Below are 114282 nucleotides of genomic sequence, written 5' to 3'. Positions count from 1 at the left end.
TCTCCCAGATGCACGTCTCCCGGCTGCTCACCAAGACCCTCACCCAGCTCCGGGAGGGGCTCATCAGCGAGGGCTGACGAGCGCGGCGGGGCTCAGCCCGCCGCGCCGTCCAGCAGGTTGTCGCGGAGCCCGGCCAGCACGCCGTCGTCCAGGCCGAGGCCGTCGTGCCAGAACGCCGCGAAACCGGACCAGCCGGCCTCGATCTCCTCGAAGGCCGCCGTCAGGTAGGCGGCGTCGGCCCGGAACACCGGCAGCAGCAGCCGCGGCTCGTGCATCAGGCCCCGGGTGCCGAAGTCGTCCATCACCCGCGCGACGACCGGCGCCGCGCGCTCGTTGGTCAGCAGGTAGTCCGCGACGACGGCCTCGCGGTCGACGCCCAGGGCGGTCAGCAGCAGCGCCGAGACCCAGCCGGTGCGGTCCTTGCCGGCCGTGCAGTGGAACAGCAGCGGCGGGCCGTCCGGGGCGGCCAGCAGGCGCAGCACGTCCGCGAACCGTTCGCGTGCGAGCCCGTCGGTGACGAACCAGCGGTAGAGCCCGGTCATCATCGCGGCGGCGCGGCCGTCGCCGAGCAGCGCGCGCTGCCTCGCCGGGCTGCGGTCGGCCAGGGCGTCGCGCAGCGTCACGTAGATGTCGAAATCGGGCGCGAACACCGGGAGATGGTGCAGGGTCACGCCGTCCTCGGCGTCCGGTTCGACGGTCAGCGCGGTGCCCGCGGGGAGGTCGCGGGCGAGCTCGGGGACGGGGAGTCCGGGGACGCGGTCGGGGCCGGCCTCGCGGACCTCGTCGAGGCTGCGGAGGTCGACCACGCGGCGCAGCCCGAGGGCCCGGAGCGCGTTCAGGTCATCCTCGGTGACGTGGTTCAGGCCATCGCTGCGCAGGACCGTCCCGGGGCGAAGGACCCTTCCGTCGGCCGTCCGGCAGCCCCCCAGATCGCGGGCATTGACCGCGCCGCGCAGACCGAGACTGCGCCCGACCTGGGGCATTCCGTTCCACTTGGACACCGCATTCCGGACGCCGCCGAATCCCCCGGCCTCGGTCTGCTGATCGGCCATGCGGGCGCCTCCATTGCATATTCGGACTGTCACATGGCACAGCGGTGCCCGATATTGCATGAACCTGCCCAATGCGGCGGCGAGATGTGCGAGAGTGTCATGCGCAACGACCCCAGTGTAGGTGTCCGCCGGGCCCCACCACCTCGCCCGAGCGGTAACAACGCTTGGTAACGACGCGTAGCACTCAGGTTCCGGTTTTTCATTTTCAATTCATCATTTGCATGGCCGATGCTGTTCCGGTCACAATCAGCGCCTTCATGGCTTCGCCATGAACGTTGGTAACAGGTTTGCTGCACTCTCGCCCAATTGGTCCCTCGCGGAGCCGACCCTCGACCAGGATGGGCGCCGGGCAGTCCTGCTGCCCGCGAACAGCTACAGGGCAGGCGACCGCCGAGCAGCGATGCGCCTGTCCCAAGGGGAGGATCACCATGGGTCGAGCGACCCGAAGAGTTGCCGCCTGCGCGGCGGCAGTTCTGCTGGCCAGCGGCCTGCAGATCACCCTGGCCCACGGCGACACCACGACGCCGAGGATCGACCTCACCGTCCTCGTCATCGACGACGGCGGTCCCTCCGTCGCGGCCATCACGGCCGAACTGAAGAGCCAGGGCACCCCGTACAAGGTCGTCACCCTCAGCGACCCCAACCGCCCCGTCATCAACGCCGCTTTCCTGAGCGACACGATCAACGGGCTGCCGCGGGGCAAGTACCAGGGCATCGTGATGCCCAACGAAAACCCCTTCGCCAACTCGCCGGCCGAGATGACGGCGATCGCGACGTACGAGGCGGCATTCAACGTCCGCCAGATCGACGCGTACACGTTCGCCAGCCCGGCGGTCGGTCTGAACTGGGCCCAAAATCCCGGTTACATTGGCACCTTGGACGGTTTCCAGGCCGCCACCACCACCGCCGGCACTTCGGGCCCGTTCGGCTACCTGAAGGGCGCCGTGCCCTTCGAGGACAACGACCCGAACGTCAGCGAGAGCTACGGGTACCTCGCCACCCCCCTGGCGAGCCTCCCGGCCGGCGCCTCGTTCACCCCGCTCGTCGACGCCCCGATCCCGGGGGCCTCCTCGCGCGGCTCGCTGGTCGGTGAGTACACCCACGACGGCCGCAAGGAACTGGTCGTCACGTTCGTCTACAACCAGTACCAGCAGCAGTACCGCCTGCTGGCGCGCGGCATGGTCGACTGGATCACCCAGGGCGTCCACCTCGGGTACGACCGCAACTACTTCGCGGCCCACATCGACGACGTCCTCCTGGCGGACGACCGCTGGTCGACCACCCTGAAGTGCACCCCCGGCGACGTGACCTGCCCGCCCGGCACCCCGGACACCGGCACCCCGATCCGGATGAGCCCCGCCGACGCGCAGTACGCCAAGCAGTGGATGACCACGAACAACTTCACGCTGGACCTGCTGTACAACGGCGGCGGCAGCGAGGACTGGAAGGCCGACCACAGCACCACGGTCGACCCGACGGCGCAGCAGCTGATCGCCGACCAGAACAGCTACCGCTGGGTCAACCACACCTACAGCCACCCGTACCTGGGCTGCGTCCAGGACGTCACCGTGGTGCCGTGGCGCTGCACCAAGGACGCCACCGGCAACACCGTCTGGGTCGACCAGAACACCATCCAGACCCAGGTCAAGAACAACTTCGACTGGGCCACCAAGAACGGCCTCACCAAGGTCGACCCGCAGGTCCTCGTCACCGGCGAGCACTCCGGGCTGCTGACCGCCCCGCAGGAGACCAGCGACAACCCGAACCTGGCGCCGGCGCTGGCCGCCAACGGCATCAAGTTCACCGGCAGCGACGCCTCCCGCGAGTCCGGCCAGCGGGCCGTCGGCCCCTCCACGCTGACCGTGCCGCGCTACCCGATGAACGTCTTCTACAACGCCGGCTCGGCGGTGGAGGAGACCGACGAGTACAACTGGATCTACACCAGCAAGGCCAACGGCGGCAGCGGGATCTGCGAGAACAACCCCAGCTCCACCTGCCTGCCCAAGCCGCTGGACGTCAACACCGGCTTCCAGTCGTACATCGTGCCGCTCGAGGCGCGGATCGACCTCGGCCACATCATGAGCAACGACCCGCGGCCGCACTACATCCACCAGTCGAACCTCTCCGAGGGCCGGATCATCTACCCGGTGCTGGAGAAGATCCTCGGCAACTACCGCGCGCTCTACGCCGACAGCGCCCCCGTCGTGAACCTCGGCGAGCGCGAGATCGGCCAGGAGTTCCAGAAGCGCGGGGCCTGGAGCGCGGCCGTCGCCGCCGGCCAGGTGACCGCCTACAAGATCGGCAACAACGTCACCGTCTCCGCGCCGGCCGGCGTTCAGATCGAGGCCACCATGCCGACGGGAACTACTCAGAAGCTGGCCATCGGTTCGACCGCTTTCGGTTCCGCCTACGCCGGTACGCTTTCCGGCTGGGTGGCGCCGGGCGCGCTGCAGAGCTCCGTCACGCTGCAGCTGTCCTCGGGTGCCACTCCGGCGGCCCCGGCCGCCGTCGCGCCGAGCGTCGCGGCCAAGTCCGTCCCGGCCCCGGCCCCGGCCGACAAGAAGGTGGTTCCCCAGGGCGTCGCCACCCCGGTCCCCGCCGGCCCCAGCGACACCACCCGCACCAAGGCTCCGGTCCTGGTCCCGGGCAGCGGAACCCCGGTGCCCGGCAAGGGCGTCCAGCAGAACGGCAACGGCGGCGCAGCCGGTGTCGTGAAGAGCTCCGTGGCCTCCGGGGGGACGGCCGGGCTCAACAAGAAGCAGGCCGGCAAGCCCGGCTCCCGGTAACACGCAAGACCCGATGGTGGGGCCGGCGCCGGCGAACCCGGCCCGGCCCTGCCACGGCTCACGTTCCGGCCACCCAGGCCGGACACCCGACGCAAGAACAGGAGGGGGGACAGGAGATGCGCGTCACCCTGCTCACCGAGGGGACGTATCCGCACCAGCACGGCGGCGTGAGCGTCTGGTGCGACCAGCTCGTTCAGGGCATGCCCGACGTGGACTTCGACATCATCGCCGTCACCGGAACCGGTCACGAGCCGCTCGCCTGGGAGCTGCCCGCCAACGTCCGGTCCGTCACCACCGCACCGCTGTGGGGCCCGGCCGCCGAGGCCAGGGCGCCGCGCGGCAGCGAGATGCGGCGCTTCCTCAACGCGTACGAGCGCTTCCTGCACTCCATCCTCGACCCGGTCTACACCACCCACTTCGGCACCGAGCTGTACGGCTTCGCCGACCTCGCCCGGCGCGGACTGCTCAGCCCCGCGCTGCGCAGCGAGCGGGCCCTGCGCACCCTCCAGCACGTCTGGACCCGCGACTACCTCCCCACCGCCGTCTCCCGGCCCACCCTCCACGACGCCCTGAACGCCACCGACCTCCTGGAGCACGCGCTGCGCCCGCTGTCGGTCGAGCCGCCGACGGACGGCGTCGCCCACGCGGCCAGCGGCGGCCTGGCCACGCTCCCGGGGCTGATCGCCGCCCAGCAGTACGGCGTACCGTTCCTGCTCACCGAGCACGGCATCTACCTGCGCGAGCGCTACCTCGGCTACCGCACCGGCCCGTACCGCTGGCCGGTCAAGGCGCTGCTGCTCGGCTTCTACCGGATGCTCGCCGAGGAGAGCTACCGGCAGGCCGCCCTCGTCACCCCCGGCAACCGGTACAACCGGCGCTGGGAGGAGCGTGGCGGCACCCCGTCGGAGAACATCCGGACCGTCTACAACGGCGTGGACCCGGCGGCCTTCCCGCCCGCCGGACCCGAGCCGCAGACCCCGACCCTCAGCTGGGCCGGCCGGGTCGACCCGATCAAGGACCTGGAGACGCTGATCCGCGCCTTCGCCATCGTCCAGCGGGAGATCCCCGAGGCGCGACTGCGGCTCTTCGGTGGCACTCCCAAGGGCGGCGAGGCGTACCGAGACGGCTGCATAGCCCTGGCCGCCGAGCTCGGCATCGCCGACTCGGTGGCCTTCGAGGGCCGCGTCGCCGACATCACCGACGCGTACGCGGCGGGCAACGTGGTCATGCTCTCCAGCATCAGCGAGGGCTTCCCGTTCACCCTCATCGAGGCGATGTCCTGCGGCCGCGCGACCGTCTCGACGGACGTCGGCGGCGTGCGCGAGGCCGTCGGCGACACCGGCCTGGTCGTCCCGCCGCGCGAGCCCGAGCCGATGGCCGCCGCCGCGATCGAGCTGCTGCGCGACGCCGAGCGGCGCGGGCGGCTCGGCGAGCAGGCCCGGCTGCGGGTCATCGAGCAGTTCACGCTGCGCCAGAACATCGACGGCTTCCGGGGCATCTACACCGAGCTCCTCGGCACCGCCCGCTGGATGCCCGAGGGCGTGGTGGCCGTCGGCGACGACGTCCCGACCGACTGGGACCAGCAGCTCGCCGTCGCCCGGCCCCAGCCGAGCGAGGTGGGGGCGTGAACGAGCGCAGCAAGAGAACCATGAAGAGGTGCGCGTTCCGCGAAGCGGCCGCCGAGTGCAGCGAGGTGGGCGCATGAGCGGTCCGATCCGTCTCGTTCCGGACGAGGCCGGCGCCGACCGGACGATGCAGCTGCGCACGCTCCCGCGGGGGCGCCGCCGCCCGGTCCTGCCGGCCCAGCCGGCGCCCGAGGAGGAGCTCGGCCTCTCCGCGGACCCGCTGGACGAACTCGCCGAGCGGCTGCGCGACGTCTGCGCCGACGCCGTCCACCCCTTCGAGATCGCGGCCTTCCTGGAGTCCGACGGCCTCTCCGACGAGCAGGCCGCCCTCCTGTACGGCCGCCCCGACGCCTTCACCGTCGCCGAGGAGCTGTTCGAGAAGGTCGAGCGCCGCTACCCCGGCCCGAGCTCCGAGTTCGCCAACCCCTGGCGGGCCGACCCCTGGCGCTGCGTCGTGCGCGGCCTGGTGTTCGCCCTGCCCGGGCTCGGCTACCTGCTCGGCGCCAACCTGTTCGCGGCCACCCGGATGCGCTTCGGCCTGCCCTCGGGCATGCTCGCGCTGACCGTCGCCACCGTCGCCAGCTGGGCCTTCAACCAGGCGCTCGCGCACCGCGCGTACCGCTGGCTCAGCCGGTTGCGGCGCCGGGACTCCGCGGTCTGCCTGAGCATCGGCGCACCGATCGGCGCGCTGATCGCCTCCGCCGCGGCGTACGTCGTCGGCGGGCCGCTCGCCTCCCTGCTGTTCGCCGCCGGGCAGTCCGCCTACCTGGGCGCGGCGACCGTGCTGCTGGTGCTCGGGCGGGAGAAGTTCCTGCTGCTGGCGCTGGCCCCGGCCTCGATCGGCGCGGGCGTGGTGCTCGCGGTGGACGTCCCGCAGGTCGTCCGGACGGTGGTCCTGCTGAGCTCGCTCGTGCTGGCCGTCGGCCTGGCGGTCCGCGAGCTCGTCAACTGCATCCGCGGTGACAAGGAGGCCAAGGACGCCGCCGCGGCCAGGCTGCAGCTCCGTCAGGAGATCCCGCACCTGCTGTTCGGCCTGGCCTGCGGCACCCTCACCCTGATCGCCGGCCTCGGCGTGACCATCCACCAGGCGGTCGAGACCGGCGCCGCGCGGGGCGCCCACACCGCCCCCACCGGCCCGGCCATGATCGCCCTGACGCTCAGCCTCGGCCTCGCCGAGTGGCTGCTCTTCCGCTACCGGGCGATGGCCGTCGCCGCGCTGCGGGTCAGCCACACCTCCGGCGAGTTCGTCCGCCGCACCGGCGGGGTGCTGCTCGGCTGCCTCTTCATCTACCTCACCACCGTGGCCGCGCTGGACGCCGCCGCGACCGTGCTGTGGCCCGGCGCCCCCGCGCTCGGCGTCCCGCAGCTCGGCGCGCTGCTGCTCCTCGGCGGCTCGCTCTGGCTGGCGCTGCTGCTGAACGCCTTCGGGCTCAGCTGGAGCACCGCCCTCATCTGTCTGGCCGCCGCGGGTGCCGAGAGCGCCGGGCTGCTGACCGGTGCGGATCCGACCCTCCTGCAGCTGATCGGCTGCGGGACGGCCGCCTTCGTCCTCACCGCCATCGCCGGGCCCGTGCTCGGCCGCACCACCCAGCACCGCTGAACACCACCGAAGAACACGCACGACCGAACCACGTGCCCGGCCGGACGCACACCGCAGCGCCGGCCGACAACACCACCGGCCGGACCGCGACAGGCCCGGCCGCTCCCCCGAGAAGCAGAAAGCGAATCACGCATGAGCAGCGTCGCCGTCACCGGAGCCGAGGGTTTCATCGGCTCCCACCTCGTCGAGACCCTGGTCGCCGACGGGCACCAGGTCCGCGCGATGGTCCAGTACAACTCCTTCTCCTCGTTCGGCTGGCTGGAGACCCTGCCGAAGGACGTGCTGGACTCGGTCGAGATCATCCTGGGCGACGTCCGGGACCCGGGTTCGGTCATCGACCTGGTCAAGAACACCGAGACCGTCTACCACCTGGCCGCCCTGATCGCGATCCCGTACTCCTACCGGGCCCCGCACTCGTACGTCGACACCAACGTCACCGGCACCCTGAACGTGCTGGAGGCGGTGCGCCACCTGGGCATCCAGCGCCTGGTGCACACCTCGACCAGCGAGACCTACGGCACCGCGCAGACCGTGCCGATCACCGAGGAGCACCCGATCAACACCCAGTCCCCGTACGCCGCCTCCAAGGCGGGCGGGGACCGGCTGGCCGACAGCTACTACGCCAGCTTCGAGACCCCGGTCGTCACCCTGCGCCCGTTCAACACCTTCGGCCCGCGCCAGTCGATGCGCGCCGTCATCCCGACCGTGATCGCCCAGGTCGCCGCCGGCCAGACCGAGATCACCCTCGGCGACCTGCGCCCGACCCGCGACTTCATGTTCGTCAAGGACACCGCGAACGCCTTCCGCACCGTCGGCACCGCGCCCGCCGAGGCCGTGGTCGGCCGGACCTTCAACGCCGGCACCGGCGGCGAGATCTCGGTGGGCGACCTGGTCACCCTGGTCGGCAAGCTGATGGGCGTCGACCTCGTGGTCAAGGAGGACGAGCAGCGCATCCGTCCGACCAACTCCGAGGTCATGCGCCTGGTCGCGGACGCCACCAAGCTGCGCGAGGCGACCGGCTGGGCGCCCGGCTTCAGCCTGGAGCAGGGCCTGGAGCAGACCATCGAGTTCTTCCAGGACCCGGCCAACCTGGCCCGCTACAAGACCGACATCTACAACGTCTGACCCGCCGCACCGATCCAGCCATCTCTGGTTCTCAAGGCTCGTGTCCTGCACATACCTTCCGTGGGGGAAACACCATGCATGCAGTGATCCTGGCCGGCGGTAAGGGCGTCCGTCTCCGCCCGTACACCACCGCGCTCCCCAAGCCGCTCGTCCCGATCGGCGACCAGCACGCGATCCTGGAGATCGTGATGCGCCAGCTCGCCGCCGCGGGCTTCAAGACCGTCACCCTGGCCATCGGCCACCTCGGCCACATCATCCGCGCGTACGTCGGCAACGGCTCCCAGTGGGGCCTGCGCGTCGGCTACGCCGTCGAGGACAGCCCGCTCGGCACCATGGGCCCCCTGCTCACCATGCAGGACCGCCTGCCCGAGCACTTCCTGGTGATGAACGGCGACATCCTCACCGACCTGGACTTCGCCGGGGTGCTCAAGCACCACGAGACGTCCGGCGCTCCGCTTACCATCGCCACCTACGCCCGCCAGGTGAAGATCGACTTCGGTGTCCTGACCACCGAGTCCGGCAGCATCACCGGCTTCCAGGAGAAGCCGAGCATCGACTACCGCGTCTCGATGGGCGTGTACGGCGTGTCCCGCTCCGCGCTCGCCAAGTACACCCCCGGCCTGCCGCTCGGCTTCGACGAGCTGGTGCTCGACCTGCTGGCCGCCAAGACCCCGCCGTCCTCCTACGACTTCGGCGGCTACTGGCTCGACATCGGCCGCCCGGACGACTACGACCGCGCGAACGCCGAGTTCGCGAGCATCCGCCCGGTGCTGATGCCCTTCGAGGCGGGCACCGTCACGCCGTCGGTCACGGAGCTGCCGGTCCCCGCCGCCCGCACTGCGGCGGACACCGACCAGACGCCCGCCACCGCGGGCGCCGAGAGCGACGGACGGGCCGCGTGAGGATCCTGCTTCTCGGCGGGGACGGCTTCCTCGGCCGCCACGCCACCGCCGTCCTGCGGTCGCTGCCCGGTGCCACCGTGCTGACCGCGGGCCGGCGGCCCGCCCACGACCTGCGGCTGGACCTGGCCACCGCCCAGCCCGGCCCGCTCGGCGAGGAACTCGCCGCGCTGGCCGCCGACGTGGTGGTCAACTTCGCCGGCGCGGTGGCCGGCAGCGCGGTCAAGCTGGCCGAGGTGAACGCCCGCGGTCCGGCGGTGCTCTGCGAGGCGCTGCAGCTCGGCGCCCCGAAGACCCGGCTGGTGCACATCGGTTCGGCCGGCGAGTACGGCGTCTGCGAGACGGGCAGCTCGCTGTCCGAGGAGGCGGACGCCCGTCCCGTCGGCGTGTACGGCGCGACCAAGCTGGCCGGCTCCCTCGCGGTGGCCGGCTCGCCGCTGGACGCGGTGGTGCTGCGGGTGTTCAACCCGGTCGGCCCGGGGGCACCGGCGGGCTCGCTGCCCGGCCGGCTCGCCGCCGAGCTGCGCCGGGTGGCGCCCGAGGGCACCGGCGGCGTCGTGCGGGTCGGGGACCTCTCCGCCCACCGCGACTTCGTCGACGCCCGCGACATCGCGCGCGCGGTCGGCCTGGCCGCCGCCGCGGACCGTCCGCTCCCCCGGGTGCTCAACCTCGCCTCCGGGCGGGCCAGGCCGGTCCGGGCGATCGCCGACGGCCTGGTCGCGGCGGCCGGCTTCACCGGCCGGATCGACGAGAGCGGGGCGGGCTCCGAGCGCTCGGCCGCGGTCTCCTGGCAGCAGGCCGACGTGTCGGCCGCCGCCCGGGAGCTCGGCTGGCACCCGGAGACCGACCTCGCCGACACCCTGCGCGACCTCTGGCTCAGCACCGGGCCCGGCCCGACCCCGGTCCTCGGATGACCGGGACCACCCCCGACGGCCGCCTGCTGGTGCCGCTGTACGTCCACCCCGCGGTGGACCCGGCGGCCTGGCGGGCGGTCGCCGCCGCCGACCCCGCCAGGATCGCCGCCATCGTGCTCAACCTGGCCGACGGCCCCGGCGAGGTCCCGGACAACGTCTTCGCCGAGGCCGCCGAGGAACTGCGGGCCGCCGGCCTGCCGCTGCTCGGCTACGCCGACACCGACTACGGCCGGCGCTCCCACGCGGCCGTGGTGGCCGACATCCTGACGTACCGCCAGCGCCACGGCATCACCGGCGTGTACCTCGACCAGGTCGCCTGCCACCCGGGCGCGCTGGCGCACTACCGGCGGCTGGCCACGGCGGCCCGCGCGGCCGGCTGCGGCACCGTCGTGTTCGGCCACGGCGAGCACCCCGACCCCGGCTACGCCGAGGTCGGCCTCGCCGACCTGCTGGTCACCTTCGAGGGCACCTGGGACGCCTACCGGGAGATGACCCTGCCCCTGTGGACCGGCCGCCACGCGGCCTCCCGCTTCTGCCACCTGGTGTACGACGTCCCCGCCGACCAGGCAGGGGACGTCACCGCGCTGATCGCCGCCCGACGGGCGGGCGTCAGCGCCGCCGTTCCGGGCTCCGGGGACAACCCCTGGTGCACCCTCCCCCACGGTCTGACCGCCGCTGAACTGACCTGACCAGATCCGGAGTTCGACAACCGTGAACCGCCGCACCCGGCCCTTACCGGCCGCCATCGCCCTCGCCGTCGCCCTGCTGGCCACCGCGTGCAGCAGCTCCGGGGACGACCACGGCCCGTCGGCCGGTGACTCCCCGAGCGAGCCGCCCGCGGCGACCGCTCCCGGCACTCCCGGCACCCCGAGCGACACCGCGCCCCCCGGCGCCCCGGGCACGCCGAGCGCTCCCGACACACCCACGCCCACGCCGACCGGGACTCCCGGGACCCCGTCGGCGTCCGGCAGGCCGTCCGCCCCCGGCACCCCGGGCGGCGGCACCACCGCCCCGCCGCCGTCCGGCGCCCGCTGGCAGCCCGCCCCTGGCCTCGCCTGGCAGTGGCAGCTCGGCGGCGGCGTCGACCAGTCGGTGGACGTGCCGGTCTACGACATCGACGGCTTCGAGAACGACGCCTCGGTGGTCGCCTCGCTGCACGCCAAGGGCCGCAAGGTGATCTGCTACATCAACGCCGGTTCCTGGGAGAGCTTCCGCCCCGACGCGGCCGCCTTCGCCAAGACCCTGGAGGGCTCGGACACCGGCTGGAAGGGCGAGAAGTGGTTCGACATCCGGCAGGTCGACCAGCTCAAGCCGCTGATGGCCGCCCGCTTCGACATGTGCAGGAGCAAGGGCTTCGACGCCGTCGAGCCGGACACCATCGAGGCCTACAACCAGGACAGCGGCTTCCCGCTCACCGGTGACGACCAGATCCGGTACAACCGCATGCTGGCCCAGCTCGCCCACGAGCGCGGCCTGGCGATCGGCCTGAAGAACGACCTGGACCAGATCCCGGCGCTGCTGAACGACTTCGACTTCGCGGTCAACGAGGAGTGCTCGCAGTACGACGAGTGCGACCGGGTCGAGCCGTTCGTCAAGCAGGGCAAGGCGGTCTTCCACGTCGAGTACAAGGTCGGCACGGACCAGTTCTGCACCAAGGCCAAGGCGCTCGGCTTCAGCTCGATGCAGAAGAAGCTCGACCTGGACGCGTGGCGCAAGCCCTGCTGAGCCGCGCCCGACGGCCTCCCGTCGCGCGGGTGACCCGGACGGGGGTCACCCGCGCGAAGGTCACTTGACCGCGAGCCAGACGACTCCGCCCAGCACGACCAGGACGATGACGGCGATCAGCGCGATCGTGCCGGTGCGGTTGCCGCTGCTGCGGCCGTAAGTGGAGACGGAGCCGGGGCTCTGCGGCGCGGGGGTCTCGTCGACGAACGCCCGGAACATCTGGGTGCTGCCGGCGGGGTCGTAGTCGTTGTCAGCCATGGCACGGACTCTAACGAATCCGGCACCCGGCCCGACACCCCGGACCCTCGGTCCGGCCCCGGACCACCCGCACGCGCAACGGCGGTACGACGACCACGTGAAGACCGCCCGAAGCCCGGAATGCCGTACGGCGTGATCCTGTTGACTGCGTCCATGACCGGAAACCACAGTGATGCCGCACGCCGGATCCGGCTCGGCGGCTCCGACCTCAGCGTCCACCCGCTCTCCCTGGGGGGCAACGTCTTCGGCTGGACGGCCGACGAGGAGCAGTCCTTCGCCGTCCTGGACGCCTACGCCGCGGCCGGCGGCAACTTCGTCGACACCGCCGACGTCTACTCCGCCTGGGCCCCGGGCAACACCGGCGGCGAGTCCGAGACGATCATCGGCAACTGGGTGCGCAGCCGCGGCAACCGCGACGACGTCGTGATCGCCACCAAGGTCGGCATGCACCCCGAGGCGGGCGGCCTGGGCGCGGCCAACATCAAGGCCTCGGCGGAGGGTTCGCTGCGGCGCCTGGGCGTCGAGCGGATCGACCTCTACTACACCCACCGGGACGACGACACCCCGGTCGAGGAGTTCGTCACCGCACTGGACGAGCTGGTCCGCGAGGGCAAGGTCCGCGCGGTCGCCGCGTCCAACATCGGCGCCGAGCGGCTCGCCGAGGCGCTGGCCTTCGCCGAGCGCGAGGGCCTGGCCAAGTACGTGGCCGTCCAGCCGCACTACAACCTGGTGTCGCGCGGCACCTTCGAGGGCCCGCTGGCCGACGTGGTCGCCGACCACGGCCTGGCCACCGTGCCGTACTACGCCCTGGCCTCCGGCTTCCTCACCGGCAAGTACCGCCCGGGCGGCCCCGGCGTGGCCAGCGCCCGCTCCGAGGGCGCCGCCCGCTACCTGGACGACCCGCGCGGCCCCAGGGTGCTGAAGGCGCTGGACGTGGTCGCCGCCGAGCACGGCGTCGAGCTCGGCACGGTCGCCCTCGCCTGGCTCGCGGGCCGCCCGACGGTCGCGGCCCCGATCGCCAGCGCCCGCACGGTCGAGCAGCTCCCGCCGCTGCTGGCCGCCGCCGCGCTGGAGCTCACCCCCGAACAGACGGCGCTGCTCGACGAGGCGTCCGCCTGACGGCACCACCGCGCGCCCCCGCGGGCCACGTGCGCGCCGCCCGTACGGGTGGTGGCACGCGGCCCGCGGCCGTTTCCGGGCCACCATGGTTCGAGCCCGACCGACCCACCGCAGCCCGGGGGCCCGATGTGCCCGACCAACCCGCCCGGAACGGCTTCGCCGTCTCCCCGTCCGACCTGTCCGCCCACGCCGGGACGGTCGACGAACTCCACGCCGGCCTCACCACCGCCGACGACCCCGCCCGCGACCGCACCGCCGGCGCGCACGCCGCCCTGGCCGGCTGGCGCACCGGAGCCGAACTCCGCGCCCGCGCCGACCGCTGGGACGACCAGGTGGCCGCCTTCGGCGGCATCCTCCACGACCTCGCCCACCGCCTGCGCACCACCGGCGCCGCGTACGCCGCCACCGACCGCGGCCCGGACACCGAGGAGTAGCGCGGTGCCACCCCGCCCGTGCCGGGCTTCGGCCTCCCGCCCGGCGGGGAGCGGCCGGTGCTGAGCTACGAGACCGTCCGCTCCACCCGCCTCGACGCCCTCACCACCGCCGCCGAGGAGTGGACCGCCCTGCGCGCCCGCTACCTCGGCCTGCGCGACCGGCTCGACGGCGAGATCGCCGGCCCGCTGGCCGAGGGGTGGGACGGCGAGGCGGCCACCGCCGCCCGCGCGCTGATCGCCGAGGTGGCGGGCCAGTTCACCGCCGCGAGCCAGGAGTCCGCCGACCTCGGCACCCTGCTGGCCGACGCCGCCGGCCAGTTCACCGACGCCCAGCGACAGCTCGTCCGCCTGGCCGACGAGGACGCCCCCGCCGCCCACCTCCGGGTCTCTCCCACCGGCGCCGTGACGGACGTCCACCCGCTGCACGACGACGAGTCGGCCCGTCACCAGCCCGAGTACCGGTCGGTCTTCCTCCCCGAGCGCCACCGCGTGATCGCCGAGCTGGCGGGCCGCATCGAGTCCGCCCGGCGCGCCGCCACCGAGGCCGACGAGGCCGCCGCCTGGGCCCTGCGCTCGGCCCCGCCCGTCCCGGGGGACCGCCCGTTCGGCCCGGACGGCTGCCACTCCCTCGCCCAGGCCCGGCAGGCCCGCGTGGACCTGGGCGCCGCCCTCACCCTGGCGGCGAAGCGCGCCGCGCTCACCCCCGACGAACTGACCCGCCTCGACGCCCTGCTCTCCGCCCACGCCGACGACCCCGCCTTCGCCGCCGGGTTCGCCACCACACTCGGCCCGCGCCCCGCCCTCGAACTCTGGCGCGACCTCAACGACCCCGCGCTGTCCGCCACTTCGGCCGGCGGACGGGCGGACGCCCTGCGCCGCCTCCAGTCCTCCCTCGGCACCGTCCTCGGCACCGCCACCCACAGCACCGACCCGGCCATGCGCACCTGGGAGCAGGAGGTCCTGCGCCTCGGCCCGAAGCAGCTGGCCCGCGCCGGCGGCGGCCCGATGCCGACGGGCTACCACCTGATGAGCGCCCTGCTGCGCTCCGGCCGGTACGCCCCCGGCTTCCTCGCCGCCTACGGCGAGGGCCTGCTGGCCACCGAACGCGGCGCCAGGGTGCCCCCGCAGCTGCTGTGGTGCCCCGACGGCACCGAGCCCGCCTGGGACCACCTCGGCGAGGGCCGCGGCGGCGACCCGGTGACCGGCTTCCTGGCCGCCCTGGCCCACCACCCGGCCGCCGCCACCGCGTTCCTGGACCCGGGCGACCCGCGGCGCGGCGACCACCTCGCCTACCTGCTGCGCGAGCGCCGCTGGCCCGAGGAGCTGGTGGCCGGCGCCCACGTCCGGGGCCACCACGCGCTGGGCCTCGCCGTCCAGGCCGCCGCGACCGGCGGCCACCCGGACGGGTTCCACGCCCACAGCGCCGCCCAGGCCCGGGTGATGCGGGACACCGTGACCCTGCTGGACGCCGGCATCGGCCGCGAACACCTCCCGCCCGGCCTGCACGCCCCCGTCGCCGCGGCCCTCGCCGGCTACGCCGCCGACACCCATGCCGTCCTCTCCGGCACCAGCCGCTCCGCCAAGGACCACGCGGCCGCCGCGGCCGCCGGCGTGTGGACCGACGAGCGCACCGGCGAGGTCCGGATGGCCGTCGAGAAGGGCCCGCTGATCCGCGCCCTACGCGGCCTCGCCGACCTCCCGGAGGCCCATCACCTCGTCCAGCAGGCCGAGTTGACGCACATCGCGGAACGGATCGGCGCTCTCCCGGCCGGCACCTCCGAGCCGGAGTGGAAGGGGCTGCTCGCCAACTCCGCGGTCGCCCTCGGCGTGCTCGACGCCGTCCAGGCCGACGCGGTGCTCGACCAGCGCGACGACGCCGCCAAGGTCGCCGCCTGGAAGGCCAAGGGCCTGTACACCGGCCTCGACGCCCCGCTGAAGCTCGTCCCCGGCCCCGGGCTCGGCGAACTGACCCGGCGGGTCCTGGCGGCCGGCATCGCCGACTGGCAGAGCGGCGCCCTCGATGCCATCGACGCCGCGGCGGCTGGCCGGATCGAGCGCAACACCCTCACCGGCCCGGACGGCCGCACCGGCCACGAGGGCGTGACCGCGATGGTCGAGCAGTGGCGGCGCGAACACGGCCACCCGGACCCGGACGGCCTCGCCGCCGACTGGGACAAGCAGCAGCTGCGCGCCGTCTACGGCACCGGCCGCACCGACGCCGCCGCGGCCCTCGGCCGCTCCGGGGGCTGACCCCACCGGGAACGCGACAGGCCCCCGGCGGTGACGAACCGCCGGGGGCCCGGAGCCGGCCGTACTACGGCCGACCGAAGTGGGTCGGGTAGTACCCCGCGTTCAGCGTCGAGATCCGCACCGTCCTGCCCGGCCGCGGCGCCTCCACGAACGTGCCGCCGCCCAGGTAGATCCCCACGTGGTGGATCCCCGAGGCGCGCCCGCTGTCCGACCAGAACACCAGGTCACCGCGGCGCAGCTGCCCCGCGCCGATCGGCGTGGTGGCGGCGTACTGGTCGTCGGCCACCCGCGGCAGGCTTATCCCGCTGCGCCGGTACGCCTGCTGGACGAGTCCCGAGCAGTCGTAGCCGGACGGCCCGTCACCGCCCCAGACGTACGGCTTGCCCAGCTGGGCGAGCGCGTAGTCGACGGCCGACTCCCTGCTCCCGGAGGACGCGCTCCCGGAGGAGCCGCCGTCGGAGGACGGCCGCGACGGCACCGGGCCGGAGTCGCCGGACCGGCCGGTGCGGTTCAGGTAGACGTCGTAGTGGCTGGTCCAGCGCCACTCGCCGCCGGAGTTCTTGAACCAGTACCGCTCCCCGTCCCAGCCCTGCCGCAGCCCCGCGGACGCGGCCTGGCCGTTGGACCCGGACGACCGTCCGCCGGTGTCGGCCGAGCCACCGGAGCCACCGGACTTGCCGGGCTTCGCGGACTGGCCGGTGCGGCTCGCGTAGACGTCGTAGTGGCCGGTCCAGCGCCACTCGCCGCCGGAGTTCTTGAACCAGTACCGCGATCCGTCCCAGCCCTGCTTGCCGGCCGCGGCGTGCGCGGATCCGGCGCCGGCCGTCAGACCGACGACGCCGGCGCCCGCCAGCACCGTGGTGGCCAGGCAGGTACTTCGCACGGCGCGGTGTATTCGGCTGCCCCCGGCCGCCGCCCCGGAGCGGGCGGTGCGCGGGCGGGCCGCGCAGTTCGGGCAGCCGCAGCCCGCGATCGCGGGGATGCTGCCGAGGCTCTCCTCGAAGCCGATCGTCCCGAAGTCGGCGTCGACGTCGGCGACGGCGGTCCCGGGGCCGGCGTACGCGCCGGTGGCTATCCTCATGCGGGTCGTCCTTCCTTCCTCCCGGCCCGGGCGGCCGGGGACGGTACCGAGGCGGCCACTCCGGCCGGCGCGACGAAGGCGACCAGCAGCTGCTCCATCAGGGCGCTGCGGGCGGCCTCGTCCAGTTCGTGCGCCGTCGCGCGCTCCAGCCGGCGGACGGCGAGCGCCGCCGCCTCGACCGCGTCGTCCACCAGGACCGTGCGCAGACCCGCGTCCAGGTCGGCCAGCCGGCGGCGACGCATCGACTCGGCGACCTCGGGCGCGTAGTCCAGCGCCAGCGGCTGCACCGAGTACACCTCCAGGCCCGCCGGGGCCGCCTCGGCGGCCAGCGCCCGGGTCAGCTCGTCGGCGAACCACTGCCCGTCGCGCAGCGCGGGCCCGGGGGCCGCGTTGCTGTCGCACGGCAGGGTGGACGCGGTGCGGGTGAGCACCGCCTGGATCTGCTCGCGCAGGTAGCCCTCGTGGTCGTCGATCGCCAGCAGCGCCCGCGCGGTGTCCTTGATCCGCCAGACGACCAGCAGCCGGACGACGATCGGGGTGCCGGTGCGGTCGACCACCTTGGCCGGCTCGCTGCGCCAGTGCCGCAGCCGCACGTCCACCCGGCGGCGGCGCAGCAGCGGGTTGACCCAGACGAGGCCGGCGCGGCGGACGGTGCCCCGGTAGCGGCCCCACCGGGTGAGCACCCGGGTCTCGCCGCCGGCGTTGGCGAGCAGTCCGGCGAGGGCGTAGACGACGAGCAGCCCGGCGGCGCCCACCGCGGCGACCGACAGGACGTCCACCTCGGTCCGGCCGCTCTCCCGCGCGGCGATGCCGCGCAGGTCGGGCAGCGCGTCCCAGTACGGGACGACTCCGTCGTGCAGGAGCACCGCGAGGACGCCGGCGACGCCGACGAGCACCGCGAACAGCGCCGACCAGCCCGGCAGGACGGTGGCGACGTGCTCGCGCAGCGCCTGGTCGGCGCGCGGGGGGCGGCGGGAGGTCACGGCCGCGATGCCGCCGGCCGGGGTGGCGTCCGGGAGCTCGACGGCCTCCGCGGCGGCCGCCTCCAGCGGGTCGCGGGGGTCGGCTCTGCCGAAGGCCGGCCCGGGGACGACCGCGAGGGGGGCGGTGGCCTCCCCGCCGTCGGCCGCGGCGGCCGTCCTGGCGGGCTTGGCCAGCGCACTCGCGCCGCTGACGGAACGTTCCGGCAGTACCGGCGGGAACGTCGTGGGCAGGTGGTCGGGTCGCTGCGAAGAATCGCGGGTGACGTCCATGCACGGATCCTCGGGGTCGGTGTGTCGCGCAACGGGCGGCCCGGATCTGACGGGCAGTGCCAGAGTCAGGCTAAGTTCATACGTCATCAAATGCGACATTTGATCCGTCGTGTGTCGACATTTCCTGACGAATCGTCCGAAGTCGACCTGACGCACAGACACATGATCGATCGGTCGGGGAGATGTCAAGTGGCCGTTGGTGTGGTCTCGGACGTTCCGGCGCAGGTCAGCGCCGTCGGGCACCCGGTCCGCGGGCAAACACCCGGCGGGTGATCAGCCCGATCGCGGCGAGCAGCAGGAGGCCGCCGGCCAGCCCGGTGCGCCACCGGGCGGGCCCGGCCTCGTGGGCCGCCGCCTGGGAGCCGTCCGCCCCCTCGGATGAAGCGGCGGGCGGTGCCGGCAGCGGCCGGGCACTCCCGGCGGGCGCCTGCGCGGCGTCCGCCGGGAGCGGCGCGGCGGTGACGGCCCGGCTCGGCCCGGCCTCCGCGGCTGCGGATGGTGACGGAACAGCGGAAGGCGACGGGACGGCCGTCGAGGACGGCGGGACGGAGACGTCGGAGGCGGGCACGAACGGCGGAGCGACCACCGGGACGAAGACCGGCAGCAAACCGGCGGGCGCCGGTACGAACACCTCCTCGGCGGTCGCCGACGGGCTCGACGAGGGCGACGGAACCGCCGACACCGCAGGCCTGGACGCCGAAGCCGAAGCCGAAGCCGAGGCCGAGGCCGAGGCCGAAACGGACGGCTTCGGTGAGCCCGCCGCACTCGGACTCGGCCTGACCGCGCCGGGCGACGCCGAGGGCGACGGCCCGACCGGACTCGGCACCGCGGCACTCGGCGGAACGGGGCCGGGCGCCACCGGACCGGCCGCCGGAGCCGGCGCCGCCGCGACGCGGACCCGCACCGGATCCCCGGCCGCCGCGTTCCCCGCCAGGTCCGTCGCCGTGACGGTCAACGCCTGCTCACCGTTCGTCAGGTCCCGGTTGGCGGTGCAGGTCCAGCTCCCGTCGACGGCCGCCGCCGCCCCGCACAGGACCACCCGCCCGTCCGAGGCGGCCCCGCCCGCCTGGGCGGTGACGAGCACCCGCGTGCCCGTCCCGGCCCGTCCGGCGAGCCTGGGCCGCGCCGTGCGGACGGTCTCGCCGGCGGCCGGCGCGGTGAGCACCGGCTTGTCCGGCGGGACGGTGGTGACGACGAGCGCCACGGCCTTGCCCGCCATCCGGTTGCCGGCCGCGTCCACGGCGACGGGGGTCAGCTGGTGCCGCCCGTCCGCCAGGTTCTCCACCGGCAGGCAGGACCACTCGCCGTCGGTGCGCACCGTGGTGCTGCACAGGTCCCCGGCGGACCCGCCGCGCACCCCGGCCGGCTGGTCGCCGACCGAGACGGTGTCGCCCGCCTCGCCGGTGCCGGTGAGCTGGAGCCCGGGGTCGTTGGTGTACTCGGGGAGGGTGAGCACGGGCGCGGCGGGCGGGGCGGTCTTGACGGTGAGCCGCACGGGCTCGCCGCGCAGCACCACGCCGCCGCTGGTGGTCTCGACCGGGGTGAGGCTGTGCCGGCCCGCGGCGAGCGCGTCGCCGGGGCGGCAGTTCCAGTCGCCGCCGCGCTCGACGCGCGCCCGGCAGAGCACCGCGTCCCCCTCGCGGACCTCGACCGAGGCCCCGGCGACGGCGCCCTCACCGCGGATCCGCGGCCGGACGTCGGCGGTCGCGGTGCCGTCCACCGGTTCGGCGATCTCGGGCCGGGCGGCCCCGACGGTCAGTTTGATCCGCTGGTCGGAGACCTCCCCGGAGTCGGCGAAGCCGCCGGAGGCGATCAGCTGGGCCGGGTCCCGGGCGATCCGCAGCCGGGCCCAGGTCTCGCCGCTCGCGGCGCCGGAGGGAACGGTCCACTCCAGGGTCGCGGTGCCCGTACCGGGCTGGACCTCGGCCTGCACCCGGTGGGCCGGGTCGAAGCGCCCGCTGTGGTCCCAGTCGATCCAGCCGGCCAGGGTCGCCGGCTGGTCGCCGACGGCCACCGGGACGGTGAGCCGGTAGTAGCGGCCGATCGCGGCCTCGGCCGGGAAGCCGAGGGACGGGTCGGCGCCCCGGTACTCGCCGCGGCCGGGCTGGAGCTTGGGCGGCACCGGGTTGGCCCAGACGTTGTGCCGGTCGGTCGTGCCCCGCACCGCGACGGCGGTCCGTGTGTCGCGGCGCGCCGACGGGTCGGCGTCCGCGCCGAGGAAGAGGTCGGAGACCACGTGCGAGGCGTTGCCGTAGGCCTGGGGGGCGGTGCCGAGGTCCTCGTCGACCGTGACGGTGTACGCCTGGCGCAGGACGGGCGGGGCGGTGGTGCTGCCGGCCCGGGCGGTGCTGCGCTGCTCGACCCGGAAGACGGCGGAGCGGAACGTGCCGGCGAGCTCCAGGCTGCCCTCGGCGGCCGCGCCGCCCGAGCCGTCGGTGCTGCCGTCGGAGCCGGCCGGCGCGAGGGTGTTGGCGTCGACCGTCCAGCCGGGCCAGTCGGTGCGGTTGACCAGCGCCGGGGCGCTCGGGCTGCCGCCGGTGAGGGTGAGCCGGGCGGCGGTGGTGGCGCTCCCGGACTTGCCGGTCGCGAGGGCGGCCAGCCCGCTCGCGTGCAGCCGGGGGTTGCGCACGGAGCGCGAGAAGGTGAGCCGGAGGGTGCCGACCGTGCGCCAGGAGCCGTCGGCCTGCGGCCGCGCGTCGTGGATCCGGAACGTCTGGGCCGGGTCGCCCGGGCGCGTTCCGTCCGCGTACAGCCCGGCCGCGCGCCCCCCGCCGGCGCGGTCGGCCAGCTCGCCCGGTTCGGCGGTCGCGTCGAAGCCCGGCGAGGTGGCGAGGTCGAACCGGACGGAGAGGCCGGAGGGCAGGACCGCGCGCTGCTCGGCGCTCCAGGTGTCGGGGGACTGCTGGGCCGCCGAGGGCTGGTTCGAGACGATGAGGAGCCCTGCCGCGAAGGCGGCCAGGGCGGCGGCCGTGCGGGGGAACTGTCGGCGCATCCGGCTCTCCTTCGCGGTCGGCTGCCGGGTGGCGGGCAGTCTGGGCACAAGATGTGACAAAACGGAATCACGATGCCGAGCCGGTCATACTGCGACACCTGGGCTTCGGGCCGTGTCCCACCCGTTTGGAGGTCGTCCGGGCGGCAGGACGGGATGTACCCGAACCGGGCCGATTCATCCCCTACGGATACGAAAGAAGCCCCCGGCCGACGGCCGGGGGCTTCTTGCTGGTGCGCTCAGCAGGATTCGAACCTGCAACCTCTTGATCCGTAGTCAAGTGCTCTATCCGTTGAGCTATGAGCGCAAGGACCGGGCGAACCCGATCTTGCGGAGGTTGGTGCGCTCAGCAGGATTCGAACCTGCAACCTCTTGATCCGTAGTCAAGTGCTCTATCCGTTGAGCTATGAGCGCTCGCCCCGGTGAACGTGTCTCCGTGGCGTTGCGGGAACAACATTACATGACCTGCGACGCAGGACGAAATCGATTGCTCCGGCCCCGCCCGCCCCCGCCTGGACGTGCCCGGACATGCCCGGACATGCAAAGGGCCCCGCCGACGAGATCGTCGGCGGGGCCCTTCGGCTGGCGGAGGCTGAGGGATTTGAACCCTCGATCAGGAATAACCCCGAAACCGCATTAGCAGTGCGGCGCCATAGACCGGACTAGGCGAAGCCTCCTCCACAAGGACCGCACCCGCTTGGCGGACGCGCTCCGTGTGCCTGTGATGATGCCACACCCGTGGGGCTCGGCACCAACCACCGCCAACGTTACTAGCCGGGTCGTCCCCACCGCAAAGAAGAATGAGATACTGCCGACTCCGGAGGAGCTGCCCCAAGCCGAGGAGACCTGTCGACGTGAGCAGCAGGCCGATCCGAGGCGCTGCTCGCCTCGCCGCCATACTCGACGCCCTGCCCGACGCGTTGTTGCTGGTGAACAGCAACGGCACCGTCGTGGATGCCAACGCCGCGGCCGTCCAGCTGCTCCAGGCCCCGGGCACCTCGCTCGTCGGCATGGGCGTGCTGGGCCTGCTGCCCGAGTTCGATCCCAGCCGGATCCCCGGCTCGATGCGCCCGGCCCCGCGCGAGGCCGACACCCTCGACCGCCCGGTCCGGATGACCGCCCACCGCACCGACGGCACCACCCTCCCCGTCGAGGTCTCCGGCAACGACTTCGCCGACGACGGCGCCGGCGAGGGCCGCGGCTACGCGCTCTCCCCGCTCGTCCCGTACGACCCCTACCGTGACGGCTCCCGCTCGCCGTCCGCGAGCGACCTGCTCCTGCTGCTGGTCCGGGACCTCTCCAGCCGGCTCGGCGTCGAGGCGGAGCTGCGCCGCCAGCACAAGCAGACCGAGATGATCCTGCGGGCCGCGGCCGAGGGCGTGCTCGGCGTCGACCTCGAAGGGCGCTGCGTGCTGGTCAACCCGGCCGCCGCGCACATCCTGGAGTACCGCGCGAGCGAGCTCGGCGGGCGCGAGCTGCACCCGCTGATCCAGCACTCCCGGGCCGACGGCAGTCCGCTGGAGCTGGAGGAGTCCGCGCTGATGGACACCCTGACCTCCGGGCGCAAGCACCGGGTGCGCGGCACCGTGCTGTGGCGCAAGGACGGCCGCCCCGTCACCGTCGACCTCACCACCGCCCCCGTGCGGGACGGCGACCAGCTGGTCGGCGCGGTGATGACCTTCACCGACCGCAGCCGCGAACTCGCCCTGGTCGCCCGCAACGAGCACCTCACCGCCGTCCTGGAAAGCGAGCTCGGCGGCGCGCTGACCGCGCTCAACCAGCGCCTGGACGCGCTCGCCGCCGACCCCGCCGGGCAGTTGTGGCCGGAGGCCAACTGGACGCTGCGCCGCCTCGCCGACGAGTGCCGCCGCTTCGGCCGGCTGATCGACGGCGTGCTCGCGCACCAGCGCTCCGAGGCCGGCGAGGCCGCCCAGCCCGACGGCAAGGACGCGAAGGACGGCAAGGGCGAGGGCAAGGGCGCCGAGCGGCGGGTGCCGGTAGCGCTGGACAAGATCGTCCGGCGGGCCGTCGAGGACGCCGGCGAGCTGGTCGGCGCGGGCCGGGTGCGCTTCTCGGTGCACGCCGCCGGCGTCGAGGTGATCGCCGACGAGCGGCGCCTCGCGCAGGCCGTCGCCCACCTGGTCGCCGACGTCAGCGGCGTCGGGCTCTCGCTGGACGCCCCGACCACCCCCTCCCCCGGCCTGGCCGCCCCCGGCGGCCCGGCGGCCCCCCCGTCCGCCGGCGAGCCGCCGCTGGTCGTCCTCGCGGCGGCCCAGCGCGGCGACGTCGCCCGGGTCGAGATCCGCGGCCCCGGACGCGGCGGCAGCCCCGTCCACCTGCCGATAGCCCGGGCGGTGGTCGAGCGCCACGGTGGCGTGCTCCAGCCGCACGAGCTGCCCGGCAAGGCCGGCACCACGTACGTCGTCGAGCTGCCGCTGGACCTGGTCGCCGCGAAGGCCGCCGCCGAACGCGCCGCCGCCGAGGGCCGCTCCGACCGGCCCAAGGAGGGCGACAGCGCCGTCCTGCCCGACCTGCCGGGCATCCCCCAGCTGCCCGCGGCCCGCCGCTCCGAGGACGACCGGCCCGCCGAGCGCCCCGCGGACGCCGAGGCGGACCGCGCGCCCGCCGAGGAACCCGCCCCCGAACGGCGCGGACGCCGCGGCCGGCCCGCCACCGAGACCCCGCCGCCCGCCGCCCCCCAGCCCGTGGACGGCCAGGCCATGGACGGCCAGGCCCCCGCCGACCAGTGGCCGAACGCCCCGGCGCGGATCGAGCGGGCCGTGCCCGAGCAGTGGAACGGCACCGGCAACGACGCCGCCTACGGCCGCCGGACCCCGCCGGAGCCGGACGGCGCGCAGCCCGACCCGTGGGGCAAGGACGACGGCCGGTCCGGCCCGGCCTACGCCGTCCCGGTCGAGGGCGAGCACCGGCCGGAGCGCCCCGCCGCGCGCGGCCCGCTCGCGCTCGGCCCCGGCACCGGCGACGCGCCGGCCACCGGGACCCCGGCCGAGGGCACCCCGACCGACGGGACCAAGCCCCGCCGCCGCCGTGCCCGGGAGGCCGCCGAGGACTCCTCCGGCGGTCTCGCCCTGCCCGGCCTGCCCGAGAGCCCCGTCTACCCCGGCCTGGAGCACGCCCTCCCGGCCGGTCCTGCGCCCGCCCTGCCCGAGCCGGCCGCCGCGCCGACCGGCCGCCGCCGGCGCCTGGCCGTACCGCCCGGCCCCGCGCCGGAGACGCCCGCCGCGCCTTCGCCCTCCACCGCGCTGGAGCCCGCCCGCCCGGCCCTGCCGGCCGCGGAGAGCCCTGCGGACTCCGCCCCGAGACCGGTCGGCACCGGCCTCGGCGAGCTCGCCCCGCCGCGCCCGCTCGGCCCCCCGCCGGTACCGGCCGTCCCGGCCGAGGCCCGCACCGCCCCGCGCGCCGCGATCGCCGAACTGCCCGCGGGCGGCAGCGTGAACCTGGACAAGCCCGCCGGCGAGGAGCAGGGCACGCGCCGGCTGCTGGTGTGGCCCGAGCCCGACCCGGCCACCAGGCAGGCCCTCCAGGAGCGCGGCTACCGCCCGGTGATCGTCCGCTCCCGCGAGGAGGTCGACGCCCAGGTCGCCGGCTTCCCCGCCGCGCTCTTCGTCGACCCGCTGACCGGCCCGATCACCCGCACCGCCCTGCAGTCGCTGCGCACCGCGGCGCTCAACAGCCGGGTGCCGGTGCTCGTCACCGCCGGCCTCGGCCAGGCCACCCGGGACGCCGCGTACGGCGCCGACCCGGCCGTGCTGCTGCGCGCCCTCGCGCCGCGCGACGGCGAGCACCACGCCCCGCGCGTCCTGCTGGTCGAGAGCGACCCGGACATCGCCTCGGCGATGATCAACAGCCTGGAGCGGCGCGGCATGCACGTCGAGCACGCGACGGACGAGAACGACGCCGTCTCCCGGGCCAGCAGCGTGCAGCCCAACCTGGTGGTGATGGACCTGCTCCAGATCCGCCGCCGCCGGGTCGGCCTGCTGGACTGGCTGCGCGCCAACGACCGGCTGCACCGGACCCCGCTGGTGGTCTACACCTCGGTCGACCTCGACCCGCGCGAGCTGCCCCGGCTGCGCACCGGCGAGACGGTGCTGTTCCTCGCCGAGCGCTCGACCAGCGCGGACGTCCAGTCGCGGATCGTCGACCTGCTCGGGCGGATCGGCGCGATGGGCGAGGCCGGCGTCGCCGCCGCGGGCTGAGCACGACGGAGGGCCGGCCACCCCGCTCGGGGTGGCCGGCCCTCCGTCGTACCGCGGTCACTCCTTGCCGAGCACCGTGACGTCCAGTTCGTCCGCCGCGTAGCTGGCCCGGATCACCTTCTTGTCGAACTTGCCGACCGAGGTCTTCGGCACCGACTCGACGATCGACCAGCGCTCCGGCAGCTGCCAGGAGGCGATCCGCCCGGCCAGGAAGGCCCGCAGTTCGGGCAGCCCGGCCGTCGCGCCCGGGCGCAGCACGACGGTGGCCAGCGGGCGCTCGCCCCACTTCTCGTCCGGGACGGCGACCACGGCGGCCTCGGCCACCTCGGGGTGGGCCATCAGCTGGTTCTCCAGGTCGACCGAGGAGATCCACTCGCCGCCGGACTTGATGACGTCCTTGGCTCGGTCGGTGAGGGTCAGGTAGCCGTCGGCGGTGATGGTGCCGACGTCGCCGGTGCGCAGCCAGCCGTCCTCGGAGAACTTGTCGTCCGGGCGGAGCGGGTCCTGTCCGGCGCCGCCGTAGTACGCGCCGGCGATCCAGGGGCCGCGCACCTCCAACTCGCCCGCCGCGACGCCGTCGTGGGGCATCCGCTCGCCGCCCGGGCCGATCAGCCGGGCCTCGACGGAGGCCGGGAAGATGCCCTGGGTGATCCGGTAGGGCCACTCCTCCTCGGGGGTGAGGCCGCCGGGCGGCTGGGCGAAGGAGCCGAGCGGCGAGGTCTCGGTCATGCCCCAGGCGTGGATGACGCTGATGCCGTGGCGCTCCTCGAAGCCCTTCATCAGTGACGGCGGGCAGGCGCTGCCGCCGATGACCACCATGCGCAGGCTGGAGGTGTCGTAGTCGCCGGCGTCGAGCTCGTCCAGCAGGCCGCTCCAGATGGTGGGGACGGCGGCGCTGACGGTGGGTCGGACGGCGGCGATCATCTCGGCCATCGGCTTGGGCTGGAGGAAACGATCCGGCATGAGCAGGTTGGCACCGGACATGAAGGCGGCGTGCGGGATGCCCCACGCGTTGACGTGGAACATCGGGACGACCGGCAGCGCGGTGTCGCGCGGGGTGAAGGCGAAGTTGTCGCCGGTGTTCACCTGGAGGCAGTGCAGGTAGACCGAGCGGTGGCTGTAGAGCACGCCCTTCGGGTCGCCGGTGGTGCCGGAGGTGTAGCAGAGCACGGCGGCCTGCCGCTCGTCGATCTCGGTGCTCCACGGGTACGCGGTGGGCCGGTCGGCGATCAGGTCCTCGTAGTCGTGGACGGTGCCGGCGAAGCCGGCCAGCACCGAGCGGTCGCCGGGGCCGCTCACCACGATGTGCTTGAGCGTCGGGGCGAGCTCCGGCAGGACGGCGGCGAGCAGCGGAAGGACGGTGCCGTTGACGATGACCACGCGGTCGGCGGCGTGGTTGACGATGAACGACAGTTGTCCGGCGGGCAGGCGCAGGTTCAGCGTGTGCAGCACGGCCCCCATGGCGGGGACGGCGAGGTAGGCCTCCAGGTGCTCGGCGTTGTTCCACATCAGCGTGCCGACGCGGTCGTCGCCGGTGACCCCGAGTTCGTCGCGCAGCGCGTGGGCGAGCCGGGCGGCCCGCGCCCCGACCTCGGCGTACGTCCGGACGACCGGTCCGGTGCCGTCCCACGTGGTGACGGTCGACCGGGCGTGGATCGTGGACCCGTGCTCCAGGATCCTCGCGACGGTGAGCGGTACGTCCTGCATCGTGCTGAACACGGGTCCTCCTTGACCTGGCGGCACCGGCGGGTGCGCCTGCGGCACCTACCGGGCGGTAATGGGCGCGGACGTGCCCGATTGTGCCGTTCCGTCCGGCCGCTGTCAGCATCCCGACCCCGTTGCACGGATCACGGACCGGGCACGGGACCGCAGGGCGCGCCGGCCGCACGTGATACTGGACGCCATGGACGAGAGCCAGGACGGCCCGCAGGTGGGATGGGAGCCGGTGCGGTTCCGGGTGCCGTGCCCGAACTGCTCGGGCGGGGTGCGGACGCGGGCGCGGCTGGGCGTGCGGGCCGACCGGACGGGGACCGGGTACATCACCGAGACCTGCGGGGACTGCCTCGGCCGGGGCTGGCTGCCGTTCGGCGGCTGACGGGCCCCGGCCGCCCGCTCGGCCGCCCGCTCAGCCGGCCGCGGGACCGTCGACGTAGTCGCGGTCGACGGTGAGGGTGACGCCGCCGTGGGTGTCCTTGACGTTGCCCTGGTACTGGTGGGCCCGCTGGTGGTAGACCCACAGGTCATTGCCGAGCGGGGCGGGCGCGTTGGTGTCGGCGTGGCCGTCCCACTTGGCGTACCAAACGGCGTCCGGCAGCGGGGAGCTGTGGGCCCAGGCCGCGGCGGACAGGTCGGCGATGCCGGAGCTGAAGCTGGAGTAGAACCCGGAGGTGTAGCCGAGCTCGTGCAGCCGCTGGGTCCAGCCGAGGGCGAAGTCGACGACGGCCTGGGCGCAGGCGGAGTCGTTCCTCGGGTACGCCTCCATGTCCATGTAGACCGGGTTGCCCGGGCCGAAGCCGAGCGCCTGCAGCCCGCCGACCGCCTCGTCGGCCTCGGAGCGGCCCTGGTCGGCCGCGTGCGACGGGTCGATCCGCAGCGGCTTGCGCGCGGGGTCGAGGCACGGCGCCTGGGACCCGGCGTGCACCGGCAGGAACCGCCAGCCCATCCCCCGGGCCTGGCTGACCCAGTCGGCGGTCAGCCGGGGCTGGGAGCAGGCGCGCTGGGACCCGCTGGTGTAGATGCCGATCGCGCTGTACGAGGAGTTGTCCCACCACGCCTGCATGGTGGACAGCGGGGGCGCGGTGCAGACGTCGAAGGCGAGGCCGCTGAAGGCGCCCCGGGGTTTGGGCGGGCCCGCGCGGTCGGGCAGCGCGAGCGGTCGGATGGTGGGGAGGGCGACGGCGGCCGGGGCGGTGGCCTCGGCGCTCGCGCCGGTTCCGTCGATGGCCAGCAGGAGCACGAGGGCGGCGGCGACGAGGGCCGTGGGGCGGAGATAGCGCATCAATCCGTGATACTGACGGACCATCGGATGAACGCGTCAACCACGCCGCGCGGCCCGCCCGCGCCCACCCTTTCGGGCGCACCCGTCCGCTTCCGTCCCGAATTTTGTAACGAGCTTGCCCGTTCTGCACTCCTTACGGCAAACTCGTCACCATGCCCACCTCCATGCCCGGCGAAACCGCCGCCCCGACGCCGGCCACCACGGCCGTCGCCGAGGCCCTTGCCATGCCGCCCGCCCCCAAGGGCGAGCCCGCCGGCGAGCGCGGCAGCTGGCGACGAGGCGAGGCGCCCGGCCCCGCGGCACCACCCGATCTCCGGCCCGGCCGGCCCACCGGCCGGCTCCCCAAGTTCCTGCGGCGCCCGGAGAGCATCCCGGCGCCGCTTCTGTGTCTGACCGCGATGTTCCTCGTGCAGACCGGGATCGCGCTCTCCAAGCCGCTCTTCGGCCCGCTCGGGGTCAGCGGCACGACCTTCCTCCGGCTCGGCTTCGCGGCGGTCATCCTGCTCGCCGTCACCCGGCCGAAGCTGCGCGACAAGCGCCCGCGCGACCTCGCCGCGGCGGCCCTGCTCGGGATGGCCTCGGCCGGGATGACCTTCCTGTTCGCCGGGGCGGTCGACCGGCTGCCGATGGGCACCGCGGCGACCATCGAGTTCCTCGGCCCGCTCGCGGTCGCCCTGGTCTTCGCCCGGCGAGCGAGCCACCTGCTGTGGGCGCTGCTCGCGGCGGCCGGAGTCGCCCTGCTGACCCTGCTCGGCGAGGGCGACGGCGGCGGCTCGCTGGACCCGGTCGGCCTGCTCTTCGCGTTCGGCGCGGCCGCCTGCTACGCGCTGTACATCCTGTTCACCGACAAGGTCGGCGCCGCGTTCCAGGGCTTCCAGGGCCTCGCCGTGTCGATGACGGTCGGCGCGATCACGCTGGCGCCGTTCGGCCTCGGCGAGGCGTGGCACGGGCTGACCGCGCCGGACGCCTCGCCGGTGGTGCTGCTCGCCTCGGTCGCCGGAGTGTCGCTCCTGCTGCCGGTGATCCCCTACGCGCTGGAGATGACCGCGCTGCGGCGGATGCCGCAGCGGGTGTTCAGCGTGCTGGTCAGCCTGGAGCCGGCGGTCAGCGCGCTGGTCGGCCTGGTGGTGCTGGGCCAGCTACTGGGCGTGCCCCAGCTGGCCGGGATCGGCTGCGTGGTGGCGGCCAGCGTCGGCGCGACGCTGACCGGGCGCAGGTGAACTCCTGAGGAGGTCTCAGGGCCAGAGCAGCGTGCGGGACCACTCGGGGGTGCGCACCGGGCCGGTGCGGGTGTAGCGGACGCGGATGTGGCGGCGCTCGGCGTCACCCTGCCAGTACTCGACCTCGTGCGCCCAGAGCGTGTAGACGGCGTGGCCGGCCGCGACGGCGTCCGGCGTGGCCTCCAGGCGGCGCCGGGCGACCGCGACGGCCTCGTCGTACTCCTCCAGCGAGGCCAGCGGCTCGCTCTGGCGCCCGACCAGCGCGCCCACCCGGGCGGCCGGGGAGCGGGTGGCGAACTCGGCGGCCGCCACCAGGTCGGCGGCCCGCTCGACGGTGCCGCGGACCCGGACCTGCCGGCCCAGCTGCGGCCAGTAGACGGTCAGCGCGGCGGCCGGGTGGTCGGCGAGCTGACGGCCCTTCGGGCTGTCGGCGGCGGCCGAGAACACCCAGCCGGTGCCGCTCGCGTCGACGTCGCGCAGCACCAGCACCCGGGCGTCCGGCAGGCCGTCGGCGTCGACCGTGGAGAGGGTGACCACCTGCGGGTCGAGCACGCCGGCGTCCAGGGCGGTGGTGAGCCAGTCCGCGAACAGCGGGCCGGGCTCGGCGGGCGCGGCCTCGGCGTCGAAGGTCGGCAGCGGCCGGGCCATCGGCGGACGGCCGAGCAGCAGCTCGGGCACGGACCTCGGCTCCGGCCGGGGCTCGTCCCGGTGCTCATCGCGGTGCTCGTCCCGCGACTCGGGCCGCGACTCGGACCTCGGGTCCGGGCCGGGTGCGGACCCGGCCTCGCCCGGGCCGGTCAGGCCCTCCTCCTCCGCTGCCATCGCGCCCTTCCTTCCGGTCGCCGCGTCCGCCGCCGCGGCCGGCCGGGCCTTCCTGGACCCGGGCGCGCGCGGTGTGCTGTCGGGCGCAACCGTACCGCCGCCGTCGGACGACTCCGGGCGCGGGCCCTGGCTGTACGCACCCGGACAGTTGACGGCGGCGGTCCCCGGAGCCGTTCGGGCGGCCCCGGCCCCGGACGCACGCGTGGGCGGTGCCGGTGACGGCACCGCCCACGAGGCCGGTTCGCGGCGACCCTTTCCGCTGGCCGGTCATGCGCTCGTCGCATCGATCGCGACCGTTCCGAGCCCCGCCGCGGGTGCTCAGCTCACCCGCGGCCACCCACCTCCGGCGCCCCCGCCGACGGTGGAGTGCGCCCGGATCAGTGGAGGATCGGAGCGAAGACGATGTTGACGTTCTTATTGGACTGGTCGGCCAGGATGGTGCCCGCGTTGTCCTTCGCGGCGAGGGTGTTGTTCTGGTTCGAGGCGCCGGAACCCGTGGCGGTCTGCTGGGTGGAGACGTAGTTGCCGTCGACACCGCCGAAGACGTTCCCGGTGCCGGTGTTGGAGACGACGCCGGCGTTGGAACCGGCGCCCGCCATCGCACCGTTGTCGGCCGCCGCAGCACCGGCACCAGCGAGCAGCAGACCGGCCGCGAGCGGAGCGGCGACCAGGAAACCGGCCACCCGACGGGTGTGGATGCGAACCATGAGAACCTCCAAGAAAACGGTAAATCGTGCAATGTGTGCGGGAGTTCGCCGGCCAGACGAACACCTGCGGGCTGCGACGCCGAGAGACAGACTTCCGCAACAAATCGACAAAGCACCACCTGACGGAGCAGTTTTCGCCCGTTAGCGTGATATCCACCAAGGCCCCGCATAACGGCACGACAGCGGGACAGCGCTTCGACACACCTGTCCTGAGCTGGGATTTCATCCGAACGGACGCCCTGCGAAGCCCTACCCGACCCCGCGCGAGGCGGCGCGAAGGAGCGCACGGAAAAATCACCGCACCACCCTGGGCGCACAGCAAGTGAAGACACGCCCCCGAAAAGTTCGACGACCCGACCATGTCGACAATCGGCGACTTATGAAGACCATCATTCAGGAATGATGCTGCGACCGTCGGAAGATCAGACCATCTTGCCCGGATTGAGGATTCCCAGCGGATCGAAGACCGCCTTCAGCTGCCGCTGCAGGTCCAGCGCCACCGGCCCCAGCTCGCGCGCCAGCCAGTCCCGCTTGAGCAGCCCGACCCCGTGCTCGCCGGTGATCGTGCCGCCCAGCTCCAGACCGAGCGCCATGATCTCGTCGAAGGAGCGCTGCGCCCGTGCCGCCTCCTCCTCGTCCGAGGCGTCGAAGATGACGATCGGATGGGTGTTGCCGTCCCCCGCGTGGCTCACCACGCCGATGGTCAGCGCGTGCCGCTCGGCGATCGCCGCGACACCGTTCAGCATCTCGGCCAGCCGCGAACGCGGCACCGCCACGTCGTCGATCATCGTGGTCCCCAGCCGGTCCAGGGCCGGGAGCGCCAGCCGCCGGGCCGCCAGCAGCAGCTCGGACTCCGCCTCGTCCTCGGCCGGCACGACCTCCGTCGCCCCCGCCGACCGGCACAGCTCGGCCACCCGCGCCAGCTCGGCGGCCCGGTCCGGCCCGTCGAAGGCCACCAGCAGCAGCGCCTGGGTGGACGCCGGCAGGCCCATCCGCCCCATCTCGTTGACCGCCCGCACGCTGACCGCGTCCATCAGCTCCATCAGCGACGGGGTCAGACCGCCCGCCATCACCGCGCAGACCGCGGCCCCGGCGGCGTCCGCGCTCGGGAACTCCGCCGCCAGTGCCAGCTGCGGCGGCGGGGCGGGCCGCAGCGACAGCACCGCCCGGACCACCACGCCCAGCGTGCCCTCCGAACCGACCAGCAGCCGGGTCAGGTCGTACCCGGCCACGCCCTTGGCCGTCCGGCGGCCGGTGGACAACAGGCGCCCGTCCGCGAGCACGACGTCCAGCCCGAGCACGTACTCGCTGGTGACGCCGTACTTCACGCAGCACAGGCCGCCGGCGCCGGTGCCGATGTTGCCGCCGATCGTGCAGGACTCCCAGCTGGACGGGTCCGGCGGGTAGGACAGACCCAAGTCGGCCACGGCGCGCGAGAGTTCGGCGTTGACCACGCCCGGCTCGACGACCGCGATCCGGTTCACCGGGTCGATCTCCAGGATGCGGTTCAGCTTCACCAGGGACAGCAGGACGCAGCCGTCGACGGCGTTCGCGGCACCGGAGAGCCCGGTCCGCGCGCCCTGCGGCACCACCGGGACGCGGAGGTCGGTGGCGGTCCGCAGGACGTGCTGCACCTGCTCGACGGTCTCCGGGAACACGACGACGGCGGGCGTTCCGGCGGCGCAGAACCCCGCCATGTCGTGGCGGTAGGCGTCCAGGACGTCCTCGTCCACGACGACCGCCCCGGGCGGGAGCCCCTGCGCCAGCCGATCCGTCAGATCACCCATCGCCGCCTCCGCTCACCGCCCGCAGTCGTCCCCCGCACTCTGCCCGCCGGGCGAAGCCCCGGCAAGTGGGCCCTGCGGGGCAGGAGGTGGGGGAACGGCTCCGCCGGGGAGCGGACGGGGGAAGGAGGCGGAGGGCCGTACAGGCGCCCCGGCAAGTGGGCCCTGCGGGGCAGGGGATGGGGGAACGGCTCTGCCGGAGGGCCAACGGAGGAAGACAGGGCGGAGGGCCGTGCAGGCCCCGGCGGGTGGGGCCGGCGGGGCCTGCGTCGCGGGTTACTGCGGCTCGACGGGTTCCTGGAGTTCGGTCACCCAGTGGGCCGGGTCGTCCGGGCACTCCAGGTAGAGCTCGCGGGCGTAGCCGGTGGAGCGGTAGCCGTTGGCCTCGATGAAGTGGGCCAGCTCCTGGAAGGCGCCCACCGCGTCGTCCATCGACCCGCGGTGGACGACCGTCGCCGCGTGGTCGAGCGCGGGCAGGTCGACCACGTCGAAGTCGTGCTCCCCCGCCCGCACCCCCGGCCCGACCGGGACCGCGGCGCGGACCAGCACCGCCCCGCCGCCCTCCGGGGCCTCCTCGTACCGGGCCACGGCCGGGCCGGTCTCGGCCACCCCCGCCGCCGCCAGCCGGCGGCACAGCTCGGCGAACAGCGGGCCGATCACCGGTCCGATGTCCTCCGGCTGGTAGCTCGCCGCCACCGCGCTCAGTTCGGCCGCCCGGACGGACGGCACCGGCTTCACCACGACATCGTGCGTGGACATGGTCCCCTCGCTCTCGATCGTCCGGAGCCTCGCCCGCACCCGGGCCAGTCGCCGCGTGTCCGCCGCGATCGCCTCGGCCAGTTCGGCGCGCCGCAGCCGCAGCATCCCGCGCAGTTCGGCCGCGTCCACCTCCTCGTCCAGGACGGCCCGCACCTGCTGGAGCGTGAAGCCCAGCTCCTTGAGCGCGATCACCCGGTTGAGCCGGGCGAGTTGGGCCGCCTGGTAGAAGCGGTAGCCGCTGACCGGGTCCACCCGGGCGGGGTGCAGCAGTCCGATGGCGTCGTAATGGCGCAGCATCCGCACCGACACCCGGCCGTGCCTGGCGAAGTCTCCGATGTTCAACATGGTGCTCCCAGTGCACGGCCTCCCACGGTGTCAGGGTCAAGCCCCGCTGCCCGCAAAACGCGAAGGCGGGTGCCGACTCGATGTCGGCACCCGCCCTGAGCAGGTGTTTTCCCCTACCGGCGGAGAGCGTGGGATTCGAACCCACGGTGACGGGTCACGCCACGACAGTTTTCAAGACTGTTCCCTTAGGCCGCTCGGGCAGCTCTCCAGGCGGAGGTCAGCCTAACGGGTCCGGCGGGGTTCGGTGCACACGGTTTCCGGGTGCCGGGTCAGCTCGGGGTGTCGCCCTCCCGCGAGCCGAGGGTGACCTTGGTGGTCATGGTCTGGCCGTTGCGCTGGTACTCGACGTCGACGGTCTCGCCGGGCTTGTGCGTCCAGATCCGGCTGACCAGGGCCGGGCCGTTCTCGATCGGGGCACCGTTGAGCTTGGTGATGACGTCGCCGGGCTTGAGGCCGGCCTTGTCGGCGGCGCCGCCGGGGGTGACGGCGGGCTGGCCCTGGATGTCGCGGGTCTGGATCTGCGCCCCGTCGCCCTTGTAGTCGTCGTTGCGCAGCACCTGGAGCTGGGCGTAGACCGGCTTGCCGGTCTTGATCAGGGTGTCGGCGACCCACTTGGCCTGGTTGATCGGGATGGCGAAGCCGAGGCCGATGCTGCCGGCCCGCCCGTTGGCGGAGGCGTTGGACTGGATCGCCGAGTTGATGCCGACCACGGCGCCGCTGGAGTCGAGCAGCGGGCCGCCGGAGTTGCCGGGGTTGATCGAGGCGTCGGTCTGCAGGGCGTTCATGTAGGAGGCCTGGGCGCCGGTCTCGTCGCCGGAGGCGACCGGGCGGTCCTTGGCGCTGATGATGCCGCTGGTGACGGTCGACTCCAGGCCGTACGGCGCGCCGATCGCGATGGTGGCGTCGCCGACGTTGACCTTGTCGGAGTCGGCCAGCGTGAGCGGGCTCAGCTTCTCCTTCGGCGGGTTGTCGATCTTGACGACGGCCACGTCGTAGCCCTCGGCGCGGCCGAGCACGGAGGCGCTGTAGGAGGAGCCGTCGGCGAACTTGACGGTCAGTTTCCCGCCGCCGCCGGTGACGGCGGGCGCCACCACGTGGTTGTTGGTGAGGATGTGGCCCTCGGTGTCGAAGACGAAGCCGGTGCCGGTGCCCGACTCGCTGCTGTTCTGCGCCTTGATGGTGACGACGCTCGGCAGCGCCTTCTGCGCGATGGCGGCGATCGAGCCGGGGGCGGGCTCGTTCTTCTGGGTGTTGCTGGCCTGGATGGTGGTGCTGCGGTGGTCGTCCGCGGAGGCGACGGAGTTGCCGTTGCCCGAGACCGCCACGCCGACGGCACCGCCGGCGATGCCCGCCACGAGGGCGACGGCGGCGATCAGGGCGACCAGGCCGCCGCGCTTCTTGCGGGGACCGCCGGGGCCGGCCGGGCCGCCGGGGTAGTCCGCCGGGTAGCCGAGCGGGCCCGCGGGACCGCCGGGCGCACCGGGGGCGCCCGGGTAGCCGGGCATGCCGTGCGCGGCGGTGGTGTCGTGCCCCGCGCCCCAGCCGCCGAGCGGGCGGCCGGCGCCGAACGGGTGCTGGGCGCCGGGGGCGGCGTACGGGTCGTGGGCGCCGGCGGCGGGGACGCCGTGGGTCGGCGTCGCGTACGGGTTGGCGACCGGCGGCAGGACCGGGGCGGCCTCGCCGACGGGCGCGGCGGGCGCAGCCGGGGCAACGGGCGCGGCCGGTACCGCGGCCGGGGCGACGGGCGCGGCCGGGGCGGGCGGCAGGACCGGCGGCGGGGCGTCGATGTAGCCGCTCTCGGCGACCGGCGCGACCGGCGCCTCGGCGGGCGCGGCGGGGGCCGCCTCGGGCGCAGCGGGGGCGACGGGCGCCGCCTCCGGGGCGGGGACCTTGGTGAAGGCCATGGTGGGCTTGTGCCCGCCGTCGGCCGGCGCGGCGTCCGCCGGGGCCTCGGGCTCGGGCACCCGGCCGAAGGCCATGGTCGGCTTGTGCCCGCCGTCGGCCGGCGCGGCGTCCGCCGGGGCCTCGGGCTCGGGGATCCTGCCGAAGGCCATGGTGGGCTTGTGCCCGTCCGGAGCCGCGGCCGCTGCCGCGGCCTCGGTGCCCGAGGGCTGCTCCCCCTGCGGCCCGGTGGGCCCAACCTCGCGCTCGGTGCTCACGGACGACCTCCATAGCTGACAGAACCAAGGACCATAGTTTTTCGCACTGCCGATTCGATTGCCGTAAGGACCCCTCTGAAGAACTCATAAGAATCCTTAGGCGGGACCGACGCCTCCGCTCGACGACACGTTCCCGGCGGCGGCTCCCCCACCCCCGCCGAACGTCCCGCGATGCGGACGGCACGCCCCCTGGCCTTGGGCGTTCGCCCCGGTGCCGGTTAGCCTGTCGCTCCAAACTGACACGCGGGAGCTTGGACCTTCCAGGCTGAGAGTGCGCTGGTCGACCGTACGCCACGGGATCCCGGGCGGACCGTCGAGGGGGCGCTGACCGCCGGAACCTGTCCGGGTAATGCCGGCGTAGGGAGTATCGGCCATGCCGCCTGCTTCGCCATCCTCTTCTTCGGGCGCGCCCGAGTCCAAGGGTTTCTCCGAATCGTCCACGACCGGTCATGACGGGCCCGGATCCGGCGGGACCGCCGCCGCGACCGCGCTGCTGGACCGGCCGGAGAAGGCCGAGGCACCGCTCGTCCTCGACGCCGAGCCGCCGCGCACGCTGCGTTTCCGCGACCACTTCGCGCTGTGGATGAACCTCGGCGTCAGCCTGATCGGCTTCTCCACCGCCGCCACCGTGCTCGGCGCCCCGGGCAGCGAGCTGTCGCTGGCCGCCGCGGGCACCGCGATCGTGGCCGGCACCGCGGTGGGCACCGCGATGCTCGGCGTGGCCGCGCTGATCGGCGCCCGCACCGGCGCGCCGGCGATGGCGAACCTGCGCGGGCTGTTCGGCACCCGGCTCTCGTACGTCCCGACGGTGCTGAACATCGTCCAGTGCATCGGCTGGGGCGTGTTCGAGCTCCTGACGATCGCGGCGGGCGCGCAGACGGTCGCCCACACGGACGGCTACCGGTGGCTGTTCGTCCTGCTCGCGGGCGGGCTGACCACCGTGCTGACGATCTGGCCGCTCGGCTCGATCCGGGTGCTGCGGCGCTTCGTGGCGGGCGCCGTCGCCGTCGCGATGGTCTACCTGACCGTCCAGCTGGGCCGGCACGGCGTGCCCGACCCGGGCAAGGGCAACTGGCACGGCTTCCTGGGCGCCACCGACGCGATGATCGCGGTGTCGATCTCCTTCGTCCCGCTCGCCGCCGACTACACGCGGCACTCGCGCACGCCGCGCTCGGCGTTCTGGGGCAGCTTCTCCGGCTACACCGTCGCCCAGGTGTGGTGCTACGCGCTGGGCCTGATGGCGCTGCTGCAGTCCGACGGCGACCCGAACAAGATCTTCGACTCCTTCCTCGGCGTCTGGGCGGGCTGGCTGTTCCTGCTGGTGCTGGTGCTGCGCGAGACGGACCAGTCCTTCGCCAACGTGTACTCGACCGCGATGTCGGTGCAGAACCTGCTGCCGCGGGCGGACCGCCGGGTGCTGTCCGGCGCGATCGGCCTGCTGACCACCGTGCTGGCGCTGCGGATCGACAAGTTCACCGACACGTACACCAACTTCCTCGGCCTGATCGGCTCGGTCTTCGTGCCGCTGCTGGCCGTGCTGGCGGTGGACTACTTCTTCGGCGCCGGCCGCAACGGCTGGAACCTCACCGCCGAGGCGCCCTCGCGCTGGCTGATGCTGCTGCCGTGGGTGCTCGGCTTCGCGGTCTACCAGTTCATCGCGCCGACCCCGGTAGCCGGCTGGTGGACCGACTTCTGGACCTCGGCCCAGGGGGCGCTGCACTTCACCCCGCAGGAGTGGACGTCGGCCTCGCTGTTCGCCTTCGCGGTGCCCGCGCTGGTCACCTGGGCGCTCACCCCGCTGAGCCGGCGCACCCCGCAGCACTGAGGGAGCGGAGGCGAGGACGGCCCCTCGGGTTGGGACCGTCTTCGCCTCCGCGTCACCTGCTCCGCCTATCGTTGACGGCGTGACCAGCCCAGATCTGTCTTCGACGGCCCCGCGCACCGCGCCGTCCGTCCAGGTAGTCGCCCACCGCGGCTCCTCGGACGCCCTGCCCGAGCACACCCTGGCCGCCTACCGGCGGGCCCTCGAGGAGGGCGCGGACGCCGTCGAGTGCGACGTCCGGGTGACCGCCGACGGCGAGCTGGTCTGCGTGCACGACCGCCGCATCGGCCGGGTCTCCAACGGCCGCGGCACCGTCTCGGCGATGACGCTCGCCGAGCTGCAGGACTACGACTTCGGCGCCTGGAAGACCGGCCGGCCCAGCACCGACCCCGAGCTGCGCGGCGTGCTGACCCTGGAGCGGCTGCTGGAGCTGGTCGTGGACTGCGGACGGCCGGTGGACCTGGCGATCGAGACCAAGCACCCGGTGCGCTTCCGCGGCCGGGTCGAGGCCGAGCTGCTCCGGATGCTCGAACGGTTCAAGATCTCCGGCACCCGCGAGGGCGACCGCCCGTCCGCCCGGATCATGAGCTTCTCGTCGATCGCGCTGGACCGGGTGGCCGCCGCCGCGCCGGACTACCCTCGGGTGTTCCTGATCGAGCGGATGCTGCCGCTGCTCGGCCGGCTGCGGGAGGGCCGGCCGCTGCCCGGCGGGGCGCGGATCGCCGGGCCCGGCATCGACCTGGTGCGGGCCAAGCCCGACCTGGTGCCGCGGCTGCGCGAGCTGGGCCACGAGGTGCACGTGTGGACGGTCGACGAGCCGGCCGACGTGGACCTGTGCCTGGAGCTCGGGGTGTCGGCGATCATCACCAACAAGCCCGCGCAGGTGCTGGCGCAGCTCGGCCGCTGAGGGCCCCGGAGGGCCCACAGGCCCCACGGATCCCGGTGGGTGCCGACCGCTCTGTCGGAACCTGATCGCCGAACCCGACCGATCCGGTCGGCATTCAAACCTTCCGCGCACGTTTCTTGCCGGAAATCGTGCGCCGGCGCGACGGAGGGTGAGCGGGGAATGACCTCCCGCCCACCCTCGGTCGCGCTGCTCGAAATGGGCTCGCGGGATCGTCGCGCGGTCGTTTCCGACGCATTACCAAGGGGCATCCATCCCTCGGCATACGCTGAAGGAGGTCCGGGGGTGGCGTTGATGGTGGCGCGTGAAGTGCCGACTTCATCGACCATGGCAGTGCCGCACGGCCCAGCGAGTGTCGGGGTCGCACGGCGCCGACTGCGTCGAGATCTGGGTGATCGGCAGATACCGGAACCGGTCATCGATGATGCCGTACTGATCCTTTCCGAGCTGTTGAGCAATGCGTGCCGGTACGCCCGGCCGCTCGGCCCGCTGCCCGCGCTCGGGCGCGGCACCCTGGCCGAGGTCGTCGACCAGGTACTGGTCGGCGTCCCGTCCGGGCCGCACGCCGGTGCGCCGGCCGGCCGGGACGCGGAACAGCCCGGCGACGACGGCGGCGTGCTCGTCCGCTGGCAGATGCACGCGGACGGCGTGCTGACGGTGGAGGTCACCGACGGCGGCGCACCGACGCGGCCCGAGCCCGGCAGCCCCTCGCTGACCTCGCGCGGCGGCCGCGGCCTGGGCATCGTCGACCAGCTCGCGAGCGACTGGGGCGTGCGCGACGCACCCGGCGAGGTGACGGTCTGGGCCGCGCTGCCCGCCCGCGCGCGGCACGCCAGGCGCACCGGCGGTGACGCCCGCAGCGCCTGAGCGCCCCGCCCGCAGGCCCCGGGCGCCCCCGCCGCAGCGCTCCCGCCCCGGCGCGTGCCCGCGCGCCGGGAGAACGTCAGTAGGCTTCCCGGAGCAAAGGACCACCGTCCCCGGGAGAGCCGCACCATGGGCAAGAAGGCCGCCAAGAAGGCGCCGCAGCGCCAGTCCACCACCGCCGTCACGGGTGAGATCCCCGTGGTCGGGGCCCGCGACGACTGCCCGTGCGGCTCGGGCCGCCGGTACAAGGCCTGCCACGGCCGGGAGGCCTCGCACGCGGTGCAGGAGCTGGTGCACCGCCCGTTCGAGGGCCTGCCGGGCGAGGCCGACTGGGTCGCGCTGCGCGAGCTGGTGCCCGCCGCCACCGTGCCGCTGACGCTGGCCGCCGGAGTCGCCGGGACCGCCGTCGGCGAGGTGCCGTCGGTCACCCTGGCCACCGTCCTGCCGCTCGCCTGGCCGGCCCTGCGCCGCCAGGACGGCTCGATCCTGCTCGGCCTGCAGACCCAGTCCTCCTCGGGCGACCTGAGCCGCGACCTCGCGGACGCGCTGGAGCTGGCCCTGGCCGCCGAGCCGGGCAGCCCCGTGCCGGCCCGCCGGACCGTCCCGGGCGGGCGCCGCCTGCAGGACCTGCTGGACGTCACGGCGGACTTCACGCCCGCCGTGCACACCGGCTTCGAGTTCTGGCTGGAGGACGCCGAGACCGCCACCGGCGAGGTCGCCGCCTCGCTGGAGCGCGCCAACGCCTCCGCCATCCCGACCGAGAAGCTCACCAGTGTCGACGCCGCGTACTGGTGCGGCACCCCGGACAAGAACCACCTGCGCTGGGTGATGACCGTCCCCGAGGAGCAGCTCCTGGACGCGCTGGCCCGGCTGAACGCGGCCGGCGAGGCCTCGCTCGGCACCGACACCCGCCTGGTCGGCTCGTTCCGCGCGCACGGCCTGACCGTCCCCGTGTGGGACCTGCCGCTCGCCATGACGGCGGCCGACTGCGAGAAGCCCGCCGCCGGGTTCGCCGAGCGGCTCGCCGCCGTCCTCGCGGACCCGGCGCCGCTCACGGCCGACGAGCGACGCGCCCGCGCGAACCTGGTGAACCGTCAGGTCACCCTGAACTAAAGCGCGCAGGAACGAGGTGATACGCGTCACATTGTCGCCCTGAACCGCAATTTCCGGGCGTGGAGGGCGTCTTGGAAATTGGCGCGGACGCAGATCCTTGTTACTGTCTAAAGAGTCCGGTCGCTGGTGCATCCCCCGTCGCCAGCGGCCGGATCTTTTGTTTTTCCGGGCGGACGGCGCCGGACCCGGCCGATGACCGGCCGACGGGCCGCCACCGGACGGTCGCTCAGTAGGCCGAGCGCCCGCTGTCCAGCCGGACCGTCGCCTCCACCAACTCGCCCAGCAGCGGCCCGACCTGCGGCAGCCACACCCCGCCGTCGGCCGCCCGCCGCGGCGCCAGCACCCAGCGCACCGGGCCCGCTCCCGCACCGGGCGGCAGCGGCAGGAAGCCGCCCGGCCCGTGGTAGTGCAACGAGCCCGGCACCCAAGGGAGTTGGGCGAGCATCTCGCCGAGCGAGTCCAGCGAGTACGGCGCCACCAGCAGCGCGTAGCGGCCCGGCATCGCCAGCACCGGCCCCAGTGGCAGCCGCAGCGCCCCCAGGTACGCGAGCGCGCGGGCCCCGGCCAGGGCCGGCAGGCTCACCGCCGACACCGCCCGACCGGTCGCCGCCAGCACCGGCGCGTCCGGGCTCTGCCGCTCCCACCACCAGCGCACCATCCGGGCGTCCGTGGTGGCCGCCAGCAGCGGCGGGTCGTGCGGGTGCGCGCCCGGCACCGGGCAGTCCGGGTCGCCGCACGAACAGCGCCCGCCGGACAGCACCGCGCCCGGCACCACCGGCCAGCGGTGGTCGACGGCCGACTCCAGGGCCGCGGTCAGCCGGGCGGACCGGGCCGCGGACCGGCCCCTCGGATCCTCACGCATGGCGCTCGTTCCTTTCCCTGACCGCTCGGTTCGCTCCGGGGCCGCCGTCCGTCCCGGGGCCGCGTCCGCCGGACTCGCCGCACGGGCCGCGGCGGCGCGGACCGGGGGCACGCGGCGGGCGGGCGGTACGGCGGACGGCGCGGCGCGGACGTGGAGCACGGCGTGGAGCACGACATGAGAGGGGCCGCGCACGGGAACAGCCCTCGGAACGAGAATCGCGTATGCGCCCGGATGGACGCCGCCCGGGCGCGCTTGGTTCCACCGTACGAGTGAGTGACATCCGGCCAGCGCGGCATCCGGGCGGCGAAAGCATACGATCCGGACGGCCGCCGGGTCCGTCCCCACGGTTCTGCCCGCTCCCGGGCCGCTCCATTCCTCCCGGCCGGAACGGCGCGCGTACGAACCGGACGCGCCCTCCGTCCGGGTCGCAGTGGAGGGGGAACCGGCCACCGGCTCGTCCCGGATCTGGACATGCCCCAAATGGCCTGTGTAGAAGTGGTGCCATTGCTGTCGATCAATGACGAGTAGTAGCGATTCGAGGCGAAACGCGCCCTTCGGCCGCGCTCGCCCCCACATCGGCCGTCCCTGGGGGTTCCGCATGACACGTAGCACCGCGTCAGGAGTGCCGGCATGACCGAGACCCACCCGTCGTCGACGCCCAGTTCACCCGCAGCGCCGGCCGAGCCGGGCTTCACCGGCGGGCTCTCCGTCCTCGATCCGCTCGTCGACCAGCCGGGCCTGCCCGGTCCCGCCGAGGCCCAGGACGGTGCGGCGGAGGCCCTCACGGCACCGTCCACCGGGGTGCAGGACCGTTTGGCCGGACGCCTGTCCGATTTCACCAGCCTGTACGAGCACACCGAACGGCTCGCCCGCGCCCGCGGCCTCGACGCCACCCTGGCCGCCGTCCTGGCCTCCGGCGCCGACCTGCTCGGCGCCGGCCGCGGCGTCCTGGTCACCCGGCAGCCCGGCGGCGGCCCCGGCCAGCCGCTCGGCCTCGGCCTCGACCGCGCCAGCCTCGGCGCCCTGGAGACCGTCCCCTTCGAGCAGAGCCTGCTCGCCCGCCTGCTGCGCGACCGGGACCGGCCCGAGCGGCTGCACTCCCCCGACCTCGCCGAGGACCCGGCCACCGGCGCCCGGCTGCGCGAACTCGCCGCCCACCTCGGCCTCGGCGGCTGCTACGGACTGCCGCTCGCCACCGAGGAGGACGGCCCGCTGGCCGCCGCCGTCTGGTTCTACGACCGGCCCGCCGAACCCACCGAACGCCAGCGCGAACTCGCCCACCGCTACTGCCGGTTCGCCGCCCCGCTGATCGCCGGGCAGCTGGCGGCCGACAAGGTCAGCCGCACCACCGAGGCGCTGCTCCGCGGCCTGCTGCCCGACCGGCTCCCCCAGCCCGCCGGGCTGCGGCTGGCCGCCCGGCTCGTCCCCGCCGGCCTCGACCGCTCCAACGGCAGCGACTGGTACGACGCCATCCCGCTGCCCGACGGCACCGTCGGCCTCACCGTCGGCTCCGTCTCCGGCGACGGCCCCGGCGCGGGCCCCGGCTCCGCGCCCGGCGCCGCCGCCGCGATGGGCCGCGTACGGGCCGCGCTGCGGGCGTACGCGGTGCTGGAGGGCGAGGACCCGGTCTCCGTCCTCGGCGACCTCGAACTGCTCCTGAAGACCACCGAGCCCACCCGCACCGCCACCGCCGTCTACGCCTGGATCGAACCCGACGAGCGCCGGATCACCCTGGCCGGCGCCGGGCACTGCCCGCCGATCCTGGTCAACCGGCACGGCGCCGAGTTCGTCGAGACCTCGCTCTCCGCGCCGCTCGGCATGCTCGCCTGCTGGGAGGCCCCCGGCGTCGAGCTCACCGCCGAGCGCGGGGACACCCTGCTGCTGTACACCGAGGGCCTGGCCCGCCGCTGCGGCCCCACCCTGCACGCCGGGCAGGCCAACCTGCGCCGGGCCGCCGCCGACGCCCCGCGCGACGTGCGGATCGACCCCGACCGGCTCTGCGCCCACCTGCTCGCCGCCTGCCCCGGCCGCGAGGGGGCCGACGCCGCCACCGACGACCTGATGCTGCTGGGCGCCCGCTTCGAGTAGACCTTCCAGCCCCGAACGAGTGGGCGACCGGGCGTCCGTACCATGGGACGCACGGCCGCCCACGTGTGTCGCGATCCGACATCCCCCACGGGCGGGCCGCACCACCCCCAAGGAGGCGTTGTACGTGACCGAGGACCGCACCCCGGCGGTGGCCGAGAACCCCGAGGCCACCGGCGGCGAGGAGCCGAAGCAGTTCAAGGGCCGCAAGAACGGCCTGTACTCCGAGGTCTCGGACGAGCTGGCCGCCTCGATGAAGTCCGGCTGGGCCGACACCGAGCTGCACGGCCTGACGCCCGTCGCCCAGGCCCCGTACGCCGCCGAGCGGCGCGCCCGGCTCTCGGCCGCGTACCCCGGCGAGCGGCTGGTGATCCCGGCCGGCAACCTGAAGGTCCGCGCCAACGACACCGACTACAACTTCCGCGCCGCCAGCGAGTACGTCCACCTCACCGGCGACCAGACCGAGGACGCCGTCCTCGTCGCCGAGCCGACCGGCGACGCCGGCCACGAGTTCGGCCTCTACCTGCTGCCCCGCTCCGACCGCGGCAACGGCGAGTTCTGGCTCGACGGCTACGGCGAGCTGTGGGTCGGCCGCCGGCACAGCCTCACCGAGCAGGAGCAGCTGCTCGGCCTGCCCGCCCGCGACGTCCGCAAGGCCGCCGACGAGCTCGCCGCGCGCGCCAAGGACTCCGCCGCCCCCACCCGGCTCGTCCGCGGCTACGACGAGGGCCTGGAGGGCGCCCTGGGCGAGTTCCTCGACGCCGACAAGGACGCCGAGCTGAAGGAGTTCCTGAGCGGCCTGCGGCTGGTCAAGGACGCCTGGGAGATCGGCGAGCTGCGCGCCGCCTGCGACGCCACCGTCAAGGGCTTCACCGACGTCGTCCGCGAGCTCGGCCAGGCCGTCGCCACCTCCGAGCGCTGGATCGAGGGCACCTTCTGGCGCCGCGCCCGCGTCGAGGGCAACGACGTCGGCTACGGCACCATCGCCGCCGCCGGCCCGCACGCCACCACCCTGCACTGGGTCCGCAACGACGGCGACGTCCGCCCCGGCGAGCTGCTGCTGCTCGACGCCGGCGTGGAGACGCACACCCTCTACACCGCCGACGTCACCCGCACGCTGCCCATCGGCGGCCGTTTCAACGACCTCCAGCGCAAGATCTACGAGGCCGTCCACGACGCCCAGGAGGCCGGCATCGCCGCGGTGCGGCCCGGCGCCCGCTTCCGCGACTTCCACGCCGCCTCGCAGCGCGTCCTCGCCGAGCGCCTGCTCGCGTGGGGCCTGCTCGACGGCTCCGTGTACGACGTCGAGAAGGTCCTGGAGCTGGGCCTCCAGCGCCGCTGGACCCTGCACGGCACCGGCCACATGCTCGGCCTGGACGTCCACGACTGCGCCCACTCACGCCGCGAGGAGCACGTCGACGCCCTGCTGGTGCCCGGCATGGTCCTCACCGTCGAGCCCGGCCTGTACTTCCAGCAGGACGACCTGACCGTCCCCGAGGAGTACCGCGGCATCGGCGTCCGCATCGAGGACGACATCCTCGTCACCGCCGACGGCAACGAGAACCTCTCCGCCGGCCTCCCCCGCCGCGCCGAGGACGTCGAGGCCTGGATGGCATCGCTCGCCTGACCCGCACGCACGAGGGCCCGGCCTCCCCCTGTCGTTCGGGGAGGCCGGGCCCTCGCGCGCGCTACTTGGCGATCACCTGCAACTGGAGGGTGGTGCCGCCGGAGACGGTGTAGCTCTCAGCCACGGGCGTGGCGAGTCGCGCGGTCAGCGAGAAGGAGCCGGGGGTGTCCTGGGCGGCCAGCTTCAGGCGGTAGTTGACCGTGGTGCTCTGCCCGGGATCCAGGTCCACGGGCAGCCCCGTCTGGAGCGAGGAGTAGGAGTCGAGCATCCGCACGTCCATCGGCTTCCAGTCCGCCCCTTCCTGGCGTTCCAGCGTGCCCTGCAACGGCTGCCCGACAGGTGCGGCGTAGGAGTCGTAGAAGACCACGGCCTTCGCACCGGAGACCTTGGCGCTGCCGGTGTTCTTGTAGGTGACCGAGAACTCGACGGGAGTCCCGTCGTTCGGCACCTGCTGGCCGGGCTTGAGGCCGCTCACCGAAACGCCGACGCTCTCCGAGTAGGGCGCGACGTGGCCGCTGACGTCCAGGCTGTTGACGATCGTCATCAGCCCCTGCTGGTAGTCGTCCTTGAGCCCGATCGCGGAGACGAACACCTGGTCCTTGGGCAGGGCCCACAGCTGGGCGGTGAAGGACGAGGTGCCGCACGAGTCCTGCCACTGCGACTTCCGGGCCGGACGGCCGGACACCGTGGGCGTTGTCCTGGTCGGGGCGTGGCTGGTGACCTGCTCGCCCGCGGCGGGCACGTGCGGGTTGCCCCAGACCGGGCAGAACGGCTGGTGGGCCCAGCCGCCGGCGCGGTCGAGGTCGGAGGTCGACGGCCAGCTCATCGAGTCCGTGTCGAAGACCGTCACGTCCACTCCGTAGGGCTGGCAATCCCGGCTGGTGGCGTCCTGCGGAGCCCCCGGGCTCAGCAGGCAGAGGTGGTAGCTGGCCGGGTCGTCGGAAGCGATCCGCCAGCCCGCCGGGACCTTCAGCTTCACACCGCGGAACGTGTACGGCGTCGCCGGGCCGGTGGTGGCGCCGGTGGCCTTGTTCGTCGGAGTGGGGGACGACGACGGGGTGTCGTCGGCGAGGGCCGCGGCGGTCTCCGGGGCGTCCGGGGTCCCGGTGTCGGTCGGGGTGGCCGTCTCGGACGGGGTGGCCGTGGGGCTGGGGGTCTCGGTGGGCGTCGCCGCGGGGGTCGGGCTGGGGGAGGCCGACACCGTGGCGGCCGGCGGCGCGTGGTCGTGGTCGGCCACGGGGTTCCCGTGCAGCGTGACCACGCCGACCGCCATCGCGGCGGCCAGGCCGAGCAGCGGGACGGTGACGGCGTAGACCGGCCGTAGTCTGCGGATCCGGCGATTGGGCGGGGCCGCGGGGCGCAGGTCGTGCGCGGTGATCAGGGACGTGCGGGCGGTCATCGCCTCGCGTAGCAGCCGTTCCGTCGGGGTCTCGGCCGCGCCGTCGCCGTCGCCGCCGATCCGGCGGGGGAACTTGTCGGTCATCGAACCTTCTCCAGGTGCTTTTCGAGAGCGTCCAGGGCCCGGCTGGCGGTGGACTTCACGGCGCCCCGGGACAGGCCCAGGGTGTCGGCTATCTGCGCCTCCGACATGTCCGACCAGTAGCGCAGCACCAGCACCTCGCGCTGGCGGGGGGTCAGTTCCTGCAGGGCGACCAGCACGCGCCGGTGCTCGTCGTTGAGCACCGCGTGCTCCTCGGCCGACGGGGCGTCGGTCTCGTGCGGCGGCACGTACTCACGGGCCGTCTTGCGGCGGCGCAGCATCGAGCGGGCGCCGTTGACGACCGCCGTGCGCAGGTAGCCGAGCGCGTTGTCGAGGTCGTCCAGTTCCTCGCCGTGGCGCTGGTAGAGCTGGGTGAAGGCCTCCTGGACCACGTCCTCGGCGAGGTCCTGGTGGTCGACCAGCAGGACGGCCATCCGGACCAGCCCGAGCCGGTGGGCGTGGTAGAGGTCGGTCAGGGTCGGCCGGTCCTCGGTGCGGCCGCGTCCCCCGCGCAGCAGCCGGAAACCGGAGCGCCGCTGCACCGCCTGGTGCTCGGTGGTGGGGACGGCGACGGGCTCGCCGGCCTCCTGGGCACCGAACAGCAGGGCGGCCACTCCGCGGACGGAGAAACCACGCTTCCATGCCGGCGCGATGATCGGCCCGATGGCCATGGACATCTGCGTCTTCCGCTTTCCCCCGGGACGGTTTCCGGGCGTACCGGAACCGTCTGCTCACCTGATCTTGATCGAGATCGGCAAGATCCTCCCAGCCGCCACCGGCCTGGTGTTCTCCGCCCCCGTACCAATGGACGTGCGGGGGCGGTGGAGGTTGCAGGTGAGTTCCGAAAAATCCCGGCGCGGCCCGACGGACTAAACTCACCGACGTTCCACCACCCTTGAGCAGGGGGTTCGCATGACCCAGCACGACAACCCGCCGCAGGGCAGCACGTCGCGGGCCGCCGGGAGGACCGCGCCCGGGCCGGTCGCGGTCGCCATCGGGCGTCGGCCGGAGCCGGTGCACGACGTCGCGGTGTACGCGTTCGACGGCATGGCGCCGTTCGAACTCGGCGTGGCGGTCGAGGTGTTCGGGCTCGCCCGGCCGGAGCTGAGCGGCCTGCTGGCGGCGCCCTGGTACGGCCTGAAGGTGTGTGCGGACCGGCCCGGGACGGCGCTCGACGCGGTGGGCGGGTTCGCGATGGTCGCCCGGCACGGGCTCGACGAGCTGGCGGCCGCGGACACCGTGATCGTCCCCGGGGTGCCGAACGCCTTCGGCGGGGTGGTGTCGCCGGGCCTGGTCGCGGCGCTGCGCACGGCGCACGAGCGCGGCGCCCGGATCGTCTCGATCTGCTCGGGCGCCTTCGCCCTGGCCGCCGCCGGCCTGCTCGACGGCCGCAAGGCGACCACGCACTGGCGCTACGCCGAGCTGCTCCAGCAGCGGTACCCGTCGGTGGAGGTCGACCCGGACGTGCTGTACGTCGACAACGGGGACGTCCTGACGAGCGCGGGCAGCGCCGCCGGGATCGACCTGTGCCTGCACCTGGTGCGCCGGGACCACGGCGCGAAGGTGGCCAACACCGTGGCCCGCCGGTTCGTCGTGCCCCCGCACCGGGACGGCGGGCAGGCCCAGTTCATCGAGGCGGCGATCCTGCCGGTCGACGAGGAGGACGACGGGATCGCGCGCAGCATGCAGTACGCGATGGACCACCTGGCGTCGCCGCTGACCGTCTCGGCGCTGGCCGGGGCCGCCCGGATGTCCGACCGCTCGTACCTGCGGCACTTCACCGCCCGCAACGGGACCAGCCCGATGCGCTGGGTCGTCACCCAGCGCATCGCGGCCAGCCTGCCGCTCCTGGAGTCCCCGGAGGGGACGGTCGAGGAGATCGCCGCCGCGGTCGGCTTCGAGAGCGCGGCGACGTTCCGCCACCACTTCGGCCGGGTGATGCGCACCTCGCCGACGGCCTACCGGCGGGGGTTCGGCCGCGGGGTGGCGTGAGCCCCCGGCTCAGTCCTCGGCTCGGCCTCCCGGCTCAGCCCTCGTGCCGGGCCGCGTTGGCCAGGATCGCGTCGTGCAGCCACTGCGCGAGGCCGGGCGCGATCTTCTCGTAGGTGTCGGTCCACCGCGGGTCCCCGACGTACAGGCCGGCCAGGCCGCGGTGGATGGTGAAGGTGCAGTCGTAGAAGTTCTGGCAGATGTGCTGCCGGTGCTCCTCGGCGAGGTCCATGGCGAGGGTGCCGTCGGCGGGCTCGCCGGCCGCCACCGCCGCGGCCAGGCGGCCGTTGAGGGCGGTCATCTCGGCCTGGATGCGCTCCCAGTCGGCCTTGCCGTAGGCGCCGGTGCGGCGCTGCGACTCGGCCCAGGCCTCGGTGTCGCCCCAGCGCTGCTCGGCCTCCTGCTCCCACTCCTCCTTGTAGTCCTCGCCGAAGATCTCGAACTTCTCCTCGGGGGTCAGCTGAACGCCCATTCTCCGTGCCTCCATGGCGTGTTCGACGGCCGCGGCGAGTTCCTGGAGGCGCTTGATCCGGTCGGTCAGCAGGCTGTGCTGCCGCCGGAGGTGCTCGCTCGGGCTGACCGAGTCGTCGTCCAGGATCGCCGCGATCTCTTCCAGGGGGAACCCGAGTTCGCGGTAGAACAGGATCTGCTGCAGCCGGTCGAGGTCGGCGTCCACGTACCGGCGGTAGCCGGCCCGGGTGCGGCCCGCGGGGGACAGCAGTCCGATCTCGTCGTAGTGGTGCAGGGTGCGGACGGTCACCTTGGCGATCCTCGCCACGGCGCCGACCGAGTAGCCGTCGCTGTTCATGCGGGGTGTTCCTCCCTTCGTGCTGACTCGACACTCGTCTCTCACGTCGCGTGAGGGTCAAGCCGGAAGGGCCGTCGGGTTCCGCGCGGGTGCCCGGCGGGGACGTCAGTGCCCGGCGCCGACCAGGACGCGCTCGCGCCGACGGCCGAGCCGGCCGCGTCCGGAGCCGTGGCCGTGGCCCTGGCCCTGGTCGTCCGCCGACGGCCGCGGGCGGCGCGTCTGCTGGGTCGGCCAGAGCAGCACGTACGCCGTCGAGACCACGACGAAGGCGAGCCGGACGAACCCGCGCGCCGGATCGGACGGCAGGAGCAGCGTGCCGCCGTACAGCGAGGCCAGCGCGATCCAGCTCCACCAGGGCACCAGGCGCTTCTGCCCGACCGCGTCCCACAGCAGGGTGCCGAGCAGGATCGAGGCCGTGTAGTACGTGTACACGCTGGGGTCGAGCAGGACGCGGGCGTTCGCGCCGAGCAGCACGACGGCCGGCCAGCGGCCGCGCCAGACCGCGATGCCGCCGAGCCCGAGGCCGAGCGCGAACTGGGTCGGGCGGTCCCACCAGGGGGTGGTCGGGTCGGTCACGCCGAACCAGCGCAGCGAGGAGGCCGGCTGGTTGGGGATGGTGAACTTGGCGGCCGCCATGGTGTCCAGGTTGCCGAGGTAGAACGGCAGCCAGGCGACCGCGACCAGCGCGCAGAACCACAGCGCGGTGCGCAGCCAGGCGGGCCTGGGCAGGGCGAGGACCAGCGGGGCGAAGGCGATCGCCCAGGGCTTGGAGTCCACCGCGAGCGCCAGGAAGATCGCGACCTGGACGGGCTTGCCGCGGGCGAGCGCGTGCGCGGCGAGGGCGGTGAAGAACAGCGCCAGCACGTCGTCGAGGTGTGCGAAGCGGACCGACACCTCGACCCACATCGGGATGAACGCCAGCCCGGCGATCAGCACGCGCTGCTGGAGCCGGCGGTGGTTGGTGCCGGTGCCCAGGTAGTACAGGGCGGCGGTGCGGCCCACCAGGACCAGCATCACCAGGCCGAGCGCGGAGCTCACCGCCTCGGCGATCACCTGGCCCGTGTACGGCGAGAACGGCGCCGTGAGCCGGGCCGCGGCCAGGCTGACCGGGCCGATCTGCAGCTCGGGGTGGTGGGCGTAGAGCGACAGCCCGCCGTCGGGCTGACCGCTGAAGAGCAGTTGCTCGCCCTGGCGCAGGTAGTGCCAGGAGAAGCCGCCCTTGGGCTCGACCAGAAAGAACCAGAGCACCGTCCAGGCGACCAGCAGGACGTGGTGTCTGCGTACCAGCAGGCCCGCGATGCGTCCCGTGCCGGACTCGTAGTCGGTAGTGGTCCGTGCCGTGCGTGCTCCCCGCACCTGTCCCTCTCCCCGCCGGTTCCGCCCCCCTCCGGCCGGACATCCTATGTGACGGAGGAGTACCTTCCGCGCCGCCCGGGTGTCCGTCGGGCGGACGGACGGGCGGCGCGGTGGCACTCAGGCGGTGATCCCCCGAGGTCAGCCGCCGCCCGGCGCCGGGATCCGGCGCCGGGAGCGGCTGCGCGGTCAGCCCTGCTGAGCCGACTTGCGGCGGCGCAGCACCACGAGGGTGCCGATGCCGGCCACCAGGACGGCGCCGCCGGCGCCGGCGATGGCGGTGGTGTCGTCACCGCCACCGGTGGTGGCGAGGGCCTTGTCCGCGTTGTCGGCGGCGGCCTTGGCCTTGGTGACGGCGGCCGGGACGATCTTCGGCGGGGTGATCTTCGGGACGCTCACCGGGAAGTCGATCGGCTCCGGGGCGCCGGTGCTGCTGCCGGACGGGGCCGGGGCGGCGGTCGAGGCGGAGGCGGACGGCGACGCGGACGGCGAACCGGTGGTCGGAGCCGGGGTGGTCGGAGCCGGGGTGGTCGGCTGCGTGGTGGGCGTGCCGGTCGGCGTCGCGGTGGCCGTGGTGCTCGGCGTGGCGGTGGCCGTCGGCGTGTGGCTGGTCGTGGGCGAGCCGGTCGGGGTGGGCGTGTGGGTCGGCGTGTGGGTGCCCGTCGGCGACGTGGTGGTCGTCGGGGTCGGCTTGCCGGTGGGGGTCGGGGCCGCCTTCTTGATGGTGAAGCCGGCGCCGCGGATGCCCTCGCAGCTGAACCCGCCGTTGTCGGTCGGCAGGTGGCTGTCGTCGTCGAGCGCGGCGGCGAACACCACCGGGACGACGCCGGCCTTGCCGAGCGGGGCGTCCCCGGTGAAGGAGACCCGGACCTTGATCGTCAGGTTCTTGCCGTGGTTCAGGACCAGCAGGGCGTCGTCGGAGGGGTTCCCGTCGCCGTCGACCTGGCCGAGCAGGATCAGGGCGGCGGAGTCGTCGCCGTCGCCGCCGCCGGGCGCGACCGCGCCGGTCTGCCAGCCCTCGCCGGGCAGCTGGTACTCGACCTTGAAGTCCTTGGCCTTGAGCGAGCCGGCCTTGTTCTTGAACTTCAGGAACGGGTAGAAGACGTCGTCGTGCTTGGACGAGTTGTCGATCTTGTAGCTGAACTCGCGGGCGTCGCCGCCGGCGATGAAGGTGTCCGGCACGCCCTGGAGCGAGAGACCGAGGAGCTGCGCCGCCGTCTTCTCGGCCGACGCGGCGGCGGACGGGGCGTCGGTGGCACCGACGGCCATGGCGCCCTGGGCGCCGGCCAGCACCATCGAGGACGCGAGCGCGGCGGCGCCGGCGAGGGCAAGAGTGCGACGTATCGACAAGGGAGACCTCACGGGAGAGTCCGGGCACGCCCGGAGGCGCGGTGGGGCGCGGCGGAGCGCGCCGCGATCCCCCCGCGAAGCTTGAAAGTCCGACGGAGACTACCGAACGATCCAGCCACTTCGGAAGGCAGGTGTCACGCTCCGTCCCGTACGACACACGGAGCTTGCCCGAATCGTCCAACTCCGTCACCGGACAAGGCTTTTGTCTTTTACCAAAAGCACACCCGGCGTGACGGGTACACGCCTGGAGGACGGTACCGCACGGCCCTCCGTGGCGTGAATCCATCGGTCGGGCGCTCAGGCCCGACCGGGTGCGGAGCTCACTGCGAGAAGAAGGACTTCGCGGCGACCAGCGCCCGCTCGTCGCGCAGCACGTCCCCCGGCCGGGTGCCGTTGCCGAGCAGCGCGCCGCCCCAGCGCATGCCCATGTAGTCGGCGGTCAGCCGCAGCGCGCCGATCAGCGGGTCGGCCTTGTCGTCCTCGGTGGCCAGGGCGGTGACCGACCAGATGGTGCCGCCCGCCAGGCTCGTGCGGAACACCTTGTCGGGCAGCCGGAGCCAGGACGACCAGTGGTCGAGGTAGAGCTTCGCGCTGGTGGGCAGCGAGTACCAGTACAGCGGCGCGACGAAGACCAGGTCGGTGGCCTCCAACGTGGCGTCCAGCAGCGTCCGTTCGTGTCCGTGCGGCTCGGGGAAGGAGCCGTCCCCGGCGTGCCGGAAGTCCTCGAACGGCGGGAGCGGGTGGTCGTCCAGGCGCAGCCAGCGCTGTTCGGCGCCGGGCGGCAGGCTCGCCCCGGCGGCCAGGCGGGCGAGCTGTTCGGAGTTCCCGTCGGCGCGCGAACTGGCGACGAGGAAGAGGAATCTGCGCGGCGGCTCGGCGCCCGCGTGCTGGTCGTCCATCGGTGGCCCCCCGTTGCCTCGGTACCGCCCGGTCGGCGCGGTCCGTCGAAGTGGTGCGGAAGTGGTGCGTTCGCAGGCGCCAGCGCGCGGGCCGGGCCGGTTATTCCGGGGGCGTCCGCTCCGGTTCCGCCGGCGGGACGGGCCGGTCGGCCCACAGCCGGACCGGTTCGCGCAGGACGGGGTGCCACCGCGGGCCGAGGTCGGCGAGGCCGATCCGCTCGACGACCGCGCGGGAGGAGGCGTTGTGGTCGTGCACCCAGGCCACCACCGGCCGGTCCGGCGCGTGCCGGTGGGCGGCGTCGACGGCGGCGCGGGTCAGCTCGGTGGCGTAGCCGCGGCCCCAGTACGCCGGGTCGAGGCGGTAGTAGAGGTTCCAGAAGCCGGTGGAGGTCTGGAGCGAGGCGCCGCCGACGCCGACCACCGGGCCGTCGGCGCCCGGACGGGCCGTCCAGTAGCCCATGCCGTCGGACTCCCAGACGTCGACGGCCCGTCCGATCCAGGCGCGGGTGGTGCCCTCGTCGAGGTGCCGGCCCTCGGGGGCGTGCCGCCAGGTGCGGGGGTCGTGGTTGATGGCGTGCAGCGGCGCGAGGTCGGCCGGGCCGACGGCGCGCAGTTCCAGCCGTTCGGTGCGGACCAGCCAGGGGGCTGCGGAGCGGTCGTCGGCGCTGCGGGTGGACGTCACGCGCGGATCGTAGGCGGGCGCGGCACGGCCCGGCACGTGGTTATCGGCCGGCGGCGCAGGTGGCGACGGGACCTCGGTCGGGCAGGCCGGCGCGGCGGCGGGCGACGGCCGCGACGGCGGCCCAGTCCTTGTCGCCGTCCCCGTGCGCGAGCGCGTCGAGGAAGGCGTCCCGCAGGACGCTGCCGAACGGGAGGGGCACGGTCGCGGCGGCCCCGGCGTCGAGCGCGAGGCCGACGTCCTTGAGGCCCAGCGGCAGCCGGAACCCGGCCGGCTCGTAGCGCCGCTCGGCCACCATCGCGCCGTACCCGCCGTAGACCGGCCCGGGGAAGAGGGTGTTGGTGATGAGTTCGACGAGGTCGGTCGGCCGGACGCCGTGGGCCTCGGCCAGGGCGCACGCCTCGGCCATCGACTCGATCGCGCAGGCCAGCAGGAAGTTGACACTGATCTTGGTGGTGTTGGCCTGGCCCGGACGGTCCCCGAAGTGCCAGGTCCGCTGCCCCATCGCGGCGAACAGCGGCTCGGCGCGCGCCAGCAGCGCGGGATCGCCCGCGGCGAGGATGTTCAGCTGTCCTGCGGCGGCGACCGGGGGCCGGCCGAGGACGGGCGCGGCGACGTAGCCGATGCCGTGCCCGGCGTGCGCGGCCTCGGCCCGCTCGGCGAGGGTGAGCGAGACCGTCGCCATGTTGACGTGCAGGGTCGCCCGCGCGCCCGACAGCAGGGCGGGGTCGAGCAGCAGCCGCTCGACCGCCTGGTCGTTGGCGAGCATGGAGACCACCGTGTCGGCCGCGAACACCTCGGCGAGCGTCTCCGCCGCCTCCGCGCCCTCGGCGACCATGGCGGCCACCGGCTCGGGGGAACGGTTCCAGACCCGGACGGCGTGGCCGGCCCGCAGCAGGCTGCCCGCCATGCCCCGGCCCATCGCACCCAGCCCCACGAAGCCGACCGTCGTCCCGGTCATCGCGCACTCCCAATCGCCGTCGCCCCGGCCGCGCGCCCGCGCCGCCGCACCCCGGCCGACTGTACGTCAGCCGAGCTCAGGCGCAGGCGCGCTCCGGCAGCCGCACCGCCCGGCCGCGCTCCAGCTGGGTGAGCACCCGGTGGCGCAGCAGCTCGTACTGGGCCTGGAGCCGGCCGTGCCGGGCCGGGCGGGAGACCGGGCGGCCGGGGCCGACCAGTTCGTCCGGCCCGAACTGCTCGCGGGTGAGGTCGATCTCGACGCCGGGGGCGAAGCGGTTCCACCAGTGGAGGTCCGTCCGGACCCCGCCGGCGTACACCTCGCCCATCATCAGCTCGCCGCCGATCAGGTCGTGCAGCACCATCGCGGTGACGCCGCACTGGCCGCGGGCGGGATTGTCGGGACGCCAGTGGGCCAGGTCCTCGGGCGCACAGGTGTCGACACCCCAGGAGGAGCGGATCGCACGTTCGATGTCGTTGAGGGTCCACGCCGTCATACCGGGAAGCCTGCCACGCCCCACCGACAGTGGCACCGGCTTTTGACCGGTCCGCGCCCTGTACTGCAAGGACCCTCCCGATCTTCACCCGAACGAGGGGAAACGGAAACCCGCCCGCCCGGGTGTGCGGGGCGGGCGGGCGGTGCGTCAGGGGTGCTTCCCCGTCCGCGGTGCCCAGGGCCGCGTCACTTCGCGAGCGCGGCGACCCCCGCCTGGGCGAACTGCTCGTCCAGGTCGCCGCTGGGCGCGCCCGCGACGCCGATCGCCGCGACCGGGGCGCCCTTGGCCTGCACCGGGGCGCCGCCGGCCAGGAACAGCGTGCCCGGGATGTCCTTGAGGTTCGGGGCCTGCGCCAGCCGCTTGGCCAGCTCCGAGGTCGGCGCATTCCAGGAGACCGCGGTGTAGGCCTTGCGCACGGCCGACTCCGGCGACTGCGGGCCGGCCGCGTCGCCCTTGAGCAGGACCCGGGTGACGCCGTCCCGGTCGACGACCGCGACCGAGACGTGCTGGCCGGCCTTGGCCGCCGCGTCCAGGGCGGCCTGCGCGGCGCGGGTGGCGGCGTCGACGGTCAGACCCGTGCTCTGGGCCAGGTTCCTGTTCTGGGTGTCGACCTTCACCGCGGCCGGCGCGGCGGCCGGGGTCTCGCTCGTGTCGGCGCTGGCCGAGACGGCGCCGACGGTGGCGGCGAGCGCGGCGGCGGCGAGGGTACCGGTCAGGACTCGGGTGCGCACGGAGATCTTCTTCATCGGGGTCCAGCTCCTCGGGGACTACGGGATCGGGCTGTCGGGGATCCGCGGGTTCGGGGGGAGCCGCGGGTTCGGGTGGGGGCCGCCGGGCGGCGGGGGGACCCGTCCGGCGGCCGTGCTTCGATCCTCCGGCCGGAGCGGGGCCGGCCACATCGGCGGTCCGGCGCGGCCGCGCGGGCGGGTCGGCGGACACCGGGGTCAACCGATCGGCTGATGCGGGACCGGGCCGGACGGGTCACCATCGAGGGATCGGCGCAGGTCAGCGCGCCCCCCGTGACCACCGACCAGGAGCCTCCCGTGCCGCACCCCCGCGCCGCAGACGACGCCGTCGTCGCCGAGGGCGCCGAGGGCGCCGACGCGCTCGCGGGTGCGGACGCGCTCGGGAGCACCGCCGGCGACCCGGACGCGGGCCGGCTCGCGCTGCTGCTCGACTCCGCCTTCCTCCTGCTGCTCGTCGCCTCGCTCAGCCGCTACCTCACCCACCACGCCGGCAGCCCGCGGATCCCGTGGGTCGTCGGCCTGAGCGCCGCCCTGGCCGCCGCCCAGCCGGCCGGCTCCTGGCTCGCGCACCGCCGCCCGCCCGCACCGGGCCGGCGCCGGCTCTGGCCGTTCGCGACGGTGGTCGCCCTCTGGGTGGTGCTGGTGCTGCTCGCGCCGAGCTTCGCGTGGTGCGCCGTCCCGTTGGTCTACACCGCCCTGCGCACGCTCGCCGCGCGGGCGGCGATCCCGCTGGTGGCGGCGCTCACCCTGCTGGTCGTGATCGCCGAGATCCGGCTGCCCGGCGGCGCCGACGCGACGCTCGTCCTGTTGCCGCCCGCCGTGGCGGCGCTCGCCACCGGCGTCTTCCTCTTCATGGCGCGGCAGGCCGCCCGGCAGCACGCGTTGATCGCCGACCTGGTCCGCACCCGACGCGAACTCGCCGCCACCGAACGGCGGGAGGGCACGCTGGCGGAGCGCGAGCGGCTGGCGATGGAGATCCACGACACCCTCGCCCAGGGCCTGTCCAGCCAGCAGATGCTGCTCCAGGCCGCCGACCGCACCTGGGACGCCGACCCGGCGACCGCCCGCGCCCACGTGCGCACCGCCGCCGACGTCGCCGCCCGGAACCTCGCCGAGGCCCGCCGCTTCGTCCACGACCTCGCACCCGCCGAACTCGCCGACGGCCGCCCGCTGGACGAGGCGCTGCGCGCGCTGGCCGCGCGCGAGTCCGCCGAGAGCGGCCTGCCGGTCCGCTTCCACCTGGACGGCGCGCCCGTCCCGCTGCCGGCCGCCGCCCAGTCCGCGCTGCTGCGGATCGCCCAGGGCGCGCTGGCCAACGTCCGGGAGCACGCCGGGGCTTCGACGGCGGCGATCACGCTGTCCTTCCTCGGCGACCAGGCCGTGCTGGACGTCGCCGACGACGGCCGGGGCCTCGACCGCGGCCGGGGCCCCGACGGCGCCGGCGAAGGACCGGCGGGCGGGGCCGGCCGCGGGTACGGGCTGCCGGCGATGCGCGCGCGGCTGCGGCAGCTCGGTGGCACGCTGACGGTCGAGAGCGCCCCCGGCGAGGGCACCGTCGTCTCCGCCTCGATCCCCCTGGAGCAGCAGCCATGACCACGACTCCCGTCCGGCTGCTGGTCTGCGACGACCACGCGGTGGTCCGGGCCGGCCTGCTCGCGCTGCTCGCGAGCGCGGGCGACTTCGAGGTGGTCGGCGAGGCGAGCACCGGGGAGGAGGCGGTCGCGCTGGCCGACCGGCTGGCGCCGCAGGTCGTGCTGATGGACCTCCAGCTCGGGGACGGCATCGACGGCGTGGAGGCCACCCGCCGGATCACCGCCGCGCCCGGCGGTCCGCACGTGCTGGTGCTGACCACGTACGACACGGACGCCGACATCAGCCGCGCGATCGCCGCCGGGGCCACCGGCTACCTGCTGAAGGCCGAACGGCCGGAGGAGCTGTTCGCCGCCGTCCACGCCGCCGCGCGGGGGAGGACGGTGCTGTCGCCGCCGGTGGCGACCCGGGTGATGGCGCAGATGCGGGCGCCCGCGCCGCAGCTGACCGAGCGCGAGCAGGACATCCTGGAGCAACTGGCGCAGGGGCTCGGCAACCGGGAGATCGCCCGCGCGCTGTTCATCAGCGAGGCCACCGTGAAGACCCACCTGGGCCGCATCTACGACAAGCTCGGCGTCGACACCCGGTCCGGCGCGGTGGCCGTCGCCAAGGAGCGCAGGCTGCTGCGCTGAGCGCTCGTCCGGTGCCGCTCCGTACTGTCGAAGTGCTCGGAATGTCGGATTCCAGACCGGCGCACGCTCTCCCCCGCACCCCGCACGCGCCCCCGACGGACCGTCGCGCGCCCTGATGCGCCCACAAATACCTGGTGGCGCGGCGTCCACGACCCTGTCACGATTGTGGATGTTTCGTGGATCCCGCTATTGACAAACCAACCACGCGGTTTGTTAGCTTGGGTCCAACGACGTCCCTGGGGGAAGGGGCTCGCCGGGGTCCGTGCGGACCGCCCTCGCCGGAGGGCACCGCCAGGGGGGCCGGCGAGCGGCCGGGGGGTCGGGGGGAGCGGCAGTGCCGAAGCCGCGCGACGAGGGTGGCGCGGAGCGTGTCCGGGGGGGCTCGCTCCGCGCCTCCTCTGCCCACTGATCTGCGCACCGATCTGCCCACCGAGGCCCCGCCCGACGCGGGACCCCGCGTCACGCCATCGCGCTCCAGTGGGAACAGCAGACGTACGGCAGCGGCGCGCGGCCGCACCCACCCGCGGCCTGCGTGCGCGACGGGTGCTCCGGACGGTCCGCCCCCGGTGAGCTCGCGATCAGCCCTGCCTCACCCAAGTCGCCGAACTCCAGCACCAGTTGATAGCCGTCCCGGGTCGTCGCGGCCACCCGCGGCAGCTCCCGGCCGACACCGAGCGCGGTGATCGTCCAGCCGCGCCGCCGCCAGTGGCCCTCGACCACGCCGGCCAGCACCGCGCGCCGCGCCTCCGACACGATGGTGAGGACGTCCCGTCCGCGCGTGACGTACCAGTGCGGACCGTCGCCGGACCGGGGCGGCGGCAGCCGGACGCCGGACCGGGGCGGCGCGCTCTGCCAGACGGGCATCGGCCGGATCGCGTCGAGCGTGTCCTGGAGCAGCGTCTCGCATCTCGCGGCGGCGACGAGTTGATCGACCGTCGCCTCCCCCAGCGGCCAGGCGGCCGGCTCCTCCGGCCCGAAGCAGGGGCGGCCCACCGGGCATCCGAGGTTCAGGTCGGCACGACCTGGCAGCACTGGGTTCTCCGTACTCCTCCCGGTGTTCAACCCGGGCAGGGATTCCGTCTCTCCTTCGACGGCGCGCGTACGCGATCGGTTCCGGCACCGCCGACGTCGGCGGCTTCTCGCTCGGCGCCGTCGTCGCCACCGCGGCCGCCGCACTGCGCCCGGATCAGGTCCGCCGGCTGGTCGCCACCGCCGGGTGGATCGGCAGCGAGCAGGACGAGTACCTGCGCCTGTCCTTCGCCACCTGGCTGTCGCTCGCCGCCGACCCCGTCGCCTTCGGCCGCCACGCCACCCTCACCGCCTTCAGCCGGGGCTTCCTCAACCGGATCGGCCGAGCTGCCGTCGAGGCCAACACCGCCTACATGCAGCCGACTTCGGGCACGTTGCGGCACATCGCCCTCGACCTCGCGCTGGACCTCGGCCCGCTGCTCCCCCGGGTCCAGGCACCGGCTCTGGTCATCCGCTGCACCCAGGACGCCACCGTGCCGGTGGAGAACACCCGCCGGCTGCACGCCGCCCTCCCCGGCAGCGGGTACGCCGAGTTCGACACCGGGCACATCGTCCTGGCCGAGGAGACCGAGGCGTACACCAGGACCGTCCGCGACTTCCTCGACGGCTGAGCGGGAATCCCGACCGGCTGCCCCCGCGGAACCGGCACGCCCGACCGGCGCCCGACCGGCGACCGACCCGGACCGAGCGGGCCCGACCGGCGACCGACCCGCCCCGCGCCGGAGAGAGCACACCGCGGCCCGCCTGGCAAGAGCCACGGCAGAACGTCCGATTCCCGCACACGGCACCGAAATCCGAATTGACTCGACATCAGCTCGCGAGAGGAGATGGGCTTGTCCGTCGCCGCTCCGCACGAGAGCGCGACACGTCATGCAAGGAGACGATGATGCGCATACTCCTCACCGGCCCGGCCGCGGCCGGCCACCTCTTCCCGATGGTGCCCACCGCCCAGGCCCTGCGCGCCGCCGGGCACGACATCCTGTTCGCCGTCTCCCGGCCGCTGGACCAGATCCGCAGCGCCGGCTTCCCGCTCGCCGAGATCGGCGACGGCCGCGACATGCGCGACCTGTTCTCCGAGGCCAACGACGGCCAGCTCAGCTACAGCGGCCACGGCCTCGACCAGGACGGGATCCTGGACATGGCCGCCCGCGCCTTCGCCTACGTCGCCCGTCCCACCGTCGACGGCCTCCTCGACGTCGCCTCCGACTGGGGCGCCGACCTGCTCGTGCACGCCGCGTTCCAGCCCGCGGCCCCGCTGGTGGCGGCCAAGCTCGGGATCCCGTCGGTCCTGCACAACTACGGCATCCCGACCGGCCGCGACATGGTCGAGCGCCTCGCCGGCCACTTCACCGACCTCTACGAGAAGCACGGCGTGGCCGGTCCCGCCACGCCCACCTCGCTCAGCATCGGCCCGCTCGGCGGCGACCCGGACGGCCTGCGGATGCGCTACGTGCCGTACAACGGCGGCGGCCTCGTCCCGGGCGAGTTCCTGGCCCCGGCCGAGCGTCCGCGGGTCCTGATCACCCTGGGCACCGTGGTCACCCAGATGGACGGCGTCAGCGCCGTCTCCCGCCTGATCGAGGCGGCCTCCGCGGTCGACGCCGACTTCCTGCTCGCCGTCGACGGCGCCGACATCGCCCCGCTCGGCACCCTGCCCGGCAACGTCCGCGCCCTGCCCTGGGTGCCGCTCGCCGACCTGGTCCGTCACTGCGACGGCGTGATCCAGCACGGCGGCGCGGGCACCACGGGCACCACCCTCTCGGCAGGTGTCCCGCAGCTCCTGCTCCCCCAGGGCGCCGACAACTTCATGGTCGCCGACGCGCTCGTCGCCGCCGGTATCGCCCTGCGCTCCACCTCGGAGACCGTCGACACCGACGTCCTGAACCGCCTCCTGACCGACACCGACCTCCGCGCCGCCGCCGCCCGCGTCCGCGCCGAGAACGACGCCCTCCCCACCCCCGCCGCCATGGTCCCCACCCTGGAGGCCCTGGCCGCCGCCCGCTGAACCGCCCCGGCACCCGGCAGCCGCAGGCCACCCGGCCTGCGGCTTTCCGCGTTGCGGCGCGGGCACGCGCCGCCGCCCCGCCCGACGGACGCCGCTCCTGCCGGTACGCCGTGCGCTCCGGACAACTGCTCCGGCAGTGTTACCGGTTCTGCCGGTCGCGACGGTCCCGTGGGCGGTGCCCGGCGCAAGCGCAGGTGGGCAGCGGTGCGGTCGGCGGCGGCCGGACGCCGGGGGGGCTCCCGCTCGTCTGGCCGGGCTGGAGGAGTGTGCCCAGGCGAGGTCCGTACGGTGGTCGAACCGCAAGGCCGTTCCCCGTGCCGACCCACCAGAGGAGCGTCGCATGAGCCGGTTCGACCAGCTCGCGTACACCGAGGCGGTGCGCCAGGTCCAGGAGGAGATGGGCAGCGCCACCGCCGCCGACCGCCGGCTGCGGCGCCCGGCCGAGGAGGCCGAGCCGCTCACCGGCTCCGAGGCCTCGTTCATCCGCAGCCTCGACGGCTTCCTGTTCGCCAGCGTGGGCCAGACCGGCTGGCCGTACATCCAGTTCCGGGGCGGCCCGACCGGGTTCGTGCACGTGCTGGACGAGCACACGCTCGGCTACCTCAGCGTCCGGGGCAACCGGCAGTACATCACCACCGGCAACCTGCGGGGCGACGACCGGGTCGCGCTCTTCTTCATCGACCACGCGCGCCGGGCACGCCTCAAGCTGTTCGGCCGCGCCGCCGCCGTGCCGATCGGCGACGACCCCGGGCTCGTCGAGCGCCTGAGCGAGCCGCGCACCGAGGGCGCGGTCGAACACGTCGTCACCATCCGGGTCGAGGCGTTCGCCTGGAACTGCCCCAACCACATCACGCCCCGGTTCAGTCAGCGCGAGGTCTCCGACGCCCTGGCGCCGGTCCACGAGCGCCTCGCGCAGCTGGAGCAGGAGAACGCCGCCCTGCGCGCCGAGCTCGCCGCGGGAAAGCCGCAGTAGGACGGGAGCGGCCCCAGGGAGCGGCCCCAGGGAGCGGCCCCGGGGGCGTCCCCAGGGGAGCGGCCCCGGGTGCCCGGTGTTCCGGTGACGCACCCGGCTGTCCGCTGACCTAATTCGGCAGCCGGTTCCGGGCGTTGAGAAAGGTCTGCACCAATCCCTAGCCTCGAATCGTCCAAGAACACCGAGGCGAACGGAGACATCGCCCATGGTCAGCGATGTGATCGACCGGAACGGCCGGCTCCAGGAAATCACGGACCGCCTCACCGGCCACGACGGGCAACCCGCCCTCGCCACCCCCGGACCCGTCCGCGACGCCGCCAGGGCCACCGCCGGCGCCGCCGATCCGTCGTGAACCGGCCCCGCATCGGCGTCGACCTCGTGCCGCTCACCCGGATCCACGAACTCCTGCCGGTGCTCAGGCGGTTCCTCTCCACCGACGAGCTGACCGCCTCCCGGACCCCGGACGGCGCGCCCGACCCGTCCGGGATCGCCGGACGGCTGGCCGCCAAGGAGGCCGTCTTCAAGCTGTTCGGCACCGTCGGCCGGCCCGTGCCCTGGCAGGGCATCGAGATCCTGCGCGGCCCCGGCGGCCGCCCCGAGGTCCGGCTGGCCGGCTCGGCCGCCGAACTCGCCGCCGACGCCGGGCTCGGCCCGATCGACATCAGCATCAGCCACGACGGCGGCTTCGCCATCGCCGTCGCGGCCACCACCGCTCCCTGAGCGGGCCCACCACCGTCCGCGCCCTTCGAAGGGAACCGCCATGAGCGCCACCGGCACCGGCACCGCCACCGGCATCGACAAGGTCCGCGACTGGATCCTCGGCCGCCACCCCGGCCGCACCGAACTCGCGCCCGACGTCAACATCATCGAGAGCCGCCTGGTCGACTCGCTCGCCTTCGTCGAGCTCGTCTACACCATCGAGGACGCGGCCGGCATCGAGATCGACTTCGACACCATCGACATCGAGGACTTCCAGTCCCTCGCCACCATCCAGAAGGCGTTCTTCGCCTGAGCCCGAGGAGGGACCACCCATGCACGCCGTTTCCTACACCGCCCAGTGGATGGCCGCCGCCCGCGCCCAGGAGTCCGAACGCGAGGACGCCCTCTTCACCGACCCCCTCGCCCGCGACCTCGCCGCCCCCAAGGGCTTCGAACTGATCGAGCGTTATGTCGGAGGCGGTGTCCTGCCGTTCATCTCGATCAGGACCCGCTACCTGGACGACGCCATCCGCGACATCCTCGCCGAGGGCGGCATCCGGCAGGTCGTCCTCATCGCCGCCGGCATGGACACCCGCGCCTTCCGCCTCGACTGGCCCGACGGCACCGAGCTCTACGAGGTCGACCACGGCCCCCTCATCACGGAGAAGCGCCGCCGCCTCGACGCCCTCGGCGCCGAACCCCGCACCGACCGCCGCGAGGTCTCCGCCGACCTCACCCAGGACTGGCTGCCCACCCTCGAAGCCGCCGGCTTCGACCGCACCCGCCCCACCCTGTGGATCGCCGAGGGGCTGACCTTCTTCCTCACCGAGGACCAGGTCTCCGGCCTGCTCACCCTGCTCGCCTCGGCCTCCGCCCCCGGCAGCCGCCTCGCGTTCGACATGCTCGGCCGGGCCCAGCTGCGCAGCCCGTTCGCCAAGACCTTCCTCGACGCCCTGGCCGCCGACGGCACCCCGTGGGTCTTCGGGACCGACGAGCCCGAGGAGTTCCTGACCGCCAACGGCTGGAAGGCCGTCGACGTCAGCGAGCCCGGCCAGCCCGGCGCCGGCGAGGGCCGCTGGCCCTACGACGTCCAGCCGCGCGACCGCCGCGGCGCCAACCGGCTGTGGCTCGTCCGCGCCGAGATCGCGGCCGCGTGATGAGCGAGCGGACGGCGGAGCGCCGGATCACGCTGGAACGGATCGAGTCGTACGCGCCCGAGCGCAGCGTGCGGATCGAGGAGCTCGGGGAGCACCTCGGTCTGCGCCGTGGTGATCTGGGGGTGTTCCGCAAGTTCTACGGTCTCGACCGGCTGCGGTACGACCCGCAGCTGCCGCTGCTGGACCTGTTGCGGCCGGCGGCGCGCGCGGCGCTGGCCGCCCTGCCCGACGACGGACACGTCGACTACCTCGCCTACGCCCACGTCACCCAGGCCGTCGCCCCGGCCGACACCGACATGGCCCAGGTCGTGCGCGACGACCTCGGACTCACCGGCGCCGAGGCCTTCGGACTGAGCCACCAGGCCTGCGTCAGCAGCCTCGGCGCGATCGAGATCCTCGGCAACCTGCTGCGCGCCGAAGGCCGCGAAGGCGCCCACGCCCTCATGGTCACCGGTGAGCAGGCCTACTCCCCCATCGTGCAACTGGTCCCCAACACGGCGATCATGGCCGACGCCGCGGCCTCCTGCCTGCTCACCCTGGACGGCGACGGCGACATCGTCCGCTCCTTCACCACCCGCACCCTCGGCGAGTACGCCCGCTGGCTGGAGCTCACCCCCGAGCAGAGCACCGAGTACGGCGAGCAGTACGCCGCCAGGATCGCCGAGGTCATCCACCAGGCGCTGGCGGAAGCCGGGTTGACCTTCGACGACGTCGACCTCGTCATCCCCCACAACGTCAACAAGCTCGCCTGGCGCCAGACCGTCAAGGAACTCGGCATCGACCAGGACAAGGTCTTCCTCGACAACGTCCCCGTCTACAGCCACACCTTCGCCGCCGACGTCTTCCTCAACTACACCACCCTGCGCGACACCGGCCGGCTCACCGACGGCGCGCACTACCTCCTGGTGTCCGTCGGCCTCGGCGCCACCTTCGGCGCCATGGTCATCACCCACCGCACCCCGGGAGGCAGCCGGTGAACCGTCAGGACGTGCTGATCACCATCGAGAAGGCGCTGAGCGAGGTCCTGGAGCGACCGATCACCGGGCTGACCGAGGACACCGCGCTCTTCGACGACCTGCGGCTCGACTCCTCGTCCGTCCTCGGGCTGCTGATGACCGTCGAGGAGGCCACCGGGATCGCGGTGGACCCGGACGACCTCGACATCGACCACCTGCGCACCATGCGCTCGTTCGCCGACTACGTGGAGGCCGCGCTGCGGCGGGAAGAGGGGACCTCATGACCGCGCTCGCCCTGCGCGCAGCCACCGCCGTACGCGCCCCGGCCGGCCCCGGCCCGGGCGAGGACGACCCCGCCCTGCTCGCCTACTTCACCGACCTCCTCGCCCCGTTCGGGCAGAAACCCGACCAGGACCTCTACCGCGGCGGCGCCCACCTCCACCACCGGGACCTCGTCGACCTCCTCCTGGCCGCCGACGAGGCCGTCGCGGCCGCCCGGCCCGACCTCGCGATCGTCGCCCACGCCCTGCCCGACCTCGCCCCCTTCACCGCCACCGCCCCCTACCTCACCGCCCGGCTCGGCGGCCGGGCCACCAACTTCGCCCTCACCGAACAGGGCCTCGCCGCGCCCTTCACGGCCCTGCGCATCGCCGCCGCCTACCAGGAGGCCGGCCGGGCCGCCGAGGTCGCCGTCGCCGTCCTCGAACAGACCACCCTGCCCACGCCGTACCCCCTGACGCCGCTGGTCGACTCCGCCGCGCTCCTGGTCCTCCGCGCGGACGCCGGCCCCGGCCCGCGGTTCGCCGGCGCCCACTCCGCCGACCACGCCGGCCCGGCCCTGGCCGCCCGACTCGACGGTCCGGACGCGGACGGCACCCTCCTCGTCCTCGGCCCCCACGTCACCGACGACATCCCCGACCACCCCGCCGTCCACCGCGCCGAACCCGGCAGCTACTGCACCGGCGTCTGGCTCGAACTCGCGCGCCACTGGCAGGACTGGCAGCACGCCCACCGCCGCGTCGTCCTCTGCGACACCGACCCCCGCACCGGCCGCACCCACCTGGCCGTGTTCGCCGACGGCGAGGAGTGACCCGGGTCCACCCGCACCCGCCCGGCGCCGCCACCCGTGGAGGGCCCGGCTCCGGCAGACAACGGACGAGGCAACCGAAGGGACGGCAGGAACAGGATGACCACGGTCAACGAGCAGAGCATCAGGCTGGATTCCGCACGAGCCGGGACGGGCCCGGCCACCTGGGGGCAGCGGGCGATCTGGGGGGTCGTCACCCGGCTCGGCGACGACGCCCCCCGGTACAACCTGCCCACCGAGCTCCCCGTCACCCCGCCCCGCCCCGCCGCCCGCGTCCTCGCGGACCTGACGGAGCTGCTCCACCTCCACGACAGCCTGCACACCAGGCTGCTGCCGGCCGGTGAGGACGGGCTGGAGCAGGTCGTGGACGGCAGCGGCGAACTCCCCGTCGAGGTCCGGCGGTGCGCCGCGGCCGAGGCGCCGGAGGCCGGTGCCGCGCTGCTCAAGGAGCTGGCCGGACGCCCCTTCGACCACACCCGGGAATGGCCGCTGAGGGTCGGCCTCGTCGAGTGCGAGGGGCTGGTCCACCGGCTGGTCCTGACCGGTTCGCACGCCGGCATGGACTACTGGGGCCTCGTCCGGCTGCTGCGCGACCTCCGGTCGATCGAGGCGGGCGAGTCGGCCGAGTCGCTGCGCCGGTCCCGCCCCGCCCTCCAGCCGCTGGACGCCGCGGCGGTCCAGGCCTCGCCGCTCGGCCGCCGCCGGGACGAGGCCGCCCGCCGCTACTGGTGCGAGCAACTGGCCGCCGGCCCCCGGCGGATCTTCCGGGAGCCCGCCGCGCCGGAGCTCGCCGCCGATCCGGACCGGCTGTTCCCCAACGCGCTGCTGCGCTCGCCCGCGCTGGCCGTCGCCGTCGAGCGGGTGGCCGAGCACCTGGAGGTGAGCGACGCCGCGGTGCTGCTGGGCGCGGCCTCGCACCAGCTGGCCCGGATGTCCGGCAGCGACGACGTGCTGTTCCAGGTGGTCGTGGGCAACCGCTTCCAGCCGGCCGCCACCGCGGCGGTCAGCACGGTGGCGCAGGAGGCGCTGTTCCGGCTCCCGGACGCGGGCCGGGACTTCGTGGACGCGGTACGGCGGACGCGGTCCGTCTCGTTCAGCGCGTTCCGGCACGCCGCGTACGACAAGTGGGCGCTGGAGCGGGAGGTGGCACGGCTGGTCGAACGGGGGGAGGCGGCCGACCACTCGTACTGGTGGAACGACACCCGGGACCCGGGCAGCGGGCCGTTCGACACCGTCGAGCGGCCGGAGGACGCGCTGGGCGAGCTGGCCGGCCGCACCGAGCTGAGCTGGCCGGCGGACTTCCCGGCCCGGGTGAACGTCTCGATGGCGGTGGACGTGCTGACCGCCCCGGGCGCCCTGGACCTCGCGATGACGGCCGACCCGGCGGTGCTCGGCCGCGCCGGGATGGAGCAGTTCCTGCGGGGCGTCGAGCAGTTGATCGTCGCCGAGGCGCTCGCGCTGGGGGACGAGTGAGCGCGCGCTACGCGGGAATCGCCTGGACGGGCGCGGGCTACGAGGTCGAGGTGCTCGACGGCGCCGGCCGCAGGGCGACCGAGCCGAGCCGCTGGGGAGCTGCGGCCGTCACCGAACTCATCTCCCTGATACGGGATTTGAGCTCGGACGACGAACCGGTGGCCGTGGTGCTCGACAGCACCAACGGACTGCTCGACGGCCCGATGACGGCGGCCGGCCTGGAGGTGTACCGCGCGGACCCCTGGGTGCTGCCGCCCCGGCCGCGGTTCGGCTCCGTCCCGGCCGCACGCCTGGCGGAGCAGGCCAGGACCGCACCCGACACGCTGGCACGGGTGACCGCCGAGGGCGGCAGCCTGACCGGCCGGGCCGACGAGTTCCACGAGGTCGTCCGGCGCAGCGAGCCCACCCGGGCCGCCCTGGTGGCCGCCGGCCGCTGGTTCGAGCACGGCCGCCGGGACGTCCCGCGGGTCGCGCTCACCTTCGACGACGGCCCCGACCCGGTGCACACCCGGCGGGTGCTGGAGATCCTGGACCGCTACGGGGTGCGGGCGACGTTCTTCTGCGTCGGCCACCACGCCGCGGCGCTGCCCGACGAGGTGCGCCGGATCGCCGACGCCGGCCACGAGGTGGGCAACCACTCCTGGTCCCACCCCTTCCTGGCCGATCTGACGGCGGATCAGTTGCGCGAGCAGCTCGACCGCACGGCGGAGGCGGTGGCGCGGGCCACCGGCACGGCCCCGACCCGGTTCCGCCCGCCGTACGGCGCGCTGAGCCCCGAGGTGCCGGCCGTCCTGGAGGACCACCCGGCCACCCTGACCATGTTCGACGTGGACTCCCGCGACTGGACGCGGCCGGGGCCGGAGCGCATCGCGGCGACCGTCCTGGAGTCCGCCGGCCCCGGATCGGTGGTGCTGATGCACGAGGGCGCCGGCGACCGCGGCCAGACCGTCCAGGCCCTCCCGTCGATCGTCGAGGGCCTGCTCGACCGCGGCCTGGAACCGGTCACCGTCGGGGAGCTCGACCCGCCACCCGTCACCCGACCCTGAACACCACGATCCACCAGCGGAGGACTGAACAGTCATGGAAGAACGCTTGACCGAGCACGCCCCCGCGGCCGCGTCCGCGCGGGTGGAGGACCGGCCCGCCGAGGCGCCGGCGAGCACCGAACCGGCGATCTGGTCCCGTAACTTCCGCTACTACTTCACCGCCCGCAGCGCGGGCCTGCTCAGCTGGGCGATGCTCCCGGTCGCCGTCTCGGCCGGCCTGCTCAGCGGCGGCTACGGCCTGAACGCCGCCGGCTACTCGATGGCCTTCCTGGTGGGCCCGTTCGCCGGCCTGGTGCTGTTCGGCGGCGTCCTCGCGGACCGCTTCACCGCCCGCCGCATGATGATCGCCGCCGACCTGACGAACCTCGTCGCCCACGTGCTGCTCGCCTTCCTGTTCATCCACGGCATCGACCACCTGTGGCAGCTGTACACCCTGCTCGTCGTCGCCGGCACCGCCAACGCGATGTTCCAGCCCGGCGCCTCCTCGACCGTCCCCCTCGTCTCCCGCGACGTCCAGGGCGCCAACGGCGTCCTGCGCACCTCCGAGGCCCTCACCGGCCTCGGCGGCCCGGCCCTGGCCGGCGCCATGGTCGGCCTCGGCGCCACCGGCTGGGTGATGGTGATCTCCGCCCTCGCCTACGGGACCAGCGCGGTCTGTCTGCTCACCCTGCGCCTCGGCGTGGTGCCCGCCCCGCCGGCCGGCGAGAGCCTGTGGCACAACCTGGCCGTCGGCTGGCGGGAGTTCCGCTCCCGCAGCTGGCTGTGGGGCGTCATCGTCATCTGGATGGTCTTCGCGGTGCTCTCCTGGGGTCCGCAGCTGTCGGTCGCCGCCGGCGTCATCGTCCCCGAGCACGGCGCCACCGCCTTCGGCCTGATCAACTGCGCCCTCGGCGCGGGCACCGTGGCGGGCGGCCTGCTCGCGATCCGCTACAAGCCCGAACGCCCCCTGGCCGCCGGTGCGGTGGCGATGCTCGCCTACCCGCTCTACCCGCTCGGCATCGTCCTGGACTGGCCCGTCTGGCTGCTCGCCGCCGCCCAGTTCGCGGTCGGCGTCGGCATCGGCGTGTGGGGCGTCATGTGGGCCACCAGCGTCCAGACCCAGGTCCCCGGCGAGGTCCTCAACCGCGTCCACGCCTACGAAGTCGCCGGCTCCGTCGGCATGTACCCCATCGGCAGCGCCCTCGCCGGCCCCGCCGTCGGCGCCTTCGGCACCGACCGGGTCCTCCAGGTCGGCGTCGTGGTGGCCCTCTGCACCGCCGCCGCCCTCCTCCTCACCCGCCCCATCCGCAGCCTGCGGCGAGTCCCCACCCAGGCCTGACTCCGCCGGAACACCCCCGCCGGCGGCAAAGTCCCAGGTCGCCGACCTGGGACTTTGCCGCCGAGCGTGCACCGAGGGCCGTTGCGCCGAAAGCCCGGCGGGCGAGCTGCCGCCGGTCCATCCTGGGCTCATGACGCAGCCCCGGAACCGAACAGGTACGTGTCCACGAGTGCTCATAGTCGGGGCGGGCCTGGCCGGCACCGCCACGGCGATCCGACTGCTCCGCTTCGCCCGCAAGCCGCTGGAGATCGTCCTGCTCGAGCGGCGCTCCGACTACCGGTCCGCCGGCGTCGCCTACCACCGGGACGGCAACCCCTGGGACCACGTGTTCAACATCCAGGCGGGTCGGATGTCGGTGTTCCGGGAGGACGTCCTCGACTTCGTGCGCTGGGCCAACCGCGAAGCCGACCGCCGGGACTGGCCGACCCCCTGGGCCGGGTTCGAGTTCGTCGAGCAGGGCCCGGCGCCCCGACGGATCTTCCAGGACTACCTGATCGACCGGCTGGCCGAGGCCGGGCGTGAGGCCTGTCCCGGCGTCGTGCTCGTCGAAGCGGACGGCGAGGCGGTCGACCTGGAAGTACGCTCCACAGGCGTCGAAGTGACGGTATGTGAGTTTTCCGCGAGCGGCCTGGAGGCCGGGCCGGTCCCGGAACCGACCGCACTGTGCGCCGACCACGTCGTCCTCGCGACCGGCCTCGAACTCAGGGATCCGCCCTTCGCCGCCGACGTGCGCGACCACGCGTCCTTCGTGAGGAACCCGTACTCCGCGGCCGGCGTCCGGAAGCTCGAAACGCTCCCGCCCGAGGCAACGGTCGCGATCGTCGGATCCGTGCTGAGCGCGTACGACTCGGCGGGCCTCCTGCTGCGCCGGGGCCACACCGGAAGGATCCACCTGATCTCCAGGACCGGGACGATGTTCCGGACGTATCCCGGCGGCCACGAGCACGAGGTGTTACAACTACCCTGCCCGAAAGCACTGTTGGAGCCGTATCGGAACCGCGAGGAGTTCCTCGCCCGGGTCCGGTCCGAGTGGGAGACGGCGCGCGAGGCGGTCCTCCGGGACCACCCCGAGGTCGACCCGACGGTGGTCGCGGAGCGGGTGGCCAAGGCGTGGGAACCGCATCTTCCCGAGGCCATCGAGCGGATCCCCTCCGCGGAACTGCGGAGCCTGCTGGACGAGTTCGGCACCTCGATGGCCGCACTCCGGGTCGGCGCGGTGGAGTACACCATGGCGATCATCGAGCGTGCGATACACCCCGCGGACGGCTCGGCGAAGCTGGTCGTCGGCAAGGTGGAGGGGATCACGCCGACGGCGTCGGGGCGGCTGGTCGTCTCGGTAGCGGCCCCGGAGGAGGAACACGCCATCGAGGCCGACCTGGTGGTCTCCAACTTCGGCAGGGAGTCGGACTACAGCAGGGTCGGCCGGCCGCTCTGGAGGAATCTCCTCCGGAGGGGGATCGCGGTACCCCACGAGCGCACCGGGCGCGGCCTGGAAGTCGACGAACACGGGACGCTGCTGAGCCCCGGCGGGGAGCCGGCCGGCCCGGTCTCCGCGGTCGGCGCACCGAGGGAGGGTGACGAGATCGTTCGACACGGCCGGACCGGCGCGTTCACCTTCAATCTCGCCGCCATCAAGAACCAGTCGATCGCGGTCGCCGCGCGAGTGATCGAGCAACTGGAAGTGGAACTGGAACCGCACGAAGACGGTTTGGCCCGGGACATGGCTCAATGCCACGGCCACGTCAGCAATTCAGAGGAAGCGGCCCCGGTCGGATTCGACGAGGCTGTAGCCCTGGAGGTGCGGAGGTTGGCCACGCGCAATCGGAGCGAGCGGGAAGTGCTCGGTTTCCGCTTGGACGCCTGTATCCGATCCATGGGCGGACTTCCGCCCCTCCCGATGGCCGCCTCCGGGCGTGACCGCCTGATGGGAGCGGTCGTCAACCGGGCCGCCGTCCAACGGCTCACCGACGTCACCGTGACGCCACGGCAGCTGCGTCGACAACTGGGGATCACGGACACCGAGGATCTGGAGGACTAGGTGAACGGGCGACGGATTCAAGGATTCCTATTGACCGGTGGCACACAGAGCGTGCTACGGGGTACCTGTAACCGCACGAGAAGTCCGCTCAAGGGATCCATCCTCGTCGCCCCTTCCCTCGAAGCGGGAATATACGAAGCGATCGTGGCGGCGCGTGCGGTCGTCTGCAGTTCGGGCGGGCCGACCGGCCACATGCAGTCCATCTGCCGCGGCAGGGGCATACCCGTGCTCCGCGTCGACCAGGCGGATCTCGCCGACCTGGTCGGGGAAGTGACGCTGCACCTGGAGAGCGAGACCATCGTCATCGGGTCCGACGCGAGCGGCGCCGGGGCCCCGGTCCCGGGGGCCGGGAGCTCCCCGCTGGACCGCCTCGGCTCGGCGTGCGCCGTCATCGCGGACCTGCAGGACATCCACACGATCAACGCGTGCGGGCCGAACGCGGAGCGGGTCGAATCCTTCTTCATCCGCGAGGAGTTCCTCTGCCTGGCGGCGGGCCTGCGCCCGCTCGACTCCCTCCACGGCGGCCCCGCCGACGTCGCGGCCTACGGGCGGGCCGTCGCGGACCGGCTGTGCACCTTCGTCGAGGCGCTGCTGCCCGGCCAGCGGCTGGTCCTGAGGCTCCTCGACCTCCGCTCCGACCACGCCGCCGGCGTCACCGAGCTGGCCCCGGTCGCGGTCGAGCCGAACCCCGAGCTGGGCCTGCACGGCGCACGCTGGCTGCTGGGCTCGGCCGCCTACCGGGACGCGCTGCACTCCGTGCTCGGGTCCCTGCGCGAGCGGCTCGGCGACGACGCGGGCCGCGTGCACCTCTCGGTTCCCTTCCTCAACGACGCGAAGGAGTTCGCCCGGCTCAGGGCACATCTCGCGTTGCCCGCCGACGTGCCCGTGTCCGCGTTCGTCGAAACGCCCGCGGCGGTGCACGCCACCCGGGCGCTCTGCGCCGCGGGCGCCAGCGAGCTGTTCGTCGGCACCAAGGACCTCGTGCAGTTCTACCTGGCCGCGGACCGGACCAACCACCTGGTGGCCGGGTCCTACCAGACCCGGCACCCGGCCGTCATCGACGGAGTGCGGAGCGTGGTGGAGTCCGCGCGCGCGGCGGACACCCCGGTGAGGGTGTTCTCCCTGGGCGCGGACCTCGCCCACTACCTGGACCGCCTGCCCACCCCGGACGGCTACATGATGTGCACCGCCGAACTCCGGCAGGTACTCCTCCAGCCACACCCCTGACCAGACCGCCACAGCCGGACAGCGACCCGGACCGGCCCGGAGAACGCGAAAGCCGCAGGTCGCTGACCTGCGGCTTTTCCGTATGGAGCGGGCGACGAGAATCGAACTCGCGCTCTAAGCTTGGGAAGCTCATGTTCTACCATTAAACTACGCCCGCCTGACGAGCCGTCAGTGACCGCTCGATCGCCTTCACTGTACCCCATGCGTGACGCCGCTTGCACGGGTGGCCCGGGGACGTGGCGGAGCGGGGTGGGGCGGGGGTGGGGGGCGTACTGTTTGGGCCGCGTGAGAGTGCTCCGGCGGGTGGGGTCGGGGCGGCGAGCCATGGTGTGGAATGTCCGGAACATCCCCTAATGTGACGCTGTCCCGGGGCCCGCTCCCCGGGGCGCGACGAGTACGGGTGAGTACTGGGTTAGGGATGGGAAGGGGATCGATGGAGCAGCGCACCGTCGTTCGTTGTGCCGAGGGGCACCTGTTCAGCACCACCACGTTCCCGATGCAGAACCTCGGACCCGGCCGGCTGGGGCCCGGCCGGCTGATCCGCTGTCCGCAGTGCGGACGGCTGAGGAGTTCGGTGTTGGCCGACGTGCGGGAGCTGTCCGCTCCGCAACTGGCCCGGGCGATGCGGCTGGAGGCCGCGGAGTTCCTGGCCTGACGGCCGGCGCGAGGACGGAAGGGGCCCCGGGCGGATTCGTCCGGGGCCCCGTCGTGCACGTAACCTCGAAGCGTGCTGCTCTCTGACAAGGACATCCGGACCGAAATCGACCTGGGCCGGGTCGTCATCGACCCGTTCGACCCGACGATGATCCAGCCCTCCAGTATCGACGTGCGCCTCGACCGCTTCTTCCGCGTGTTCGAGAACCACAAGTACCCGCACATCGACCCCTCCGAGGAGCAGCCGGACCTCACCCGGCTGGTCGAGCCCGACGGCGACGAGGCGTTCATCCTGCACCCCGGCGAGTTCGTGCTGGCCTCGACGTACGAGGTCATCACCCTGCCCGAGGACGTCGCCTCCCGGCTGGAGGGCAAGTCGAGCCTCGGCCGCCTGGGCCTGCTGACGCACTCCACGGCCGGCTTCATCGACCCCGGCTTCAGCGGCCACGTCACGCTGGAGCTGTCGAACGTCGCGACGCTGCCGATCAAGCTGTACCCGGGCATGAAGATCGGGCAGCTCTGCCTGTTCCGGCTCTCCTCGCCGTCGGAGCACCCGTACGGCTCGGAGCGCTACGGCTCGCGCTACCAGGGCCAGCGCGGCCCGACGCCGTCGCGCTCCTTCATGAACTTCCACCGCACCCGGGTCTGAACCGGACGGAGTGCACGCACGGCGGGCGGCCACCCTCGGCACGAGGGTGGCCGCCCGTGGCGTTCTGGGGACCGGTCCTCAGGCCCAGCCGGTGCGCCCCGTCGTCAGGCCCGCTTCGGGCGGGTGACGGCGACGAGCTCGGTGCCGTCCTCGGACAGCCGCAGCTCGGTGCGGAGCTCGGCCAGCTCGCCCAGGTGGTGCAGGTGGGTGCCGCCGCAGGAGATCTGCGCGCCGCCCTCGGGCAGCTCGCAGTGCCACTGGCGGCGGGCGGTGAGCTCGGGGCCCGGCACCTCGATGCGGACGGCGGCGTCGGCGGCGACCCAGGCGGCCAGCTGCGCGTTGACGGCCTCGGTGACGGCGGGCAGGGCGTCGGCGAGGGCGGGCAGCTCGTCGGTGGCGTCGGCCGTGAAGCCCTTCTTCTTGAGCGACTTGCCGAGCCGGTAGGTGTCCGTGCTGGCCTCGGTGTCCATCACCGAGGTGGCCATCGCGAGGCTGTCGAAGTCCGGGTGGCCGAGGGCGTCGGCGCGGCCCGGGTCCTTGCGCCAGCGCGGGGCGAGCGCGGCGTTGAGGGCGAGGGCGAGCAGGTGGCAGCCGCTGTGCGAGGCGCTGAGGGCGGCGCGGCGCTCGGCGTCGACGGCGAGCACGGCCGTGCGGCCGACGAGGTCGCCCGGGTCGGCGGCGACGACGTGCAGGACGAGCCAGGACCACTCCTCGTCGCCGCGCCGCACCGGGATGTCGGCGCCGACCAGCGGCGCGCCGCCGTCCGGGCCGACCGCGCCGGTCAGGCAGTCGACGACGGCCAGCTCGGCGCCGTCCACGGTGAGCGTGCCGAGGTCGGCGGGCTGGTCGGGCCAGGTGTGGTCGAGCGGGTGGAACGGCGTGGCCGCGGTGACGACGGCGTACCGGCCGTCGGCGAGCGGGTGCACCGCGAGCACCGGGGACTCGCCGGTCACCGCCCCGGCCGGGAAGCTGACGTGGGTGGTGGGGAGGGTCATGCCTGGCTCCGGTGGGTGGTCGCGGCCGACGGGGGACGGACCCCGGTTCGCGGGGCCCGTCCACCATTCTGCCGTCCGCCCTGCCGCCGTCCGGCGGTCAGCCCAGGGTCGGCAGCTTGATCAGCACCAGCAGCGCGAGCAGTTGGACGGCCGCGGCGCCCGCCGCCTTGCCCCAGGGCAGGTCGTGCACCCGGCGAACCATCGTGGTCAGCAGGAACGCGCAGAACGCCCAGGTGGCCCAGCCGACGACCTGCACGACCGCGCTGCCGGAGGGCAGCACCAGGGCGAGCAGCAGCCGGGGCGCGTCGGTCAGCCAGCCGATCAGCGCGGCCAGGCCGACCGTCGACTTCCACGGGCCGTCCCCGCCGAGCTGGCGGGCCAGCGCGTAGGTGACCGCGCCGAAGATCGCGCCGGTGACGGTGAAGCCGAGCGCGGCGGCGGCCATGCCGGTCAGCGCGACGGTGAAGGTCGAGTTGACGATGTCGTTGTGCGTCAGGCCGATGCCGAGCACCGCGAGCGCGCCGTAGAGGAGCGAGACGGTGAGGGCGGGCAGCCAGACCTGGTGGTCACGGGTGCGGTCGAAGGTCGCGGCCGGCGCGCGGACGATGCCGAGGAGCAGCTCGCGCCAGTGCGGGCGCGGCCCGGAGACGTGCGGCGACGACTGACCGCCGGCCCGGTAGACGGCGACGTTGTCCTGGCCGTACGGCGGCTGCGGCTCCCCCTGGGGGTATCCGTAGCCCTGGTCCCCGTACCCCTGATCGCCGTACCCCTGGTCGCCGTACCCCTGGTCGTAGTGGCCGGGAGCCTGCCGGCCCTGCCCCTGGTACCCCTGCGTCGGGTAGTCCTGGTACGGGGGCTGCCCCGCGTACGGGTCCCCGCCGGTCGGGAAGGACCGGGTGTTCCCGGGCCGGTCGGCGGCGTACGGGTCGTACGGAGCGACCCCCTGGTGCGGGGCCGTGAAGTACTCCGGCCCGTCCGTCTGCCCGTGCCCCCCGGGCGCCCCCGCCGGTGGCGGAGGGGCCGACCACCCGCCGTGGGGGTCGGCGCCCTGACCGCTGTCGTATCGATTACCAGCCACGTTCCGAAGGTACCCGTCCGGCCCAGTCCGCGTACGCCCCGGACGGAGCCGGGGCCGGTTTGCAGCGAGCCTGAGACGAACGGGGCCGGAAGCGGGCGTCAGCGCTGCGCGGTGACGGTCGGACCGTGGACGGCCGCCGCGGCGGAGGCGCCGGCCGGGCAGCCGCCCGGGCCGGCCGAGGTGCGGACGGCGCCGACCGGCAGCAGCGTGCCGCAGGCGATCCGGATGCCGTTCGGCAGCTCGTTGTCGGACTCGACGATCGCGCCGTCGCCGATCACCGCGCCGTCCAGGGCCGAGCGGTCCCCGACGGTCGCGAAGGCACCCACGATGGAGTCCTTGACCAGGGTGTCCGGGCCGATGACGGCGCCGGGCAGGATGACGCTGCCCTCGACGATCGCGCCGGCCTCGACCACCGCACCCTCGGAGACGACGGTGCCGCCGCTGAGCACTGCGCCGGGGTGGACGGTCGCGCCGGGCAGCAGCAGGGCGTCGCCGGTCGGGCCGGGGACGGCCGGGGAGTCGACCTTGCCGAGGACCAGGTCGGCCGAGCCACGGACGAACGCGCCCGGGGTGCCGAGGTCCAGCCAGTACGAGGTGTCGACGACGCCGCGCAGCAGCGCGCCGGTGGCGAGCAGCTCGGGGAAGGTCTCGCGCTCGACGGACACCTCCCGGCCGGCCGGGATGCGGTCGATGACGGACCGGGTGAAGACGTAGCAGCCGGCGTTGATCTGGTCGGTGACGATCTGCTCGGGCGTCTCCGGCTTCTCCAGGAACTCCAGCACCCGCCCGTCCGCGTCGGTCGGCACGAGGCCGAAGGCGCGCGGGTCCTCCACCCGGGTGAGGTGCAGGGTGACGTCGGCCCCGGCGGCCACGTGGCCGTCGCGCAGGGCGGCGATGTCCACGCCGGACAGGATGTCGCCGTTGAAGACGAGGACCGGCTCGTCCGGGCCGCAGGTGAGCCCGGAGGCGGCGTTGCGGATGGCGCCGCCGGTGCCCAGCGGCTCGCGCTCGGTCAGGTAGACCAGCTCGATGCCGTACGGGGTGCCGTCCTGGAAGTGGTCCTCGAAGACCTCGGCCAGGTAGGAGGTGGCGAGCACCACGCGGGTGACTCCGGCGGCCGCGGCGCGGGCCAGCTGGTGCGCGATGAAGGGGACGCCCGCCACCGGCAGCATGGGCTTGGGGGTGTGGGTGGTCAGCGGACGCAGTCGCGTGCCCTTACCACCGACCAGCATGATCGCCTCGGTCATGGTCTGCGCTGTTCCCCTTGTGGTCTCTGCGGCCCGGCCCGGCGGGCCGCACCTCTCTTCGTCCGTATGGACCCGTCCGCCCACCGGCCGTCCGGCCGTGGTCCGGCCGTGGTCCGGGTGTCCGGAACGGGTCGACCGGCCCGCGGGCCGGTCTGGCCTACTGTATTTCCTTCCAACCGAATGCCCGTCCGGCGGCTGTGCGATTGGCATCACTCGCCCGCCGCCGGGGCCTGCGGGGCAGCGCCGCCGAGGCCCCAAAAGCCCGGCCCGGCGGAGCGCTTTCGCGGCGGCCGCCGGGCCGGGCAGTTGTAGCAGAACTGTCGAACAGGGGCCGCTACGCGTCCACCGTCGCGGGCTCCTCGGTCTCGGCCGGCGGGGTCGCCTTGACCGAGTCGAGCAGCAGCTGGGCCACGTCGACCACCTTCAGGTGCTCCTTGGCCGCGCCCTCGTTCTTCTTGCCGTTGACCGAGTCGGAGAGCATCACCAGGCAGAACGGGCAGGCGGTGGAGACGATGTCCGGGTTGAGCGACAGCGCCTCGTCCACGCGCTCGGTGTTGATCCGCTTGCCGATGCGCTCCTCCATCCACATGCGCGCACCGCCGGCGCCGCAGCAGAAGCCGCGCTCCTTGTGCCGGTGCATCTCCTGCTGGCGCAGACCCGGGACCTTGTCCATGATCTCGCGCGGCGGGCTGTAGACCTTGTTGTGGCGGCCCAGGTAGCAGGGGTCGTGGTAGGTGATCAGGCCCTCGACCGGGTTGACCGGGACGAGCTTGCCCTCGTCGATCAGGTGCTGCAGCAGCTGGGTGTGGTGGATGACCTCGAAGTGGCCGCCCAGCTGCGGGTACTCGTTGGCGATGGTGTTGAAGCAGTGCGGGCAGGTGGCGACGATCCGCTTGACCGGGGCGTCCTCCAGGGCCGCGTTCAGCGTCTCCACGTTCTGCGCGCCGAGCATCTGGAAGAGGAACTCGTTGCCCAGGCGGCGGGCGGAGTCACCGGTGCAGGACTCCTCCTTGCCGAGGATCGCGAACTTCACGCCCGCGGTGTGCAGCAGCTCGGCGAAGGCCTTGGTGGTCTTCTTGGCGCGGTCCTCCAGGGCGCCGGCGCAGCCGACCCAGTAGAGGTACTCGACCTCGGCGGGGTCGATGTCCTCGCCGATCACCGGCACCTCGATGCCGGTCTCCTTCTTGAGCTCCTTGACCCAGTCGAGGCGGGCCTTGGCGGCCATGCCCCACGGGTTGCCCTTGTTCTCCAGGTTCTTGAGCATCGTCCCGGCCTCGGTCGGGAACGAGGACTCGATCATCACCTGGTAGCGGCGCATGTCGACGATGTGGTCGATGTGCTCGATGTCCACCGGGCACTGCTCGACGCAGGCGCCGCAGGTGGTGCAGGACCACAGGACGTCCGGGTCGATGACGCCGTTCTCCTCGGCGGTGCCGATCAGCGGGCGCTCGGCCTCGGCGAGGGCGCCCGCCGGGACGTCCTTGAGCTGCTCGGCGGTCGCCTTCTCGGTGCCCTCCATGTCCTTGCCGCCACCGGCGAGCAGGTACGGGGCCTTGCCGTAGACGTGCTCGCGCAGGCTCATGATGAGCAGCTTCGGCGACAGCGGCTTGCCGGTGTTCCAGGCCGGGCACTGCGACTGGCAGCGGCCGCACTCGGTGCAGGTGGAGAAGTCGAGGATGCCCTTCCAGGAGAAGTGCTCGACCTGGGAGACGCCGAAGACGGCGTCCTCGGCCGGGTCCTCGAAGTCGATCGGCTGGCCGCCGGAGGTCATCGGACGGAGGGCGCCGAGCGCGGTGCCGCCGTCCTCCTCGCGCTTGAAGTAGATGTTGAAGAAGCCGAGGAAGCGGTGCCAGGCCACGCCCATCGAGGGGTTGAGGCCGATGGTGGTCGCCCAGGCGAAGGAGATGCAGATCTTCAGCATCGCGAAGAGCCAGATCAGGTTCTCCAGCGTGCCGTGCGACAGGCCGCTCAGCGCGGAGGTGATCGGGTACGAGACGAGGTGCGCCGGGCCGTACGAGTCGACGCCGTTGAGGGCGCCCTCCAGGGCGCGCAGCATCAGGATGCACAGGCCGATGCCGAGGATCGTGTACTCGACGTAGAAGGCCTGCCAGGCGATCGAGCCGGCGAAGCGGGACTTGCGTCCGGAGCGCGACGGCAGGCTCATCAGCCGGATCACCATCAGGGTCAGGATGCCCAGGGTGGTGAGGGTGCCGACGAGCTCGACGAAGAGCTGCCAGATCATCCAGTGCCCGATGACCGGCAGCTCGAACTCGGCGTCGAAGAGCTGGCCCATCGCGTTGACGATGGTCAGGACCAGGCTGAAGAAGCCGACCGCGACGAACCAGTGCGCGATGCCGACGATCCCCCAGCGGTTCATCCTGGTGTGGCCGATGAACTCGACCGCGACGGTCTTCACGCGCCGGGCGGGCTTGCCGAAGCGGGTGGTGTCCGGCGCGCCGGTCAGCACCACCTTGAAGATGTGCCACGCCGCACGAAGGGCGAGCGCGGTGCCGATCACGAACGTGACCAGCGAGATGACGATCGCTGCTAGCTGCATCGGCTCCGTCTCCTGCGGCTTGCGGTTGAGCAGTCCGGGTTCTACGTCTTTACCAAGGGAGTGTACTCGTCGGTAACTTGCCGGGCCGACGGCCCGGACATTACCGCTCGTCAACAGTTCTCCAGAAGGTTCCCAAGGTATGGCGGCAGTCACGTAACTCCACCCCCGCCACCTCGGCCGGGGCGGCCGTCACTCCGACCGGGGACACCGCGGGCCCCGCGGCGGCCCACCGAGAGGACCGGCATCAGCAAAGTTGAGTGCTGCTGACTCATAGCTGTTGACGCCGCCCGGCGGGTCATGCATCCTTGAGCCCGTAAAGCTCAACTCTTCCGTGGAGGTATCTACGATGGCACGCGCGGTCGGCATCGACCTCGGTACGACGAACTCGGTCGTCAGCGTTCTGGAGGGTGGCGAGCCCACCGTCATCACGAACGCCGAGGGCGCGCGGACCACGCCGTCCGTCGTCGCTTTCGCGAAGAACGGCGAGGTCCTGGTCGGCGAGGTGGCCAAGCGCCAGGCGGTCACCAACGTCGACCGCACCATCCGCTCGGTCAAGCGCCACATGGGCACCGGGTGGAAGATCAACCTGGACGGCAAGGACTTCAACCCCCAGCAGATCAGCGCCTTCATCCTGCAGAAGCTGAAGCGGGACGCGGAGGCCTACCTGGGCGAGACCGTCACCGACGCGGTCATCACCGTCCCGGCGTACTTCTCGGACTCCGAGCGCCAGGCCACCAAGGAGGCCGGTGAGATCGCGGGCCTCAACGTCCTGCGCATCGTCAACGAGCCGACCGCGGCCGCCCTGGCCTACGGCCTGGACAAGGACGACCAGACCATCCTGGTCTTCGACCTCGGCGGCGGCACCTTCGACGTCTCCCTGCTGGAGATCGGCGACGGGGTCGTCGAGGTGAAGGCCACCAACGGTGACAACCACCTCGGTGGCGACGACTGGGACCAGAAGGTCGTCGACCACCTGGTCAAGGTCTTCCAGTCCGGCCACGGGGTCGACCTGTCCAAGGACAAGATGGCCCTGCAGCGTCTGCGCGAGGCCGCCGAGAAGGCCAAGATCGAGCTGTCCTCGTCCTCCGAGACCTCGATCAACCTGCCCTACATCACGGCCTCCGCCGAGGGCCCGCTGCACCTGGACGAGAAGCTCACCCGCGCCCAGTTCCAGCAGCTGACCTCCGACCTGCTGGAGCGCTGCAAGATCCCGTTCCACAACGTGATCAAGGACGCCGGCATCTCGCTCGCCGAGATCGACCACGTCGTCCTCGTCGGCGGCTCGACCCGCATGCCGGCCGTCGCCGAGCTCGTCAAGGAGCTGACCGGCGGCAAGGACGCCAACAAGGGCGTCAACCCGGACGAGGTCGTCGCCATCGGCGCCTCGCTCCAGGCCGGTGTCCTCAAGGGCGAGGTCAAGGACGTCCTGCTGCTCGACGTCACCCCGCTGTCCCTCGGCATCGAGACCAAGGGCGGCATCATGACCAAGCTGATCGAGCGCAACACCACGATCCCGACCAAGCGCTCCGAGATCTTCACCACGGCCGAGGACAACCAGCCGTCCGTGCAGATCCAGGTCTACCAGGGCGAGCGCGAGATCGCCGCGTACAACAAGAAGCTCGGCATGTTCGAGCTGACCGGCCTCCCGCCGGCGCCGCGCGGCCTGCCGCAGATCGAGGTCACCTTCGACATCGACGCCAACGGCATCATGCACGTCGCCGCCAAGGACCTCGGCACCGGCAAGGAGCAGAAGATGACCGTCACCGGCGGCTCCTCGCTGCCGAAGGACGAGGTCGACCGCATGCGCCGCGAGGCCGAGCAGTACGCCGAGGACGACCACAAGCGCCGCGAGGCCGTCGAGACCCGCAACTCCGCCGAGCAGCTCGTCTACTCGACCGAGAAGTTCATCGCGGACAACACCGACAAGCTCCCGGCCGACGTCAAGACCGAGGTCGAGACCGCCATCGGCGAGCTCAAGGAGGCCCTGAAGGGCGAGGACATCGCGAAGATCCGCGAGGCCTCGGAGAAGGTCTCCACCACCGCGCAGAAGCTCGGCCAGGCCCTCTACGCCAACGCCGACGCCGCCGGTGCCGCCGCCGGGGACTCCGCCGCCCAGGGCAAGGACGACGACGTCGTCGACGCCGAGATCGTGGACGACGAGAAGCACGACAAGCCCAAGGGCGGCGCGGCATGACGGACAAGACGCAGGGCGGCAAGCCCGGCGACGACTCCGCCGCCGAGGAGGCCGTGATCAAGGCCGCCGAGGAGGCCGCCGCGGCCGGCTCCGGCGACGCGTCGGACGAACTGGCCGCCGCCAAGCGCGAGGCCACCGAGCGCACCGCGGACCTCCAGCGCCTCCAGGCCGAGTACCAGAACTACCGCAAGCGGGTCGAGCGCGACCGGCTCACGGTCCGCGAGATCGCGGTCTCCAACATCCTGGAGTCCCTGATCCCGGTCCTGGACGACATCGGCCGCGCCCGCGAGCACGGCGAGGTCACCGGCGGCTTCAAGTCCGTCGCCGACTCCCTGGAGACGGTCGTCGCCAAGCTGGGCCTCCAGCAGTTCGGCAAGGAGGGCGAGCCCTTCGACCCGACCATGCACGAGGCGCTGATGCACAGCTACTCCTCGGACGTCACCGAGGACACCTGCGTGCAGATCCTCCAGCCCGGCTACCGGATCGGCGAGCGGATCATCCGCCCGGCGATGGTCGCGGTCGCGGAGCCCCAGCCGGGCACCCAGACCACGGCCGGGCCGGACACCGACACCGCCAAGTCCGAGAAGTCGGACAAGGCCGACGGTGGCAAGGACAGCTGACGACCTGTGACGGGCGCACGCCCGTCCCAGCAGATGAACCAGTGCGCTGCGGAGTCGTACGCCGGTCAGTACGGCGATCGGCTCCGCAGCGCACTGTCGGCAACAGGCCCGCGCGGCCGGGCTGTTGACAACGCAGTGCCGCGGGCTGTTGACAAGGCAGTGACGATGGACATCGGGAGGTGGCGCAAGCCATGAGTGGCAAGGACTTTGTCGAGAAGGACTATTACAAGGTCCTCGGCGTGCCCAAGGACGCCACCGCCACCGAGATCAAGAAGACCTACCGGAAGCTGGCGCGCGAGTTCCACCCGGACGCCAACAAGGGCGACGCCAAGGCCGAGGAGCGCTTCAAGGACATCTCCGAGGCGTACGACGTCCTGTCCGACGAGAAGCGCCGCAAGGAGTACGACGAGGCCCGCAGCCTCTTCGCCAACGGCGGCTTCCGCGCCGGCGGGCCCGGCACCGGCAACTACAGCTTCGACTTCGGCGACCTCTTCAGCGGCACCCAGGGCGGCAGCGGCGGCATCGGCGACGTCTTCGGCGGCCTCTTCAACCGCGGCGGCCGGCAGGCCCAGCCCCGGCGCGGCGCCGACGTCGAGACCGAGGTCACCCTCTCCTTCGAGGAGGCCGTCGACGGCGCGACCGTCCCGCTGCGGATGACCAGCCAGGCCCCCTGCCGCGTCTGCAACGGCACCGGCGCCAAGTCCGGCACCACCCCGCGGGTCTGCCCGACCTGCGTCGGCGCCGGCACCGTCAGCCGGGGCCAGGGCGCGTTCGCGCTCTCCGAGCCCTGCAAGGACTGCAAGGGCCGCGGCATGATCGTCGACGACCCCTGCACCGACTGCCACGGCAGCGGCCGGGCCAGCTCCGCCCGCACCATGCAGGTCCGCATCCCGGCCGGCGTCCAGGACGCCCAGCGCATCCGGCTCAAGGGCAAGGGCGCCCAGGGCGAACGCGGCGGCCAGCCCGGCGACCTCTACGTCACCGTGCACGTCGACGCCCACCCCGTCTTCGGCCGCAAGGGCGACAACCTCACCGTGACCGTCCCGGTCACCTTCCCCGAGGCGGCGCTCGGCGGCACCATCGAGGTGCCCACACTCGGCGGCCCCGCCGTGAAGCTCAAGCTGCCCCCGGGCAGTGCCAACGGCCTCACCATGCGGGCCCGCGGCAAGGGCGCCACCCGCAAGGACGGCACCCGCGGCGACCTCCTCGTCACCGTCGAGGTCGTGGTGCCGCAGCACGTCACCGGCGACGCGCTGTCCGCCCTGGAGCAGTACCGCGAGGCCACCGCCTCCGACGACCCGCGAGCCGCCCTGTTCCGGGCGGCGAAGGGAGCGTGACGACCAGATGTCCCCGATGACCCCGATGACCCCCGACGGCCCGATCGGCCCGATCGGCCCGGGCCTCGGCGAAGGCCTGCCCGGCGACGGCCGCCGCCCCCGGCGCGCCGCGGCCCCGCCCCAGTACGTGCTCACCGAGGACACCCCGGTGTACGTGATCTCGGTGGCCGCCGAACTCTCCGGCCTGCACCCGCAGACCCTGCGCCAGTACGACCGCCTCGGCCTGGTCTGCCCCGACCGCACCGCCGGCCGCGGCCGCCGCTACTCGGCCCGCGACATCCAGCAGCTGCGCGAGGTCCAGCGGCTCTCGCAGGACGAGGGCATCAACCTGGCCGGCATCAAGCGGATCATCGAGCTGGAGAACCAGGTCACCGCCCTCCAGTCGCGCATCGCCGAACTCGCGGACTCCCTGGAGGGCGCCGCCGCCGCCCTCCAGCAGCGCGAAGCCGCCGTCCACGCCTCCTACCGCCGCGACCTCGTCCCGTACCAGCCCCCGACCCCCCAGTCGAGCGCCCTGGTCGTCTGGCGCCCGAAGCGCTGACTCGGCTGAACACCCAGCCCGGCCGCCGGTTCCCTCCTGTTCGGGGGGTGCCGGCGGCTTACTTGTGGTGAGAGGGTGCCAATCGAAGCGTCACTCCGCAATGGTGGAACAATGCCCGGTTCCGGATCCCGCGCCGGGATCTAGGATCACCGATGGGGCTCGAGTGCAGCCATAGGGCAGGTTCGGTCGTCAAGAAGGAGTCGTGAATGAACGGGAGGAACGACGCCATTCCGGGTGTCGGTGCACCGGGCACTCTCTCCACCGGAGCGCACGACCTCTACCTCGCGGCAATCCGGGCGCACGGTCGGATAGCCCGCAGTGAAATCGAGGAGCACGACTACAGCCACCTCAGCGAGCTGTTGGACATCGGTCTCCTCACTCCCGACATGGATGATCCGCAGATTCTGGTCGCGGTCGATCCACAACAGCTCGCCACCGGGCTGAGCGCCCTCTGGCAACGCCAGGCACTCGCGCTGCTGTCCCGCGCGATAGCCGTCCCCGGCGACCTTCAGGGTCTCGCGGACGCGTTTCACCGTCCGGAACCGTCCGGCGGAATTATCGAGTACGTCCGCGGCAAGGCACTGATCAGCCAACGGATCAACCACGCCGTGACCACTGCGAAAGAGGAGATACTCGCGGCCCAGCCGGGCGGCCCGCGGCCGCCGGACGTTCTGTCCCGCGTGCTCGACGACGACCTGGCCGACCTCGAACGCGGTATTGCGGTGCGGACCATCTACCATCCGAGCACCAGGTACCACGCCCCCACCCGGGACTACGTCGCGAAGATCACCGAGGCCGGCGGGCGGTTCCGCACCCTCGACGAGCCGTACACCAGGCTGATCATCGTGGACCGGCAGCTGGCCGTCATCCCGGTCGCGGAGGACCTCAATCTGGCGGCCTTCATCCACGACCCCGCCGTCATCCACTTCCTCGTCCACGAGGTGTTCGAGCGCAACTGGAACCGCGGACTGGACTTCACCGGTGGACGAACCGTGCCGCAACAGGTCGTGTCACGGATGCGCCAGACCATCATCGACCTCCTGCTCGAAGGCACGAACCACAGAGTCATCGCCCGCCGCCTCGGCATCAGCGAACGCACCCTCGCCCGCCATCTGGCCGAGATGCGGGAGGACTACAACGTCGAATCGCTGTTCCAACTCGGTTGGGCGCTGGCGCGTTCGTCACAAGAGACCGACGAATCGCCATGCCTCCCCGCCGCTTCCGGCAGCGCATAACGATTCGTCAGTCTCATTCTGTCATGTCCACTGGTGCTCGCCGTCCAAAGCGGTACCCGACGCCTGATTCGAAGTCGCACTAACATCGACCCCAAGCCCGACATGATTGACATGGGCAGATCCATCGGCATCATGACCGGTGACAAGCAGTCCGAAGCCCAGCACGGTAAGGACGCCCGCAGATATCGCTACCGCAGCCGTCTTGGCGACCTGACGCAGACGAGACACGCGCACACCCCAATCCTCTTCAGTGGCCTGTCAGTCGAATGAACAGGCGGCAGACAATCAAACGCTCAGATCGTGCCACACGCCCTATCTGACTGTCACCGTCGCGCCCAGGCGGAAGAGGGTGTCATCTCTCTGCCATGCAGACGGATGCCACCGTGCATCGGTGGACTGCCGACCCTGCTCGATGGACGATCAACTGACGTCCTCACGCCACGCTGCCAAGATCCTCCCTCTCGGCAGTCGCGCCAGGACAAGCGTCGAAATAGTGATAAACCCGTCCGATTTCCCCCCGTTCCAATCTCCAAGCCAAGCGTCGGCGGCGAGCAACCGAGTGCCAATGCCTTCCCCCGGAGTCGACATGACCGAGCCCTACCTGCGTCACCACGACAGCCAGGCCACCGAAGGCCGGCGTGCACGTGTGTTTCTGGCCGCACCGCTGATGCGGCTGACCGGGCCCGCGGACAGCGTGGTGACGCTCGCCAGCCGGACGCGGCTGACCACGCTGCGCACCACGCTCCTCCGCAGCGGGGCCGCCGTGTACAGCGCGCACCACAGCGACGCCTGGACCGTCGCCGGGCGGGCGCCGGAGCCGCGGGTTCCGTCGGACTTCCGGGCGCTGCAGTCGGCGGACCTGGTGTTCGCCTACGTCGGCGCCCCGCTGTCGGCCGGGGTGAGCCTGGAGCTGGGCTGGGCCTCCGCGCTGCGCAAGCCGATCGTCCTCCTCGTCGACGAGGCCATCACGCACAACCCGCTGATCGCCACCATCGAGCAGGTCGCCCCCGTCCTGCCGCTGGTCTTCGACGACACCTGGTCGCAGGAGGCGCTCAACCACACCGTGGAGACGGCGCTCGACTGGGCCGGCATGGCGCTGTCGCTGCGCGAGGGCTTCTGGACCGCCCCCGGCGAGCAGTTCAACGTCCCCCGTCAGCAGCCCCCCGTGGCCGGCCGGGCCGGCTTCTGGCCGTCGGGCGCCGCCACCGGCTGACCCGCGGTCATCCACCGGACTCCCCCGTCCGGGATCCCCGCATCTGCCGGCCCAGCTGGAACAGCGTCTCCGCGTCGTACAGCTCACGCAGCCGGGCGAGGTGACCGGCCACGGTCCGCTCGCTCGACCCCATGCGGCCCGCGATCGCCCGCTGCGTGAGCCCCTGCGCCAGCAGGCGGCCGCCGTCCCGCGGGATCGCGCGGTAGAGCGCGCGGGCGGACTCGTCCGGGAGGGCTTCGGACAAGGTCGGGTCACCCATCGGCGTCGCCCTTCAGTTGCCAGCCGAGTTGGAAGAGGGTCCGGGCGCCGTAGCGCTCGCGCAGGCGGGCGAGGTGGCCGGCGACGGTGCGTTCGCTGAGGCCGAGGCGGGTGGCGACGGCGCGCTGGGTGAGGCCCTTGCTCAGCAGCGTGGTGACCCGGTCGGCGGTGCGGCCGGGGGCGGCGCTCGACCAGTCGGTGACGTCGGCCCTGGCCCAGTCGCGTTCGAAGACGGCGACCAGGGCGGCGACGGCGGCGGGCTCGGTGATGAAGGCCGCGACGTCGTGGCCGGGGTGGACGGAGACGACGGCGGTCCGCCGGTCGACGACGAGCATCCGCTGGAACGGCTCGTTCAGGACCCGGACCAGCGAGCCGTGCCGGGTCACCTCCTTCGCGTAGGCGATCACGTGGGGCTGCCGGCGGGCGACGGGCTGGTAGAGCGTCCGGATCCGACGGCCGCTGGTCAGCAGCGCGACGTCCTGGTGGAGCGCGAGTTCGAGGGTGACCGGCTGCCGGGTGCCGGGCTGGGCGGTGAGCACTTCCTCGCCGCACTCGGACAGGACCCGGGAGAGCCGCAGGCGGATGGCGTCCTGGCCCTCGACGTACGCGGCCTCGCCCGTGGGGGAGGCCGCCCGGGGTACGGCGTCGTAGGCGTGGGAGAGCGGGCCGAGGGCGGCCGGGAGCCGTTCGGCGTGGACGAGCAACCGGGTGGCACGGGTGCGCAGTTCGGTGCCGAGGCGGTCGCCGACGGAGCGCGGGTCGACGGCCGTGTAGCCGGTGGCCGTCGGGGCGAGCAGGCCGCGGGCGACGAGGACCGCGAGGGTGGGGCGGTCCGCGGGGGCGAGGTCGTCGGGGCGCAGGTGTCCGCCGTGGCGGACCGCGGTGAGGTAGAGCGCCCGCTCGGCGGCTGTCGGCTCATCCGCCCACCTCTCCCCCAGCCTTGGCGGCCGGGAGGTACCCCCACCGCTCGGCAGGGGCATTCGCCCATGCGCATCCTTTGAAACGTGAGCTCGCTGAGCTCGCTCATCGGTCATCGCGGGAGCCTCGCATCAGCCAGCCGAGCTGGAAGAGGGTCTGGGCGCCGTAGCGGTCGCGCAGGCGGGAGATGTGGGCGGCGACGGTGCGTTCGCTGAGGCCGAGGCGGGTGGCGACGGCGCGCTGGGTGAGGCCGCGGGCGAGCAGGCGGCCGACCCGGTCGGGGGTGCTGCGGGCGGGGCCGTGGCCGAGGGCGGCGGCGGCCTCGGTGGTGTCGGCGCGGGCCCAGTCCCGCTCGAACGCGCCGACCAGGAAGGTGATGGCGGCGGGGTCGGTGATGAAGGCGGCGGTGCTGTTGTCCTCGCTGGCGGAGATCACGGCGACGGTGCGGTCGAAGACGATGAGCCGCTGGAAGGGCTCGTCGAGGACGCGGATGAGCGAGCCGTGCCGGGTGACCTCGTCGGCGTAGGCGAGGGCGGACTGGTCGGCGAACGCGACCGGCTGGTAGATCGTGCGCAGCGAGCAGCCGCGCTGCAGGAGTTGGACGTCCTGGAGCCGGGCGACCTGGAGCGTGTCGGCGGGCCGGTGGCCGGGCTGGGCGGTGAGGACCTCGGCGCGGCAGTCGGAGACGAGCTGGGAGATCCGCTGGCGGATGTGGACGTGGCCCTCGACGTAGACGGCGCCGCCGGCCCGGCCGGGCGGGCGGGGCATCGCGTCGTAGGCGCGGGTGAGGCCGTCGAGGGCGCCGGGCAGGTTCTCGGCGCGGACCAGGAGCCGGGTGGCCTCGCTGCGCAGTTCGGCGCCGAGGCGGTCGGTGACGGAGCGCGGGCTGACGGCGGTGTAGCAGGCGTCCATCGCGTTGGGCATCAACAGGCCGATGTCGACGAGCTGTTGGATGGCGGCGTGGTCGGTCTCGTGGACGCCGGTGAACGGGATCCGGCCGCCTTCGGCGAGGATCGAGAGGTAGAGCCGGCGGGCCGCGTCGTCGGGCTCGCCCGCTCCGGTGAGGCCCCCGGTGCCCGCGAAGCCCTCGTCGGCCGCGAAGCCCTCGCCGCCGGTGAAGCCACCCGCGTACTGGCCGTGGTCCGGTGCGACCGCCGGTTCCGCCGTCACGTCGAACTCTCCCTGCCGGACGCCTTTCGGACGGGCCCGCCCCCGTGTCCCGCGTCCCCGTCGTTTCCGTCGTCTCCGGCCGCGAGGGCCCGGCGGTCACGGTACCGGGCGGCGGGCGGACCCCTGGGCCCGGGTGCCGTCGCACACCGGACGCCCAGGGGCCGCCTTGCCACGCCATGCCAAGGCGCTTCCGGCGAGGCGGAGCAGCAACGCCTCGCCGGCTCCGGTTCCGGGGGCCATCACCACACATGGCGTCCCGGCCGGCGCTCTTCCCCCCGTTGTGCGGGGACGTGATGTCCCGCATCCACTTTTGAAGAGCAAGTCGCCACCATCGGGCCGCGGTTGCCCGGACGACTTGGCGTGACTCCACCATCACAGCGTGACGCCCGGCGGACAAGTGTCACCCGAGTGCAGGTTCTCGCAATTGCAGCTATCCGCACGGCGGGCCGGTTCCCGCGGCCGGAGCGGTGGGCCGGATTCCGGTGAACGCCAAGGCCAGTCGGGTGCCCGGTGGAGGCCCGGGACCGGCCCGATTGGCGGTGGACGGTCAGGCCCCGGGTGCGCATTCCTGCACCTGGACGGTTCCCGCAGCACACGACCGAAGCCCCGGCTTCCGGAACCGGAAGCCGGGGCACGGCTCGTCCGTCTCCCGGACGGCCGTCGCTCAGCGCGCCAGCAGCCGTCCGCGCGCCAGGCCGGCCACCGTGCCGCTCGCGGCGGCCGCCCAGGCGACGGCCAGCAGCGCGTACAGCCCGACCGCCAACCCGGTGAACCCGCCGAACCCGGTGTGGCGGGCGAGCGCCGAGACGCCGGTGACGCAGGTGCCGACGGGGAAGGTGAACGCCCACCAGGTCATCGCGAACGGCATGCCGGCCCGCCGGGCGCGCAGGTTGGCGGTGAGTGCGACGGCCAGCCAGAGCATCGCGACGCCGATCACGGCCACGCCGTACAGCTCGGCGAGAGCGGCCATGGCGGGCGCCAGCTCGGGGAGCACCGGGCGGGCGGCGTCGGCGAGTTGGTGGACGGCGGTGACGGACTGGCCGAGCGGCCCGAGCACCAGGAACAGCGCGGGAGTGAGCACGAGGGTCGGCACCTTGCTGTGGTAGAGCCCGGTGAACACCACCGGCAGCAGCACCAGGGTGGCCAGCAGCCCGATGCCGAACAGGGCCCAGCAGCCGTACAGCATGGCCTGCTGCGAGGAGCCGGACGGCAGGTGCGGGACGAGTGCGGGGCCGGTGGCCGAGGCGACCAGCGGGGCGACGACGGGCAGCAGCCAGGTCGGGTTGGCCTCCAGGGCGGAGAGCCGGTGCCGGGTGATCATCAGGTAGGGGATGCCGCCGGCGACGGCGAGCGCGTAAACGGTGCCGGCGCTCCACAGCACGGCGTCGATCGCCACGGCGGGCCCGGTGCCGATCACCTTCGAGCCGAGCAGCAGCGTGCCGAGGCCGACCGCCAGCAGGGCCATCGGCGGGCAGCCGTAGAAGACGGCGGTGGCCGGGTTGTCCAGCAGCTGGGTGCGGGCGGCCTCCCGGTGCCGGGTGAGGTGCACCAGCCGCGCGCCGCCGAGCACCAGCAGGGCGGCCAGGCCGAGCGCCCACATCACCTCACCGAAGGCGACCAGCCCGGGCGGCCGGACCGGCAGGACGGCCGCGCCGTTGCCGAGGATCGCGGTGCCCATGACGGCGGCGTACCAGTTGGGGCCGAGCTGGGCGAGGTCGAACCGGGGGCGGGCGACGGAGGGACGGGTGAGCGGGCGGACATCGGCCAAGGTGGACATGGGACCACCGTCCCTCCGCGCGCCCCCGGCCGGTAGCGCCCGCCACTCTATGAGGACATAGCCTGAACCTATGGCCCTTTCTCCGCACGTCCCCGAACTCGGCGCCCTGGAGCTGCTGCTCGCGGTGGCCCGGCTGGGCAGCGTCGGCCGGGCGGCGGCCGAGCTGGGCGTCAGCCAGCCGACCGCGAGCGCCCGGATCAAGGGCATGGAGCGGCAGGTCGGTGTCCCGCTGCTGGAGCGCTCCCCCCGGGGCAGCCGGCCGACCGAGGCGGGCCGGCTGGTGGTCGAGTGGGCCCGGCACGTGGTGGAGGCGGCACAGGCGCTGGACGCCGGGATCGACGCGCTGCGCGGGCGGCGGGACGCCAAGCTGACGGTGGTCGCCAGCCTGACCGTCGCCGAGTACCTGATGCCGGGCTGGCTGCTGGCGCTCGCCGAGGCCAGTCCGGGCACGGCCGTGACGCTGCGGACGGCGAACTCGGCGGAGGTCGCCGGGCGGGTGCTGGGCGGCGAGGCGGACCTCGGCTTCGTCGAGGGCCCGTCCACCCCGTCCGGGCTGGACGGCGCCGTGGTGGCCGTGGACCGGCTGGTGGTCGTGGTGGCGCCCGGCCACCCGTGGTCGCGCCGCCGGACGCCGCTGACCGGGCCCGAGCTGGCCGGGACACCGCTGGTGCTGCGCGAGCCGGGGTCGGGCACCCGGGAGGTGCTGGAGGCGGCGCTGGCGCCGTACGGGGGCGCGGCGCGGCCCCGGCTGGAGCTGGCCTCGTCGACGGCGCTGAAGGCGGCGGCGATGACCGGCGCCGGGCCGGTGTGCCTGAGCGAGCTGGTGGTGACGGAGGAACTGGCGACCCGGCGGCTGGTCGAGGTGCCGCTGGCGGCGGGGCTCGACCTGCGGCGCCCGCTGCGGGCGGTGTGGCCGGCCGGGCAGCGGCCGGGCGGCCCGGCCCGGGAGCTGCTGGTGCTGACCCGGCAGGGATCCGGGCACCAGCCGGCTTCCCCGCCCCGGGGAAGAGACCAAACCTGAGCGGAATAGACTCAACTTAGTGCATGCTGTTGATAGCAGCAATGAAGGACGACGAGGGAGGATCCCCCAGCAGTGGACGCCAGCAAGTTCACCACCAAGACGCAGGACGCCCTGTCCGCCGCGATCCGGCAGGCCGGTGCGGTCGGGAACCCGGACGTCAAGCCGGTGCACATCCTGATCGCCCTGCTGGAGCAGTCCGAGGGCATCGCCGGGCCGCTGCTGGAGGCGGTCGGCGCCGACGCCGCGCGGGTCGACGCCGAGGCCCGCCGCCAGCTCGCCGCCCTCCCCAGCGCGAGCGGTTCGACGGTCGCCGCCCCGCAGCTCGCCCGGGACACCATCGCGGTGCTCACCGAGGCCGGCAAGCGCGCCGACGACCTCGACGACCAGTACGTCTCCACCGAGCACCTGATGGTCGGCCTGGCCGCCGAGGGCGGGCCGGTCGCCGAGCTGCTGGTGCGCCAGGGCGCGACGCCCAAGGCGCTGCTGGCCGCGTTCAAGGACGTGCGCGGCAGCGGCCGGGTCACCTCGCCGGACCCCGAGGGCACCTACAAGGCGCTGGAGAAGTACGGCACCGACCTCACCCAGGCCGCCCGGGACGGCAAGCTCGACCCGGTGATCGGCCGCGACCAGGAGATCCGCCGGGTCGTCCAGGTGCTCTCCCGCCGCACCAAGAACAACCCGGTGCTGATCGGCGAGCCCGGCGTCGGCAAGACGGCCGTGGTCGAGGGCCTGGCCCAGCGCATCGTCGCCGGCGACGTGCCGGAGTCGCTGCGCGGCAAGCGGCTGGTCGCGCTGGACCTCAGCGCGATGGTCGCGGGCGCCAAGTACCGCGGCGAGTTCGAGGAGCGGCTCAAGGCCGTCCTCAACGACATCAAGCAGAGCGACGGCCGGGTCGTCACGTTCATCGACGAGCTGCACACCATGGTCGGCGCGGGCGCCGGCGGCGACTCCGCGATGGACGCCGGCAACATGCTCAAGCCGATGCTGGCCCGCGGCGAACTGCGGATGGTCGGCGCCACCACGCTGGACGAGTACCGCGAGCGGATCGAGAAGGACCCGGCGCTGGAGCGCCGCTTCCAGCAGGTGCTGGTCGGCGAGCCCAGCGTGGAGGACTCGATCGCCATCCTGCGCGGCCTCAAGGGCCGCTACGAGGCGCACCACAAGGTGCAGATCGCGGACGCGGCCCTGGTCGCCGCGGCCACCCTGTCCAACCGCTACATCACCTCCCGCTTCCTGCCCGACAAGGCGATCGACCTGGTCGACGAGGCGGCCTCGCGGCTGCGGATGGAGATCGACTCCTCCCCCGTCGAGATCGACGAACTCCAGCGCTCCGTCGACCGGTTGCGCATGGAGGAGCTCGCGCTGGAGAAGGAGTCCGACCCGGCCTCGGTCGACCGCCTCGCCCGGCTGCGCCGCGATCTCGCCGACCGGAACGAGCAGTTGAGCGTGCTGACGGCGCGCTGGGAGCAGGAGAAGAAGAGCCTCAACCGGGTCGGCGAGCTCAAGGAGCGCCTGGACGACCTTCAGGGCGCCCTCGAACGGGCCCAGCGCGACGGCGACTTCGAGCGCGCGTCGAAGCTGATGTACGCCGAGATCCCGGCCGCCGAGAAGGAGCTCACCGACGCCCAGGAGCGCGCCGCGGACCAGGACACGTCGACCTCGATGGTCAAGGAGGAGGTCGGCCCGGACGACGTCGCCGACGTCGTCGCCTCCTGGACGGGCATCCCGGCCGGCCGCCTGCTGGAGGGTGAGAGCGCCAAACTCCTGCGCATGGAGGAGGAGTTGGGCAAGCGCCTGATCGGCCAGGCGGAGGCCGTGCAGGCCGTGTCGGACGCGGTGCGCCGCACCCGCTCCGGCATCGCCGACCCGGACCGCCCGACCGGCTCCTTCCTGTTCCTCGGCCCCACCGGCGTCGGCAAGACCGAACTCGCCAAGGCCCTGGCCGACTTCCTCTTCGACGACGAGCGGGCGATGGTCCGCATCGACATGAGCGAGTACGGCGAGAAGCACTCCGTCTCCCGCCTGGTCGGCGCCCCGCCCGGGTACGTCGGCTACGAGGAGGGCGGCCAGCTCACCGAGGCGGTCCGCCGCCGCCCGTACAGCGTCGTGCTGCTGGACGAGGTGGAGAAGGCCCACCCCGAGGTCTTCGACGTGCTGCTCCAGGTGCTGGACGACGGCCGGCTCACCGACGGCCAGGGCCGCACGGTGGACTTCCGCAACGCGATCCTGATCCTCACCTCCAACCTGGGCAGCCAGTTCCTGGTGGACCCGGCCACCCCGGAGGACCGCAAGAAGCAGCTGGTGCTGGACTCCGTCCGGGCCGCGTTCAAGCCGGAGTTCCTCAACCGGCTGGACGACATCGTGGTCTTCGAGCCGCTGGGCACCACCGAGCTCAGCCGGATCGTCGACCTCCAGGTGGCCCGCCTCGGCGAGCGGCTGCGCGAGCGGCGGCTCACCCTGGACGTGTCCGCCGCCGCGCGCGACTGGCTGGCGCTCACCGGGTACGACCCGGCGTACGGCGCCCGCCCGCTGCGCCGGCTGGTGCAGTCCGCGATCGGCGACCAGCTGGCGCGGGCGATCCTCTCCGGCCAGGTGCACGACGGCGACACCGTCCTCGTCGAGCGCGACGAGGACCACGACCGGCTCACCGTCCGCGCTCGCGGGCCGCTGGAGAAGTAGTCGGAGGCCTCGCCCGGACCGCCGCACGGGCCGCCGCTCCCCCGGGGCGGCGGCCCGTCCGCACGTCGGAGAACGCCGTGCTCGGAGCCCGGAACACCACCCGGTACGAAGATCGACGGACGGCCGGGTACCCCTGTGAGGCGCGCCCGGGATGAGGCAGGATGGAAGGTGGAAAGGGCGGCCTCTCTTGCCGGCCACCACGTGCACCGAGGAAGAGGACCCCATGAGCATCGACCCGTCGTCCATCCCGTCGTTCGGCGTCCCCCAGGGCGGACAGCCCGGCGGCCAGGGACGACCGGCCGGCCCGCCGCCGATCGTCGTCCCGGACCAGGCCCTGGTCACCCAGCTGCTGGACCAGATGCAGCTCAAGCACGTCGTGGACGAGGAGGGCGACCTCACCGCTCCCTGGGAGGGCTTCCGCGTCTACTACATGTTCCGCGGCGAGCAGAAGGAGCTCTTCGCGGTTCGCGCGTTCTACGACCGCGCGTACCCGCTGGAGAAGAAGGGCGAGATCCTCGACCTGATCGACGAGTGGAACCGCGAGACCCTCTGGCCGAAGGTCTACACCCACACCCACGAGGACGGCGTGGTCCGCCTGATCGGCGAGGCCCAGATGATCGTCGGCACCGGCGTCAACCTGGACTACTTCGTCACCACCACCGCCAACTGGACCCAGGCCTCGGTCGGCTTCGAGCAGTGGATCGTCGAGCGCCTCGGCCTGCAGGACGAGATCGAGGGCGACGAGGGCCAGGGCGAGGCCCCCGAGGGCACCGACGAGGCCTGATCCCCTCCCCCGCGCACCAAGGACGGCCCGCCACCGCACCACCGGTGGCGGGCCGTCCTTGTCCCGGGCCCCCGGCTGCCCCAGGATGGGGCCGACGACGACGTGGGAGGACCGTGATGGGTACGAGGCCGCTGCTGAACCGCAGGCTGGCGGGCATGGGGACGACGATCTTCGCCGAGATGTCCGCCCTCGCCACCGCCACCGGCTCGATCAACCTCGGGCAGGGGTTCCCGGACACCGACGGGCCCCGCGAGATCGCCCGGGCCGCCGCGGACGCCGTGCTGACCGGCAAGGGCAACCAGTACCCGCCCGGCCCCGGCATCCCGGAGCTGCGAACCGCGATCGCCGAGCACCAGCAGCGCTTCTACGGCCTCGCCTACGACCCGGACACCGAGGTGCTCGTCACCGCCGGCGCCACCGAGGCCATCGCCGCCGCCCTGCTCGCGCTGCTGGAGCCCGGCGACGAGGTGATCGCGTTCGAGCCGTTCTACGACTCGTACGCCGCCTGCATCGCCATGGCCGGCGCCACGCGCGTGCCGCTCACCCTGCGGGCGCCCGCGTTCCGCCCCGACCTGGACGAACTGCGCGCCCTGATCACCCCGCGCACCCGCCTCCTGCTCCTCAACACCCCGCACAACCCCACCGGCACCGTCCTCACCGCCGACGAGCTCGCGACGATCGCCGCCCTCGCCGTCGAGCACGACCTCCTGGTGATCACCGACGAGGTCTACGAGCACCTCGTCTTCGGCGCCACCCACCACCCCATCGCCGCCCTGCCCGGCATGCGCGAGCGCACCGTCGGCATCTCCTCGGCCGGCAAGACCTTCTCCTTCACGGGCTGGAAGGTCGGCTGGGTCACGGCGGCCCCGGCCCTCGTGTCCGCCGTCCGCACCGCCAAGCAGTACCTGACCTACGTCAGCGCCGGCCCCTTCCAGTACGCCGTCGCCGAGGCGCTCGGCCTCCCCGACGAGTACTTCGACACCTTCCGGGCCGACCTGCTGCGCAAGCGCGACCTGCTCGCCGAGGGGCTCTCGGCGGCCGGCTTCCGCGTCTTCAGCCCCGAAGGCACGTACTTCATCACCACCGACATCACGCCGCTCGGCGAGAAGGACGGCATCGAGTTCTGCCGGGCCCTGCCCGAACGCTGCGGCGTCGTCGCGATCCCCAACGCCGTGTTCTACGACAACACGGACGCCGGCCGCAGCCTGGTCCGCTTCACCTTCTGCAAGCGGGACGACGTGCTCACCGAGGCCGTCGCGCGGCTCCAGCGGCTCTGACCTCCCGTCGACAGGCACTCGGGAGGCAGGAGACCGCGCGGGAGAGAGCTGATGATTCGTCAACTCGCCTTCCATATAAGCCTCGTTGATATCAGCTGATGCCCGTGGGGCAACCTCCCCCGCCTCCCGGGCACGCCCCGCCGCCCGCCGGATCCACCACCCGGCGGGCGGTGGCGCATTCGGGCGCGCGGACCGCGCACAACCCGCGCGCACGGCGCACAACCCGGAGCATGGGGCGCACGCTGTGCAAACTCGCACACCGGGTCGATCAGAGCCGGGAAGCAGGTGTGCTCGAAACGGTGAATGCTTGACAAAGTTGGGTAAATCACCGACGGACCCGGCGTATTCATGCTTCTCTGCTGCTGAATCTCCAGCCGGAATCCTTCCTTCCACGGTCGGCCGCGCCCAGCGCCGCACAGCCACGAACAGCCTCGCCAATCGCCTAGGCCTAGTCGCTGCTGCTTCGGCGGGCGCGCACGGAGCTGAAACGCGGAGCCGAGCATGCTCACCACACTGCAGACCTCCTACACGGACACCCGCGCCGGTGACCTGGCGTGGTGCCTGGGCGGCGACCCGCTGCCCGCTCTCGCGGTCCGCGACCTGAGACTCGACGGCAACGGCCGCCCCGGCACGACCGGCACCCTCCAGCTGCGGCTGCTCGGCGCTTCCCACCAGGTGGTCATCGCGGCCGGCCCGGGCGAGTGCCTGGAGACCGTCGCCTGCCTGCCCGGCCGCCGCACCCCGCTGCCCGCCCGGGTGGCCAAACAGGTGGGCGGCTGGGAGTACGAGTTCGCCGCCCGGATCGAGGTCCTCCCGCCGCACGACTTCGCGGCCCGCGCCCAGGAGCTCCTCGCCCTCGTCGAGGGCCACCCCCGCGGCCTGGCCGGGATCTTCCCCGGCGACCCGAGCGCCTTCACCGCACTGGTCACCCAGGGCGGCGCGGACCGGCTGCTCTGGCGCACCTGGCACGCCTATCCGCAGGAGGGGCAGCTGGTCTGCACCCGCTCCTCGCTCGTGCTCGCGCAGCCGTGAACCACATCGGCCCGGTGGGCGGCGACGAACCCGCCATAGCCCTTGAATCGCACGCAGGAACGATTCGTCAACCGGGTGTCCCGCACTGTCCGTCGGATGGGTGCAGCTATCCGTCCCGCACGTCCCCTAGCGTTTGTTCGTGATCAATCATCCAGCCGGTCCGCCCACGCACCCGGGCGTCGACCTCGACGACGACAGCCCACCCCGGCCCGGGCGGAACCTCACCCCGCTGCCCGCCCGCCGCCGGTCCCGGCTGCGCTCCCGCCCCCGGCTGGCCCGCCTCACCGTCCTGCTGGCCGCGTTCGTCTGCGCGGCCTGCGGACTCGTCTACGAACTCGAACTCGTCGCGCTCGGCGACTACCTGCTCGGCGACACCGTCACCCAGACCTCCGTCGTGCTCTCCGTCATGGTCTTCGCGATGGGACTCGGCTCACTGCTCGCCAAGCGCCTCACCCGCCGCCCCGCCACCGCCTTCGCCCTCGTCGAGTGCGCCCTCGCCCTCACCGGCGGCCTCTCCGTCCTCGCCCTCTACTCCTGCTGGGCCTGGATCGGCCGCTACCAGGCCGCCATGGTCGGCCTCACCTGCCTGATCGGCGTCCTCATCGGCGCCGAGATCCCGCTCCTGATGACCCTCATCCAGCGGATCCGCCGCGAGGACGCCGGCCGGGCCGCGGCCGACCTCTTCGCCGCCGACTACGTGGGCGCGCTCATCGGCGGCCTCGCCTTCCCGTTCCTCATCCTCCCCGGCCTCGGCCCGGGCACCGGCGCCCTCGTCACCGGCGCCGTCAACGCCGTCTCCGGGGCCGCCGTCGTGCTCTGGCTGTTCCGGGAGGAACCGGCCCCCCGGATACGACTGCTGCTCTGGGCCGTCGGCGGTCTCGTCCTCGCCCTCCTCGCCGGCGCCGCCGCCGGCTCCGACGCCATCGAGGACGCCGCCCGGCACGCCCTCTACGGCCCCGGGGTCCGCTACGCCACACACAGCCGCCAGCAGGAGATCGTCCTCACCGGACCCGCCGAAGGCCCCCTCCGGCTCTACCTCGACGGCCGGCTCGCCGTCTGCGGGCCCGACGAGTACCGCCGCAACGAAGCCCTCGTCCACCCCGCCATGGCCGCCGGACCGGACGCCCGGGTGCTGCTCCTCGGCGGCGGCGACGGGCTCGCCCTGCGGGAGGTCCTCCGGCACGGCGGGGTCCGCACGGTGCACGTCGTCGAACCCGACGCCACCCTCACCGGACTCGCCCGCACCGACCCCGGCCTCGCCGCCCTCGCCGGGCACTCCCTCGACGACCCCCGGGTCCGCACCACCGCCGCCGACCCGCTGGAATGGCTGCGGCGCTCCCCCGACGACCGCCCGTACGACGTCGTCGTCGCCGACCTGCCGGCCCCCGACGACGGCGGGCCGGTCAAGTTCCACTCCCAGGAGTTCTACGGCCTCGCCACCCGGCTGCTCGCCCCCGGCGGCCGCATCGCCGTCCGGGCCGGCGCCGAGGGGCGCGGGCTCTGGCAGACCGAGTCCGGGCTCCGGGCGGCCGGCCTGCGGACCGTCCCGTACGCCGTCCAGGGCAGCGCCACGGCGAGCTGCCGGGCCGGAGCGGCGGAGGGCACCCAGGACTTCCTGCTCGCCTCCGACACCGAACCGCCGCTCGCCCTCGCCACCGACGCCCCACCCCCGCGCGCCCTCACCACCGCCACCCTGCACACCTCGGCCACCCGCCTCACCGCCCTCCGCCCCACCCACCCCCCAGCCGCCCTCAGCCTGCTGGGCCCCCGCTGACCACGACGGAGAGCAGCCGCCGCACAGAAAGTCGGCGAGGTCGACGTCCAGCGCCGCCCGCCAAAACGGGCATCCGACGCCGCCTCCGCACAAGAAGTCGGCAGGATCGACTTCCAGCGCAAGCGACACCAGGCGCCAGCACAACCCCGCCCCCGAAGCCACCGGTGCCGAGCAGGGCAGGCGCCCAAAGCCACCACCACGCAGGAAGTCGGCGAGGTCGACTTCCAGCGCCGCCCGGCAGAGCAAGCGCCCAAAGCCACCGCCGCACAAGAAGTCGGCAGGACCGACCTCCAGCGCAAGCGGCACCAGGCGCCAGCACAACCCCGCCCCCGAAGCCACCGGTGCCGAGCAGGGCAGGCGCCCAAAGCCACCGCCGCGCAGGAAGTCGGCGAGGTCGACTTCCCGTGCAGGCCGCTCTCCCTGCGGGAGTGCGACCGGATCACGGTGCCGGGGCGGTGAGCCGGACCACGTATGGCCGAATGGCGTGCGGGTGCGGGTGGGGGGGTGTTCGGCGGGGGTGGGGAAAACGGGTGGGCGGTAGGTGGGGACCGGGTGCGGTTGGGTCGGTAGGCTCCGTGGCATGGAGCATGAGGTTGTCGTCCCGATGGCTGCCGAGCTGGTGCGGCAGGCGCTGCAGGATCCGGCCGTGCTGGCCCGGAGTGTCCCGGGGCTGAGCACCGAGCCGACGGCCGTCGGCGGCGGGCCGGCCGAGGAGATCGCGGGCCGGCTGCGGGTGCGGATCGGCGGCTCCACCATCACGTACAAGGGCGTGCTGTCGCTGATCGAGGGCCGGGAGGGCGTGCTGACCGTGCTCGCCGAGGGCCAGGAGGCGCGCGGCACCGGCGAGGCGACGGCCACCGTCCGGGTGAGCGTCGCGGCCGGGGCCGATGAGGGCACCGCCGTGGTCCGCTTCACCGGCGACCTGAGCGCCACCGGCCGCCTCGCCGAGTGCGACGACGAGACCCTCGCCGCCACCGGCCGCCGCCTGCTGGACCGGTTCGCCGCGGCTCTCGTCTCCCCGGACGAGGCACCAGAGGAAGCGAAGGAGACGGAGGAGACGGACGGGACGGAGGACGGGGGCAGCGTCCTGTTCATCGAGGAGCACCAGGACCACCCCGGCGACGACCTCGACGACGACCTCTCCGACCTGATCGCCTTCTCCGACGCCGACGCCGAGCGCTTCGGCCTCCCCACCGGCGGCGCCGACGAGCACGAGGACGCGGTGGCCGAGGAGCTGCCCGCCGAGCTGCCGTTCGAGTACGAGGAGGAGCCGGTGCTGACCGGCCCGGTGCGCCGCAGCATCGTCGGCCGCTCCGCCGAGGAGGTCGACCACGCCCCCCCGCGCGGCCGCTACGCCCCCGCCCTGCCGGCCCGCAGCGCCCGCGCCCGCGCGGCGTCCCGCTGGGGCGGCGACGCCGGCGGGATCGTGGTGCCCGGCCCGGGCGGCCGCAGTGCGGTGCCGTGGGTGATCGGCGGCGGGGTGGCCCTGCTGGGCGGCGCCGTGGTGCTGGTGCGGGCGCTGCGCCGCAAGTAGGTCCTCGGGCCGCGGGCCGACTCGCTGCTGCCCGGCGGGCGGGCGCCGCGGGTCGGGCCCTAGACTGAACGCTCATGAGCAACGACCGCGACGCCCTGCTGGCACAGATCAAGGACAAGGCCGTCGTGCACGGCAAGGTCACCCTTTCCTCCGGCAAGGAGGCCGACTACTACGTCGACCTCCGCCGGATCACGCTGGACGGCGAGGCCGCCCCGCTGGTCGGCCGGGTGATGCTGGACGCGACCTCGCACCTGGACTACGACGCCGTCGGCGGGCTGACCCTGGGCGCCGACCCGGTCGCCGCCTCGATGCTGCACGCCGCCGCCGCGCGCGGCCGGACGCTGGACGCCTTCGTGGTCCGCAAGGCGGGCAAGGCGCACGGTCTGCAGCGCCGGATCGAGGGCCCGGACGTGAAGGGCCGCCGGGTGCTGGCGGTCGAGGACACCTCCACCACCGGCGGCTCGGTGCTGACCGCCGTCGAGGCGCTGCGCGAGGCGGGCGCCGAGGTGGTCGGCGTCGCGGTGATCGTCGAGCGCGGTGGCGCCGCCGCCGTCGAGGCGCAGGGCCTGCCGTACGTGACCGCCTACACCGCGGCCGACCTGGGCCTGTAGTCCGCCCGGCAGGACCCCCGCAGCACCCCGGCAGCACCCCGAGAACGTCAGAGGGGCCCGGTCCCGTCCCACGTGTTTCACGTGGAACAAGGACCGGGCCCCTCCGCCGTTCCGCCGGTGTGCGCTCAGCCGCGCCGGTGGCGCCCGCCGGCGCTCTGCGCGGTGTCGCCGACGGCCTCCACGCCGCCGCCGGCCTTCTTCTTCTTGCGCTCCCGCAGGACCTCGATGAGGATCGGCGAGATCGAGAGCAGGACGATCAGCAGGACCGCCGGGATCAGGTACTTGTCGATCACCGGGGCGAGCGCGTCACCGAAGAAGTAGCCGATCAGCAGCATGGACTCGGTCCACAGCACGCCGCCGATGACGTTCCACAGGAAGAACGTCCGGGCGGGCATCTCCAGGGTGCCCGCGACCGGGTTGAGGAAGGTCCGGACGATCGGCATGAAGCGCGCGAGCACGACGGCCTTGCCGGGTCCGAACTTGGTGAAGTACTCCTCCGCCTTCATCACGTACTCGCGGCGGAAGATCTTCGACTCGGGCTTGTCGAACATCCTCGGTCCGACCTTCGCCCCGATCAGGTGCCCGAGCTGGGCGCCCGCGATCGCCGCGATCGGGGCTCCGGTCAGCAGGAGCGCGATCGGCAGCTTGGCGCCGTCGCCGAGCACCGACGAGGCGGCGTTCGAGGCGGCCACGCCGGCGATGATCAGCAGCGAGTCGCCCGGGAAGAAGAACCCGACCAGCAGGCCGGTCTCCGCGAAGATGATCGCGAGAAGCCCGATGGCGCCGAGGGACGAGATCAGTTGTTTGGCGTCGAGCAGGTTGACGGCCAGCTGGTTGTAGTCCACGGGCGCAGGATAGCGGTCGTACCTTGCGGGCGGTCTCCGCGTACGCCCCCCCGAGCGCCGTTCCGACTGGCGGGCTCCTGCTGACCTGCGAGCACGAGTCTGGGAAGATGACACAGGCGTCCGGTCCGCGGTCGCAAAACACCCTCGTTGTCTGCCGCGGTGGTCGCCCCGAACCTTGGTACCGGTGTGCCGGACCCGCAGAGCCGCGCATCGGCGGCCGGTACCCCGGAGTCGTCACGAAGGCGTACCCAGCGTCGGACAGCACCGTCCGTACGCCGCAACCCGACAGGAGCGGATCGCATGCCCATCGCAACTCCCGAGGTCTACAACGAGATGCTGGACCGGGCCAAGGCGGGCAAGTTCGCCTACCCGGCCATCAACGTCACCTCGTCGCAGACGCTGCACGCCGCGCTGCGCGGTTTCGCCGAGGCCGAGAGCGACGGCATCATCCAGATCTCGACCGGCGGCGCGGAGTTCCTGGGCGGCCAGCACAACAAGGACATGGTGACCGGCGCCGTCGCGCTGGCCGAGTTCGCCCACATCGTGGCCGCCAAGTACGACATCACCGTCGCGCTGCACACCGACCACTGCCCGAAGGACAAGCTGGACGGCTACGTCCGTCCGCTGCTGGCGGTCTCCGCCGAGCGCGTCGCCAAGGGCCTGAACCCGCTGTTCCAGTCGCACATGTGGGACGGCTCGGCCGAGACCCTGGCCGACAACCTGGAGATCGCCCAGGAGCTGCTCGCCCAGGCCGCCGCCGCCAAGATCATCCTTGAGGTCGAGATCACCCCGACCGGCGGCGAGGAGGACGGCGTCACCCACGAGATCAACGACGAGCTGTACACCACCGTCAACGACGCCGTGCGCACCGCCGAGGCGCTGGGCCTGGGCGAGAAGGGCCGCTACCTGCTGGCCGCCTCCTTCGGCAACGTGCACGGCGTGTACAAGCCGGGCAACGTCGTGCTGAAGCCGGAGCTGCTGCGCGAGCTGCAGGACGCGATCGGCAAGCAGTACGGCAAGACCGACCCGTTCGACTTCGTCTTCCACGGCGGCTCGGGCTCCTCCGCCGAGGAGATCGCCACCGCGCTGGAGAACGGCGTCGTGAAGATGAACCTCGACACCGACACCCAGTACGCCTTCACCCGCCCCGTCGCGGCGCACATGTTCCAGAACTACGACGGCGTGCTGAAGGTCGACGGCGAGGTCGGCAAGAAGAACACCTACGACCCGCGCACCTGGGGCAAGCTGGCCGAGGCCGGCATGGCCTCCCGCGTGCTCGAGGCCGCGCAGCAGCTGCGCTCGGCGGGCAACCGCCTGAAGTGAGCCCGGTAGCGGCGCCGGTCCCGGCGGCGCGAACGTCGGTGCCCCCGGTGGTCCGTCCACCGGGGGCACTCACGCGTTCGGAGGCTCACGCACTCACACCGGACGGGCCGGCTACTGCTTGAGCGCCTCGTACGCCTCTTCGCTGCTGTCCTTCAGGAACTGCCAGCAGCGGGCCTCCTCCTCCGTCTCCTTGATCGCGCCGGCCGCCCGGGCCAGCGCCGCCAGGCAGCGCAGGAAGCCGCGGTTGCCGCGGTGCTCCCACGGCACCGGCCCGTGGCCCTTCCAGCCGTTGCGGCGCAGCGCGTCCAGGCCGCGGTGGTAGCCGGTGCGGGCGTAGGCGTACGACTCGACGTAGCGGCCGGCCGCGAACGCGTCGTCGGCGAGCATGGCCCAGGCCAGGCAGAAGGTCGGGAAGTCGGCCGCGACCTGGGTCGGCGAGGCCGACTCCTCCGCGAGCATGCGGTAGGGCTGCTCGTCCTCGGGGAGGTGGGTCGGTTCGGGGCCGTCGAGTAGATTCCGGTGAATCGCCATGGAGTGCAGTCTGCCATCCGAGCCGCAGGGGTCAACCGCCGTCGGGTGACCGGACCGGGCGGAAAGCTGCATACCGGGTATGTGGACATTCACCCGTTCTCCATGTCAGGGTGTCGAGCGTGCCCGCAGCTCGAACCGCCTCGCGCAGGAGTGCCCGCTCCGGCCGCAGACGCCGCCCGCCGCGTCGCCGCATGGGCCCCGCGCTCCTCATCGCGCTCGTCGCCTCGGTGGCCGTCCTGTCCACGGCGGTCGTCGTGCTGATGAGCCGCCACTCCGCCGCGCCCGCGACCGGGCCGACGACGCAGGCGCGGGTCGTGCCGGCGGCCGAGCTGAGCGCCCCCGCTCCGACGGCCACCCCGACGCCCACCCCGACGCCGACGCCGACGGCCACCCCGACACCCACGCCGACTCCGACTCCCACCGCGTCCGACCCCGGCCCCGCCAAGGGGGCCGGGACGTTCACGGTCGCCCCCGCCACCGCCCAGCCGGTCGGCAAGGGCAACATCCGGCGTTACCGGGTCGAGGTCGAGGACGGCATCGGGATCGACCCGACGGCCGCCGCCACCCAGATCCACGGCATCCTCGGCGACAAGCGCGGCTGGACCAGCGACCGCAAGAACGGCTTCCAGCTGGTCGCGAGCGGCCCGTACGACTTCACCGTGAAGATCGCCTCGCCCGCCACCGTGGACCGGCTCTGCGGCGCCGCCGGCCTGGACACCCACGGCGAGGTGAACTGCGACGTCGGCAGCCAGGTGATCGTCAACGCCAAGCGCTGGAACACCGGTTCACCGCAGTTCGACGGCCCGCTGGACGAGTACCGGGCGCTGATCGTCAACCACGAGGTCGGCCACCGGATCGGCCACGGCCACGAGACCTGCCCCGGCCCCGGCAAGCCGGCGCCCGCGATGATGCAGCAGATCTACGGCCTCAAGGGCTGCGCCCCCAACGCCTGGCCGTACGCGGCGGACGGGACGTACCTGGGCGGGCCCTCGGTGCCGTGACGGGCGCGAAAGCCCGTGCACCGGAACAGGATCGGGACGGAGTAGGCGCGCGCCCGCGATGAGCGCGCCCTACCCTGCGAGCATGACCGCTGCCCAACGCCGCACGTTCACCGCCGTGTTCGCCTCCGCCGGGGTCCTGCTCGGCACCGCCGCCTGCTCGTCCTCGCCCGCGGGCGTGGCCGGTCCCGGCGCGCTCTCGTACGACACCGTCCGCGCCACCGCCCAGAAGCTGCACCAGGACCGGCAGAACACCTGCCCCTTCGGCCTCGACCTCGGCAAGGCCCTCAAGGCGGCCGGGCTCCCCGACGCGGTCGGCCCGGACACCGGCAACGGGTCCGCCGTGGACGGCGAGGTCGGTGACGGCCGCCCGCCCCAGCCCTGGCCCACGGGCGCGACCCACCCGCCGGAGATGCCGTCGATCCCGGCCACTCCCCCGAACGCCGACATCACCTGCGCGTACCGGGCGGGCGGGAGCTCGCTCGCCGTCGAGCTGTTCGCCGTCCCGAAGACCGGAGTGGCCGTCAACCTCCTGCTGCCCCGCATCCAGAGCCAGGCACGTGCCTCGGTCAGCCAGCTCCGGCAACTGGCCGACCACCAGCCGGGCCCCGGACAGACCGTGCTCGTGCCGGGGGCGGACACGGCCGCCCTCGCCCGGCTGGCCCCGAAGGGCGAGGGCGACATCGTCCTGATGCTGTCCGAGGACTCCGCGGGCGACACCCCGGACCGGACGTACACCGGTGAGGGCCTCCGCAAGGCCGCGGAGGCCCTGGCGGGGCAGCTGCGCTAGGGCGTGTCTTTCGGATCAGCCGAGGACCGGCAAGTACGCGCTCAGGTCGCTGCGTTCGCCCGAGGCCGAGACCGCGGCGGCGTCCACCGCCGCGGCCCAGGCGGTGCGGCCGGTGGCGAGCCGGATCCAGGTCAGCGGGTCGGTCTCGACCACGTTGGGCGGGGTGCCGCGGGTGTGCCGGGGGCCCTCGACGGCCTGCACGACGGCGTACGGCGGGATCCGCAGCTCGACCGCGCCGCCGGGGGCCCGGGCCGCGAGGGTGTCGGCGAGCAGCCGGGTGACGGCGGCGACGGCCTGGCGGTCGTGCGGGAAGGCGTCGGGGCCGAGGGCGTCGGCCAGGTCGTCGGCGTGCACGACCGTCTCGACGAGCCGGGTGACCAGCATGTCGGCGAGCGTCATCGAGCCGAGCCGGATCTCGAACCGCCGTGCCGGGTCGGCGGCTTCGGGCCGCTCCAGCAGTCCGGTCAGCGCGTCGGCGGCCCGCCCGAAGGCCTCCGCCACCGCGGCCGGGGACCCGGCGAAGTCCGCCGCGGCGCGCTCCCCGGCCTGCTCGTCCAGCAGCGGCGCGACCGTGCCGACCGCCACCACCCAGCCCGTCAGGTCCAGCGGCGGGCGCCCCTGGAGCGGATCGTCCAGGTGCGCGGGGACGAAGTCGAGCTGGACGGCGAGGTGCGCGAGCAGCTCGCGGACGGTCCACTTCCCCAGCCTGGTCGGCAGGTCCAGCTGCTCCGCGGTGAGGCCGCGCACGGCGGCGCGCAGCGCCCCGGTCTGGGCGGCCAGCGCGGCGCGGACCTTCTGCGGTTGGTACGTGCGGGACTTGGGAGGCATGCGGCTCAAGATACGCCGAGGGGCGGGCGGTTCGATCGAACCGCCCGCCCCTCGAAAAGCCGATCAGGCCAGCAGGGCCTCGATGACGCCGGTGTGGGCGTCCTTCAGCTCGGCCAGCGTGACGCTGAACTGCCCCTGGACGTCGATGCTGTCGCCGTCCACGACGCCGATCCGGGTGGCCGGCAGGCCCCGGGCGGTGCACATGTCGTTGAACCGGAGCTCCTCGCTGCGCGGCACCGCCACGACGGCGCGGCCGGCCGACTCGGAGAACAGGAACACGAACGGGTCCGCGCCCTCGGGCACGATGATCCGCGCGCCCTGGCCGCCCTTGAGGCAGCTCTCCACGAGCGCCTGGCCGAGGCCGCCGTCGGAGAGGTCGTGCGCGGCGTCGATCATGCCGTCGCGCGAGGCGGCGATCAGGATGTCGCCGAGCAGCCGCTCGCGCTCCAGGTCGACCTTGGGCGGCAGGCCGCCGAGGTGGTCGTGGACGACCTGGGACCAGGCCGAGCCGCCGAGCTCGTCCGCCGTGTCGCCGAGCAGGTAGAGCAGCTGCCCCTCCTCGGCGAAGGCGACCGGGGTGCGGCGGGTCACGTCGTCGATGACGCCGAGCACCGCGACCACGGGGGTCGGGTGGATGGCGACCTCGCCGGTCTGGTTGTACAGCGAGACGTTGCCGCCGGTGACCGGGGTGCCGAGGACCAGGCAGGCGTCGGCCAGTCCGCGGGTGGCCTCGGCGAACTGCCACATGACGTCCGGGTCCTCGGGGGAGCCGAAGTTGAGGCAGTCGGAGACGGCGAGCGGCTTGGCGCCGCCGGCCGCGACGTTGCGGTAGGCCTCGGCGAGGGCCAGCTGGGCGCCGGTGTACGGGTCCAGCTTGGCGTAGCGGCCGTTGCCGTCGGTGGCGACCGAGACGCCGAGGTTGGTCTCGTCGTCGATCCGGATCATGCCCGAGTCCTCGCCGTGCGAGAGCACGGTGTTGCCGAGCACGTACCGGTCGTACTGGTCGGTGATCCAGGACTTGGAGGCCTGGTTCGGGTGGCCGGCGACCTTCAGCAGGTCGGCCTTGAGGCCCTCGCCGGTGGTCGGGCGGGCCAGCCGCTCGCCGGTGGGGGCGTCGGCCTGCAGCGCGTCCTGCCAGCTCGGGCGGGCGTACGGGCGCTGGTAGGTCGGGCCCTCGTGGGCGACGGTGCGCGGCGGCACGTCGACGACGAGCTCGCCGTGCCAGAAGATCTCCAGGCGCTCGCCGTCGGTCACCTCACCGATGACGTTGGCGATGACGTCCCACTTCTCGCAGATCTCCAGGAAGCGGGCGACCTTGTCCGGCTCGACGATCGCGCACATGCGCTCCTGCGACTCGCTCATGAGGATCTCCTCCGGCGAGAGCGTGTTGTCGCGCAGGTGCACGGTGTCGAGGTCGATCCGCATGCCGCCGGAGCCGGCCGAGGCTAGCTCGCTGGTGGCGCAGGACAGACCGGCGCCGCCGAGGTCCTGGATGCCCTTGACGAGCTTCTCGCCGAAGATCTCCAGGGTGCACTCGATGAGGAGCTTCTCCTGGAACGGGTCGCCGACCTGGACGGCCGGGCGCTTGGCCGGCTTGGTGTCGTCGAAGGTCTCGGAGGCCAGCACCGAGACGCCGCCGATGCCGTCGCCGCCGGTGCGGGCGCCGTACAGGATGACCTTGTTGCCGGCGCCGGAGGCCTGCGCGAGGTGGATGTCCTCGTGCTTCATGACGCCCACGCACAGCGCGTTGACCAGCGGGTTGCCCTGGTAGCAGGAGTCGAAGACGACCTCGCCGCCGATGTTCGGCAGGCCCAGGCAGTTGCCGTAGCCGCCGATGCCCGCGACGATCCCGGGCAGCACGCGCCGGGTGTCCGGGTGGTCGGCCGCGCCGAACCGCAGCGGGTCCATGACGGCGACCGGGCGGGCGCCCATCGCGAGGATGTCGCGCACGATGCCGCCGATGCCGGTGGCCGCGCCCTGGTAGGGCTCGATGTACGACGGGTGGTTGTGCGACTCGACCTTGAAGGTCACCGCGTAGCCCTGGCCGACGTCCACGACACCGGCGTTCTCGCCGATGCCGACGAGCATGGCGTCGGAATCGGGCTTCTTCTCGCCGAACTGCTTCAGGTGGACCTTGCTGCTCTTGTACGAACAGTGCTCCGACCACATGACCGAGTACATCGCGAGTTCCGCCCCGGTCGGGCGGCGGCCGAGAATCTCCCGGATCCGCGCGTACTCGTCCTCCTTGAGGCCGAGTTCGGCCCACGGCTGGGCCGCGTCCGGGGTCTGCTCGGCGTTCTTGACGGTGTCGAGGCTCATCAGGCGTTCACCAGCTGCTTCAGGACGGAAGTGAAGAAGCCCAGGCCCTCGGTGGTCGGACCGGTGAGCGGCTCCACCGCGTGCTCCGGGTGCGGCATCAGGCCGACGACATTGCCGGCGGCGTTGGTGATGCCGGCGATGTCGCGGTACGAACCGTTCGGGTTGACGTCCAGGTAGCGGGCGACCACCCGGCCCTCGGCCTCCAGCTCGTCCAGGACGTGCGCGTCGGCGACGAAGCGGCCCTCGCCGTTCTTCAGCGGAACCACGATTTCCTGGCCCGCCGAGTAATCCCGGGTCCACGCGGTGCCGGCGTTCTCGATCCGCAGCTTCTGGTCGCGGCAGACGAAGTGCAGCGAGTCGTTGCGGGTGAGCGCGCCCGGCAGCAGGTGCGATTCGCACAGCACCTGGAAGCCGTTGCAGATACCGAGGACCGGCATTCCGAGCTTCGCCTGCTCGATGATGGTGGTCATGACCGGCGAGAAGCGGGAGATCGCCCCGCAGCGCAGATAGTCGCCGTAACTGAAACCGCCCGGCAGGACGACGGCGTCGACCTGGTGGAGATCCTCGTCACGGTGCCAGAGGGAGACCGGCTCGGCGCCGGCCAGCCGGACCGCGCGCTGCGCGTCGCGGTCGTCGAGGGAACCGGGGAAAGTGACGACGCCTACGCGGGTGGTCACTTCGCCGCCTCCTCGACCCGGACGGTGAAGTCCTCGATCACGGTGTTGGCGAGAAAGGTCTCGGCGGCTTCGCGGATACGGGCGAGTGCGGCGTCGTCGACCGGACCCTCCAGCTCCAGCTCGAAACGCTTGCCCTGGCGGACGTCGGCGATCCCGGTGAATCCGAGACGGGGCAGTGCGCGCTGCACCGCCTGTCCCTGGGGGTCGAGGATCTCCGGCTTGAGCATGACGTCGACTACGACGCGTGCCACTGGCACTCCCGGTGGTGTCTTCGTGAGGCGGGGGAACTCCAGACTACCGGTGGTTTCGGGCGGGATTGCTGGCCGGGGAGAGCGACGCGCGTAGACCCGAGACCCTTACGCCGCAAGGGATCCGGCCGCGCCGACCCCCACCCCCGGCAGCCGATTTCGGCGGATTGGCCGGCCGGGCGGAGAACCCCCGAAGAACACCCGAATACGGCACTCCGGGACAGAACCGCCCGTCCCGCGCTCCGGTATCCGCAAGTCCCACGAAGAGACGTGAATATCCGGAAAAGAATGCCGGACTCTTCGATTTCGACCAGCTTCGGGTGCAGAATAGGGCCACCTGTCGCGGCAAGTGCTGCGTATCCGGCGGGCCACCAGGCCTGCCCGTATGCGCTTGCGCGAGTGGTGCACATCAGGCCCCGGGGCGCACCCCGCGCGCCGACGGCCGAATTGCCCGAGAGGATTGACACCCATGGCACAGCGTGTAGTTGTCACGCTCTCCGACGACCTGGACGGCGGCGCCGCCGCGGAAACCGTCCACTTCGGCGTCGACGGGAAGTCGTACGAGATCGACCTGTCCGTGGACAACGCGGAAAAGCTGCGGGAGGCCCTCGCGCCGTTCGTCGCGGCCGGGCGGCGGCAGAGCCGCACCGGAAAGTCCTTCCGCCGCACCGCGCTGACCCCCGACCCGGCCGCGGTCCGCGCCTGGGCCCAGTCGCGCGGAATGGAGCTGCCGGCCCGCGGGCGCATCCCCAAGCACGTGTACGAGGCGTTCGCCGAGGCGAACTGACCCCGGCGGGGACGTCCGGCCCGAGCCGGCGGTCCCGCGGTCGCCCTGCCCGCCGAAAGGGTGGGGCGACCACCCCGAACGATGCTGTAGAGTATTCCTCGTCGCCGCAACGGAGAGATCCGAAGAGGCGGCCGGTGCCCCACCAGGCACCGTGCGGACGTGGCTCAGTTGGTAGAGCATCACCTTGCCAAGGTGAGGGTCGCGAGTTCGAATCTCGTCGTCCGCTCGCAGTGCGCGAGCACAGCACAACTCAATAGTTTGACCTGCGGACGTGGCTCAGTTGGTAGAGCATCACCTTGCCAAGGTGAGGGTCGCGAGTTCGAATCTCGTCGTCCGCTCAGAAACGAAGGGCTCCTCGGTAGAGGGGCCCTTCGGCATTTCCCCGGGCACTCCCCGCATCCGCGGGCGTACCGGTGACCGATGACATTTGTCACCGCCGACCCGTGGATCCGCACCCCCTTCCGATGACGGCGCGCACTGACCGCACGGACCGGGCGGCGGAAGGCTGGAGCCATGGAAACGCGCCAGCCCGCCGGCACCTCCGGCCCCGTGATCGAGGTCACCGACCTCCAGCGCCACTACGGCTCCGGCACCACCGGCTACCACGCCGTCCGCGGCGTCGACCTGACCGTCGGCCGCGGCGAGCTCTACGCCCTGCTCGGCACCAACGGGGCCGGCAAGACCTCCACCATGGAGCTCGTCGAGGGCCTGGCCGCGCCCAGCGGCGGCACCGTCCGGGTGCTCGGCCACGACCCGTACCGGGAGCGGGCCGCGCTCCGCCCGCGGATCGGCATCATGCTCCAGGAGGGCGGCTTCCCCGGCGAGCTCACCGTCGCCGAGACCGGCCGCACGTGGTCCGGCCTGACCAGCGGCGCCCGCCCGGTGGCGGAGGCGCTGGAGCTGGTCGGCCTCGGCCACCGGCGCGACGTGCGGGTCAAGCAGCTGTCCGGCGGCGAGCGCCGCCGGCTCGACCTCGCGATGGCCCTGCTCGGGCGCCCCGAGGTGCTCTTCCTGGACGAGCCCAGCACCGGCCTGGACCCGGAGGCCCGCGCCGCCGTCTGGCGGCTGGTCCGCGAGCTGCGCGCCCAGGGCACCACCGTGCTGCTCACCACGCACTACCTGGAGGAGGCCGAGGAGCTGGCCGACCGGCTGGCGATCATGCACGGCGGGCGGGTCGTCACCACCGGCACCGTCGCCGAGGTGATCGCCGGACGGCCCTCCCGGATCACCTTCGAACTGCCCGAGTTCAGCGGGGCCTCGCTGCCGCTGCTGGCCGGGGCCGAGGTCGCCGTCGACGGCCGCAAGGTCACCGTGCAGACCTCCGCCCTCCAGCGGGACCTCCACGAGCTGCTCGGCTGGGCCCACCACCACGACCTCGCGCTCGGCGCCCTGGACGCCCGCAGCGCCTCGCTGGAGGAGGCCTTCCTCGCGATCGCCTCCGAGGCCGCCCACCAGGACGAGCCGCGGCCGCCCGCGCCCGCCGGCCGCGCCTCCCGTCCCTCCCGCTCCTCCCGCTCCTCCCGCCGCCTGATCGGATCCGCCCGATGACCACCGCCGCCCCCTCCAGCGCCACCGGCACCACCACCGGCACCGCCGCCGGCCCGCAGGGGACCGCCCTGCGCCGCCTGGCCTCCCTCGGCCGCTCCGAGGCCACCCTGCTGCTGCGCAACCGCTCGGCCCTGTTCACCGCCCTGCTGCTGCCGGTGCTGATGATCGCCGGCCGCCGCAGCATGCTGAAGCAGCAGGCCTCGGACCACCCCGGCCTGGACGTCGACTCGCTGCTGATCATCGGCACCATCGGCGGGATCCTGGCCTTCGTCGTCTACTACAACCTGACCGCCGCGTACGTCGGCCGCCGCAACGAGCTGGTGCTCAAGCGGCTGCGCACCGGCGAGGCCCGGGACCTGGAGATCCTGGCCGGCACGGCCGTGCCCTCAGTGAGCCTCGCGCTGCTGATGAGCGCGGTCGTCGCGGGCGGCGGCGCCGCCTTCCTGCACCTCGGCGCCCCGGTGAACCCGCTGCTGCTGGCCGCCGGGCTGCTCCTGAGCATCGGCACGATGATGGCGACGGCCGCGCTCACCAGCGCCTTCACCAAGACCGTCGAGACCGCCGGCATCACCACCCTCCCGCTGCTGCTCGTCTCGCAGTTCGGCTCCGGCCTGTTCATCCCGCTGGAGGTCATGCCCGACCGGGTCGCCGACTTCTGCCGGCTGCTGCCCACCACCCCGGGCTTCCAGCTGATCCGGATCGGCTGGACCGGCACCGACGGCTCGGCCGCCGCCACCGGCTTCGGCGGCACCTGGTCCACCGCCGTGCCGCACCTCGTCACGGGCGCCGTGTGGCTGGGCCTGGCGGGCTGGGGCGCGGTCCGGTACTTCCGCTGGGAGTCCCGCCG

97 protein-coding genes, 7 tRNA genes, 2 pseudogenes and 1 riboswitch (2 of these 107 running past the window's edge) are annotated in these 114282 nt (G+C 73.5%); of the genes and pseudogenes, 63 read left to right on the top strand and 43 right to left on the bottom strand.

Annotated elements, in window-relative coordinates; all coding sequences use genetic code 11:
- Positions 1 to 77: the 3' end of an RNA polymerase sigma factor SigF gene (locus ACFVSN_RS16460; RefSeq protein ID WP_380494637.1), read on the top strand. The gene continues 829 nt to the left of window position 1, outside the view; the window shows 77 of its 906 coding nt (coding positions 830-906); its start codon lies beyond the left edge, outside the window; its stop codon occupies positions 75 to 77.
- 15 nt (positions 78 to 92) lie between these two features.
- Here the strand turns inward: ACFVSN_RS16460 and ACFVSN_RS16455 are convergent, their stop codons facing one another.
- The gene (locus tag ACFVSN_RS16455; protein WP_380444578.1) at positions 93 to 1052 is read right to left on the bottom strand and encodes a tyrosine-protein phosphatase; all 960 of its coding nucleotides are present in this window, start codon (positions 1050 to 1052) and stop codon (positions 93 to 95) included.
- A 428-nt stretch (positions 1053 to 1480) separates the two neighbouring features.
- Between ACFVSN_RS16455 and ACFVSN_RS16450 the strand changes: the two genes are divergently transcribed.
- The 8 genes and pseudogenes from ACFVSN_RS16450 (at position 1481) to ACFVSN_RS16415 (ending at position 11726) form a co-directional block, all read left to right on the top strand.
- Positions 1481 to 3838, top strand: a complete 2358-nt coding sequence (locus ACFVSN_RS16450; protein ID WP_387955542.1) for a hypothetical protein — start codon at positions 1481 to 1483, stop codon at positions 3836 to 3838.
- Positions 3839 to 3954: 116 nt separating this feature from the next.
- Positions 3955 to 5466, top strand: a complete 1512-nt coding sequence (gene pelF, locus ACFVSN_RS16445) for a GT4 family glycosyltransferase PelF (RefSeq protein ID WP_380444580.1) — start codon at positions 3955 to 3957, stop codon at positions 5464 to 5466.
- A 73-nt stretch (positions 5467 to 5539) separates the two neighbouring features.
- Positions 5540 to 7063, top strand: a complete 1524-nt coding sequence (locus tag ACFVSN_RS16440) for a hypothetical protein (RefSeq protein ID WP_380444581.1) — start codon at positions 5540 to 5542, stop codon at positions 7061 to 7063.
- 132 nt (positions 7064 to 7195) lie between these two features.
- A complete protein-coding gene (locus ACFVSN_RS16435; protein ID WP_380444582.1) occupies positions 7196 to 8188 on the top strand; it encodes an SDR family NAD(P)-dependent oxidoreductase in 993 nt (330 codons plus the stop codon).
- Between the two features lie 74 nt (positions 8189 to 8262).
- A pseudogene (locus tag ACFVSN_RS16430) lies at positions 8263 to 8964 on the top strand (NDP-sugar synthase); the annotation flags it as partial.
- A 122-nt stretch (positions 8965 to 9086) separates the two neighbouring features.
- Positions 9087 to 10001 (top strand): NAD-dependent epimerase/dehydratase family protein, encoded by a 915-nt coding sequence (locus ACFVSN_RS16425; RefSeq protein ID WP_387955540.1) that lies wholly within the window; start codon positions 9087 to 9089, stop codon positions 9999 to 10001.
- The gene (locus ACFVSN_RS16420) at positions 9998 to 10690 is read left to right on the top strand and encodes a spherulation-specific family 4 protein (RefSeq protein ID WP_380442835.1); all 693 of its coding nucleotides are present in this window, start codon (positions 9998 to 10000) and stop codon (positions 10688 to 10690) included. Before ACFVSN_RS16425 ends, ACFVSN_RS16420 begins: the two co-directional genes overlap by 4 nt.
- Before the next feature lie 22 nt (positions 10691 to 10712).
- Positions 10713 to 11726, top strand: a complete 1014-nt coding sequence (locus ACFVSN_RS16415) for an endo alpha-1,4 polygalactosaminidase (RefSeq protein ID WP_380442833.1) — start codon at positions 10713 to 10715, stop codon at positions 11724 to 11726.
- 60 nt (positions 11727 to 11786) lie between these two features.
- Here the strand turns inward: ACFVSN_RS16415 and ACFVSN_RS16410 are convergent, their stop codons facing one another.
- Complete coding sequence (locus ACFVSN_RS16410; RefSeq protein WP_380442831.1) at positions 11787 to 11984, bottom strand: hypothetical protein; 198 nt, start codon at positions 11982 to 11984, stop codon at positions 11787 to 11789.
- A gap of 153 nt (positions 11985 to 12137) precedes the next feature.
- Here ACFVSN_RS16410 and ACFVSN_RS16405 point away from each other — a divergent pair, with 153 nt between their 5' ends.
- From ACFVSN_RS16405 to ACFVSN_RS16395, 3 genes are all read left to right on the top strand, one after another.
- A complete protein-coding gene (locus ACFVSN_RS16405; protein ID WP_380442829.1) occupies positions 12138 to 13103 on the top strand; it encodes an aldo/keto reductase in 966 nt (321 codons plus the stop codon).
- A gap of 128 nt (positions 13104 to 13231) precedes the next feature.
- Positions 13232 to 13537 (top strand): hypothetical protein, encoded by a 306-nt coding sequence (locus tag ACFVSN_RS16400; protein WP_387955537.1) that lies wholly within the window; start codon positions 13232 to 13234, stop codon positions 13535 to 13537.
- A 57-nt stretch (positions 13538 to 13594) separates the two neighbouring features.
- The gene (locus ACFVSN_RS16395) at positions 13595 to 15787 is read left to right on the top strand and encodes a hypothetical protein (RefSeq protein ID WP_387955535.1); all 2193 of its coding nucleotides are present in this window, start codon (positions 13595 to 13597) and stop codon (positions 15785 to 15787) included.
- A 64-nt stretch (positions 15788 to 15851) separates the two neighbouring features.
- Here the strand turns inward: ACFVSN_RS16395 and ACFVSN_RS16390 are convergent, their stop codons facing one another.
- From ACFVSN_RS16390 to ACFVSN_RS16365, 6 genes are all read right to left on the bottom strand, one after another.
- Positions 15852 to 16868, bottom strand: coding sequence for a C40 family peptidase (locus tag ACFVSN_RS16390; RefSeq protein WP_387955533.1), 1017 nt, complete (start codon positions 16866 to 16868; stop codon positions 15852 to 15854).
- On the bottom strand, positions 16865 to 18121 hold the full coding sequence (locus tag ACFVSN_RS16385) for an SPFH domain-containing protein (protein WP_387955531.1): 1257 nt from the start codon (positions 18119 to 18121) through the stop codon (positions 16865 to 16867). Before ACFVSN_RS16385 ends, ACFVSN_RS16390 begins: the two co-directional genes overlap by 4 nt.
- Before the next feature lie 226 nt (positions 18122 to 18347).
- Positions 18348 to 21113, bottom strand: a complete 2766-nt coding sequence (locus tag ACFVSN_RS16380) for an Ig-like domain-containing protein (protein ID WP_387955529.1) — start codon at positions 21111 to 21113, stop codon at positions 18348 to 18350.
- 228 nt (positions 21114 to 21341) lie between these two features.
- Positions 21342 to 21417: transfer RNA gene (locus tag ACFVSN_RS16375), tRNA-Arg, on the bottom strand.
- Positions 21418 to 21448: 31 nt separating this feature from the next.
- Positions 21449 to 21524 (bottom strand) — tRNA-Arg (locus ACFVSN_RS16370).
- Positions 21525 to 21693: 169 nt separating this feature from the next.
- Positions 21694 to 21787, bottom strand: a tRNA-Ser gene (locus ACFVSN_RS16365).
- Positions 21788 to 21964: 177 nt separating this feature from the next.
- On the opposite strand from ACFVSN_RS16365, the gene ACFVSN_RS16360 reads away from it, so the two are divergent.
- Positions 21965 to 25327: a PAS domain-containing protein gene (locus tag ACFVSN_RS16360; protein ID WP_387955527.1), complete on the top strand. Its 3363-nt coding sequence runs from the start codon at positions 21965 to 21967 to the stop codon at positions 25325 to 25327.
- 57 nt (positions 25328 to 25384) lie between these two features.
- On the opposite strand, the gene ACFVSN_RS16355 is transcribed toward ACFVSN_RS16360, so the two are convergent.
- Entirely contained in the window at positions 25385 to 27046 is a 1662-nt protein-coding gene (locus ACFVSN_RS16355) for a long-chain fatty acid--CoA ligase (protein ID WP_380442813.1), read from the bottom strand.
- 184 nt (positions 27047 to 27230) lie between these two features.
- Here ACFVSN_RS16355 and ACFVSN_RS16350 point away from each other — a divergent pair, with 184 nt between their 5' ends.
- The gene (locus ACFVSN_RS16350) at positions 27231 to 27422 is read left to right on the top strand and encodes a hypothetical protein (protein WP_380442810.1); all 192 of its coding nucleotides are present in this window, start codon (positions 27231 to 27233) and stop codon (positions 27420 to 27422) included.
- A gap of 30 nt (positions 27423 to 27452) precedes the next feature.
- Here ACFVSN_RS16350 and ACFVSN_RS16345 read toward each other — a convergent pair whose 3' ends face one another.
- Positions 27453 to 28325 (bottom strand): DUF1906 domain-containing protein, encoded by an 873-nt coding sequence (locus ACFVSN_RS16345; RefSeq protein ID WP_387955525.1) that lies wholly within the window; start codon positions 28323 to 28325, stop codon positions 27453 to 27455.
- 152 nt (positions 28326 to 28477) lie between these two features.
- Between ACFVSN_RS16345 and ACFVSN_RS16340 the strand changes: the two genes are divergently transcribed.
- A complete protein-coding gene (locus ACFVSN_RS16340) occupies positions 28478 to 29545 on the top strand; it encodes a DMT family transporter (RefSeq protein WP_380442806.1) in 1068 nt (355 codons plus the stop codon).
- Between the two features lie 15 nt (positions 29546 to 29560).
- Here the strand turns inward: ACFVSN_RS16340 and ACFVSN_RS16335 are convergent, their stop codons facing one another.
- The 6 genes from ACFVSN_RS16335 to ACFVSN_RS16310 all read right to left on the bottom strand — a co-directional run bounded on the left by ACFVSN_RS16335 (position 29561) and on the right by ACFVSN_RS16310 (position 36121).
- The gene (locus ACFVSN_RS16335; RefSeq protein WP_387955523.1) at positions 29561 to 30367 is read right to left on the bottom strand and encodes a pyridoxal 5'-phosphate synthase; all 807 of its coding nucleotides are present in this window, start codon (positions 30365 to 30367) and stop codon (positions 29561 to 29563) included.
- Between the two features lie 377 nt (positions 30368 to 30744).
- Positions 30745 to 31074, bottom strand: coding sequence for a hypothetical protein (locus ACFVSN_RS16330; protein WP_380442802.1), 330 nt, complete (start codon positions 31072 to 31074; stop codon positions 30745 to 30747).
- A gap of 422 nt (positions 31075 to 31496) precedes the next feature.
- A complete protein-coding gene (locus ACFVSN_RS16325) occupies positions 31497 to 32861 on the bottom strand; it encodes an FAD-binding oxidoreductase (RefSeq protein WP_387955521.1) in 1365 nt (454 codons plus the stop codon).
- A 273-nt stretch (positions 32862 to 33134) separates the two neighbouring features.
- A complete protein-coding gene (locus tag ACFVSN_RS16320; protein WP_380442798.1) occupies positions 33135 to 33962 on the bottom strand; it encodes a MerR family transcriptional regulator in 828 nt (275 codons plus the stop codon).
- A 120-nt stretch (positions 33963 to 34082) separates the two neighbouring features.
- Positions 34083 to 34170 (bottom strand) — tRNA-Ser (locus ACFVSN_RS16315).
- Positions 34171 to 34231: 61 nt separating this feature from the next.
- Positions 34232 to 36121 (bottom strand): S1C family serine protease, encoded by a 1890-nt coding sequence (locus tag ACFVSN_RS16310; protein WP_387955519.1) that lies wholly within the window; start codon positions 36119 to 36121, stop codon positions 34232 to 34234.
- A 233-nt stretch (positions 36122 to 36354) separates the two neighbouring features.
- Positions 36355 to 36502, top strand: a riboswitch (TPP riboswitch).
- On the opposite strand from ACFVSN_RS16310, the gene ACFVSN_RS16305 reads away from it, so the two are divergent.
- From ACFVSN_RS16305 to ACFVSN_RS16290, 4 genes are all read left to right on the top strand, one after another.
- Positions 36495 to 37946 carry a purine-cytosine permease family protein gene (locus ACFVSN_RS16305; RefSeq protein WP_380442794.1) on the top strand — a complete coding sequence of 484 codons (1452 nt, stop codon included), beginning with the start codon at positions 36495 to 36497 and terminating at the stop codon, positions 37944 to 37946. It overlaps the preceding riboswitch by 8 nt.
- A gap of 79 nt (positions 37947 to 38025) precedes the next feature.
- Complete coding sequence (locus ACFVSN_RS16300; RefSeq protein WP_380497685.1) at positions 38026 to 38850, top strand: glycerophosphodiester phosphodiesterase family protein; 825 nt, start codon at positions 38026 to 38028, stop codon at positions 38848 to 38850.
- Positions 38851 to 39297: 447 nt separating this feature from the next.
- The gene (locus ACFVSN_RS16295; RefSeq protein ID WP_380442790.1) at positions 39298 to 39714 is read left to right on the top strand and encodes an ATP-binding protein; all 417 of its coding nucleotides are present in this window, start codon (positions 39298 to 39300) and stop codon (positions 39712 to 39714) included.
- A 126-nt stretch (positions 39715 to 39840) separates the two neighbouring features.
- The gene (locus ACFVSN_RS16290; protein WP_380442788.1) at positions 39841 to 40824 is read left to right on the top strand and encodes a DUF5926 family protein; all 984 of its coding nucleotides are present in this window, start codon (positions 39841 to 39843) and stop codon (positions 40822 to 40824) included.
- A gap of 226 nt (positions 40825 to 41050) precedes the next feature.
- Here the strand turns inward: ACFVSN_RS16290 and ACFVSN_RS16285 are convergent, their stop codons facing one another.
- Complete coding sequence (locus ACFVSN_RS16285; protein WP_380442786.1) at positions 41051 to 41686, bottom strand: bifunctional DNA primase/polymerase; 636 nt, start codon at positions 41684 to 41686, stop codon at positions 41051 to 41053.
- A 630-nt stretch (positions 41687 to 42316) separates the two neighbouring features.
- Between ACFVSN_RS16285 and ACFVSN_RS16280 the strand changes: the two genes are divergently transcribed.
- Positions 42317 to 43774, top strand: a complete 1458-nt coding sequence (locus tag ACFVSN_RS16280) for a PP2C family protein-serine/threonine phosphatase (protein ID WP_387600690.1) — start codon at positions 42317 to 42319, stop codon at positions 43772 to 43774.
- A 124-nt stretch (positions 43775 to 43898) separates the two neighbouring features.
- On the top strand, positions 43899 to 45398 hold the full coding sequence (locus ACFVSN_RS16275) for an aminopeptidase P family protein (protein ID WP_387600687.1): 1500 nt from the start codon (positions 43899 to 43901) through the stop codon (positions 45396 to 45398).
- Between the two features lie 61 nt (positions 45399 to 45459).
- Here ACFVSN_RS16275 and ACFVSN_RS16270 read toward each other — a convergent pair whose 3' ends face one another.
- Together ACFVSN_RS16270 and ACFVSN_RS16265 are read right to left on the bottom strand one after the other, a co-directional pair.
- On the bottom strand, positions 45460 to 46881 hold the full coding sequence (locus tag ACFVSN_RS16270; protein ID WP_387600684.1) for a hypothetical protein: 1422 nt from the start codon (positions 46879 to 46881) through the stop codon (positions 45460 to 45462).
- Positions 46878 to 47555 (bottom strand): RNA polymerase sigma factor, encoded by a 678-nt coding sequence (locus tag ACFVSN_RS16265; protein WP_380442778.1) that lies wholly within the window; start codon positions 47553 to 47555, stop codon positions 46878 to 46880. Before ACFVSN_RS16265 ends, ACFVSN_RS16270 begins: the two co-directional genes overlap by 4 nt.
- Positions 47556 to 47790: 235 nt before the next feature.
- On the opposite strand from ACFVSN_RS16265, the gene ACFVSN_RS16260 reads away from it, so the two are divergent.
- On the top strand, positions 47791 to 48870 hold the full coding sequence (locus tag ACFVSN_RS16260) for a helix-turn-helix domain-containing protein (protein WP_380442776.1): 1080 nt from the start codon (positions 47791 to 47793) through the stop codon (positions 48868 to 48870).
- 34 nt (positions 48871 to 48904) lie between these two features.
- Here ACFVSN_RS16260 and ACFVSN_RS16255 read toward each other — a convergent pair whose 3' ends face one another.
- From ACFVSN_RS16255 to ACFVSN_RS16220, 8 genes are all read right to left on the bottom strand, one after another.
- Complete coding sequence (locus ACFVSN_RS16255) at positions 48905 to 49675, bottom strand: MerR family transcriptional regulator (RefSeq protein WP_380503996.1); 771 nt, start codon at positions 49673 to 49675, stop codon at positions 48905 to 48907.
- A 105-nt stretch (positions 49676 to 49780) separates the two neighbouring features.
- Positions 49781 to 51031, bottom strand: coding sequence for a hypothetical protein (locus tag ACFVSN_RS16250; protein ID WP_380497676.1), 1251 nt, complete (start codon positions 51029 to 51031; stop codon positions 49781 to 49783).
- Positions 51032 to 51217: 186 nt separating this feature from the next.
- Positions 51218 to 52378: an LPXTG cell wall anchor domain-containing protein gene (locus tag ACFVSN_RS16245; RefSeq protein WP_387955516.1), complete on the bottom strand. Its 1161-nt coding sequence runs from the start codon at positions 52376 to 52378 to the stop codon at positions 51218 to 51220.
- 320 nt (positions 52379 to 52698) lie between these two features.
- Positions 52699 to 53277 (bottom strand): flavodoxin family protein, encoded by a 579-nt coding sequence (locus ACFVSN_RS16240; protein WP_380442769.1) that lies wholly within the window; start codon positions 53275 to 53277, stop codon positions 52699 to 52701.
- A gap of 100 nt (positions 53278 to 53377) precedes the next feature.
- Positions 53378 to 53959, bottom strand: coding sequence for a GNAT family N-acetyltransferase (locus ACFVSN_RS16235; protein ID WP_380442767.1), 582 nt, complete (start codon positions 53957 to 53959; stop codon positions 53378 to 53380).
- 40 nt (positions 53960 to 53999) lie between these two features.
- Positions 54000 to 54917 carry an NAD(P)-dependent oxidoreductase gene (locus tag ACFVSN_RS16230; protein WP_380442765.1) on the bottom strand — a complete coding sequence of 306 codons (918 nt, stop codon included), beginning with the start codon at positions 54915 to 54917 and terminating at the stop codon, positions 54000 to 54002.
- A 76-nt stretch (positions 54918 to 54993) separates the two neighbouring features.
- Positions 54994 to 55410 carry a hypothetical protein gene (locus ACFVSN_RS16225; RefSeq protein WP_329927198.1) on the bottom strand — a complete coding sequence of 139 codons (417 nt, stop codon included), beginning with the start codon at positions 55408 to 55410 and terminating at the stop codon, positions 54994 to 54996.
- A 185-nt stretch (positions 55411 to 55595) separates the two neighbouring features.
- Positions 55596 to 56156, bottom strand: a complete 561-nt coding sequence (locus ACFVSN_RS16220) for a heme-binding protein (protein WP_380442763.1) — start codon at positions 56154 to 56156, stop codon at positions 55596 to 55598.
- A gap of 213 nt (positions 56157 to 56369) precedes the next feature.
- On the opposite strand from ACFVSN_RS16220, the gene ACFVSN_RS16215 reads away from it, so the two are divergent.
- Positions 56370 to 57749 carry a sensor histidine kinase gene (locus tag ACFVSN_RS16215; protein WP_380442761.1) on the top strand — a complete coding sequence of 460 codons (1380 nt, stop codon included), beginning with the start codon at positions 56370 to 56372 and terminating at the stop codon, positions 57747 to 57749.
- Positions 57746 to 58378, top strand: a complete 633-nt coding sequence (locus tag ACFVSN_RS16210) for a response regulator (protein ID WP_380442759.1) — start codon at positions 57746 to 57748, stop codon at positions 58376 to 58378. The genes ACFVSN_RS16215 and ACFVSN_RS16210 overlap by 4 nt, the downstream gene beginning before the upstream one ends.
- A gap of 459 nt (positions 58379 to 58837) precedes the next feature.
- Here ACFVSN_RS16210 and ACFVSN_RS16205 read toward each other — a convergent pair whose 3' ends face one another.
- Positions 58838 to 59410, bottom strand: coding sequence for a hypothetical protein (locus ACFVSN_RS16205; protein WP_380442757.1), 573 nt, complete (start codon positions 59408 to 59410; stop codon positions 58838 to 58840).
- Between ACFVSN_RS16205 and ACFVSN_RS16200 the strand changes: the two genes are divergently transcribed.
- From ACFVSN_RS16200 to ACFVSN_RS16130, 15 genes are all read left to right on the top strand, one after another.
- The gene (locus ACFVSN_RS16200) at positions 59377 to 60018 is read left to right on the top strand and encodes an alpha/beta fold hydrolase (RefSeq protein WP_387955604.1); all 642 of its coding nucleotides are present in this window, start codon (positions 59377 to 59379) and stop codon (positions 60016 to 60018) included. The genes ACFVSN_RS16205 and ACFVSN_RS16200 overlap by 34 nt on opposite strands.
- A gap of 272 nt (positions 60019 to 60290) precedes the next feature.
- Entirely contained in the window at positions 60291 to 61412 is a 1122-nt protein-coding gene (locus ACFVSN_RS16195; RefSeq protein WP_380442755.1) for a nucleotide disphospho-sugar-binding domain-containing protein, read from the top strand.
- Between the two features lie 340 nt (positions 61413 to 61752).
- Entirely contained in the window at positions 61753 to 62385 is a 633-nt protein-coding gene (locus ACFVSN_RS16190) for a pyridoxamine 5'-phosphate oxidase family protein (protein ID WP_380442753.1), read from the top strand.
- A 205-nt stretch (positions 62386 to 62590) separates the two neighbouring features.
- Positions 62591 to 62737 carry a hypothetical protein gene (locus ACFVSN_RS16185; RefSeq protein WP_380442751.1) on the top strand — a complete coding sequence of 49 codons (147 nt, stop codon included), beginning with the start codon at positions 62591 to 62593 and terminating at the stop codon, positions 62735 to 62737.
- On the top strand, positions 62734 to 63105 hold the full coding sequence (locus ACFVSN_RS16180; RefSeq protein WP_380442749.1) for a holo-ACP synthase: 372 nt from the start codon (positions 62734 to 62736) through the stop codon (positions 63103 to 63105). The genes ACFVSN_RS16185 and ACFVSN_RS16180 overlap by 4 nt, the downstream gene beginning before the upstream one ends.
- Before the next feature lie 40 nt (positions 63106 to 63145).
- Positions 63146 to 63397 (top strand): acyl carrier protein, encoded by a 252-nt coding sequence (locus tag ACFVSN_RS16175; RefSeq protein WP_380442747.1) that lies wholly within the window; start codon positions 63146 to 63148, stop codon positions 63395 to 63397.
- 19 nt (positions 63398 to 63416) lie between these two features.
- Positions 63417 to 64241 carry a class I SAM-dependent methyltransferase gene (locus ACFVSN_RS16170; RefSeq protein WP_380503982.1) on the top strand — a complete coding sequence of 275 codons (825 nt, stop codon included), beginning with the start codon at positions 63417 to 63419 and terminating at the stop codon, positions 64239 to 64241.
- Positions 64241 to 65218, top strand: coding sequence for a 3-oxoacyl-[acyl-carrier-protein] synthase III C-terminal domain-containing protein (locus tag ACFVSN_RS16165; protein WP_380442742.1), 978 nt, complete (start codon positions 64241 to 64243; stop codon positions 65216 to 65218). Before ACFVSN_RS16170 ends, ACFVSN_RS16165 begins: the two co-directional genes overlap by 1 nt.
- Complete coding sequence (locus ACFVSN_RS16160) at positions 65215 to 65481, top strand: acyl carrier protein (protein ID WP_359970354.1); 267 nt, start codon at positions 65215 to 65217, stop codon at positions 65479 to 65481. The genes ACFVSN_RS16165 and ACFVSN_RS16160 overlap by 4 nt, the downstream gene beginning before the upstream one ends.
- Positions 65478 to 66287: a hypothetical protein gene (locus ACFVSN_RS16155; RefSeq protein WP_380442739.1), complete on the top strand. Its 810-nt coding sequence runs from the start codon at positions 65478 to 65480 to the stop codon at positions 66285 to 66287. Before ACFVSN_RS16160 ends, ACFVSN_RS16155 begins: the two co-directional genes overlap by 4 nt.
- A gap of 96 nt (positions 66288 to 66383) precedes the next feature.
- On the top strand, positions 66384 to 67757 hold the full coding sequence (locus ACFVSN_RS16150; protein WP_387955511.1) for a condensation domain-containing protein: 1374 nt from the start codon (positions 66384 to 66386) through the stop codon (positions 67755 to 67757).
- Positions 67754 to 68803: a polysaccharide deacetylase family protein gene (locus tag ACFVSN_RS16145; protein WP_387955509.1), complete on the top strand. Its 1050-nt coding sequence runs from the start codon at positions 67754 to 67756 to the stop codon at positions 68801 to 68803. The genes ACFVSN_RS16150 and ACFVSN_RS16145 overlap by 4 nt, the downstream gene beginning before the upstream one ends.
- 34 nt (positions 68804 to 68837) lie before the next feature.
- Positions 68838 to 70121 carry an MFS transporter gene (locus ACFVSN_RS16140; protein WP_387955507.1) on the top strand — a complete coding sequence of 428 codons (1284 nt, stop codon included), beginning with the start codon at positions 68838 to 68840 and terminating at the stop codon, positions 70119 to 70121.
- Positions 70122 to 70251: 130 nt separating this feature from the next.
- Entirely contained in the window at positions 70252 to 72159 is a 1908-nt protein-coding gene (locus ACFVSN_RS16135; RefSeq protein ID WP_387955505.1) for an FAD/NAD(P)-binding protein, read from the top strand.
- A 51-nt stretch (positions 72160 to 72210) separates the two neighbouring features.
- On the top strand, positions 72211 to 73386 hold the full coding sequence (locus tag ACFVSN_RS16130; protein WP_380497969.1) for a putative PEP-binding protein: 1176 nt from the start codon (positions 72211 to 72213) through the stop codon (positions 73384 to 73386).
- A gap of 83 nt (positions 73387 to 73469) precedes the next feature.
- On the opposite strand, the gene ACFVSN_RS16125 is transcribed toward ACFVSN_RS16130, so the two are convergent.
- Positions 73470 to 73543, bottom strand: a tRNA-Gly gene (locus tag ACFVSN_RS16125).
- Positions 73544 to 73804: 261 nt separating this feature from the next.
- On the opposite strand from ACFVSN_RS16125, the gene ACFVSN_RS16120 reads away from it, so the two are divergent.
- Entirely contained in the window at positions 73805 to 74041 is a 237-nt protein-coding gene (locus ACFVSN_RS16120; protein WP_359970373.1) for a hypothetical protein, read from the top strand.
- 72 nt (positions 74042 to 74113) lie between these two features.
- On the top strand, positions 74114 to 74689 hold the full coding sequence (dcd, locus tag ACFVSN_RS16115) for a dCTP deaminase (protein WP_380446469.1): 576 nt from the start codon (positions 74114 to 74116) through the stop codon (positions 74687 to 74689).
- 104 nt (positions 74690 to 74793) lie between these two features.
- On the opposite strand, the gene ACFVSN_RS16110 is transcribed toward dcd, so the two are convergent.
- The 4 genes and pseudogenes from ACFVSN_RS16110 to ACFVSN_RS16095 form a co-directional block, all read right to left on the bottom strand.
- Complete coding sequence (locus ACFVSN_RS16110) at positions 74794 to 75684, bottom strand: metal-dependent hydrolase (RefSeq protein WP_387955503.1); 891 nt, start codon at positions 75682 to 75684, stop codon at positions 74794 to 74796.
- A gap of 97 nt (positions 75685 to 75781) precedes the next feature.
- Positions 75782 to 76762 carry a Yip1 family protein gene (locus ACFVSN_RS16105; RefSeq protein WP_387955501.1) on the bottom strand — a complete coding sequence of 327 codons (981 nt, stop codon included), beginning with the start codon at positions 76760 to 76762 and terminating at the stop codon, positions 75782 to 75784.
- A gap of 173 nt (positions 76763 to 76935) precedes the next feature.
- Positions 76936 to 78009: pseudogene (locus ACFVSN_RS16100) on the bottom strand (sugar phosphate nucleotidyltransferase); the annotation flags it as partial.
- Between the two features lie 334 nt (positions 78010 to 78343).
- Positions 78344 to 80566, bottom strand: a complete 2223-nt coding sequence (locus ACFVSN_RS16095; protein ID WP_387955499.1) for a (Fe-S)-binding protein — start codon at positions 80564 to 80566, stop codon at positions 78344 to 78346.
- A gap of 346 nt (positions 80567 to 80912) precedes the next feature.
- Between ACFVSN_RS16095 and dnaK the strand changes: the two genes are divergently transcribed.
- The 6 genes from dnaK (at position 80913) to ACFVSN_RS16065 (ending at position 87706) form a co-directional block, all read left to right on the top strand.
- Positions 80913 to 82760 carry a molecular chaperone DnaK gene (gene dnaK, locus ACFVSN_RS16090; protein WP_380446465.1) on the top strand — a complete coding sequence of 616 codons (1848 nt, stop codon included), beginning with the start codon at positions 80913 to 80915 and terminating at the stop codon, positions 82758 to 82760.
- Positions 82757 to 83380 (top strand): nucleotide exchange factor GrpE, encoded by a 624-nt coding sequence (gene grpE / locus ACFVSN_RS16085; protein ID WP_380446464.1) that lies wholly within the window; start codon positions 82757 to 82759, stop codon positions 83378 to 83380. Before dnaK ends, grpE begins: the two co-directional genes overlap by 4 nt.
- Positions 83381 to 83571: 191 nt before the next feature.
- A complete protein-coding gene (gene dnaJ / locus ACFVSN_RS16080) occupies positions 83572 to 84717 on the top strand; it encodes a molecular chaperone DnaJ (protein ID WP_380446463.1) in 1146 nt (381 codons plus the stop codon).
- A gap of 25 nt (positions 84718 to 84742) precedes the next feature.
- Positions 84743 to 85258: a heat shock protein transcriptional repressor HspR gene (locus ACFVSN_RS16075; RefSeq protein ID WP_380497968.1), complete on the top strand. Its 516-nt coding sequence runs from the start codon at positions 84743 to 84745 to the stop codon at positions 85256 to 85258.
- Positions 85259 to 85464: 206 nt separating this feature from the next.
- Positions 85465 to 86493, top strand: coding sequence for a helix-turn-helix domain-containing protein (locus ACFVSN_RS16070; protein ID WP_380446461.1), 1029 nt, complete (start codon positions 85465 to 85467; stop codon positions 86491 to 86493).
- A 586-nt stretch (positions 86494 to 87079) separates the two neighbouring features.
- Positions 87080 to 87706, top strand: a complete 627-nt coding sequence (locus tag ACFVSN_RS16065; protein ID WP_380446460.1) for a hypothetical protein — start codon at positions 87080 to 87082, stop codon at positions 87704 to 87706.
- Positions 87707 to 87713: 7 nt separating this feature from the next.
- Here the strand turns inward: ACFVSN_RS16065 and ACFVSN_RS16060 are convergent, their stop codons facing one another.
- From ACFVSN_RS16060 to ACFVSN_RS16045, 4 genes are all read right to left on the bottom strand, one after another.
- A complete protein-coding gene (locus ACFVSN_RS16060; RefSeq protein WP_387955497.1) occupies positions 87714 to 87950 on the bottom strand; it encodes a hypothetical protein in 237 nt (78 codons plus the stop codon).
- 7 nt (positions 87951 to 87957) lie between these two features.
- Positions 87958 to 88944, bottom strand: coding sequence for a LuxR family transcriptional regulator (locus ACFVSN_RS16055; RefSeq protein WP_387955495.1), 987 nt, complete (start codon positions 88942 to 88944; stop codon positions 87958 to 87960).
- 43 nt (positions 88945 to 88987) lie between these two features.
- Positions 88988 to 90052, bottom strand: coding sequence for a LuxR C-terminal-related transcriptional regulator (locus tag ACFVSN_RS16050; RefSeq protein WP_387601562.1), 1065 nt, complete (start codon positions 90050 to 90052; stop codon positions 88988 to 88990).
- 664 nt (positions 90053 to 90716) lie between these two features.
- Positions 90717 to 91829: a TDT family transporter gene (locus ACFVSN_RS16045; RefSeq protein WP_380446456.1), complete on the bottom strand. Its 1113-nt coding sequence runs from the start codon at positions 91827 to 91829 to the stop codon at positions 90717 to 90719.
- A 70-nt stretch (positions 91830 to 91899) separates the two neighbouring features.
- Between ACFVSN_RS16045 and ACFVSN_RS16040 the strand changes: the two genes are divergently transcribed.
- From ACFVSN_RS16040 to pyrE, 8 genes are all read left to right on the top strand, one after another.
- Complete coding sequence (locus ACFVSN_RS16040) at positions 91900 to 92850, top strand: LysR family transcriptional regulator (protein WP_387955493.1); 951 nt, start codon at positions 91900 to 91902, stop codon at positions 92848 to 92850.
- A gap of 72 nt (positions 92851 to 92922) precedes the next feature.
- The gene (clpB, locus tag ACFVSN_RS16035) at positions 92923 to 95529 is read left to right on the top strand and encodes an ATP-dependent chaperone ClpB (protein ID WP_380446454.1); all 2607 of its coding nucleotides are present in this window, start codon (positions 92923 to 92925) and stop codon (positions 95527 to 95529) included.
- 223 nt (positions 95530 to 95752) lie between these two features.
- Positions 95753 to 96313 (top strand): YbjN domain-containing protein, encoded by a 561-nt coding sequence (locus ACFVSN_RS16030; protein WP_380446453.1) that lies wholly within the window; start codon positions 95753 to 95755, stop codon positions 96311 to 96313.
- 116 nt (positions 96314 to 96429) lie between these two features.
- A complete protein-coding gene (locus ACFVSN_RS16025; RefSeq protein ID WP_380445535.1) occupies positions 96430 to 97590 on the top strand; it encodes a pyridoxal phosphate-dependent aminotransferase in 1161 nt (386 codons plus the stop codon).
- A 501-nt stretch (positions 97591 to 98091) separates the two neighbouring features.
- Positions 98092 to 98622: a DUF2617 family protein gene (locus tag ACFVSN_RS16020; RefSeq protein WP_380445536.1), complete on the top strand. Its 531-nt coding sequence runs from the start codon at positions 98092 to 98094 to the stop codon at positions 98620 to 98622.
- A 139-nt stretch (positions 98623 to 98761) separates the two neighbouring features.
- On the top strand, positions 98762 to 100396 hold the full coding sequence (locus ACFVSN_RS16015) for a polyamine aminopropyltransferase (protein ID WP_387955491.1): 1635 nt from the start codon (positions 98762 to 98764) through the stop codon (positions 100394 to 100396).
- 580 nt (positions 100397 to 100976) lie between these two features.
- Complete coding sequence (locus tag ACFVSN_RS16010; RefSeq protein WP_387955489.1) at positions 100977 to 101930, top strand: carbon monoxide dehydrogenase; 954 nt, start codon at positions 100977 to 100979, stop codon at positions 101928 to 101930.
- Positions 101931 to 102004: 74 nt separating this feature from the next.
- A complete protein-coding gene (gene pyrE, locus ACFVSN_RS16005; RefSeq protein ID WP_359970438.1) occupies positions 102005 to 102541 on the top strand; it encodes an orotate phosphoribosyltransferase in 537 nt (178 codons plus the stop codon).
- 125 nt (positions 102542 to 102666) lie between these two features.
- Here pyrE and ACFVSN_RS16000 read toward each other — a convergent pair whose 3' ends face one another.
- Positions 102667 to 103386: a DedA family protein gene (locus ACFVSN_RS16000; protein WP_380445539.1), complete on the bottom strand. Its 720-nt coding sequence runs from the start codon at positions 103384 to 103386 to the stop codon at positions 102667 to 102669.
- 300 nt (positions 103387 to 103686) lie between these two features.
- Between ACFVSN_RS16000 and fbaA the strand changes: the two genes are divergently transcribed.
- Positions 103687 to 104709 carry a class II fructose-bisphosphate aldolase gene (gene fbaA / locus ACFVSN_RS15995; RefSeq protein ID WP_380497943.1) on the top strand — a complete coding sequence of 341 codons (1023 nt, stop codon included), beginning with the start codon at positions 103687 to 103689 and terminating at the stop codon, positions 104707 to 104709.
- A 111-nt stretch (positions 104710 to 104820) separates the two neighbouring features.
- On the opposite strand, the gene ACFVSN_RS15990 is transcribed toward fbaA, so the two are convergent.
- Complete coding sequence (locus tag ACFVSN_RS15990) at positions 104821 to 105240, bottom strand: DUF3151 domain-containing protein (protein WP_380445541.1); 420 nt, start codon at positions 105238 to 105240, stop codon at positions 104821 to 104823.
- A 191-nt stretch (positions 105241 to 105431) separates the two neighbouring features.
- Here ACFVSN_RS15990 and ACFVSN_RS15985 point away from each other — a divergent pair, with 191 nt between their 5' ends.
- Positions 105432 to 106241, top strand: coding sequence for a DUF3152 domain-containing protein (locus ACFVSN_RS15985; RefSeq protein ID WP_387955487.1), 810 nt, complete (start codon positions 105432 to 105434; stop codon positions 106239 to 106241).
- An 82-nt stretch (positions 106242 to 106323) separates the two neighbouring features.
- Entirely contained in the window at positions 106324 to 107028 is a 705-nt protein-coding gene (locus ACFVSN_RS15980) for a hypothetical protein (protein WP_387955485.1), read from the top strand.
- Positions 107029 to 107043: 15 nt separating this feature from the next.
- Here the strand turns inward: ACFVSN_RS15980 and ACFVSN_RS15975 are convergent, their stop codons facing one another.
- From ACFVSN_RS15975 to purS, 4 genes are all read right to left on the bottom strand, one after another.
- Positions 107044 to 107856 carry a sterol carrier family protein gene (locus ACFVSN_RS15975; protein WP_387955483.1) on the bottom strand — a complete coding sequence of 271 codons (813 nt, stop codon included), beginning with the start codon at positions 107854 to 107856 and terminating at the stop codon, positions 107044 to 107046.
- Between the two features lie 63 nt (positions 107857 to 107919).
- Positions 107920 to 110175: a phosphoribosylformylglycinamidine synthase subunit PurL gene (gene purL, locus ACFVSN_RS15970; protein WP_380445545.1), complete on the bottom strand. Its 2256-nt coding sequence runs from the start codon at positions 110173 to 110175 to the stop codon at positions 107920 to 107922.
- Positions 110175 to 110852, bottom strand: a complete 678-nt coding sequence (gene purQ / locus ACFVSN_RS15965) for a phosphoribosylformylglycinamidine synthase subunit PurQ (protein WP_329931337.1) — start codon at positions 110850 to 110852, stop codon at positions 110175 to 110177. The genes purL and purQ overlap by 1 nt, the downstream gene beginning before the upstream one ends.
- Positions 110849 to 111103: a phosphoribosylformylglycinamidine synthase subunit PurS gene (purS, locus tag ACFVSN_RS15960; protein ID WP_030278336.1), complete on the bottom strand. Its 255-nt coding sequence runs from the start codon at positions 111101 to 111103 to the stop codon at positions 110849 to 110851. The genes purQ and purS overlap by 4 nt, the downstream gene beginning before the upstream one ends.
- A gap of 466 nt (positions 111104 to 111569) precedes the next feature.
- Here purS and ACFVSN_RS15955 point away from each other — a divergent pair, with 466 nt between their 5' ends.
- The 5 genes from ACFVSN_RS15955 to ACFVSN_RS15935 all read left to right on the top strand — a co-directional run.
- On the top strand, positions 111570 to 111887 hold the full coding sequence (locus ACFVSN_RS15955) for an Lsr2 family protein (RefSeq protein WP_030304494.1): 318 nt from the start codon (positions 111570 to 111572) through the stop codon (positions 111885 to 111887).
- A gap of 153 nt (positions 111888 to 112040) precedes the next feature.
- Positions 112041 to 112113 (top strand) — tRNA-Gly (locus ACFVSN_RS15950).
- 39 nt (positions 112114 to 112152) lie between these two features.
- Positions 112153 to 112225 (top strand) — tRNA-Gly (locus ACFVSN_RS15945).
- A gap of 175 nt (positions 112226 to 112400) precedes the next feature.
- Positions 112401 to 113435, top strand: a complete 1035-nt coding sequence (locus ACFVSN_RS15940) for an ABC transporter ATP-binding protein (protein ID WP_387955481.1) — start codon at positions 112401 to 112403, stop codon at positions 113433 to 113435.
- Positions 113432 to 114282: the 5' portion of an ABC transporter permease gene (locus ACFVSN_RS15935; RefSeq protein WP_380445547.1), read on the top strand. The gene runs 4 nt beyond the window's last position; 851 of the gene's 855 nt are visible here — the first part of the coding sequence; it begins with the start codon at positions 113432 to 113434; its stop codon lies off the right edge, out of view. Before ACFVSN_RS15940 ends, ACFVSN_RS15935 begins: the two co-directional genes overlap by 4 nt.

This window comes from Kitasatospora sp. NPDC057904 (assembly GCF_042887925.1).
Taxonomy (GTDB): domain Bacteria; phylum Actinomycetota; class Actinomycetes; order Streptomycetales; family Streptomycetaceae; genus Kitasatospora.
Note: the sequence above shows the minus strand (reverse complement) of the source record. Positions and strands in the feature narration are given on the sequence as shown.

Excerpts from the sequence above, each read along its gene's own strand:
- ACFVSN_RS15975 (WP_387955483.1), bottom strand. The coding sequence starts at position 107,856 with ATGCCTCCCAAGTCCCGCACGTACCAACCGCAGAAGGTCCGCGCCGCG.
- grpE (WP_380446464.1), top strand. The coding sequence starts at position 82,757 with ATGACGGACAAGACGCAGGGCGGCAAGCCCGGCGACGACTCCGCCGCC.
- ACFVSN_RS16320 (WP_380442798.1), bottom strand. The coding sequence starts at position 33,962 with ATGTTGAACATCGGAGACTTCGCCAGGCACGGCCGGGTGTCGGTGCGG.
- ACFVSN_RS16010 (WP_387955489.1), top strand. The coding sequence starts at position 100,977 with ATGGAGCATGAGGTTGTCGTCCCGATGGCTGCCGAGCTGGTGCGGCAG.
- pelF (WP_380444580.1), top strand. The coding sequence starts at position 3,955 with ATGCGCGTCACCCTGCTCACCGAGGGGACGTATCCGCACCAGCACGGC.
- ACFVSN_RS15990 (WP_380445541.1), bottom strand. The coding sequence starts at position 105,240 with ATGGCGATTCACCGGAATCTACTCGACGGCCCCGAACCGACCCACCTC.
- ACFVSN_RS16230 (WP_380442765.1), bottom strand. The coding sequence starts at position 54,917 with ATGACCGGGACGACGGTCGGCTTCGTGGGGCTGGGTGCGATGGGCCGG.
- ACFVSN_RS16030 (WP_380446453.1), top strand. The coding sequence starts at position 95,753 with ATGAGCATCGACCCGTCGTCCATCCCGTCGTTCGGCGTCCCCCAGGGC.
- dnaJ (WP_380446463.1), top strand. The coding sequence starts at position 83,572 with ATGAGTGGCAAGGACTTTGTCGAGAAGGACTATTACAAGGTCCTCGGC.
- ACFVSN_RS16185 (WP_380442751.1), top strand. The coding sequence starts at position 62,591 with ATGGTCAGCGATGTGATCGACCGGAACGGCCGGCTCCAGGAAATCACG.
- ACFVSN_RS16165 (WP_380442742.1), top strand. The coding sequence starts at position 64,241 with ATGAGCGAGCGGACGGCGGAGCGCCGGATCACGCTGGAACGGATCGAG.
- ACFVSN_RS16140 (WP_387955507.1), top strand. The coding sequence starts at position 68,838 with ATGGAAGAACGCTTGACCGAGCACGCCCCCGCGGCCGCGTCCGCGCGG.
- ACFVSN_RS16285 (WP_380442786.1), bottom strand. The coding sequence starts at position 41,686 with ATGCGTGAGGATCCGAGGGGCCGGTCCGCGGCCCGGTCCGCCCGGCTG.
- ACFVSN_RS16265 (WP_380442778.1), bottom strand. The coding sequence starts at position 47,555 with ATGTCCATGGCCATCGGGCCGATCATCGCGCCGGCATGGAAGCGTGGT.
- ACFVSN_RS16280 (WP_387600690.1), top strand. The coding sequence starts at position 42,317 with ATGACCGAGACCCACCCGTCGTCGACGCCCAGTTCACCCGCAGCGCCG.
- ACFVSN_RS16210 (WP_380442759.1), top strand. The coding sequence starts at position 57,746 with ATGACCACGACTCCCGTCCGGCTGCTGGTCTGCGACGACCACGCGGTG.
- ACFVSN_RS16045 (WP_380446456.1), bottom strand. The coding sequence starts at position 91,829 with ATGTCCACCTTGGCCGATGTCCGCCCGCTCACCCGTCCCTCCGTCGCC.
- ACFVSN_RS16170 (WP_380503982.1), top strand. The coding sequence starts at position 63,417 with ATGCACGCCGTTTCCTACACCGCCCAGTGGATGGCCGCCGCCCGCGCC.
- ACFVSN_RS16225 (WP_329927198.1), bottom strand. The coding sequence starts at position 55,410 with ATGACGGCGTGGACCCTCAACGACATCGAACGTGCGATCCGCTCCTCC.
- ACFVSN_RS16385 (WP_387955531.1), bottom strand. The coding sequence starts at position 18,121 with ATGGACGTCACCCGCGATTCTTCGCAGCGACCCGACCACCTGCCCACG.
- ACFVSN_RS16110 (WP_387955503.1), bottom strand. The coding sequence starts at position 75,684 with ATGACCCTCCCCACCACCCACGTCAGCTTCCCGGCCGGGGCGGTGACC.
- ACFVSN_RS16055 (WP_387955495.1), bottom strand. The coding sequence starts at position 88,944 with ATGCCCCTGCCGAGCGGTGGGGGTACCTCCCGGCCGCCAAGGCTGGGG.
- ACFVSN_RS16345 (WP_387955525.1), bottom strand. The coding sequence starts at position 28,325 with ATGCGCTATCTCCGCCCCACGGCCCTCGTCGCCGCCGCCCTCGTGCTC.
- ACFVSN_RS16075 (WP_380497968.1), top strand. The coding sequence starts at position 84,743 with ATGACCCCCGACGGCCCGATCGGCCCGATCGGCCCGGGCCTCGGCGAA.
- ACFVSN_RS15955 (WP_030304494.1), top strand. The coding sequence starts at position 111,570 with ATGGCACAGCGTGTAGTTGTCACGCTCTCCGACGACCTGGACGGCGGC.
- ACFVSN_RS15980 (WP_387955485.1), top strand. The coding sequence starts at position 106,324 with ATGACCGCTGCCCAACGCCGCACGTTCACCGCCGTGTTCGCCTCCGCC.
- ACFVSN_RS16435 (WP_380444582.1), top strand. The coding sequence starts at position 7,196 with ATGAGCAGCGTCGCCGTCACCGGAGCCGAGGGTTTCATCGGCTCCCAC.
- ACFVSN_RS16255 (WP_380503996.1), bottom strand. The coding sequence starts at position 49,675 with ATGAACAGCGACGGCTACTCGGTCGGCGCCGTGGCGAGGATCGCCAAG.
- ACFVSN_RS16290 (WP_380442788.1), top strand. The coding sequence starts at position 39,841 with ATGGGCAAGAAGGCCGCCAAGAAGGCGCCGCAGCGCCAGTCCACCACC.
- ACFVSN_RS16190 (WP_380442753.1), top strand. The coding sequence starts at position 61,753 with ATGAGCCGGTTCGACCAGCTCGCGTACACCGAGGCGGTGCGCCAGGTC.
- ACFVSN_RS16260 (WP_380442776.1), top strand. The coding sequence starts at position 47,791 with ATGACCCAGCACGACAACCCGCCGCAGGGCAGCACGTCGCGGGCCGCC.
- ACFVSN_RS16095 (WP_387955499.1), bottom strand. The coding sequence starts at position 80,566 with ATGCAGCTAGCAGCGATCGTCATCTCGCTGGTCACGTTCGTGATCGGC.
- ACFVSN_RS16215 (WP_380442761.1), top strand. The coding sequence starts at position 56,370 with ATGCGGGACCGGGCCGGACGGGTCACCATCGAGGGATCGGCGCAGGTC.
- ACFVSN_RS16150 (WP_387955511.1), top strand. The coding sequence starts at position 66,384 with ATGACCACGGTCAACGAGCAGAGCATCAGGCTGGATTCCGCACGAGCC.
- ACFVSN_RS16340 (WP_380442806.1), top strand. The coding sequence starts at position 28,478 with ATGCCCACCTCCATGCCCGGCGAAACCGCCGCCCCGACGCCGGCCACC.
- ACFVSN_RS16135 (WP_387955505.1), top strand. The coding sequence starts at position 70,252 with ATGACGCAGCCCCGGAACCGAACAGGTACGTGTCCACGAGTGCTCATA.
- ACFVSN_RS15940 (WP_387955481.1), top strand. The coding sequence starts at position 112,401 with ATGGAAACGCGCCAGCCCGCCGGCACCTCCGGCCCCGTGATCGAGGTC.
- ACFVSN_RS16335 (WP_387955523.1), bottom strand. The coding sequence starts at position 30,367 with ATGGCAGCGGAGGAGGAGGGCCTGACCGGCCCGGGCGAGGCCGGGTCC.
- purL (WP_380445545.1), bottom strand. The coding sequence starts at position 110,175 with ATGAGCCTCGACACCGTCAAGAACGCCGAGCAGACCCCGGACGCGGCC.
- ACFVSN_RS16155 (WP_380442739.1), top strand. The coding sequence starts at position 65,478 with ATGACCGCGCTCGCCCTGCGCGCAGCCACCGCCGTACGCGCCCCGGCC.
- ACFVSN_RS16350 (WP_380442810.1), top strand. The coding sequence starts at position 27,231 with ATGGACGAGAGCCAGGACGGCCCGCAGGTGGGATGGGAGCCGGTGCGG.
- ACFVSN_RS16305 (WP_380442794.1), top strand. The coding sequence starts at position 36,495 with ATGCCGCCTGCTTCGCCATCCTCTTCTTCGGGCGCGCCCGAGTCCAAG.
- ACFVSN_RS16390 (WP_387955533.1), bottom strand. The coding sequence starts at position 16,868 with ATGAGGATAGCCACCGGCGCGTACGCCGGCCCCGGGACCGCCGTCGCC.
- ACFVSN_RS16065 (WP_380446460.1), top strand. The coding sequence starts at position 87,080 with ATGACCGAGCCCTACCTGCGTCACCACGACAGCCAGGCCACCGAAGGC.
- ACFVSN_RS16220 (WP_380442763.1), bottom strand. The coding sequence starts at position 56,156 with ATGAAGAAGATCTCCGTGCGCACCCGAGTCCTGACCGGTACCCTCGCC.
- ACFVSN_RS16420 (WP_380442835.1), top strand. The coding sequence starts at position 9,998 with ATGACCGGGACCACCCCCGACGGCCGCCTGCTGGTGCCGCTGTACGTC.
- ACFVSN_RS16440 (WP_380444581.1), top strand. The coding sequence starts at position 5,540 with ATGAGCGGTCCGATCCGTCTCGTTCCGGACGAGGCCGGCGCCGACCGG.
- pyrE (WP_359970438.1), top strand. The coding sequence starts at position 102,005 with ATGAGCAACGACCGCGACGCCCTGCTGGCACAGATCAAGGACAAGGCC.
- ACFVSN_RS16405 (WP_380442829.1), top strand. The coding sequence starts at position 12,138 with ATGACCGGAAACCACAGTGATGCCGCACGCCGGATCCGGCTCGGCGGC.
- ACFVSN_RS16025 (WP_380445535.1), top strand. The coding sequence starts at position 96,430 with ATGGGTACGAGGCCGCTGCTGAACCGCAGGCTGGCGGGCATGGGGACG.
- ACFVSN_RS16450 (WP_387955542.1), top strand. The coding sequence starts at position 1,481 with ATGGGTCGAGCGACCCGAAGAGTTGCCGCCTGCGCGGCGGCAGTTCTG.
- ACFVSN_RS16175 (WP_380442747.1), top strand. The coding sequence starts at position 63,146 with ATGAGCGCCACCGGCACCGGCACCGCCACCGGCATCGACAAGGTCCGC.
- ACFVSN_RS16325 (WP_387955521.1), bottom strand. The coding sequence starts at position 32,861 with ATGGGTGATCTGACGGATCGGCTGGCGCAGGGGCTCCCGCCCGGGGCG.
- ACFVSN_RS16070 (WP_380446461.1), top strand. The coding sequence starts at position 85,465 with ATGAACGGGAGGAACGACGCCATTCCGGGTGTCGGTGCACCGGGCACT.
- ACFVSN_RS16330 (WP_380442802.1), bottom strand. The coding sequence starts at position 31,074 with ATGGTTCGCATCCACACCCGTCGGGTGGCCGGTTTCCTGGTCGCCGCT.
- ACFVSN_RS16410 (WP_380442831.1), bottom strand. The coding sequence starts at position 11,984 with ATGGCTGACAACGACTACGACCCCGCCGGCAGCACCCAGATGTTCCGG.
- ACFVSN_RS16455 (WP_380444578.1), bottom strand. The coding sequence starts at position 1,052 with ATGGCCGATCAGCAGACCGAGGCCGGGGGATTCGGCGGCGTCCGGAAT.
- ACFVSN_RS16020 (WP_380445536.1), top strand. The coding sequence starts at position 98,092 with ATGCTCACCACACTGCAGACCTCCTACACGGACACCCGCGCCGGTGAC.
- ACFVSN_RS15985 (WP_387955487.1), top strand. The coding sequence starts at position 105,432 with ATGGGCCCCGCGCTCCTCATCGCGCTCGTCGCCTCGGTGGCCGTCCTG.
- fbaA (WP_380497943.1), top strand. The coding sequence starts at position 103,687 with ATGCCCATCGCAACTCCCGAGGTCTACAACGAGATGCTGGACCGGGCC.
- ACFVSN_RS16240 (WP_380442769.1), bottom strand. The coding sequence starts at position 53,277 with ATGGACGACCAGCACGCGGGCGCCGAGCCGCCGCGCAGATTCCTCTTC.
- dnaK (WP_380446465.1), top strand. The coding sequence starts at position 80,913 with ATGGCACGCGCGGTCGGCATCGACCTCGGTACGACGAACTCGGTCGTC.
- ACFVSN_RS16270 (WP_387600684.1), bottom strand. The coding sequence starts at position 46,881 with ATGACCGACAAGTTCCCCCGCCGGATCGGCGGCGACGGCGACGGCGCG.
- ACFVSN_RS16120 (WP_359970373.1), top strand. The coding sequence starts at position 73,805 with ATGGGAAGGGGATCGATGGAGCAGCGCACCGTCGTTCGTTGTGCCGAG.
- ACFVSN_RS16380 (WP_387955529.1), bottom strand. The coding sequence starts at position 21,113 with ATGCGCCGACAGTTCCCCCGCACGGCCGCCGCCCTGGCCGCCTTCGCG.
- ACFVSN_RS16040 (WP_387955493.1), top strand. The coding sequence starts at position 91,900 with ATGGCCCTTTCTCCGCACGTCCCCGAACTCGGCGCCCTGGAGCTGCTG.
- ACFVSN_RS16195 (WP_380442755.1), top strand. The coding sequence starts at position 60,291 with ATGATGCGCATACTCCTCACCGGCCCGGCCGCGGCCGGCCACCTCTTC.